Annotated in this window: 79 protein-coding genes and 11 pseudogenes; 38 read left to right on the forward strand and 52 right to left on the reverse strand. The window is 64.5% G+C overall.

Features of this window, described 5'->3' with window-relative positions; genetic code table 11:
• Positions 1-227: 227 nt before the first annotated feature.
• The 13 genes and pseudogenes from ACSFBF_RS33205 to ACSFBF_RS33265 form a co-directional block, all read right to left on the reverse strand.
• A complete protein-coding gene (locus ACSFBF_RS33205) occupies positions 228-1,196 on the reverse strand; it encodes a helix-turn-helix domain-containing protein (protein ID WP_435462702.1) in 969 nt (322 codons plus the stop codon).
• 901 nt (positions 1,197-2,097) lie between these two features.
• Positions 2,098-2,742 (reverse strand): nitroreductase family protein, encoded by a 645-nt coding sequence (locus ACSFBF_RS33210; protein WP_435462738.1) that lies wholly within the window; start codon positions 2,740-2,742, stop codon positions 2,098-2,100.
• Positions 2,740-4,206, reverse strand: a pseudogene (locus tag ACSFBF_RS33215) (NAD-dependent succinate-semialdehyde dehydrogenase); the annotation flags it as partial. The gene ACSFBF_RS33210 and the pseudogene ACSFBF_RS33215, both read right to left, overlap by 3 nt.
• Positions 4,207-4,231: 25 nt before the next feature.
• Positions 4,232-5,659, reverse strand: coding sequence for an NAD-dependent succinate-semialdehyde dehydrogenase (locus ACSFBF_RS33220; RefSeq protein ID WP_435462739.1), 1,428 nt, complete (start codon positions 5,657-5,659; stop codon positions 4,232-4,234).
• Positions 5,660-5,669: 10 nt separating this feature from the next.
• On the reverse strand, positions 5,670-7,352 hold the full coding sequence (locus tag ACSFBF_RS33225; RefSeq protein ID WP_435462703.1) for a bifunctional 3-(3-hydroxy-phenyl)propionate/3-hydroxycinnamic acid hydroxylase: 1,683 nt from the start codon (positions 7,350-7,352) through the stop codon (positions 5,670-5,672).
• A gap of 25 nt (positions 7,353-7,377) precedes the next feature.
• A complete protein-coding gene (locus ACSFBF_RS33230; protein WP_435462704.1) occupies positions 7,378-7,674 on the reverse strand; it encodes an NIPSNAP family protein in 297 nt (98 codons plus the stop codon).
• Positions 7,675-7,679: 5 nt separating this feature from the next.
• Entirely contained in the window at positions 7,680-8,540 is an 861-nt protein-coding gene (locus tag ACSFBF_RS33235; RefSeq protein ID WP_435462705.1) for an alpha/beta fold hydrolase, read from the reverse strand.
• 7 nt (positions 8,541-8,547) lie between these two features.
• Positions 8,548-9,153 carry an amino acid synthesis family protein gene (locus ACSFBF_RS33240; RefSeq protein WP_435462706.1) on the reverse strand — a complete coding sequence of 202 codons (606 nt, stop codon included), beginning with the start codon at positions 9,151-9,153 and terminating at the stop codon, positions 8,548-8,550.
• Positions 9,154-9,201: 48 nt separating this feature from the next.
• Complete coding sequence (locus tag ACSFBF_RS33245; protein ID WP_435462707.1) at positions 9,202-9,681, reverse strand: VOC family protein; 480 nt, start codon at positions 9,679-9,681, stop codon at positions 9,202-9,204.
• Positions 9,674-10,729: a WD40/YVTN/BNR-like repeat-containing protein gene (locus ACSFBF_RS33250; protein WP_435462708.1), complete on the reverse strand. Its 1,056-nt coding sequence runs from the start codon at positions 10,727-10,729 to the stop codon at positions 9,674-9,676. The genes ACSFBF_RS33245 and ACSFBF_RS33250 overlap by 8 nt, the downstream gene beginning before the upstream one ends.
• Positions 10,730-10,752: 23 nt before the next feature.
• Positions 10,753-11,547, reverse strand: a complete 795-nt coding sequence (locus ACSFBF_RS33255; RefSeq protein WP_435462709.1) for an SDR family NAD(P)-dependent oxidoreductase — start codon at positions 11,545-11,547, stop codon at positions 10,753-10,755.
• Between the two features lie 53 nt (positions 11,548-11,600).
• Positions 11,601-13,160, reverse strand: a complete 1,560-nt coding sequence (locus tag ACSFBF_RS33260; RefSeq protein WP_435462710.1) for an acetolactate synthase large subunit — start codon at positions 13,158-13,160, stop codon at positions 11,601-11,603.
• A 13-nt stretch (positions 13,161-13,173) separates the two neighbouring features.
• Positions 13,174-14,163, reverse strand: a complete 990-nt coding sequence (locus ACSFBF_RS33265; protein ID WP_435462711.1) for a Bug family tripartite tricarboxylate transporter substrate binding protein — start codon at positions 14,161-14,163, stop codon at positions 13,174-13,176.
• A 327-nt stretch (positions 14,164-14,490) separates the two neighbouring features.
• On the opposite strand from ACSFBF_RS33265, the gene ACSFBF_RS33270 reads away from it, so the two are divergent.
• The gene (locus ACSFBF_RS33270; RefSeq protein WP_435474546.1) at positions 14,491-15,225 is read left to right on the forward strand and encodes an IclR family transcriptional regulator; all 735 of its coding nucleotides are present in this window, start codon (positions 14,491-14,493) and stop codon (positions 15,223-15,225) included.
• 150 nt (positions 15,226-15,375) lie between these two features.
• Here the strand turns inward: ACSFBF_RS33270 and ACSFBF_RS33275 are convergent, their stop codons facing one another.
• Positions 15,376-16,305: a Bug family tripartite tricarboxylate transporter substrate binding protein gene (locus tag ACSFBF_RS33275; RefSeq protein WP_435474576.1), complete on the reverse strand. Its 930-nt coding sequence runs from the start codon at positions 16,303-16,305 to the stop codon at positions 15,376-15,378.
• Between the two features lie 91 nt (positions 16,306-16,396).
• On the opposite strand from ACSFBF_RS33275, the gene ACSFBF_RS33280 reads away from it, so the two are divergent.
• The 3 genes from ACSFBF_RS33280 to ACSFBF_RS33290 all read left to right on the forward strand — a co-directional run bounded on the left by ACSFBF_RS33280 (position 16,397) and on the right by ACSFBF_RS33290 (position 19,770).
• A complete protein-coding gene (locus ACSFBF_RS33280; protein WP_435462714.1) occupies positions 16,397-17,299 on the forward strand; it encodes an alpha/beta hydrolase in 903 nt (300 codons plus the stop codon).
• A gap of 40 nt (positions 17,300-17,339) precedes the next feature.
• A complete protein-coding gene (locus tag ACSFBF_RS33285; RefSeq protein ID WP_435462715.1) occupies positions 17,340-18,935 on the forward strand; it encodes a flavin-containing monooxygenase in 1,596 nt (531 codons plus the stop codon).
• Between the two features lie 64 nt (positions 18,936-18,999).
• On the forward strand, positions 19,000-19,770 hold the full coding sequence (locus ACSFBF_RS33290; protein ID WP_435462716.1) for an SDR family NAD(P)-dependent oxidoreductase: 771 nt from the start codon (positions 19,000-19,002) through the stop codon (positions 19,768-19,770).
• 661 nt (positions 19,771-20,431) lie between these two features.
• On the opposite strand, the gene ACSFBF_RS33295 is transcribed toward ACSFBF_RS33290, so the two are convergent.
• A complete protein-coding gene (locus tag ACSFBF_RS33295; protein ID WP_435474549.1) occupies positions 20,432-21,454 on the reverse strand; it encodes a helix-turn-helix domain-containing protein in 1,023 nt (340 codons plus the stop codon).
• A 189-nt stretch (positions 21,455-21,643) separates the two neighbouring features.
• Here ACSFBF_RS33295 and ACSFBF_RS33300 point away from each other — a divergent pair.
• From ACSFBF_RS33300 to ACSFBF_RS33315, 4 genes and pseudogenes are all read left to right on the forward strand, one after another.
• A pseudogene (locus tag ACSFBF_RS33300) lies at positions 21,644-22,052 on the forward strand (transposase family protein); the annotation flags it as partial.
• A 158-nt stretch (positions 22,053-22,210) separates the two neighbouring features.
• Positions 22,211-22,384 (forward strand): hypothetical protein, encoded by a 174-nt coding sequence (locus tag ACSFBF_RS33305; protein WP_435474579.1) that lies wholly within the window; start codon positions 22,211-22,213, stop codon positions 22,382-22,384.
• A pseudogene (locus tag ACSFBF_RS33310) lies at positions 22,360-22,779 on the forward strand (amino acid ABC transporter permease); the annotation flags it as partial. The gene ACSFBF_RS33305 and the pseudogene ACSFBF_RS33310, both read left to right, overlap by 25 nt.
• A gap of 1 nt (position 22,780) precedes the next feature.
• Entirely contained in the window at positions 22,781-23,191 is a 411-nt protein-coding gene (locus ACSFBF_RS33315) for a transporter substrate-binding domain-containing protein (RefSeq protein ID WP_435462719.1), read from the forward strand.
• A gap of 89 nt (positions 23,192-23,280) precedes the next feature.
• On the opposite strand, the gene ACSFBF_RS33320 is transcribed toward ACSFBF_RS33315, so the two are convergent.
• The 9 genes from ACSFBF_RS33320 to ACSFBF_RS33360 all read right to left on the reverse strand — a co-directional run bounded on the left by ACSFBF_RS33320 (position 23,281) and on the right by ACSFBF_RS33360 (position 34,753).
• Positions 23,281-23,502, reverse strand: coding sequence for a hypothetical protein (locus tag ACSFBF_RS33320; protein ID WP_435462720.1), 222 nt, complete (start codon positions 23,500-23,502; stop codon positions 23,281-23,283).
• A gap of 113 nt (positions 23,503-23,615) precedes the next feature.
• Entirely contained in the window at positions 23,616-23,753 is a 138-nt protein-coding gene (locus ACSFBF_RS33325) for a hypothetical protein (RefSeq protein ID WP_435462721.1), read from the reverse strand.
• Positions 23,750-24,139, reverse strand: coding sequence for an IS1096 element passenger TnpR family protein (locus ACSFBF_RS33330; RefSeq protein WP_435462740.1), 390 nt, complete (start codon positions 24,137-24,139; stop codon positions 23,750-23,752). The genes ACSFBF_RS33325 and ACSFBF_RS33330 overlap by 4 nt, the downstream gene beginning before the upstream one ends.
• Before the next feature lie 179 nt (positions 24,140-24,318).
• Positions 24,319-25,029, reverse strand: coding sequence for a ShlB/FhaC/HecB family hemolysin secretion/activation protein (locus ACSFBF_RS33335; protein WP_435462722.1), 711 nt, complete (start codon positions 25,027-25,029; stop codon positions 24,319-24,321).
• 90 nt (positions 25,030-25,119) lie between these two features.
• Positions 25,120-28,578, reverse strand: a complete 3,459-nt coding sequence (locus ACSFBF_RS33340; RefSeq protein ID WP_435462723.1) for a two-partner secretion domain-containing protein — start codon at positions 28,576-28,578, stop codon at positions 25,120-25,122.
• 159 nt (positions 28,579-28,737) lie between these two features.
• Positions 28,738-29,745: a helix-turn-helix transcriptional regulator gene (locus tag ACSFBF_RS33345; RefSeq protein ID WP_435462724.1), complete on the reverse strand. Its 1,008-nt coding sequence runs from the start codon at positions 29,743-29,745 to the stop codon at positions 28,738-28,740.
• Between the two features lie 986 nt (positions 29,746-30,731).
• A complete protein-coding gene (locus ACSFBF_RS33350; RefSeq protein ID WP_435462725.1) occupies positions 30,732-31,946 on the reverse strand; it encodes a CaiB/BaiF CoA transferase family protein in 1,215 nt (404 codons plus the stop codon).
• Positions 31,947-31,994: 48 nt separating this feature from the next.
• Positions 31,995-33,134 (reverse strand): FAS1-like dehydratase domain-containing protein, encoded by a 1,140-nt coding sequence (locus ACSFBF_RS33355; RefSeq protein WP_435462726.1) that lies wholly within the window; start codon positions 33,132-33,134, stop codon positions 31,995-31,997.
• A 65-nt stretch (positions 33,135-33,199) separates the two neighbouring features.
• Entirely contained in the window at positions 33,200-34,753 is a 1,554-nt protein-coding gene (locus tag ACSFBF_RS33360) for an acetate--CoA ligase (protein WP_435462727.1), read from the reverse strand.
• Positions 34,754-34,914: 161 nt separating this feature from the next.
• Between ACSFBF_RS33360 and ACSFBF_RS33365 the strand changes: the two genes are divergently transcribed.
• The 3 genes from ACSFBF_RS33365 to ACSFBF_RS33375 all read left to right on the forward strand — a co-directional run bounded on the left by ACSFBF_RS33365 (position 34,915) and on the right by ACSFBF_RS33375 (position 37,472).
• Positions 34,915-35,382, forward strand: coding sequence for a PaaI family thioesterase (locus ACSFBF_RS33365; protein WP_435462728.1), 468 nt, complete (start codon positions 34,915-34,917; stop codon positions 35,380-35,382).
• A gap of 186 nt (positions 35,383-35,568) precedes the next feature.
• Positions 35,569-36,531 (forward strand): Bug family tripartite tricarboxylate transporter substrate binding protein, encoded by a 963-nt coding sequence (locus ACSFBF_RS33370; RefSeq protein ID WP_435462729.1) that lies wholly within the window; start codon positions 35,569-35,571, stop codon positions 36,529-36,531.
• A 107-nt stretch (positions 36,532-36,638) separates the two neighbouring features.
• The gene (locus ACSFBF_RS33375; protein ID WP_435462730.1) at positions 36,639-37,472 is read left to right on the forward strand and encodes an IclR family transcriptional regulator; all 834 of its coding nucleotides are present in this window, start codon (positions 36,639-36,641) and stop codon (positions 37,470-37,472) included.
• 146 nt (positions 37,473-37,618) lie between these two features.
• Here ACSFBF_RS33375 and ACSFBF_RS33380 read toward each other — a convergent pair whose 3' ends face one another.
• The 5 genes from ACSFBF_RS33380 to ACSFBF_RS33400 are packed head-to-tail and all read right to left on the reverse strand — an operon-like array spanning position 37,619 to position 43,402.
• Positions 37,619-39,103: an AMP-binding protein gene (locus ACSFBF_RS33380; RefSeq protein WP_435462731.1), complete on the reverse strand. Its 1,485-nt coding sequence runs from the start codon at positions 39,101-39,103 to the stop codon at positions 37,619-37,621.
• Positions 39,104-39,143: 40 nt separating this feature from the next.
• The gene (locus ACSFBF_RS33385) at positions 39,144-40,151 is read right to left on the reverse strand and encodes a Bug family tripartite tricarboxylate transporter substrate binding protein (protein WP_435462732.1); all 1,008 of its coding nucleotides are present in this window, start codon (positions 40,149-40,151) and stop codon (positions 39,144-39,146) included.
• 32 nt (positions 40,152-40,183) lie between these two features.
• Positions 40,184-41,356 carry an acyl-CoA dehydrogenase family protein gene (locus tag ACSFBF_RS33390; protein ID WP_435462733.1) on the reverse strand — a complete coding sequence of 391 codons (1,173 nt, stop codon included), beginning with the start codon at positions 41,354-41,356 and terminating at the stop codon, positions 40,184-40,186.
• A 52-nt stretch (positions 41,357-41,408) separates the two neighbouring features.
• Complete coding sequence (locus ACSFBF_RS33395) at positions 41,409-42,176, reverse strand: enoyl-CoA hydratase/isomerase family protein (protein ID WP_435462734.1); 768 nt, start codon at positions 42,174-42,176, stop codon at positions 41,409-41,411.
• Complete coding sequence (locus tag ACSFBF_RS33400; protein WP_435462735.1) at positions 42,173-43,402, reverse strand: CaiB/BaiF CoA transferase family protein; 1,230 nt, start codon at positions 43,400-43,402, stop codon at positions 42,173-42,175. Before ACSFBF_RS33400 ends, ACSFBF_RS33395 begins: the two co-directional genes overlap by 4 nt.
• Positions 43,403-43,578: 176 nt before the next feature.
• Between ACSFBF_RS33400 and ACSFBF_RS33405 the strand changes: the two genes are divergently transcribed.
• The gene (locus tag ACSFBF_RS33405; RefSeq protein WP_435462736.1) at positions 43,579-44,313 is read left to right on the forward strand and encodes an IclR family transcriptional regulator; all 735 of its coding nucleotides are present in this window, start codon (positions 43,579-43,581) and stop codon (positions 44,311-44,313) included.
• Positions 44,314-44,418: 105 nt separating this feature from the next.
• Here the strand turns inward: ACSFBF_RS33405 and ACSFBF_RS33410 are convergent.
• The 6 genes and pseudogenes from ACSFBF_RS33410 to ACSFBF_RS33435 all read right to left on the reverse strand — a co-directional run.
• Positions 44,419-44,535: pseudogene (locus ACSFBF_RS33410) on the reverse strand (hypothetical protein); the annotation flags it as partial.
• Positions 44,536-44,549: 14 nt separating this feature from the next.
• Positions 44,550-44,765: pseudogene (locus ACSFBF_RS33415) on the reverse strand (alpha-hydroxy-acid oxidizing protein); the annotation flags it as partial.
• Positions 44,762-45,109, reverse strand: coding sequence for an alpha-hydroxy-acid oxidizing protein (locus tag ACSFBF_RS33420; RefSeq protein WP_435462737.1), 348 nt, complete (start codon positions 45,107-45,109; stop codon positions 44,762-44,764). The pseudogene ACSFBF_RS33415 and the gene ACSFBF_RS33420, both read right to left, overlap by 4 nt.
• Positions 45,110-45,137: 28 nt before the next feature.
• Positions 45,138-45,236, reverse strand: a pseudogene (locus ACSFBF_RS33425) (hypothetical protein); the annotation flags it as partial.
• A 48-nt stretch (positions 45,237-45,284) separates the two neighbouring features.
• Positions 45,285-46,350: pseudogene (locus ACSFBF_RS33430) on the reverse strand (IS3 family transposase); the annotation flags it as partial.
• 470 nt (positions 46,351-46,820) lie between these two features.
• Complete coding sequence (locus ACSFBF_RS33435; RefSeq protein ID WP_435462780.1) at positions 46,821-47,330, reverse strand: hypothetical protein; 510 nt, start codon at positions 47,328-47,330, stop codon at positions 46,821-46,823.
• A gap of 147 nt (positions 47,331-47,477) precedes the next feature.
• On the opposite strand from ACSFBF_RS33435, the gene ACSFBF_RS33440 reads away from it, so the two are divergent.
• From ACSFBF_RS33440 to ACSFBF_RS33475, 8 genes are all read left to right on the forward strand, one after another.
• Complete coding sequence (locus tag ACSFBF_RS33440) at positions 47,478-47,708, forward strand: hypothetical protein (RefSeq protein ID WP_435462779.1); 231 nt, start codon at positions 47,478-47,480, stop codon at positions 47,706-47,708.
• 178 nt (positions 47,709-47,886) lie between these two features.
• Positions 47,887-48,363: a type IV pilin protein gene (locus ACSFBF_RS33445; protein WP_435462778.1), complete on the forward strand. Its 477-nt coding sequence runs from the start codon at positions 47,887-47,889 to the stop codon at positions 48,361-48,363.
• A complete protein-coding gene (locus ACSFBF_RS33450) occupies positions 48,363-48,959 on the forward strand; it encodes a pilus assembly FimT family protein (protein ID WP_435462777.1) in 597 nt (198 codons plus the stop codon). Before ACSFBF_RS33445 ends, ACSFBF_RS33450 begins: the two co-directional genes overlap by 1 nt.
• A gap of 2 nt (positions 48,960-48,961) precedes the next feature.
• Positions 48,962-49,387, forward strand: coding sequence for a type IV pilus modification PilV family protein (locus ACSFBF_RS33455; protein WP_435462776.1), 426 nt, complete (start codon positions 48,962-48,964; stop codon positions 49,385-49,387).
• A gap of 5 nt (positions 49,388-49,392) precedes the next feature.
• Positions 49,393-50,586: a PilW family protein gene (locus ACSFBF_RS33460; RefSeq protein ID WP_435474559.1), complete on the forward strand. Its 1,194-nt coding sequence runs from the start codon at positions 49,393-49,395 to the stop codon at positions 50,584-50,586.
• Positions 50,583-51,227 carry a pilus assembly PilX family protein gene (locus tag ACSFBF_RS33465; RefSeq protein ID WP_435462774.1) on the forward strand — a complete coding sequence of 215 codons (645 nt, stop codon included), beginning with the start codon at positions 50,583-50,585 and terminating at the stop codon, positions 51,225-51,227. The genes ACSFBF_RS33460 and ACSFBF_RS33465 overlap by 4 nt, the downstream gene beginning before the upstream one ends.
• Before the next feature lie 14 nt (positions 51,228-51,241).
• Entirely contained in the window at positions 51,242-55,024 is a 3,783-nt protein-coding gene (locus tag ACSFBF_RS33470; protein WP_435462773.1) for a pilus assembly protein, read from the forward strand.
• 55 nt (positions 55,025-55,079) lie between these two features.
• Positions 55,080-55,310, forward strand: a complete 231-nt coding sequence (locus ACSFBF_RS33475; protein ID WP_435462772.1) for a hypothetical protein — start codon at positions 55,080-55,082, stop codon at positions 55,308-55,310.
• Positions 55,311-55,404: 94 nt separating this feature from the next.
• Here ACSFBF_RS33475 and ACSFBF_RS33480 read toward each other — a convergent pair.
• Both ACSFBF_RS33480 and ACSFBF_RS33485 read right to left on the reverse strand, forming a co-directional pair.
• A pseudogene (locus tag ACSFBF_RS33480) lies at positions 55,405-55,622 on the reverse strand (integrase core domain-containing protein); the annotation flags it as partial.
• A pseudogene (locus ACSFBF_RS33485) lies at positions 55,622-55,946 on the reverse strand (transposase); the annotation flags it as partial. The pseudogenes ACSFBF_RS33480 and ACSFBF_RS33485, both read right to left, overlap by 1 nt.
• Before the next feature lie 635 nt (positions 55,947-56,581).
• On the opposite strand from ACSFBF_RS33485, the gene ACSFBF_RS33490 reads away from it, so the two are divergent.
• The 11 genes from ACSFBF_RS33490 to ACSFBF_RS33540 all read left to right on the forward strand — a co-directional run bounded on the left by ACSFBF_RS33490 (position 56,582) and on the right by ACSFBF_RS33540 (position 69,674).
• Positions 56,582-57,568 carry a Bug family tripartite tricarboxylate transporter substrate binding protein gene (locus ACSFBF_RS33490; protein WP_435462771.1) on the forward strand — a complete coding sequence of 329 codons (987 nt, stop codon included), beginning with the start codon at positions 56,582-56,584 and terminating at the stop codon, positions 57,566-57,568.
• Positions 57,569-57,686: 118 nt separating this feature from the next.
• Positions 57,687-58,709, forward strand: coding sequence for a LysR family transcriptional regulator (locus ACSFBF_RS33495; protein WP_435462770.1), 1,023 nt, complete (start codon positions 57,687-57,689; stop codon positions 58,707-58,709).
• 99 nt (positions 58,710-58,808) lie between these two features.
• Positions 58,809-59,552 carry a response regulator gene (locus ACSFBF_RS33500; protein WP_435462769.1) on the forward strand — a complete coding sequence of 248 codons (744 nt, stop codon included), beginning with the start codon at positions 58,809-58,811 and terminating at the stop codon, positions 59,550-59,552.
• Positions 59,553-60,180: 628 nt separating this feature from the next.
• Positions 60,181-60,753, forward strand: coding sequence for a type IV pilin protein (locus tag ACSFBF_RS33505; RefSeq protein WP_435462768.1), 573 nt, complete (start codon positions 60,181-60,183; stop codon positions 60,751-60,753).
• On the forward strand, positions 60,741-61,355 hold the full coding sequence (locus ACSFBF_RS33510) for a pilus assembly FimT family protein (RefSeq protein WP_435462767.1): 615 nt from the start codon (positions 60,741-60,743) through the stop codon (positions 61,353-61,355). The genes ACSFBF_RS33505 and ACSFBF_RS33510 overlap by 13 nt, the downstream gene beginning before the upstream one ends.
• Complete coding sequence (locus tag ACSFBF_RS33515) at positions 61,352-61,774, forward strand: type IV pilus modification PilV family protein (RefSeq protein ID WP_435462766.1); 423 nt, start codon at positions 61,352-61,354, stop codon at positions 61,772-61,774. Before ACSFBF_RS33510 ends, ACSFBF_RS33515 begins: the two co-directional genes overlap by 4 nt.
• Positions 61,771-62,895, forward strand: a complete 1,125-nt coding sequence (locus ACSFBF_RS33520) for a PilW family protein (RefSeq protein WP_435462765.1) — start codon at positions 61,771-61,773, stop codon at positions 62,893-62,895. The genes ACSFBF_RS33515 and ACSFBF_RS33520 overlap by 4 nt, the downstream gene beginning before the upstream one ends.
• Before the next feature lie 8 nt (positions 62,896-62,903).
• Entirely contained in the window at positions 62,904-63,485 is a 582-nt protein-coding gene (locus tag ACSFBF_RS33525; protein ID WP_435462764.1) for a pilus assembly PilX family protein, read from the forward strand.
• Between the two features lie 17 nt (positions 63,486-63,502).
• The gene (locus ACSFBF_RS33530; protein WP_435462763.1) at positions 63,503-67,279 is read left to right on the forward strand and encodes a pilus assembly protein; all 3,777 of its coding nucleotides are present in this window, start codon (positions 63,503-63,505) and stop codon (positions 67,277-67,279) included.
• A gap of 41 nt (positions 67,280-67,320) precedes the next feature.
• Positions 67,321-68,061, forward strand: a complete 741-nt coding sequence (locus ACSFBF_RS33535; RefSeq protein ID WP_435462762.1) for a hypothetical protein — start codon at positions 67,321-67,323, stop codon at positions 68,059-68,061.
• 707 nt (positions 68,062-68,768) lie between these two features.
• On the forward strand, positions 68,769-69,674 hold the full coding sequence (locus tag ACSFBF_RS33540; protein ID WP_435462761.1) for an amino acid ABC transporter substrate-binding protein: 906 nt from the start codon (positions 68,769-68,771) through the stop codon (positions 69,672-69,674).
• Positions 69,675-70,169: 495 nt separating this feature from the next.
• Here the strand turns inward: ACSFBF_RS33540 and ACSFBF_RS33545 are convergent.
• The 12 genes and pseudogenes from ACSFBF_RS33545 to ACSFBF_RS33600 all read right to left on the reverse strand — a co-directional run.
• Positions 70,170-70,319 (reverse strand): annotated as a pseudogene (locus tag ACSFBF_RS33545) (helix-turn-helix domain-containing protein); the annotation flags it as partial.
• A gap of 31 nt (positions 70,320-70,350) precedes the next feature.
• Positions 70,351-71,151 carry an inositol monophosphatase family protein gene (locus ACSFBF_RS33550; protein ID WP_435474565.1) on the reverse strand — a complete coding sequence of 267 codons (801 nt, stop codon included), beginning with the start codon at positions 71,149-71,151 and terminating at the stop codon, positions 70,351-70,353.
• A 35-nt stretch (positions 71,152-71,186) separates the two neighbouring features.
• Positions 71,187-72,080 carry a glycerophosphodiester phosphodiesterase family protein gene (locus ACSFBF_RS33555; protein ID WP_435462759.1) on the reverse strand — a complete coding sequence of 298 codons (894 nt, stop codon included), beginning with the start codon at positions 72,078-72,080 and terminating at the stop codon, positions 71,187-71,189.
• Positions 72,081-72,140: 60 nt separating this feature from the next.
• Positions 72,141-72,995: an ABC transporter permease gene (locus ACSFBF_RS33560; protein ID WP_435462758.1), complete on the reverse strand. Its 855-nt coding sequence runs from the start codon at positions 72,993-72,995 to the stop codon at positions 72,141-72,143.
• Positions 72,988-73,872, reverse strand: a complete 885-nt coding sequence (locus tag ACSFBF_RS33565; RefSeq protein WP_435462757.1) for an ABC transporter permease — start codon at positions 73,870-73,872, stop codon at positions 72,988-72,990. Before ACSFBF_RS33565 ends, ACSFBF_RS33560 begins: the two co-directional genes overlap by 8 nt.
• On the reverse strand, positions 73,872-74,948 hold the full coding sequence (locus tag ACSFBF_RS33570) for an ABC transporter ATP-binding protein (RefSeq protein WP_435462756.1): 1,077 nt from the start codon (positions 74,946-74,948) through the stop codon (positions 73,872-73,874). Before ACSFBF_RS33570 ends, ACSFBF_RS33565 begins: the two co-directional genes overlap by 1 nt.
• 46 nt (positions 74,949-74,994) lie before the next feature.
• A complete protein-coding gene (locus ACSFBF_RS33575; protein ID WP_435462755.1) occupies positions 74,995-76,251 on the reverse strand; it encodes an extracellular solute-binding protein in 1,257 nt (418 codons plus the stop codon).
• Between the two features lie 34 nt (positions 76,252-76,285).
• Positions 76,286-76,966, reverse strand: a complete 681-nt coding sequence (locus ACSFBF_RS33580; protein WP_435462754.1) for an energy transducer TonB — start codon at positions 76,964-76,966, stop codon at positions 76,286-76,288.
• The gene (locus tag ACSFBF_RS33585; RefSeq protein ID WP_435462753.1) at positions 76,963-77,397 is read right to left on the reverse strand and encodes an ExbD/TolR family protein; all 435 of its coding nucleotides are present in this window, start codon (positions 77,395-77,397) and stop codon (positions 76,963-76,965) included. The genes ACSFBF_RS33580 and ACSFBF_RS33585 overlap by 4 nt, the downstream gene beginning before the upstream one ends.
• Positions 77,398-77,400: 3 nt before the next feature.
• Positions 77,401-77,829, reverse strand: coding sequence for an ExbD/TolR family protein (locus ACSFBF_RS33590; RefSeq protein WP_435462752.1), 429 nt, complete (start codon positions 77,827-77,829; stop codon positions 77,401-77,403).
• Positions 77,830-77,855: 26 nt separating this feature from the next.
• The gene (locus tag ACSFBF_RS33595) at positions 77,856-78,656 is read right to left on the reverse strand and encodes a MotA/TolQ/ExbB proton channel family protein (protein WP_435462751.1); all 801 of its coding nucleotides are present in this window, start codon (positions 78,654-78,656) and stop codon (positions 77,856-77,858) included.
• A 52-nt stretch (positions 78,657-78,708) separates the two neighbouring features.
• Complete coding sequence (locus ACSFBF_RS33600; protein ID WP_435462750.1) at positions 78,709-81,414, reverse strand: TonB-dependent receptor; 2,706 nt, start codon at positions 81,412-81,414, stop codon at positions 78,709-78,711.
• A gap of 176 nt (positions 81,415-81,590) precedes the next feature.
• Here ACSFBF_RS33600 and ACSFBF_RS33605 point away from each other — a divergent pair, with 176 nt between their 5' ends.
• The 6 genes and pseudogenes from ACSFBF_RS33605 to ACSFBF_RS33630 form a co-directional block, all read left to right on the forward strand.
• Positions 81,591-82,763, forward strand: a complete 1,173-nt coding sequence (locus ACSFBF_RS33605; RefSeq protein WP_435462749.1) for an ROK family transcriptional regulator — start codon at positions 81,591-81,593, stop codon at positions 82,761-82,763.
• Between the two features lie 131 nt (positions 82,764-82,894).
• Positions 82,895-83,815, forward strand: a complete 921-nt coding sequence (locus tag ACSFBF_RS33610; protein ID WP_435462748.1) for a DUF6528 family protein — start codon at positions 82,895-82,897, stop codon at positions 83,813-83,815.
• Between the two features lie 114 nt (positions 83,816-83,929).
• Positions 83,930-85,033 (forward strand): glycerophosphodiester phosphodiesterase family protein, encoded by a 1,104-nt coding sequence (locus tag ACSFBF_RS33615; RefSeq protein WP_435462747.1) that lies wholly within the window; start codon positions 83,930-83,932, stop codon positions 85,031-85,033.
• Between the two features lie 34 nt (positions 85,034-85,067).
• Positions 85,068-85,652 carry a peptidylprolyl isomerase gene (locus ACSFBF_RS33620; RefSeq protein ID WP_435462746.1) on the forward strand — a complete coding sequence of 195 codons (585 nt, stop codon included), beginning with the start codon at positions 85,068-85,070 and terminating at the stop codon, positions 85,650-85,652.
• A 10-nt stretch (positions 85,653-85,662) separates the two neighbouring features.
• Positions 85,663-86,523, forward strand: coding sequence for a hypothetical protein (locus ACSFBF_RS33625; RefSeq protein ID WP_435462745.1), 861 nt, complete (start codon positions 85,663-85,665; stop codon positions 86,521-86,523).
• An 85-nt stretch (positions 86,524-86,608) separates the two neighbouring features.
• Positions 86,609-86,746: pseudogene (locus ACSFBF_RS33630) on the forward strand (PH domain-containing protein); the annotation flags it as partial.
• Between the two features lie 50 nt (positions 86,747-86,796).
• Here ACSFBF_RS33630 and ACSFBF_RS33635 read toward each other — a convergent pair.
• Positions 86,797-87,249 carry a thioredoxin domain-containing protein gene (locus tag ACSFBF_RS33635; protein WP_435462744.1) on the reverse strand — a complete coding sequence of 151 codons (453 nt, stop codon included), beginning with the start codon at positions 87,247-87,249 and terminating at the stop codon, positions 86,797-86,799.
• An 82-nt stretch (positions 87,250-87,331) separates the two neighbouring features.
• The gene (locus tag ACSFBF_RS33640) at positions 87,332-87,652 is read right to left on the reverse strand and encodes a hypothetical protein (protein WP_435462743.1); all 321 of its coding nucleotides are present in this window, start codon (positions 87,650-87,652) and stop codon (positions 87,332-87,334) included.
• Here ACSFBF_RS33640 and tnpC point away from each other — a divergent pair.
• Positions 87,633-88,382: an IS66 family transposase gene (gene tnpC, locus ACSFBF_RS33645; RefSeq protein ID WP_435474573.1), complete on the forward strand. Its 750-nt coding sequence runs from the start codon at positions 87,633-87,635 to the stop codon at positions 88,380-88,382. The two genes, ACSFBF_RS33640 and tnpC, sit on opposite strands and share 20 nt — an antisense overlap.
• Positions 88,383-88,650: 268 nt before the next feature.
• Here tnpC and ACSFBF_RS33650 read toward each other — a convergent pair whose 3' ends face one another.
• Positions 88,651-91,851, reverse strand: coding sequence for an autotransporter outer membrane beta-barrel domain-containing protein (locus tag ACSFBF_RS33650; protein WP_435462741.1), 3,201 nt, complete (start codon positions 91,849-91,851; stop codon positions 88,651-88,653).
• Between the last annotated feature and the right edge of the window lie 431 nt (positions 91,852-92,282).

Here is a 92,282-nt window from a genome sequence, read left to right on the forward strand (position 1 = left end):
CTCTTCATGATGTACATGCACTCCTGATGATGGGCACCTAATGCGGTGCCATTTATTCAGGTCACATGCTGTCGACTTCGTCCGGCTTCATCAAGACGGCCTTCGTCGGACTATTACTGTCCATCTGCCGTGGTCGGCACTAGACCGACCAGAACGAATGACTTCTGCGCGCTGGAGCCTGTCGAGACGTGGAAGTTCGCAACGACAAGCACCAAGACCGTGGCGGCTCAATCGTCGAAACGCCGCGAGGCTGCGTCCGCTCGTCTGGTCTGCGAAGGCAGTTCACCGAACAATCCGTGGTACTCGGCCGCAAAATGGCTGAGATGGAAGAAACCCCAGTTGGCCGCGGCATCACCAATCGGCAGATCCGACGTACGCGTGGACATCAGTTCCCGGCGCACGCCGTTGAGACGCACTGATCGAAGGTAGTTCAGCGGCGTCGTCTCGGCGACGGTGCGAAAACTGTTCTGCACCGTACGGCGGCTCACCTGAAGGCGCTGACACAGTTCAATGACGCTCGGAACGTTGATCGCGTCGGTCACTACAAGGCGATGGCACTTCTCGACTATGAAGCTGTGAGTGGAGCTGCTCTGGCGCTGCCCTCTGTCGCAGGCCGGGTCGGATACCAGCTGCAACAACTCGTCCAGCATCGCCTGCTCCCGCTCATGCTCCCTATCCGGCGTATTGCCAAGGTCGTCATTGATCAACGCCTCGGAAAACATCGCCAGCAGCCGCCTGCGGGATTCAGCGAATCGCTGTGGCGGTACCTTGATCACAGGCTGTTTGATCGAATTGCGGATTTCATCCGCCCAGAGAGAGCCCCCCAAGGCGCGCTCGAACAATTCCTGGTCGAACGTCATCGCCAGCATGTCCATCCCCATCGGCATGTGGAACATGAACTCCTCTCCACCACGAAGAAAGAAGATGCTTTTGTCGTCCGCCTCGCGCCCTTGCATGCGGATCGCGCCCGGGATAACGATCGGGACGGCAAAGCACACTCTCCCCTGTGGAGCCTCCCCATGCTGCACGACGCGCTGATTGATCTGCTCGCGAAAGACATGGCATCGAGCGCTGGTGAGCTGCATCAGCGAACTCTCAGGCGAACCCGATGTGATCTGGCTGTAGGTCTGACTCCAGCCGTGCACGGCCGACGCGTGGACATGAACGTCATGAAATCGATTGATGCTTTGATTCATGGTCAAGAGAGCTTCCGTGGTGAGCGAGGCGTGCAAGGGCACGCCACGTGGAATTCCCACATCGCAAGAATTGTGCAAGGCAGCCCTCGGAGCACCCAGTGGGGAAACCCGCGATTCCCCTGTACCAAGCCCCCGACGTGCAACGTCCGGGCGACACCGGCAACCCCAGTGCACGAATCGCAGGCGAAAGAAGCTTCAAATTGGTGCCAGCCGACCCGCAGGCGCAACACCTCGGCGGAGCCATGCGGGCGGTCAATGGCTTGAGGCGCGGTTCCCGATTGCTGATTTGGGCTAATGCAACTTCATAGCCCGCTTCGCCCCCGCGACGCTGTATGCACTGAGAGCGAACCATCGTCCCTTTTGACCTGCCTGTGGCGCGCACCCGCCCTGCTCGGGGACTCAATGGCTTGTGACAAAACCCCTTTTTGGCGTCCCATGAGGCATCCCGCCTCCATGAAGGAGCGCAAGCCGCTTCGCGTCGTCTGCCGCGAAGGCAGTCACGTCTTCGCCAGTGCTGGCAACAAGTTCATCGACAGGGTCGGCCGATCGCCGTCTTCCTGCCAGTGTCAACCGTGCCGCGTCCTTTGAGATACGACCTGCCCCCGTCATTACCTCTAGCTGCCGATGCGGATTTCGGCCTGTTTGACCTGGACCTCGTAATTCTGACGATTGCTCTTCAGGAACGCGGCGGAAGCGCGACGGAAGAGCATCGACTGGTTCGAACCCGACACTGGCGATGTAGCGGTGCCGAAAGGCGGGCTCCTCAATGATTGTGTGGACTTCCGTCGCCAGGACAATTCGAGCGCGGGCTTCTCACGCTCCACAGCGCCTCTTGATCATCCTCCGCGCCCAGAGCTCACCTGTTTGCACTCGGCGGGCCCAGCGATCACGGCAGTCGCTCTCAGTCGTTGAAGCTGAACCGCCCCTCGGCCGCTAGTCGCGTCAGCGGCAGTCGATCATTGGGCATCTCGCGGCTCTGCATTCCCTCAGGAAGAACGCCCTTGTCGCCCTGCTTGCCGATCGCGACCACGGTTTCCACTGAATAGGTACCAGGAATGGCTGCGGCTTGACGAAGGCGGTCTGAGTCGAAGCCGGCCATCCCGTGGGCGGCCCAACCCGAGAGCGTGGCCTGAAACGCGATGCTTGCCCAGGCTGCACCGGAGTCGAAGGAATGCCACAGATTGGGCTCTGCAACGTTTGCGCCTGGAAACACGGCCTGCCTGGCCGACGCGATGACCACCAGCGCTGCCGCGCGCTGCGCCCAACCTTGATTGAACTCCACCAACGTATCGAAGATCGGTTTCCAACTCGCCGTCTCGCGTCGCACGTAAATAAAGCGCCAGGGCTGGGCGTTGTATGCCGAGGGCGCCCATCGTGCGGCCTCGAGGAGGCTCATCAGAAGAGACTCGGGAATCATCTCACCTGTGAACGCGCGGGGCGACCAGCGGTCAGTAAATAGAGGATTGATCGGGTGATCGGGTTGGCGCGCTTGAGTCATGGGTTTCCAGGTGAAATGAAATGAGCGCGGGCGCCTAGATGCCCGCATGTTGATGTACTTGATGACCAGGTAGTCCTCGATGCCATGGCGCGAACCTTCACGACCAAGGCCCGATTGGTTGACACCACCAAACGGCGCGACCTCATTGGAGATCAGCCCGGTGTTCACGCCGACCATGCCGTACTCGAGGCGTTCTGCTATGCGCCACACCCGGCCCAGGTCGCGCGCATAGAAGTAGCTCGCCAGACCGAATTCGGTGTCGTTGGCCATGGCGACCACCTCGTCCTCCGTCGTGAAGCGAAACAGTGGCGCTAGCGGGCCGAAGGTCTCTTCACGCGTAACGCGCATATCCTGCGTGACACCCACGAGCACAGTCGGCTCGAAAAAGGTGAGGCCCAGTGCATGCCTGCTGCCGCCTGTGATCACGCGCGCGCCCTTCCCGGTGGCATCCGCCAAATGCTCCTCAACCTTGCGCACTGCCGCCTCATCAATCAGCGGACCGATACGTACGCCCTCCTCGTCACCCGGCCCAACCTTCAGCGCCTGCAGGGCATCAGCCAGCTTGCGCGCAAACTCGTGATACACGGCGGCGTGCACGTACAGTCGATTGGCGCACACACAAGTCTGCCCCGCATTGCGAAACTTGGAGACGATGGCCCCTTCCACCGCTGCGTCGAGGTCGGCATCTTCGAACACAATGAAGGGCGCGTTGCCGCCCAGTTCCATCGAGACTTTCTTGACGGTCGACGCCGTCTGTTGCATCAGCTGCCGCCCCACCTCGGTCGAGCCGGTGAAGCTAAGCTTGCGCACCAGCGGATTCGTTGCGAGCTCGGTGCCAATATCGCCGGCCGAACCGGTCACCACCGACAACACACCGGACGGGATGCTCGCACGCTCGGCCAGTGCCACCAAGGCCAGGGCAGTCAATGGGGTCTGGCTCGCCGGCTTGACCACCATGACGCAGCCCGCCGCGAGCGCCGGACCCGCTTTGCGCGTAATCATCGCGGCCGGAAAGTTCCATGGCGTGATCGCAGCGCACACGCCCACAGGCTCCTTGATCACCACGATGCGCTGCGAGGCGATAGGCGCTGGAATCGTCTCACCGTACACCCGCTTGGCCTCTTCGGCGAACCACTGGATGAAGGACGCCGCGTAGGCGATCTCGCCCCGCGCCTCGGCCAGCGGCTTGCCCTGCTCTGCTCTGCTCTGCTCTGCTCTGCTCTGCTCTGCCGTCATGATGCGTGCAAGATCGTCCTGGTTCTCGAGAATGAGTGCGTGCCAGTGCGCCAGCAAGGCCGAGCGTTCGTGGGCCGTGCGCGCTCGCCAGATGGGCCACGCCTGGTTCGCGGCCTCGATGGCCCGACGGGTCTCAGCGGCCCCCAGTCGGGGCACGTGGGCGACTACGGCGCCGCTGGCGGGGTTCGTGACGGCGATGGTCTGGTCCGCGGATATCCACTGGCCCGCCACGAGGCATTGTTCTCGCAGCAGTGAGGGGTCTCGCAGGTTCAGCATGGTGTGGGTATTCAAGATTGCGGGTTCAGATTTGAGTGATCAGCTTGGTCACCAGGAAGCTGTCGAAAGACTCGGTGCCGCCTTCGCTGCCGAAGCCGCTGTCCTTCACACCCCCGAACGGCAGTTCGGGATGCGCCATGCCGGAATGGTTGATATTGACCATGCCGGCTTCCAGTGCGTTGGCCACCCGCGTCGAGATCCGGATCGACTGCGTGAAGACGTAGGCGGCCAGCCCGAATGGGAGCGCATTGCCCAATCGCAGTGCATCGTCTACCGTTTCAAAACGCGCGAGCGCTGCGATCGGACCGAATGGTTCCTCGCGCATGACACGGGCATGCTGCGGCACGTTCGCAATCAGGGTCGGCTCGTGGAAATGGCCGCGCTCGCCCAACCTCTTGCCGCCCGCCAGCACCTGCGCGCCCACCTTCTCGGCATCGTTCACGAGTTCGCTCACCGCCTGCAGGCGCCTCTCGTGGATCAGTGGCCCCATCTGGACGCCCTCTTCCAGGCCATGACCAACCTTCACTCCGCGCAGCGCATCGGCGAAGCTGGCCACGAAGCGGTCGTAGATGCCGGCCTGGACGAAGAAGCGCGAGGGCGACACGCACACCTGCCCCGCATTGCGGGTCTTCAGTCGCGCCAGCAAGGTCGCGGCCTGCTCCACGTCGGCGTCGTCGAACACCAGCACCGGCGCGTGGCCGCCCAGTTCCATGTTCATTCGCTTCATGTGCGAGCCTGCCAAGGCGGCGAGTTGCCGGCCCACCGGAACCGAGCCGGTGAAGGAGACGACACGCACCAGAGGCGACTCGATCAATTGGCGCGAGATCTCGCTCGGCACGCCCCACACGATGTTGAACACGCCTTCGGGCAGCCCTGCGTCGTGGAACAAGCGGGCTATCGCCACGATGGCGCTCGGTGACTCCTCGGGCCCTTTGAGCACCACGGCACAACCGGCACCAATCGCAGCCACGACCTTCTTCATCGCTTGTCCGAACGGAAAGTTCCATGGACTGAACGCGACGCAGACGCCTGCCGGCTCACGCACCACAAGCTGACGCACTGCCGGGTTGCGCGACGGCACGACGCGGCCGTAGATTCGACGGCTCTCCTCCGCGTGCCACTCGACGTGCTCAGCGGCATTGAGCACCTCGGCGACCGCCTCAGGCAACGGCTTGCCGTTGTCCAGCGTGATGCTGCGCCCGATGGCATTGGCGCGCTCGCGTGCCAATGCCGCCACCTTGCGCAGTACCTCGGACCGCTCCACCGGCGAGCTGTGTCGCCAGGACTGGAACGCGCGATGTGCGGCGCTCAATGCCGCGTCGATGTCCTCGGGCGTGGCCCAGGGCAGGTGCCCGAGCAAGTCGAAGGTCGCAGGATCGCGCACCTCTTGTCCGGGGCGGCCGTCATTCCCCACAAAGCGGCCCCCAATGTAGAGGGAAAGCTCGGGATACATCATCATCCTCTCAAGCATGCGCCAAGAGTTGTGGCGGTTCCTCTGCGCTTGCACAGCCAGCCGGGAAAGACGTGGCAACAGGCAACACGGTCTCGCAGAATGACGACAGTTGCTGCACGGCGTCGCCCACCTTGCCTGCAACCGCAATGAACCGGTCCGGTCGGATCAACACCCAATCGACGTTCTTGCCCTGAAACCAGAAGTGCAGCGCGTTCTCCACGTCCTCGATCACCGTGCCCGACGGCTGGACCGGCACGTTAGAGCAGGCTTCATTCCTGACACTGCGCGACCGCACAGCGACGTAGTGGTCGCAGCCCAGGCGGTCGAGTTGCACCCTCAGGCCGGCGGGCGCGCTCGCCAGCGCGTCACTGCGCCAACTCACCAGTGCGAAACGGGCACCGACGACATCATCGAGCCGCTGGGTACGCCCAGGCTCGCGCTCGATGTTGGGCTGGATGAACATGCGCCCCACCAGTTCGTCGCGCCGCTCATCGCCGCTGTCTAGGACGATGCCCTTTAAGAAGCGGGGCATGGGCTTGAACTTCATCTGCAACACGTAGTCGCGTACGCGTGGAATGTTCTTGATGGACAGGAAGAAGCGGTCACGCATCCAGGCCACGAAGCGATTGCGCTGGGACAGCACGGAACCGAACAGATCCGCTAGGTCGATCATCGCCTTGGCGTGCGCATGGCGCTCATCGTGGTAGCTCGCCAGCAACTCGGGCTTCAGTCGCCCCTGCAGGATCCAGGCGAGTTTCCAAGCCAGGTTGAAGGCGTCACGCACGCCCGCATTCAGACCCTGGCCGATCCACGGCGGTGTGATGTGCGCAGCATCGCCCGCCAGGCACACCCGCCCAAACACGAATGAGCCGGCCACGCGTGAATTGTGCGTATAGACCCGCGCACGGATTACATTGAGCTTCTCGGGCTGCGCCACATGGCGACCAAGCAGTTCCCGCACCTTCTCGGGCGCTAGCATCTGATCGCCGTCTTCGCCGGGGAACAGCATGAACTCCCAGCGGCGCAGGCCGTACGGCAAACGCAGGCACACGTACGGCCGGGCAGGCTCGCAATGCAGCGCGGTATAGGGGGCGTCCAGCGGATCCTGGTCGCATTCGATGACCACCCATTTGGCCGCATGCGTGCGCCCCTCGAAAGGCAGCTTGAGAATGCCCTCGCGCACTGTGCTGCGCCCACCGTCGCACGCCACGAGATAGCGCGCGCGCACCTGACTCTCCGCGCCCTGCACATCGCGCAAGGTCGCAGTCACACCGGTCTCTTCCTGCGTAAGCCCGACCAGCTCCACCCCCACGCGCAGGTTGACGTGAGGAAACCGTTCCAGTCCCCGGCGCAAGACTGCCTCGCCGAGGGGTTGGGAAAACAGGTTGCGACGAAACCAGCCGAACTCACGTGTGCTGGGAAGGATTTCCGCGAAACACTGCTTTCCAGCTGTGTACATGCGCATGGGCACGTTCTGGATCATGTCCCGCAGCATGTCCTCGGCCAGTCCAACCGCTTGAAAGGTGCGCAACGCCTCGTCGTCCAGCCCCACGGCGCGGGGGTAGTCCATCACCTGCAGGCTGCGGTCGACGATCAGCGTCGATATGCCGTAGACACCCAGCAGGTTGGCAATCGAGACGCCGACTGGCCCCGCGCCAACGATAAGCACCTGAAATTCCATGGGGATGGTCATCGGTTGTGTCTCTCGTAGTTATGTGTCAAACAGGGCTGAGCAGCCTGCTGTCCTGCTGCAACAGCAGGTGTCGAACTTTCTTGCGGAACTCGGTGAAGTCGGGATCGGCCGTCAACTCTGTTCGACGTCGGGCGCGTTCCTCGTAGCTATCGAATGCCCAGAGATAGACCAGCTGGTTGAGATCGCCACTCTCCGGCGCCATGAGCGCGACCAGATTACCCAACAACCGCGTCTGCACCTCGCGCCCCTTCTCGTTATAGATGCGCAGGTACTCGCGCACGCTCCCGGGAACCAGTGTGTAAGTTCGAAGTTCGTGGATCATTTCGTTTACTGGGAGGCAGGTGCGTGAGCTGGCTTGAGGAAGTCGACGACCAACTGCTCGAACAACACCGGCTGATCGTCGTGGACGTAGTGGCCGGCATCGGGAATCTCGGCATCGACGATGCACGAGTTCAGCTCTCGCATTCGCGCCACCATCGACGGCTGGAGGTAGTCGGAACGGCCCCCTCGTACCACGAGCGTCTTGCATGCAATGGCCCGGACGCTGGGCTCCAGATCGATCACGCGAGCCGGATCCGGATTGAGCCTCGTCGCGGCGATGCCGGCGTGGTCGTAGCGCCAGGTATAGCCCCCCTCTGGCAGAGGTTTGAGCATGTTGTGAAGGCGCTGTTGCCGGGCCTCTTCCGTCACGGTCGGCCGCAGGGCGCGCATGAAGTCGCTGGCCGCCCCCCAGGATTCGAACCTGTCGGGCGTGGTAGCCAGTTCCTTGCGGATACGCGTCGCACCCTCGCTGGTATCGAAGGCACCCGGACCGGCGTCTTCTATTACGAGGCGCCTGACCTTCTGCGGATGACGCGCGGCGTAGACGATGGCATTGATGCCCCCCATCGAGTGCCCCAGCAGGTCGAAGGGCGCAAGCCCCAGGGCCTGCACGATGCCTTCGATGTCGGCCACGTAGGCATCTGTATAGTAGTTGTGCGCCGGATCCCAGTCCGATTCACCCCGCCCCCGTTGATCGAAGGCAATGACGCGGAACCCGGGTTGCAGCGCAGCGCCGATGCCCGCGAAAGTTTCCGCATAGCCGCGTATGCCATGGAGCATCAGGATGGGCCATCCCTGTTCGCTTCCCCATTCTGTGACGTGGAAGTTCAGCCCAGACAGGGCCAGCGTGTAGTCGCGCCGCTCCATATCCATCTCAGTACAGCCCGTCCTCGCCCTTGACGTCCGAGGCCTTCAGTCCTCCGAGTCGGGCGTTGAGGCGGCCGCGGGTGGCGAAGGCCCAGCACACGATGACTTCGTCGCGATTGGGGCCGTCACTGAACTGGGCCGTGATGGTGTCGTAGTGCGAGCGCACATACAGCGCATCCTTGTGCGCCAGGGGAATGTCGATCACGGTTCCGGGGCCGCCGCGCTTGCCGGTGGACGGCACCCATGACTTGCCGCCGCCCACGTGATCGCGCACCGGGTTGGCCGCCGGATTGGTCAGCAGCGCATTGCCATGCTCGTACTCACCATCGATACCCACCAGGCAGGCTTTTCCGTAGCTCTGGATCGCGCGGCCCTGCGCCGCCTCTTGAATCCGACGACCGAACTCACGCCCGAGTTCGGGGGAGGGCTCGATCCAGGAAGCCAAGTCCTGCACGAACTTGCCGGCGAACGGGTTGTGGATGCAGGCTGCGATCACGATCTTGCGCAGCGGCTCGCCATCGGCAGGAGCGCCGGTCTCACCGAAGAGGGTGTCTTCGATCTGCAGGTACCACTTGCGAATGTGAAAGACGCTGGAATTGGCGGTCTTGGTCATAGAGATATGCGATCAATGTTGAAGAAAAGAGAAGGAAATGAGCGCTACTCAGTCGTACAACGGCTCTAGGTGGAAGTGATCGCTAGGCGCGTTGTAGGAATGCAGTACGCGCTTGCCCTCTTCGTCGTCGTGGACGGTTTCCAAGAAGAACTCGAAGCGGTGACCGTCCGGGTCGTTGAAGTACAAGCCATAGCCCACCTTGTGGTCAGTTGTCTTGACCACCTCCACACCGGCCCTAAGCAACTGCCCGTAGAGTCGCCGCAACTCCGTCAAGTCGCCATCGATTTCCAGGCCGTAGTGCTGCAGGGCGCAACCGCCCACCACAACACCGGGTTCGGGACGGATGAGCGCGATGTCGTGGTGCTTCTGGCCGAAGCTCATGAACACCCACTGCGCGCCGCGCGCCGTTTCCTGCATGCCGAGCACGCGCTCGTACCATCCGGCCGACACGAAGGGGTCGGTAACAAAGAGCGAGAGATGCGTGCGGCGAATCTTGGGCCGCACAACGGCCGCAGCCTGCTCAGTCATGGGGCTTGGCCCCCAGGATCGACTTCGGATGCGCCTTGACGGCTGCCACCGCCGGTGTCCACGCCACGGCCGTGATCTCGCTGAAGTCGCGCCAATCCTTGAACCAGCTGCGACCGCCGTCCATCGAGCGAAAGAGGTGGCCGTACTTGGTGCCGGCGAACACCAGTTGGGGGTCTGCGGCGTGCATTCCCAGCGCCCAGAATGTGGAGTTGGGCACCGCATGAAGCAGTGCGGTCGACCAGCTCGCGCCACGGTCGAGCGACCGGTAGATCTGCGTGCGTGTGCCCGGCGTGCCGTCACCGATGGCCACCAACAGGACGTCCTGGTCTCCTTCCAGCGGCGCGAGCGTGCGGGTGTAGTACATGCCATCGAAACGGTCGGCCGAGCTCTCCGCGGCCCACGGCCCGTACCCGCCGTCGCGGTTGGTGTAGACCGAGTTCACGGTGGCAAGCAAATGCGTCTTGGGCTGACCGCCGCGCGCCGGAAGGATGGTGATGGCGTGGATGTCGCCGTTGACGATGCCGCTTTGCGCGTCGTCCGCACGACGCCATGTCTCGCCCTGATCCAGGCTGTGCCAGGCACCGCCCTCCTCCACGCCAAACCAGACCGCGCCGTCGTCGGGATCCACGCAGACAGTAAGAATCCGCGGACGGTTCACGCCGCCGCAGAACTCTGGCAGTTCGATGCCCAGCCGCGTCCAGCTCTGACCGCCGTCGAGCGAACGGAACATCGCGGCGCGAGAGGGCGCGCCCGTTCCAGCGTAGATCACGTTGGAGTCGCGCGGGTCGATCGCGATCGCCCAGACGTGCATGCCGTTTGCGGGCGACTCGAGGCGTCTGAAATGCACGCCCGCGTCTTCGCTCAGGCAGATGCCGGCATCCGCGCCCGCGAAAATCCGGTTCGGATTGCGGGGATCGACCAAAAGACTGCGCACGACGCCATCGAACTCGATGGCCTCCTTCAGCCCGAGGCGATGCCACGTAGCGCCATCGTCCGCGCTGCGCAGAATTCCCTGCCCCGCGGTTCCCACAAGAATTGTCCCCTGCATGATCGAGTACTCCTTCGCTTCGCTCAGATGAAGATGCCGCGCGTGATGCCGCCGTCCACAGCGATCGATTCACCGGTGATCGCGCCGGCTCGCTCGGAGGCGAGGAACAGCACGGCATCGGCGATTTCATTGGGTTGCAGCACACGGCGGATCGGTGTGCCCTTGGCGTAGTTCGCCTCGACCTGATCCGGCGTCAGGCCCTGCAGCTTGGCCTCCTTGGCGTAGAGCTCGTGGATGTGCGGTGTTTCCACCACGCCGGGATGGATCACGTTGACCGTGATTCCCGACGGGCCGAGTTGATCGGAGAGCGTCTTGGTCAAGTGGCAGATCGCCACGTTGCGCATGCCCGAGAGTTGCTTGCTGCCGCGGCCAGTGAGGCCGCCGATGTTGATGATGCGGCCGAAGCCACCCTTGCGCATGTGGGGCGCGACCGCCTTGGCGCAGCGCATGTAGCCCACCACCTTGATGTTGATGTCTTCCAGCAGGCCCTCGGGGTCGGCGTTCTCGATCTCGCTGCGCACGAGGCCACCCGGGTGCGCAGCCCCGTTGACAAGGATGTCGATTCGGCCGAAATGCGCCGCGACCCTGCTCATCATCGCGTCCACCTGCTCGGTGCTGCTGACGTCTGCGGGTGCGGCAAGAATCTCGACGCCCGTTTCCTCGCTGATTTCGCGCGCCGCCTGTTCGAGCGGCTCCCTGCTGCGCGCCACGATGGCCACGCGCACGCCTTCGGCTGCCAGCGCCTGCGTCACCGCCCGGCCGATGCCAAGACTGCCACCGGTCACGACTGCGACCTTGCCTTTGAGTTTCAGATCCATACGTTCTCCTTGATTGATGCAGGCCGCGCTTCCAGCGCCCTGTCGTTGCGCCCTCAAAGGGCCATTTCGATGAGCGCGGGTCCGGTTCGCCCGAACGCCCGATGCAGTTGTTCGGCCAGTTCCTGCGCCGTGTACGCGCGCGTGGCCGGGACACCATAGGACTGGGCAAGTCCCACCCAATCGATGCGCGGGTGATCCAGGGCCGTCAACGCCTCGGCCCTTGCGCCGAGTGCAGCGCCGTCGCGCCGCAGTTCGTTGCGCAGGATGGCGTACTGATGATTCGCTGCGATCAGCACGACGACGTCGAGGTTCTCGTGAGCGATCGACCACAGCGTCTGGATCGTGTATTGGGTACTGCCATCCGACAGCAGCCCGACCACCTTGCGGTCCGGGCAGGCAATGGCCGCGCCCATCGCCACGGGAAGCCCCTGCCCGATGGCCCCGCCGGTATTGGTGATCGTGGTGTGCGGGCGGGCGGCCGATGACGCGGCGTAGAACGGATAGCCGCAAGTCCCACCCTCGACCGAAACGATCGCGCGCGCTGGCAGTTCGCGCGCCAGAACCGCGGCGATCTTGGCCGGCGTGAGCGTCCCCTCGGGTGCGTCCGGCAGCGACGAAATAGGCGCCTGGTAGGCCGGCGCACCCAGGGCATCGGCAATTTGCTCGAGCCGCTCGGCCACTGCCTGCCCCGGCTCGCCGATCACCAGCAGCCGTTCGGCGTTCACCAGCAGGCTGGGGTGACCCGCATAGCCAAAGTACGTCACGGGCGGCAGCGCGCCCACAAGCACCACGAGATCGGCGGGGTCGAGCACTTCGCGCGCCGGTTCGGGAAAGTAGGGCAGCCGATCGAACGCCGGCAGCCCCTGCCCGCGTTCGGAACGCGACGGAAAAGTCTCGGCATACGCCTGTGCGCCCAGCAGCGCGCACAGGCGGGCTGTCGCGCGCTGGGCGCGCTGCCCCAACCCTGCGAGTTCGCCGCCGCCCCCCAGCAGGAACACCACGCGCCGAGCCGCGCGCAGGCGCTCGATCCATTGCACCGCGTCGAGGCTACCCTCCGGGTCTGCGTCGACGGCCGCAGGCTTTTCGCTCTTGACAGCGCGCGAGACGTCGCCAGCCTGAAAGTCAGCGGGGAAGATGAGCGTCGTGCCACGCCCCCCCGCTGCGACGCTTTGCCGCACGGCCTCGGCAGCCGCGACCGCACTGTCGCCGGTGCTGTCGATTCGGTGCACCCACCCGGAGACGGGCCGCGCCAGGGATTCGATGTCGGAGGTCAGCGGCGCGTCGTACGGCAAATGCCAGCTGGCGTGGTCTCCGATGAGATTGACGATCGGCGTGCGTGCGCGCCGTGCGTTGTGCAGGTTCGCGATGCCGTTGGCAAAGCCCGGCCCCAGGTGCAAGAGCGTGGCCGCGGGACGCCCGAGCATGCGGCCGTACCCGTCGGCCGCACCCGTGCAGACGTTTTCCTGCAGTCCGATCACGCAACGGATTTCGTCACGTTGCTCCAGTGCACGCACCAGATCGAGTTCGGTGGTGCCCGGATTGGCGAAGCAGGTGTCCACACCTTCGCCTGCAAGCGCGAGCCAGAGCGCCTCGGCGCCGGTCATTTTCTTCATTGCCTTCTTCCTTTTATTGCACCTTGATGCCGCGCTCGCGCACGAGCTTTCCGACACGCTCCGCGTCGATGGCGATCTGCGCATCGAGCTCCGCGGGTTTGGATGCCCCGGCCCGCAGGCCTCGGGCGGACGCCCAGGCCTGCAGCTCGGGAGCAGCAAGTACCTTGGTGAGGGCCGCGTTCATCCGCGCTAGGATGTCCGGGGACGTGCCTGCCTTGGCATGCAGCGAGTAGGAGGTGGACAGCAGCATGTCGGACCCGCCGGCCTCGGTGATCGTTGGCACGTTCGGCGCCACTGGCGTGCGCGTGCTGGCCCCGACGGCCAACAACTTCATGCTGCCCTTCTGCACGTGAGGCAGCAGAGCTTCAACGCCACCCGACGTCGCCGCCACCTGACCACCGAGGATGGCGGGAATGACCTCGGCGAGCGCCTTATACGGCACGTGCAGGAACTGCACGCCCGTGCCCGCCTGCAGCAACTCCATGTTCAAGTGCATGACGCTGCCGACGCCACCGGTGCCGAACGGCACCTCGCCGGGATGCGCCTTGACGTAGGCGATGAAGGACTTGAAATCATTAGCCGGCACCCGCGAACTCACCACCAGATAGAGGTTCACATCGGCGATGTTGCTGACCGAGACGAGGTCCTTCTTGGGATCGAATGGCAGCGGCTGGTACAGCAAGGGGTTGACCGTCATCGTGAGGCGGTCGACCAACAGGAAGGTGTAGCCATCGTTCGGCGCTTTGACCACCTCGCCTGTGCCGATGATTGCGTTGGCGCCAGGCTTGTTTTCCACCACGAACGTGGTTTTGAGCTCCTTGGCCAGCCCCTCAGTCACAAGCCGGGCCATCACGTCAGGGCCTGTGCCCGGTGGATAGGGCACCACGAGACGGATGGGTCGCGATGGCCAACCGGCCTGCGCCCAAACCTGCACCGGTGAAAGGCACGCGGCCAAAAGCACCGCCGATACGGCGCAGGCTTGCCGAAAGAAATTTCTCTTCATCGCTGACTCCTAGAGACCCCTGCTGACGACGTTCCGGCTCCGAGCGGGGAGCACTCGAATGGCCGAGGGCGATAGCCCGACAACCGTTGCCTCCCTGCGGCTTCTTTTCGAAGAATTTTGCAATTTTATCGATTAGATAAAAAATGACAAGCAACATCGCCAGTGAAAATATAAATTCTTGCCATATTCGCTAATTATGATTTTCATGCATATATTGACGGGACGGAGAACGGCCACATGCAACAGTCGCTCGCGCGCCGCATCGTTTAACCTCGGGGTTTGCTCGGGCACGGCCCACGCGCTGCACCCAACCTGACTCCCGACACCATGAATAGCCTGAGTCGCATGCTCGAGGTGCTGAATCTGTTCAAGCCAGATCAGCCCGTGATCGATATCGAAATCATTTGCTCGCAACTGGGCTACACGCCGGCAAGCGCTTATCGCTATGTGCGCGAACTGTCCAACGTGGGTCTGTTGGTGCGTCTGCCGCGCGGCTACGCGTTGGGGCCGCGGATCATCGAACTTGATCGGCACATGACGCAGTTCGACCCTTTGCTGACAGCGAGCCGCGACATCGTGGGCGACCTGGTGGCACAGACAAACCTGGAACTGCTCATCAGCGAGCTCTACGGCTCGACCGTGATCAACATCCTTCAGCGTTCCGGCGCCGACGAGCTGACACTGAACTTCGGACGCGGCCGCCCGATGGACCTTTTCCGCAGTGCCACCTCGCGGGTCATCCTTGCGTATCTGTTGCCGCGCCAGGTGCGGCGCCTGTTCGACAGCGCCGCCCCCGAAGATCTCGAGCGCATCGGATTGACGTGGAAAGATTTCTCCAAAGCCATGCTGCGCATCCGCAAGGACGGCTACTGCATCAGTGAGGGCGAACTCGATCCTGGCAAGAGCGGCATTGCCGCGCCCATCTTCGACGAGAAGGGACGCATCCTCGGAAGCATTACCCTGGCGGGAAACTCCGAGCGCTTCAATGCTTTCAACCGAGCCTTCCTTTCGACACTGATGGTCGACGCCGCTCGGAAGATCACATCGCGAATCACGGGCTAAAAGACCAACTCCGCGTTTGCAGTCGGCCGCGAGCCGACGAACGCAATCAAGAAGCAACGCACTCGCTGCATCCAAGCTCGGCAAGCGTTGAAGCCAGCGCATCTGCACTGGCTTTCGAAAGCTCCACACCGACGACATCGCGACGACCGATCAATCGACCTTGATCTTCCGCTCCGAGACGACGCGCTGATAGGTCGCTTTTCCCTGAGCAATTCGTGCCTGCATCTCTTCGGGGGTGCTGTAGGCTGCGGTGAACCCCAGGTTATCGAATGCTTGGCTGACCGCGGGCGCCGCCAGTGCCTTCTTCATGGCGCCATTGAGCTTCGCCAATATTTCCGGCGGCGTCCCACCCGGGGCGAGCAGTCCAAAGAAACCGGCAATGGCCAATTCCGGGAGCCCGACCTCCGCCGCGGTCGGAATGGACGGGAACAGTCGGTCGCGTGTGTCACTCGTTATGAACAACGGAACCAGTTGATTGGCGCGCAGCGCGCCGATGAGCGGGGAGATGACCTCATCCATCAACTGGGCATCTCCCTTCAGCAGCCCCTCCTTTGCCGAGGCCGCTCCTCTGTAGGGCACGTGAACCAGTTGGATGCCAGTGGCTGACATGAATATCTCGCCCAGCAAATGATTGCTCGACCCCGTTCCTGCCGATGCAAAGTTCAGCTCACCGGGTCGCCGCTTTGCCAACGCGACGAATTCCTTCAAGGTTCTCGCGCCAGTGGAAGGCGTCGTCACGAAAACGAAAGGCTGGGTCGCGCCCAGGCTGATGGGAGTCAGTCCCGCCACGTGCCCCTGGTCCGGATAGAGCACTGGCCCAGCCGTCAGGGTGCTCCCACTCCCCCAAAGAAGCGTGTAGCCATCAGCTTTCGCCAGGGCGGCATATCTCGTTCCAATGCGCCCCCCTGCTCCCGGCTTGTTGTCGACGACGACAGGCTGGCCAAGGACGGCCGAGAGCTCCTGCGCGACCGCGCGTGCAGAAATGTCGGTAGAACCTCCGGGTTCAAACGAGACGACCAGCGTGATCGGTCTGGACGGATACCGGACCCGAAGACCTCCTTCGTGTCTCTCGTTGCTCATTTCCTTCAACGGGTGCGACCAAGACGTTCAATACTGGAAGGGCGCTTGCTCCGAATAATCCGATCCCACATCGCAACAGACGGAGACAAGCATGGAAACCTCACCCCAATCGAATACCCTGCGTGCGCTGTACCAGTCTTGGTCGGACCGCATGGCGGCCAATCCCGGACTGCCCATCGCCGATCTGCGCAGCCTCTTCGACGAGTGGCACCAGCCGACGCTCGAGCCTGAAGGCGTGACTTACAAGTCGGACCTGCTCGTTGGCGTCGAGGCCGTGTGGGCCCTGCCGCAAGGGGCCGACACGACGAAGGTCATCCTCTATACCCACGGCGGCGGGTTCGCGGTGGGGTCGTCGGCGAGCCATCGCAAGCTCGCCGGACACCTCGCCAAGCATCTGGGCGTGACCGCCGTGGTGATCGACTATCGGCGTGCGCCGGAGCATCCCTTTCCCGCCCAGCTCGAGGACTCCACGGCCGTCTACAAGGAGCTGCTGGCGCGTGGCTACAAGGCTTCGGACATCGTCACCAGCGGCGACTCGGCCGGTGGCAACCTGGCCATCTCCACCGTGCTGAAGCTGCGCCAGGATGGCGTGGCGTTGCCGGGCGCCGTCATCGCCTTCTCCCCCTGGCTCGACATGGAACATGTCGGCAAGACGTTGCAGACGAATGCGGCCACCGACGTCCTCGTCAACAGACCCATCGTCGAGGCCATGTCCGGCATGTTTCTCGGCGAGAAGGGCTCGCGCACAGATCCGCTCACCAACCCGCTGAAGGCCGATTACCGGGGATTCCCTCGCCTGTACATCAACGCGGGTGAGATCGAAACGCTGCTCGACAACGCACAGGACCTCGCTCGCATCGCGAAAGCGGCCGGCGTTTCGGTCACCTTGTCAGTGGTCGGCGGCATGCAGCACGTCTTCCCCATCCTCGCTGGCAGGGCTCCCGAGGCTGACGACGAACTGCGGCGCATCGCCAAGTGGTTCAAGGGCGCGTGAGCGCTCCCCTGATCTCAGCAAGAACACAGCAACCATCGCCATGGAAAACGAGCAACGCTTCGACGCCATCGTCATCGGCACCGGCTTCGCCGGCATCTACATGCTGCACAAGCTGCGCAAGGAGTTCGGGTCGAAGATCCGGGCGTTCGAGAAGGGCGGCGGCATCGGCGGCACCTGGTACTTCAATCGCTACCCCGGCGCCAAGTCCGACACCGAGAGCTTCGTCTACCGCTACTCCTTCGACAAGGACCTGCTTCAAGAGGGGGACTGGAACGCCCGCTACCTGGAGCAGCCCGACATCGAGAAGTACCTGAACCACGTCGTCGACCGCCTAGATCTGCGCCGCGACATCCAGCTCAACACCGAGGTGACGAGCGCGGTGTTCGACGAGCAGTGCAATGCCTGGCGGATCCGCACCAGCACCGGCGAGGCGTTCACGAGCCGCTACCTGGTCACAGCGCTCGGTCTGCTCGCGAAGACCAACATCCCCGACATTCCCGGGCGCGACAGCTTCAGTGGCACCTTCGTGCACACTAACGACTGGCCGAAAGACCTCGACCTCGCCGGCAAGCGTGTCGGCGTGCTGGGAACCGGCTCCACCGGAACGCAGTTCATCGTAGCCGCCGCCAAGCAGGCCGGCCATCTGACGGTCTTCCAGCGCTCGCCCCAGTATTGCGTTCCGTCCGGCAACGGCCCGGTCGAGCCGGCCGAGGTCGTCGAGACCAAGAAGAACTTTGACGCGATCTGGGATCAGGTGCGCGACTCCGTGGTTGCCTTCGGTTTCCAGGAGAGCGGCGTCGAAGCGATGAAGGTTTCCGAGGAGGAGCGGCGCCGCATCTTCCAGGAGAACTGGGACAAGGGCAACGGCTTCCGGTTCATGTTCGGCACGTTCTGCGACATCGCCACCAACCCGGAGGCCAACGAGGCCGCGGCCGCCTTCATCCGCTCGAAGATCAAGGAAATCGTCAAGGACCCGCAGACCGCCCGCAAGCTCACCCCGACCGGCCTGTACGCCAAACGCCCGCTGTGCAACGAGGGCTACTACGAGACCTACAACCGCGACAACGTCGAGCTGGTTTCAATCGCGGAGAACCGGATCGAGAAGATCACACCCGCCGGGGTGCGCACGGCCGACGGCGTCGAGCACAAGCTCGACGTGCTCGTCTTCGCCACCGGTTTCGACGCGGTGGACGGCAACTACCGTTCGATGGACCTGCGCGGACGCGGCGGGCGGCACATCAACGACAGCTGGACCGATGGACCCACGAGCTACCTGGGTCTGGCCACGCACGGCTTTCCGAACATGTTCATGATCCTCGGACCCAACGGCCCGTTTGCCAACCTGCCCCCCTGTATCGAGGCACAGGTGGAATGGATCGCCGGGGCTATCGGCCATGCCGAACATTCGAAGGTCGCAACCATTGAGCCGACTCTCAAAGCTGAGGAAGGCTGGACCCAGACCTGCGAGGACATTGCCAACATGACGCTCTTCCCAAAGGTCGACTCGTGGATCTTCGGCGCCAACATCCCCGGCAAAAAGAGTGCCGTCATGTTCTACATGGCCGGGATCGGTGCCTACCGGCAGCAACTCGAGACTGTCCGAAGCAAGGGCTACGAAGGGTTCGCCTTCAACTGAGGCAAGGTGCCCGCCTCAGCGCGGGAGGCCATCTTTCGAAATTAAATCTAGAGGAGACATCATCATGGGAAGAGTAAATGGAAAAGTGGCCATCGTGACCGGTGGCGTGGAAGGGATTGGCGGCGCGATCAGCACCTTGCTAGCGCGCGAAGGTGCCAAGGTGGCGGTGCTCGACATTCAGGACGCGAAAGGCGCCACGTTGGTTTCGTCGATCAAGTCTGCGGGCGGCACGGCCCAGTACTGGCACGTGGATGTCACCGCCGAGGCTGACGTCGCGCGGGTGTTCGCTGATGTGGTCGAGACCTTCGGCAAGCTTGACGTGTTGGTGGCCAACGCTGGCATTGCGGGCCCTAACGTCCCAACCCACGAGGTCACCCTTGAGGACTGGAACCGCACGTTTGCAATTAACTCTACCGCAGTGTTCCTATGCACAAAGCATGGGGTGCCGCACATGCGCGCTGCCGGCGGCGGCAGCATCATCAACATGTCGTCGGTGTACGGCCTCGTCGGCGCAAGCGACTTGCCGCCGTACCACGCATCCAAAGGCGCGGTGCGCTGCATGACTAAGAACGATGCACTGCTGTACGCCGCCGACAAGATTCGTGTGAACTCGGTTCACCCCGGCTACATCTGGACCCCGATGGTAGAAAGGCTCGGTCTGGACGCAGGTCTGGACATGAAGGAGTTTCGCAGTGCCATGGATGCGAAGCACCCCGTTGGTCACGTCGGTCTGCCCGAAGACATCGCGAACGGCGTTCTCTTCCTGGCGTCTGACGAAACCACCTTCATGACCGGATCTGAATTAGTGATCGACGGCGGTTACACCGCCGGTTGACCGTGCCGGCTGCGGCATCGGTGATGTAATCGATGCTGCTTTCAAAGACATCAAGGTGTGCCGTGAACTCTGCATTTCCTGATTGGCGACGAACTTCAGTCACGTGAACGCATTTGGCTCTGTGGACGAGTGACTTCATCATCAAACGGGCCCGACGATGGCTTTACTTCTTCAATGCCTGCGAGATATCCGGATCAAGTCTGGTGATCTCGACCTGCTTCCGCCACGGGTAAGAGGTGATTCTCTTGGTGAGGGCCGGACGCCGCGCAATTGCGACGAGCCGAGGGACGCATCGTCACGATCCGATTTTGACGACACACGGGCAAATAGCCTGGGAGGCTCATCGCCAGGGTTGGTCCTTTTGCGGTGAAACCATCCTCGTTCGCATTTGGCTCAACACGTGAGCCACCTGAGGAATGTCGCCAGGCCACCAGCTAAGGGTCACTCACGCAGGGCCTTTCCAAATGGGAAGGGCAGGGTCCTTATCAACGTTTCTTCAAGCCGGCCAAACTGGACTCGCTGTACGTCGATCAGGACAACCGGCAGGCAACGACCAAGTTCAATGACGGCGTCGACTGGTTCGCCGCGCCGACCGTCCAGTTGGTGGCGACCTATGGCCGCGACATCAAGGTGCGCGAACGCTTCAAGGTCAACAACCAGGTCAATCTGCGCGTCCTGACGCTCTTCTGATGGGTCTCGGCTCAGCCATTCCAGGGGCATCGTCGATGAAGTTGTCAGGCTCGAGCGGTGACACGGACCTCCCAGTGATCGTGCTCCGGTACTGCACGGGGGTTTGCTGGAACGCCCGCTTGAAGTGGCGCAACAGATGGCTCTGGTCGGAGAAGCCGCAGTCCGCGGCAATGCATTTCAGTGGCATGGCCACCGGACGGCCGAGGAGCCGCTGCGCGCGCTCCAAACGCCGGCGCAGAACGTAGGCATGGGGTGAGCAGCCAAACTCCGCGGGAAACTTGCGGATCAGCCCGGAGACGCTGACACTGGCCTCGCGAGCCATCTCGTCAAGCTTGAAGTTCCGATCCAGATTGTCCTCTATGTACTGCACAAGGCGCCGCCGTTGCCAATCGGCCATGCGGCCGGCCAGCGGCAGTTCCCGGACTCCGGCCCTGGCATAGCGGCGCAACAGGTGAACGCAAAGCTGGTCCACAAGGGCCGACCGATAGAGATGGCCACCGAGCCCGCCACTTTCCAGTTCAGCCTCGAAGGCGGACATCACGCCGAGAAGGACGCCGTCCTCGGCACGTACGCAGTCTTCCATGCCGACGTCACGGACGCTTCGCTCGAAGACGTCCTCCGCGACACGACACAGATCCGTCTGCGTGAGATAGATGTGGGTGACGTCGACCGGACGGTCCCACTTCCACTGCGACGATTCGCCGCGGGTTAGCAGGGAAAACACGCCCCGCCTGACCCTCTCGCTCCGCCAAGGGCCACCAGCGCGCCGGCTCACGACTGCATCGTCGCACTTGTAACGTACGATCATGTAGTCGCGCATCGAGGGAATGGCAACGTCAATGGATTCATAGTGATAGCCCTTGAGCGTGACTTGCTCCCATCCGACCGGCGCACTGTCGAGGGTCAGCCGGCCGGGTATCCAGTGGGGTACGTCGTCGGGCGCAATGAGTTGGGTCACAAACAGCATCTCCAGTGTGCCTATGATGGCTTGCACCGAGGTTCAACTTTACTCGTAGCGATCGCGACCGCCAATGGGGGTTATTCCCAGCGACGCCCGGCGATTCTGTCATGCGCTGCAGCGAAGCAAGACCCGGACAGAGTTGGCCCCGCCAAACTGCGCGCCCCGAAAAGTGAGGACGCTGGGCAAGTCTTGCTGTGCTCGCAGTTTGGACAGAATCAAGGGCACCCGGATGAAACTGGCGCGTTAAAAAAACGGGCCACAGGCCATCGGCAAATCTGAGGTGGATGGAACACCAAGATTCATATGGCTGCCGCAGATACGCGAACGGCCATAACGTTCTCGCTGTCGCCCGGACAGGCACACGGCGGACCAGAAGGGCGAGCCTTGCTGCGCCGATTGGGTGGGCCAACGAAGGCAACGAGACGCGGCAGTTGGCGCTCGACCTTGGATTCATCCCCATAGTGCCGCCGCTGAAGACCCGGGTCGAGCCATGGGAGTACGACCGAGAGATGTACAAGCGTACAAGCGCCGCAATGAAGTCGAGCGACTGTTCCGGCGCCTGAAGGGCTTCCGCAGAATCTTCTCTCGCTTCGAGAAGTTCGACGTGATGTTCCTCGGCTTCATCAGCTTTCGCGTTGACCGCCAACGGACTTCGGTTGTGTTAACAGGCCCTAGACATGATGGTCGCCTGCCCGGACAGGCGGCCGGTCTCCAACATCGTAGGTTGCACGCCGAGGCGTGTAGAGCTACATGCTGTGACTTGCGTCGTCGGCAACAAGGAGACCAACCATGGAAGAGCGTATCAAGCTTCACGTGGACCTGGATGTCCATAAAGACGGCATCAGCGTCGCGGTAGCAGAGCCTGGCCGGGCGCCGGGCCGATTGATCGGCAAGGTCACGCATCACGCATCACGCAGTCAGGCTACGGAGGGTGCGCTTCGGCCGCGCTCGGGCTCACGTTGAATGCGGTGGCTTTCCTGGGCGAGATATGGCGCGGCTGCATCGAGTCAGTGCCGCACGGACAGGACGAGGCAAGCAAGGCGCTGGGCCCGCCGAACTGGCTGCGCATGGCGCTCGTGCCCCTGCCGCAGGCCGCGCGCATCGCGATCGCACCGACGATGGGCTTCCTGGTACAACTGATCAAGAACACCTCGCTCGCCGCGAGCATCGCTTTCGTCGAACTCACGCGCAGCGGCCAGATCGTGAACAACGCGACCTTCCGTCCGCTCACCGTGTTCCTGGTCGTGGCCGCCATCTACTTCTGCATTTGCTGGCCACTGTCCTGGTACAGCCAAAGGCTGGAGCGCCGCCTCCAGACCGGCGCCCGCTTCGCTTCACATCTACAACAGGAGACATGACATGCCAGCCCACTGGATTCGGAAACTCGCGCTCATCGGCGCCATGGCCATCGGTACCGGGGCCGTTTACGCGCAGAGCGTGGACGACATCGTCAAGGCCGGCACGCTCAAGGTCGGCATGCTCGTGGACCTGCCGCCCTTTGGCGTCATGAAGACGAACGGCGAGGCCGAAGGGCTGGACGCCGACTTCGCGCGGCTGATGGGCAAATACCTCGGGGTCAAGGTCGAGATCGTGCCGGTGACCGGGGCCAAGCACCATGAACTCATCTCTGCTTCATCGTCGCGCGCCCTCCGAGTAACGCCCACGCGCTCCTCAAGTTCGAGCTCGTTGAGGCATCCAGCTGGCGCATCAATGAAAGCCTGCATCACCCTGAAGTCTGGGAATCGAGCGGCAACCGCCGCATCCGCGTAAAACCTCGCCTCGTGACTTGCCGCCCGGCGCTCGGCTCGGGTGAGATGAGCGCTCACGCTGCACCGCCCTTCTTCGCATCTGCCTCGATCTCAGCCAAGACCGTGTGGGCGCGTGGGCCGGTGACGCTGGTCATCAACGATGTGGCGGCCGGCGTTGGTGAGCTGGTACGCGTTGTCGCTGGAGGCATGGTCGGACTCGCAGACAAGTCCGTTGATCTCTGCCGTTCGGATGTGCACGTAGGCGGTTCGCAGTCCGTAGGCTAGGTTGCTCGGGTTCGGCAGGAACTTTTGCGCCAAGTCCTTGAACCGCATTGGACTGTCAGCGAGGGCATTGCAAACGGTCAAGTCCGTGATCATCTTCCCCGCTCCAACAAGCTCCGCAACCGCCGTGAGCACACGTTCGTCAGTGACTTAGTGATCGTTGCTCATGCTGCACCGCCTTCGAACAGCCTGGCCCGGACCTGGCCGACGAGGATCTCGATGAACTCGGCCTTGGCCTCGCGGCCGGCATGCGCGAACTCGGTCTTGAATTCCGCGATCGTGTTGATGTACGCGCGGCTCACCTTGAGCCAGGCTTCACGATCGGCTTCAGTGGCGGCAGACCCAGGCGCAAATCGTCAGCGTCAGCCTGCTCAATGCCATCACGAACATCAGGCAGCAGTACGACTATCTCACATGGGCATCGCAGGTCCCTGCATGCATTCTGGACAGAGAGGGCAAGCCACTGGACGTGGGCGTGGTTCAGCAGGTCACCCTCATCAGGACTTCGATGGTCCCCTCCTGCCGTAGCGTTTTCAATCGTGAAGTCGTGAAGGTGCGGGTTGTTCCAGCCCATGGCAGCTTGGATGACTCGGTTGAGTTTGACGAGCGCCAAGGCCTCGGGAAAGGGCTCCACTCGGGATTGCCTCCAAAAATGAGAGGCTGGAATTCGGTTCTCATCCGAATAGATTTAAGAATTTGGAATTAATCTTGCGCCGCAATCTTTCTCCATGGCGCCGTCTGACGACTCTGCAGAACTACGGAGGGACTCTTCATCAGCTGCAAGTTCACGCCCCCATCACTTGAAACATGGATTACAGCTCAGCCAGGCCGACGTGAGGCCACCCGTACGGGTGTACACCGAAATTTCTAGAACGCAACTGTCATCTGCCCCCAGAAGCGCCCCCCGTGCTGGGAGCGGGCGCTGAGCACAGCCGCGTCGCGCCGGGTCGGCCACGCCGCCGTGAGTGTGAAGGCCGTCTTGCCCGAGGCCCAGCCCATCCCCAGACCCGCACCGGCCAGGCGACGCTGGTTGTCTGCATCGGTCCACGGTCGGCGATTGATCTTGACGCCGCCCGCATCGTAGAAGGCCTTGAACTGCCAGCCGGGCATCGGCTGCCAGCGCAGCTCCGCGCTGGCCAGCCAGCCTTCGTCGCCGTTGGCCTCGCCCTGGGCAAAGGCGCGCACGCCCTGGCTGCCGCCGAGGCTGAACTTCTCGGCCGACACCAGGTTGCGGTTCGCGAACTGGCCCGTCGCGCTCAGGGCGAGCCCCAGGCCCGGCGCCAGCACCTGCAGCCGCTGCAATTGATAGCCGAGCTTGGTGAACGAGCCAGCGCTGCGTGCGCTGGCCGCGTCCTGCAGAAAGCTGCTGGCATCGAGCTGCGCGCGGCCTCGCACGAGGTTGAGCGCCAGCGCATTGCCACCGCCACCGAACCAGCCGTCCTGCCACTCGCCGTTGAGCCCGAGCACCACGTTGTGCAGGTCGTTCCGGGCGAGCGTGGCGGTGCTGCCGATGGCATCCTTCAGCGACTTGTCGTCGTATTGCAGTTGGCCGTACCAGTTGGTCGTGCGGCTGCGCACGAAGGGATGGCGCAGGTAAGGGAAGAAAGGCGAATGAAGGAAAGACGCGCGAAGAAGCGCAGCAAAGGCTGGTGCATGGGGTCTGGCGTCTCACTCGCTGGCGTTGCAGGCTTGGCCGGGGGCCACGCGCAGGCCGCAGTCCTGGACACTGAATTGGAGCGTGCCGTTGGCGGCGTGTCGCGAGGGCTCCTGCGCCGGCCGGTCGCTCTGCGCGATCTGCTGCGCTTCGGCCAGGCGGGTGTTGGGGGCGGCAATGACCGGAACGCCGGGGCTGGTACTGGGCTGGCTGGCCTCCGGCGGGCTTGCCTGCGGCGAGGGCTCGGATGGCATCGTCGGGACGTCGGTGCCGGCGGCCTCGCGGATGGTCAACGGGCCCGCCACATAGCTGATGTCGTAGCCCTGCTGGGTCGAGTAGAGGCCGGAGGAGAGCCGCAGCGTGCCGTCGGCGCTGCGGTAGCTTCCGATGTCGGCCGAACTCGTGCTGTAACTCAGGCCGCTGCCGAGCAGGACGGCCGATGGGTCCGACAGGCTGTACCCGGTGCTGCCGCTGGCCACCGTGCCATCGTAGGCCTTGCCGGTGAGATCGGCGGCGGTCACTGTGAGCGGCTTGAGGAAGCTGCGCAGCAGCGGCCCCGTGCTTCCCTCGTAAATGCGCCAGGCGGTGCTCGTGCCGCCGCTGGAACCCATGTCCCAGCCGGCGGCAGTGTAGGTGTCGAGGCTCTTGGCCTCGGAGCCGCTCAGGCCTCGGGTCAGGGTGTCGACCGTGCCCCTGTCCATGCCGATGCCCAGGCCACTGTTGGTATTGCTCGCCAGCCAGAAGGAGGCCGTGATGACCCCGGTGCCCGCGCCCGCGGCGACGTTGTATCCCACCAGTCCACCGACCGTGAGGTCGCCGCTGACCGTCCCGCTCGCATAGCTGCGGTTGATCGTGCCGAGAGCGTTGACGCCAATCAGACCGCCCGCATAGTTCCCTGCGAAGACACTGCCGGAGGCATACGCATCGTTGACGGTGCTCCTTGATGCGTTCCCGACCAGCCCTCCGCCGAAATCCCCGCCACTGACGTCGCCAGAGGCATAGACATTGCTGAGCACGGTCTGGTCGCTATGGCCGACCAGGCCACCCGCATAGGCCCCGCCGGAAACGTTGCCAACTGCATAGGCACTGCCGATCCTGCCCCCGTAGCTCGTGCCGATCAGCCCGCCGCTGGTGCCCTCGCTTCCATTGCCCTCGACCGCACCGGTCGCGTAGACGTTGTCGACGCGGGCTTCGTAGGCATAGCCGATCAGTCCACCGTTCGTGGTTTCGTCCCCGTATGCAGTGACCTTCCCGGTGGCATAGGCGTTGCTGATGACGGTACCTTCGTCGGCATAACCGATCAGTCCGCCATTGGCCGACCTTTGCGAGCCAACCACTGCGCCGGTCGCGTAGGCGTTATTGATCGTGGTGCCCAGGGACACGCCGATCAGGCCGCCATTGCGGACGCCTTCTCCACCGGCCACATCGCCGGTGGCATAGGCGTTGCTGATCGTGGTCCCGTCGGAAGACCCGACCAGGCCGCCGCTGATGCTATTGCCTGTGACACGCCCTGTGGCATGAACGTCGCCGACGGTCGAAGCGTAGGCATAGCCGATCAAGCCGCCTGCCTGGGTGCCGTAGCCGGTACCGTTCACGTCGCCGGTGGCGTAAGCGCTGCTGACCGTGGAATTCAGGTAGACCACGCCCGCCAGGCCGCCGACGTAGGAATTGGTGCCCGTCCCGGAGACATTGCCGGTGGCGTAGCTGTTTCGAAGGCTACCTCCATCGAGTTCTGCGACCAGGCCTCCAACGTAGGCGTTCCTGGTGTTGGTCGCCACGTCGGACGTGGCGAAGACGTTGTCGATCGTGGTATTGATCGCCGCGCCGACCAGGTTGGCGACATAGGCGAGATCGTCCTTAGTCGCCCGGACACTGCCGTCGATCAGCCCGAAGTCGCGCAAGGTGCTGCCACTCGTGGAGCCGAACAGCGCGACGTAGGTGAGCGAGCTGTCGAGGGTGAGCCCGGCGACAGTGTGGCCCAGGCCGTGGAGCGATCCCCTGAACGGAATGCTGTAGTCACCCACGGGAATGAAACCCTCCCCCGAATTCCATCCGGCGGTGGCGCTGGCGTCGATGTTCCCGGCCAGCGCGTAATGACCGTTGAGATCGCCGCTCATCGCCTGCAGGCCCGCAACGTCGCGGATCAGCGTGTAGTCCGTGCCGTTGATGGCCAGGCTGGCATGGGCACCGCTCAGTGTGATGGGCGCCTTGACGTTGTAGTCGGTGCCAGCGGCGACGCTGCCCGTGTTCGCATAGTCGCCATGGTTCAGTACCAGTCCGGCGCTGTTGCCCGTAGCCGTGATGGCGGCGTTGATGTTGATGTTGTTGACGGCGTTGAGCGTCAGCCTGCTGTCGCTGCTCCAACTCACCGCATCGTTGACGTGGATGTCGCCCGCGCCCGCCGTGCCGCCAGCGCTGGACGCGATGCTCACGTCGGTGCTGGCCAACTGGTTGCCCAGCGTCTGGCCGGTGATGTCGCCGCCGCTCGCGGCAATGGTGAAGTCGCTGGGGTCGATCAGCCAGGTGCCCGTCTGGCCGCCTTGCGACCGCGTGTCGATGCGGGCGCTGTCGGCCACCTTGACGTGCGCCCCGCTCGTCTCGACGAAGCCGCCCTTGCGGCTGCCCGAGGCCGAGGCATCCAGCGTGCCGCCGACGCGGACCGTGCCACCGTTCATGCCGCCCAGCAGCTTGATGGTGCCGCTGCTGGCATCGATGCCCTTCGCCTCGATCACGCCTTCGTTGTTGACCACGGTGCCCAGCAGTGCGTCCTTGGCGGTGGCGGTGAGGATCACGCTGCCGTTGTCGGCGCGGATCAAGCCCTTGTTCTGCGCGAGTGCGTTCAGCGTGCCGCCGTCCACCAGCACTGACAGCAACTGGTTGCCGCTGAAGCTCAGCGTCACCTTGTCGCCCGCGGCCAGCGCGGTGGTGCCGTTGGCGGTGATGACCGTGCCTTCGTTGCTCACCTGCTTGCCCAGCAGCGCCACATAGCCGCCGGTCAGGCTGCCCTGGTTGATCACGCTGCCCTGATTGCCGCCGGCGCTGAAGCTGCGCGAGCCGGCCATGAAGTCGGCGTCGCTCAGGCCGAGCGTGGAGGCCACGAGGCCACCGACGCTGACCTGCGCGCCGGCGCCGAACAGCACGCCGTTCGGGTTCAGGATCCACACCTGGCCGTTGGCCGTGAGGCTGCCGTCGATGCGGGAGACCTCGCTGCCGAGCACGCGGTTCAGCGCAATGGCACCGGCACCCGCCTGCACGAAGGCCACGCGCTCACCTGCGGCGATGCCGAAGCTGGCCCAGTTGATCGCAAGGTTCTGGCTGGTCTGCGTGATCGTCGTGCCGCCGCCGTTCTGGCTGATGCTGCCGGAGCCGACCGCTACCGCGCCACCGGTGGGCGCCGCGCGCACGCAGACGCCCGCAGCGGACAACGCGAGGCCCAGTGCGCACACGGCGCCCCGCCGAATTCTGATTTTCACGACGATCCCTCTTGTGCGCCTCCTGGACGCGGAGGCATCGGCTGTTGGCGCAAGTGCGCATCCGGCATTGGCTGTCCGGGCAGTCGGTACCGTAGTCTCGGGAAGGGATTCAGTCGCTAGCGCACTTTGCGCTATTGCCGCCGGGACGGCGGCTGTGCTTCAGAGAAAACTCGAGTCGGAGAACGGCAGCATCTGCCGCAGTTGCGCGCGCGAGCGGATGGCCAGCTTGTCGAAGATCCGGCCGAGATGGGCGCGCACCGTGTTGGGCGCGAGCGACAAGGTGCGCCCGACCTCCTTGTGGCTGTGGCCGTGGCCATAGAGCTTCGCCACCTGGTGTTCGCGCTCGGTGAGCGTTGCCAGGGCGCTCGGCACTTCGGGGCGGCGCAGCTCGATGCGCAATCCGTCCTCGACGCTGGTGCTGCGCAGCGTCCAGCCCTGGGCAGAGAGGATGGAGTCCGGCTCGGCCTTGCCAGCCAGCCAGGCTTCGGGCACACGCGGCATTTGCGGGCCGCCATCGATGGCGGCCATGGCGGCCCACGCGGTCATGAATGCGGCGTTCGGGTAGATGAGCCAGCCATCGGGCGTGGCCAGCGCCATCGGTGTCTCGGTACTGTCGCGCGTGCTCTGCGCCAGATTGACGCGCAGGCGGTTGACCATCAAGGCTTCCATCCAGTAGCCGGCGGCGCCGTCCAGCAGTGCGGCATCGGCGTCACCGAAGGGTTGCGCCAGCGCGCGCCGACACATCGAGATCAGCGTCAGCCCCTGCGCGCCCTGGATCTGCAGCGCAATGCCCAATGCATGGTGAATGCCGAAGCGCTGCATGAACGCGCGCGCCGGCGTGGCCGCAGGCGATTGAAGCTCGGCGTCCGACCAGTCAACGATGACGCTGCGGCCCGGCTGCGCCAACATGCGGCGGCTGAGCAGGTCCTGCTCGGGGCCTGCTGTCTCCACCCAGGCATCGCCCATCTTTTCTTCGACGAAACCGCGACTGAAAGAACTGACGTGACCACTCAGGTGCACCGTGTTGATCGCGACATGGGTACAGCCAAAGCGGTTCTGCAACTCGTCGAGCAGGCGCTCGCGGAACGCTGGCGAAGTCAGCGTTCGGGCGTCCGCGGAAAGACGCGAAAAGTCCTTGGGTGCGAGAGCGGGTAAGTCGAAGGGCATGATGATTTCAATGCGACGGGTTTGAATTGGTGCCGATATGTACGAGGTACCATGCCCCGGCATGGCTCCGGCCCTGTTCGCAAGTATTACACCCGCACTGATTTCTGCGCGCGGGCGAATAGGGCCGGCTCGACGGTCTGGTCAATCCGCATCGACACCGACAGCTCAGAGCGTCGGCTCAAATGCTTAAATGTTAGGCTCCGTTCAACGCAGCGCATTGGCGGCCTTGCGCGTTGAAGGTGGCATCTGCGACGAAATAAAGGGAGAAATCCCGTCGCGTGTTTTCTAGAAAGCGCCTGCAGCATACAAAGACTGCAGCCCGTGATAGCTGACATAGACTCCGACCAGAATGATCAAGGCGCTTGAAGCATAGGGCGCTTGTCGTGCGAACACCCCGAAACCGGCAAAGCGCTTTCAAGGCGTGTTTCACATCGAAAGTTGCAACGACGCTTGCTGCGACCAGCCCGTGATGTCGCCTGCTGACTCGAAAGTGCCTTGACACGCCTCCGCGCGAAGATCAAGCGCATGTGAGATCGGATTCGGGACTGGGTTAGGCGCGTCAAGTGCGACAGCGTGACGCAGTCATTGGCCAGATGCATCGTCGCCACCGCAGCAGCGAGTCCCTGCGAACTGTCAAGGCCAGCGTTCCGCCCGTGTTGGACATGGCCTGCATCGGTTGCGCGGTCTGGCCTCCAGGCTGCGACGCGCACGCTCTCCGTCCGATGTGCTTCTGGCAGCCGGAAGCTGCGAAGGTGCCCTGCTCTCGAAGCCTTTGGGCATGCTTCTTGAGCGTCTGGGGTTGCGGAAGCTAAAAAGCCTTCGGCAAGTTGGGGACGCAGTGGTAGCTGGAAAACTTCCGAAAGAGTTCGAAGATGCTGGCGTGCCGCGTGGGTCAGTCGACATCTATCCAAAAGGTCTTCACCGACTCCAGGTTCGGCATCGCGGGCGCACTGCGAGAGCCGCCAACACACAAGCCGTCAGATGGCTCACGCCTGCGTCGCATGTTTAGCACCCAGCTTCGGCGCAGGCAAGACACCATCGGCAAAGAGCTGATCGATCTCGAATGCGTTGAATCCGAGCGACTGCAAGACGAAGACGGCGTCTGAATTGAAAGGTCGCGGATTGGCGCCCGATGAACCCGGCGTGCCGTGCAACCGGACAGGAAGACCGATTCCAGTGTAACCCTCGCGCGCGACGAGCATCCCGCGATGCGCTGCATGAGGCTGGGCAAGGGCTTCCGACACCGAATGCACCGGCGCTGCCGGCACCCCCGCCGCCATCAACGCATCGCAGAGCCACTTTCGCGCGCGGTGGCCGATGGCGCGTTCGATCTCTGCTCGTAGCGCATCCCGATGCTGGAGGCGCCGGGCGTTATCGGCGAAGCGCTTGTCCAGCGCCAGGTCAGGCCGCTCCACCACGAAGCAGAATTTCTTGAACTGGCCACGGTTCATGATGCCCAGAAAGATCTCGCCGTCCTCGCAGGCGAAGCGGTCGTAGGGCGCGATGTTGGGATGCGCGCTGCCAAGCAACCCCGGCTGCTTCTGCGATTGAAAGTAGTTGGCCGCATGCGGGACCAACAGACTCAGCGCAGCATCGAACAACGTCGCCTCGACCTGCTGTCCCCGGCCCGAGGCGTGGCGGCTCTGCAGCGCGAGCAGGATGCCCGACAGCGCGGTGTAGGCCGTGAGGTGGTCGACGATCGGCACGCCGATCCGCGTCGGGCCGCTGGCCGCATCGCCGTTGATGCTCATGAGCCCGCAAATCGCCTGCAGCACTGCGTCGTAGCCCGGCAGACCGCCCAAGGGACCGTCGGCGCCGAAGCCGCTGATGCTGCAGTGAATGAGCCGCGGAAAGCGCTCCTTGATCCAGCCGTCGTAGGGGATGCCCCATTTCTCCAGCGTGCCGGGCAGGAAGTTTTCGATCAGCACGTCGGCGTCCGCCAGCAGCCGCTCCAGCACGCGCCGCCCCTCGGGCCTGGACAGGTCGATGCTGATGCACTCCTTGCCGCGGTTGACGGCGCCGAAGTACGACGCATCGCCGTGGCTGTCGAAAGGCGGACCTAGCGTGCGGGTGTCGTCGCCGCCGGGCGGCTCCACCTTGATCACCTGCGCGCCATGGTCCGCAAGCATTTGCGCGCACAAGGGCCCCGCCAACACGCGAGATAGGTCCACCACCCGAATGCCACTGAGCGCACCACGCATTGCTTGTCTTCCTTGGGGTTGTGTGACCTGGCGTCTGGACCGGCGATGCTAGCCGCGGCTGGGCAATTCAACCACGCCGGAGCCGAGCACGGAGAGCTCGTCGTCCTGGTTGCGCGCTTCCTGTTCGATCTCGACTAGGTGCTTGCCGTCCTCGACGTACTTGCGCTTCACATGACCCTTGATGAACAGCATGTCGCCCTCGGGGTTGTGGCGGCGGATCTTGCAGCTGGCCTTGCGCAGGAAACCATCATCGCCCATCCAGTTCGTCAGGTGGTGCGTGAGCCACGAGGTCCGTTCCGGACCGTAGTCGTAGGCACCCGGTGCGCCCACTTCGAGCGCAAAGTCTTCTTCCCAATGCACACGCTCGGGCACGTCGGGAATGCCGAAGCGGTTGGTGATGCCCACGCCGGGATGCGCGTCGATGAGCTTCCAGGCCATCTTGTTGGCACGGATGTACAGGCCGCCCCAGCCCTGTGCATAGGCGATGAAGCCTGTCACGGTCATCGGGCCCTTGAACATCACGGGCAACGCCTCGCCCTCGACCACGTCCTCCCAGTAGCGCGGGGTGGCGCCGCGCACTTCCTCGTCGCGGTAGAGCTTGAAGGCCTCCTGGATTTCTTCGGGCGAGTACTGACGCGGCGTGCGCGCGCGCACTTCCTTGTACTTGGTGCCCTGTTCGCGGGCGTGGTCGCGCTCGGTGCGAAAGCACCAGCTGTCGGCCTCGGACACCTTGTCGCCCTTCTGGTTGAAGAAGTCGACGTGGTAAATCTGCTGCACCGCACGGCCGGCAAAACGCGTCTGGTGCTCGACCAGGTCCTTCAGGTAGGCCTCGGTGCGGATCTCGTCGTTGCGCAGCACCGGCTTGTGCCAGGTCCAGTCGGCACCCGACCACATCGCGTGCACGCCGGGCAGGCCACCCACGTAGCCCGACACGATCCGGCTGGTCGAGAACAGGAAGCTGGGCAGGGCTACGACGCTGCCGTATCGCGTCTTGGCGGCGTACGCCGGATCGCACCACAGCGGGTTGTCGTCGCCGATGCCGTGGGCGTAGTGGCGGATGTTGTCGCGCGTGGCTTCGTAGCACCATGGCTCCAGCGTGTTCTCGATCTTCTGGCCGATGCGCTCGCGCAATTCGTCCAGGCCGCGCTCGGTGATCTTGGGAAAGGTTCTTTCGTTTTGCACAGACATCGTTTGTCTCCTGTTGGTGGTGGTGAGAGGGATAGGAATAAAGACAGGGCTAGGGCGGTGAAGCGTCAGACGCTGGCAGGCTGGGGTTCGCGGTCCCGCAGTACCTTGCGATGGACCTTGCCGGCGGGTGTCTTGGGAAGGTCCGAGACAAACACCACCTGGCGCGGGTACTCGTGCTGGCTCAGCCGACTGCGCACTAGGTCCTGGATTTCCTTGGTGAAGGCGTCGCTGCCTTCACGCTCGGTGACCACGAAAGCCTTGACCACCTGGCCGCGAAGCGCGTCGGCCACACCGATTGCAGCGGCCTCGCGCACGTCGGGGTGCTTGAGCACCGCGTCTTCGATTTCGACGGCGCTCATGGTCCAGCCCGCGGAAATGATCACGTCGTCGGCCCGGCCGGCGTGAAAGAAGTAGCCGTCGGCGTCGACCTTGCCCAGGTCCTTGGTGGCCACCCAGGTGTTGTTGCGCCAGATCTTGAGCTCGCCGACAACGCCCGTCGGGCAGGTCTTGCCTTCAGGGTTCTGCACATCGACGCGCCCACCCGGGATGGGCTTGCCGAGCGATCCGCGCTTGACCTGGAAGTCCGCGGCGCCGGGATAGTTGACCAGGATCACGCCGATCTCGGTGGTGCCGTACATGCTGCACACCGGCTGGCCGAACGTGGTCCGCACGAAGTCTTCGGTTTCGCTGTCCATCGGCTCGCCGGTGAACGAGACCTTCTCAAGGTAGTACTTGTACTTTTGCGCCGCACCGCAGTTGCGCATCATCCGAAAGTGCGTTGCCGCGGCCGAGATGTTGTTGAAGCGGCCGTGCTGCAGGGCCTTGAGCAGGCGCGCCGCATCGAACTTGCCGGAGTAAGCGCCGATGGTCACGCCCAGCGCTAGCGGCGCCAGCGTGCCGTGCCACAGGCCATGCCCCCATGCGGGCGATGAGGGGCAGAAGAAGCGGTCGCCGGGTCGGATGCCCGTGCCGTACAGCGCGGCCAGCATCAACGTGACGAGTGCGCGCTGCTTGTGCTTGACGGCCGCCGGCAATTCGCGGGTGGTGCCGGACGTGTACTGGAATATCGCGTAGTCCTCGGCGGTTGTCCGAACCTCGAAGGTGTCGGGGAACGCACTCAGGCTCTGCATGAAGCCGCCATCGGCCACAAGCACCTCGACACCGTCGATGCCTTGGGACACCGGTGCCTTCTCGGCGTTGGTCACGATGATCTTCGGCTTGCAGTCTTCCACGCGCAGCCGGATGCCGTCGGGGCCGAAAAGCGTGAACAGCGGCACGGCAATGGCCCCGGTCTTGATCGCGCCGAAGATCGCCACGTAGAAGGCCAGCGACGGTTCGAGCATGACCGCAATGCGGTCGCCGGGCCGGCTACCGCGTGCCACCAGCAAGTGCGCGAAGCGGCTCGACAGGCGCGACAGCGTCTTGAAGGTGATGACCTCTTCGCCGCCGCCCGCATGCGCCACCACCACAGCCACCTTGTCGCCGCTCGCATGGCGATCGACGCATTCGCTGGCGATGTTGAACGACTGCCGGTCGCCGTCGAACAGCGCCCAGAGCTTGTCGGTGGAGCAATGCGCCTGTGCGTCGGCGAAGGAGGTGTAGTCGGTCAGTTGGGTCATGGGGTTCAGGTTCTGCGGAATGCCCAAACTATGCGACTTGTGACTATATTTTGTCAAATGCAACTACATTTTGTACATAGACAAAAACAAAAATGCTGCTGCGTTAGAAATGGCAGCTGCTTCGTTTATCCGCACACACCCTTCACACACCATCTGCCGCCATGGAAATACCCGTCGATCCCTTCGAGAAACTTGCCGCCACAGGCTGGCGCCGTGTCCGCACCGCCGGTGCCTTCATGTCGGGCGTGGGGCCGCTGTGGGCCTTGCGCGAAAACGAAAGCTGGGTCTACGGCGTGTGGGCTGGCGACGCCCATCTGAACCCGGCCGGTGTCGTGCACGGCGGCCTGCTGGCGACTCTGGCCGATCACGCGATCAGCACCGTGGCCTGGGAGGCCGCCGGCCGCACGCCCTGCGTGACGGTGCAACTGGACACGCAGTTCCTGGCTCCGGTGGCCCCGGGTGTGCTCATCGAGGCGCGGGCGCAAGTGGTGCGCCGCACCGCGAGCCTGCTGTTCATGCGCGGCCTGCTTCAGGTGGCGGGACTGGAGGTGCTGATCGCGCAGGCGCTCATGAAGGTACAAGCGCCTTTGCCGAGCACTCTGGAGGTTTTTGCGTCGCAGCATATTTGATTTGTCTCAGTACAAAATAAAAGCGCATTTGACAACCATATGCGTGACTTCGATACTCGATCCAAGCCGTTCCGGCCGCCAAGTGCCATCGAAGCAACTCACGGCCGAACGAAGGCCAGGCCTGTGACGCAGACCCTGCAAAAGGGCGCGAGGCATGGACCGGCAATGCCTTCACAGGAGACAAAAATGAGACTTTGGAAGCTGCTCGCCGCGGGCTGCGCAATCGCTCTTTGTTCGCAAGGCGCGCTGGCGCAGGCCTACCCCACCAAGCCCATACGGATCATCGTGGCCTACCAGGCCGGGCAAGGCACCGACATCGCCACGCGCTACCTGGGCAACCAGCTAGCCAGGGAACTCGGGCAACCGGTCATCGTCGACAACCGGCCGGGCGCCGGCGGCAACCTGGGCACCGAGCTCGCCGCCGACGCAGCGCCCGACGGCTACACGCTCACGATGGGCACCAACGCCACGCATGCGGTCAACCAATACCTCTATGCGGGCCTGCGCATCAAGGCGGAAAGGGACTTCGAGCCCATCGTGCTCACGGGCAGCTTTCCCATGGTGCTGGCCGTGAACGCCAAGTCGCCGATGCACTCCATCGGCGATCTGGTGAACTCGCTCAAGAACGACCCGCGCTCTGCCGACATCGCAACACCCAGCACCAGCGCCCGCCTGGTCATCGAGCTGCTCAAGGAGCGCTCCAGGCTGCAGATCTTTCATGTGCCCTACAAGGGCTCCGGCATTGCGATGACCGACGTGCTCGGCGGGCAGTTGCCGCTGCTGGTCGATACACCTACGGCATTGCGCTCGCAGCTGCAGGCAGGCCATGTGCGCGCCATCGCGGTCACCTCGGCCGTGCCGAGTGCGCTGGTGCCGGGCGTCAAGCCGGTGGCCGAGCAGGGCTACGCAGGCTTCGAGGTCATTGCATGGAATGCGCTGTTCGCGCCACGCGGCACGCCGCCTGCGGTGCTCGACGTGTTGAACGATACGATGAACCGCATCCTCAAGAAGCCCGAGACCCGGCAGCAACTGCTCGAATACGGGTTCGATCCGGGCGGTGGCACGCGCCAGCAGCTCGCCGAGTTCGCGCAGGGCGAGCGCCGAAAGTGGGAGCCGATCATCAAGACATCGGGGCTCAAGGCGGACTAGCCATGGTGGCGCACACAGGCACCGTCGCCGCGGTCGGCAACACCTGGGCCGGCCTCGGGCACCGCGCATCTTCTGGGATAAGCTTGCGCCCGCCCATTGCAAGCCCCATGAAGTCCAGCCCCCCTCCAGCCTCCAAGCCCGCTCAGAAGCCCGCGCAAAAGGGTGTCAAGCCCACCAAGCCCGTGCGGGTGAGGCCCGTGCCCGGCGTCACCCGCGCGATCGCAATCCTACGGCTTCTCGGGCGCTCCGAGCAGGCGATGGGCGTCAAGGCCATTGCCGACGAGCTCCAGCTCGTTCCCAGCACCTGCTTGCACATCCTGCGCGCGCTGATCGTCGAAGACCTGGTCAAGATTGACAGCGGCACCAAGCGATATTCGCTGGGCACCGGCATGCTGAGCCTGGCGCGCAGTGCGATCGAGAGCAGCAGCTTCGCCAGCCTCGCACAGCCGGTACTGGACGCCCTGGCCAAAGACTGGAACGTGACGATGATCGGCGTCGAGACCCATGACATGGAGCCGATGGTCGTGCTGGCCTTGTCGCGCTCCAACGCTCCGTTCCGTCTGCACGTGGATGTCGGCAGCCGTTTCCCTGCGCTGGTCAGCGCCACGGGGCGCCTGGTGGCGGCCTTCAGCAGCGAGACGTGGCCGCAGATCGAAAAGCGTTTCAAGACCCTTCGCTGGGACAAGCCGATCGATCTTGCCATGTGGAAACGCGAGGTCGAGCAGGTCCGCAAGCGCGGCTTCAGCATCGATCGCGGCCATTACATGAGCGGCGTGACGGTGATTGCGGTCCCGTTGCTCGATGCCTCCGGACGGGTTGCGCACACACTTGTCGCCACTGGTCTTTCCGACAAACTAGCTGGCACGGCGGGTACCGACCTCGCCTTGGCCATGAAGAAGGAAGCCGATGCGCTGTCGGCGCTGCTTCCATCCCGCAGGTGAGCAGGCTTTCCTTCTCGGTCCGAGCGAGCCAAGGATGATCTGACTGAGCACTTCCCGAACTCGTCTTGCGGGTTGTTCCGATGCCTGCGGACACGCACCTGGCCAAGGTGCACCGCCAGGGGCATTCTGGAGGTCCGCAATGACCGCTAGGGCTGGCGCAGCTCGCGCTTCAAGACTTTTCCGTAGCTGTTTTTCGGAAGCTCCGGCACGAAGACGTAGTGCTTGGGCCGCTTGAACCTCGCGATGTGCGCGACGCAATGCGCATCCAGCACCTGCGGCGTCACATCGGGCTTCGCCACGATATAGGCGACCACGATTTCGCCCCATTCCTCGTCGCGCTGCCCGACCACGCACGCCTCGACGACGCCCGGCAGCAAGAGCAGTACCTCTTCCACCTCGCGCGGGTAGATGTTGGAGCCGCCGCTGATGATCACGTCCTTCGAGCGGTCGCGCAGCGTCAGGTAGCCGTGCGCGTCGAGCGATCCCATATCGCCGGTGCGCAGCCAGCCCCGCTCGAGTGCCTCGGCCGTGGCGGCAGGGTTGTTCCAGTACCCGCGCATGACGGTGTCGCCACGGCAGACGATTTCTCCGATGTCGCCGCAAGGCAGGTCCCGTCCCTGCGCGTCGACGACCCGCACCCCCAGGCCGGTACGCGCCTGGCCTACGGAGCCCAGGATGGCCGGATCATCGACCTCGTGATCGCGGCGAGACAGCCAGGCGATCGTCATCGGCGATTCGCCCTGGCCGTAGATCTGCACGAACACTTGGCCGAACACGGCGATCGACTTGCGCAGTTCCTCGCCGTACATCGGGCCGCCGCCATACACGATGGTGCGAAGGTGGGCCGGCCTAGCGCCGCTCCGCTCGGCCTCGAGCCTCAGGCGCTGCACCATGGTCGGCGCGAGGAACGCACCGCAGCGCGTGTGCGCATTGCAAAGCCCGATGAACTCCCCGGGATCGAAACCTCCCGACGGCGGAATCACCTGCTTGGCACCGCGTGCGATGTATGCGGGGATGTACAGCCCCGAGCCGTGGGACATCGGAGCCGCGTGGACTTGAGAGTCGCCGTCTTCGATGCCGTCGATGTCGGCCAGGTGCGCGACGGTCATCGCCATCAGGTTCCGGTGCGAAAGCATCGCCCCCTTGGAGCGACCGGTCGTACCGCTGGTGTAGAAGAGCCAGGCCAGCGCATCGGCCGCGGTGTTCACGGGAGCCGGTGCGGGCTCGCAGAACAAGGCTTCGTACGCATCGGTGCCGATCGTGATCACCTTGCAAGCCGCCGACGCATCGACGCCAGCGGACGTGGCCAGCTTCGCGGAAGCTATCACCAACCGGGCTCCGGCATCCTCGACGATCTGCACCATTTCCCGTGGGTGCAGCTTGGCGTTGACGGGCACGGCGACCGCTTCGGCCGCCCAGATGCCGAACAGGAGCTCGACATACTGCGGACAGTTCTCCGTGACGATGGCCACCCGCTCTCCGGACAGGCCAAGGCCTCGCAGCCCCGCGGCCAGTTCGAGCGCCCGCCGATGCAGATCGCCATAGCGCTGCACGAGACGCTCGCCGTGAAACACCGCGCCATGCGCCGGGAAGCGGCGCGCGGCATGCGCCAGCAAGGTGAAGAGATTCATCGCATGCGAACCCGAAGATGCCGAACAGAGGGAGCGGCGCTCAATCGACCTTCGCTCCGGAAAATTTCACGACCTCACCCCACTTCAGGATGTCGTCCTTGATGGCCGTCGTGAAGCGCTCCGGCGTTCCGCCCAGGGGGGTGTAGCCCATCTGTTCGATCTTCTCCCTGAAGGCCGGCGAATTCAGCGCGGCGTTGAGCGTGCTGTTGATGCGTTGCGTGACTTCGGGCGGCGTGCCCTTGGGCGTCAGGAGCCCGAACCAGGTCTCCGACACCAGACCGGGATAGCCGAGTTCCTTCGTCGTGGGCACGTCGGGCATGGCCACCGAGCGCTTGTCCGACATCACGGCCAGGGCACGCAGGCGGTTGTCCTTCACGAAGGGCGCCGCAGCCGCGACACCCGGGAACGCGAGCTGCAATCGGTCCCCCAGCAGGTCGGTGAAGACCGCGCCGGGAGAGGTATAGGGAACATGCACCATGAAGACGCTGAAGGTCTTCTTGTACAGCTCGCCGGACAGGTGGTAGGAACTGCCGCTCCCGGTCGAGCCGAAATTCAGCTTGGCCGGGTTTTTCTGCGCGTACTGCGTCAGCTCTTTCAGGCTCGTGGCCGGAATGGAGGGGTTGATGACGATGACGTTCGGAATCGATCCCACCATCACGACCGGATCGAAGTCCTTCAGAGGATGGAAAGGCTTGGCGTCGTAGAGCGTCACGGCCGAGACCACGGTGCCGGTCCAACCCATCAACAGCGTGTAGCCATCGGGGTGCGCCTTGGCGACGAGCGACCCACCGAGGTTGCCGTTGGCGCCGGGCCGGTTTTCGACGACGACCGACTGGTTGACCGCCTTGCCGAGTTCGTCCGCGACGAGCCGGGCGAGCGGGTCGGCGCTGCCGCCCGGTGCGGCCGGAACGACGATGCGCACCGGCTTCGTGGGCCACTGCTGCGCGAGCGTGGGCGTCGCCAGGCCGGCGAGCAAGGCCATCGTTCCGGCGGCCAGCATGAACCGCGAAACGCGGCGATCGAGAAATTTTCCGGGCGATGTCAGCATCGTTGTCTCCTTGTGGTAATTCTTCCGGACCGTCAATACGACTTGGGCAGGCCCAGCACGCGCTCGGCGATGTAGCTCAGGATCATTTCGCGGCTCACCGGCGCGATGCGCGGGATCATGATTTCGCGCATGTACCGCTCTACATGGAACTCCTTGGAGTACCCCATGCCGCCGTGCGTGAGCACAGCACGTTCACAGGCGCGAAAGCCCGCCTCGGCGGCAAAGTACTTGGCGGCATTCGCCTCGGCACCGCACTCCTTGCCGTTGTCGTACAGCCATGCCGCCTTCATCGTGAGCAACTGCGCCGCTTCCAGCTCCACCCAGTTCTCCGCCAGCGGATGCTGGATGGACTGGTTCCGTCCGATGGGCCGGTCGAAGACGACGCGCTCGCGCGCATAGTCGGCGGCTTTCCTGAGCGCGATGCGGCCGACACCGACCGCTTCGGCCGCCAGCAACACGCGCTCGGGATTCATGCCATGCAGGATGTACTTGAAGCCCTGCCCTTCCTCGCCGATGCGGTCTTCCATCGGGATCTCCAGGCCGTCGATGAAGAGCTCGTTGGAGTCCACACACTTGCGACCCATCTTCTCGATCAGGCGCACATCGATCCTGCTGCGGTCTAGGTCGGTGTAGAACAGGGACAGGCCCGACGCGTGCTTGCCGGGCGGCAGGTCTTCGATGGGCGTGGTGCGCGCCAGCAGCAGGATCTTGTCGGCAACCTGCGCGGTGGAGATCCACACCTTCTGCCCGTCGACGATGTACTTGTCGCCCTGGCGCACGGCACGGGTCTTCAGCCGTGTCGTGTTCAACCCTGCGTTGGGTTCGGTCACGCCGAAGCAGGCTTTCACCTGGCCTTTCGCGATCGGCGGCAGCATCCGGCGCTTCTGTTCGGGCGTGCCGAACACGGCGATGGGCATGAGTCCGAAGATGTTGATGTGAATGCTGGAACAGCCGCTCAGGCAGGCACCGGATTCGGCCACGGTCTGCATCATGGCGCAGGCCTCCTGCACGCCCAGCCCGGCGCCGCCGTATTTCTCCGGGATGGCCAGGCCCAGCCAGCCCGCCTGGGCCATGGCGTCGTAGAACGCATGCGGAAACACGCCGTCGGTGTCGCGCTCGCGCCAGTAGCTTTCGGGAAAGCGCGTGCAGAGGTCCTTCACGGCTTCGCGGATCGATTGCTGTTCGGGGGTCTGTTCGAAGTTCATGGTCGGGTCGGGTCGGGTCGGGTCGGGTCGCTTCAAGCGTGGTTCGCGTGATTCATTTGCCGGTCCAGCGAGGTGCGCGCTTCTCTGCGAACGCCCTCGGACCTTCCTGCGCGTCGTCGCTCAGGTAAACACTCTCGAAAAGGTGCTGCGCCGCACGCAGCGCCGCCGATCGGCCCATCTCCGACGACAGGTAGACCAGCTCGCGCGCGGCCTTGACGGTCAGCGGCGCGTTGGCTGCGATGGTGCGCGCCATCTCGAGCGCGCGCTCGCGCAGCTGCGCCAGCGGAACGACGTCGTTGACGAAGCCCAGGGCCAAAGCGCGCTGCGCCGGCATCGGTTGCCCGGTGAGCAGCAGTTCCATCATCACGCGCTGCGGCAGCATGTGCGCGAGCGGCGCCGCCCAGGGCATGCCCCGGCCCACCTTGGCCTCGGTGATACCGAACTTCGCGTGGTCCGCGGCAATGCACAGGTCGCACATCTGCGCGAACAGCCAACCACCCGCATAGGCCACGCCGTTGACTGCAGCGATCATCGGCTTGCTCACGTGCTCAACATCGCCGAGCACCGGCAGCATGTCGCGCGGCGGCACGCGCAGCCCCGTCGCGGTCGCCTCCTTCAGGTCCATGCCCGCGCAGAAGGCCTGGTCGCCGCTGCCGGTGAGGATGCCGACGCGCACCGCGTCATCCTGCTCCAGCGTGTGCCATGCCTTTCGCAATCCGTCGATGACGCCGCGATTGATGGCGTTGCGCTGCGCAGGCCGGTTGAGGGTGACGACGGCGATGCAGCCTTCGACGACTTCGTAGGTAACTTCGTCATTCATCGTTCGCCTCCCGGGGAGATGCCCGGGAGCGGCAGCGCCTCGGCCGCAGTGCCCTCGGCCAGCATCGCGTCGATCTCGTGGCTGTCGTAGCCGGCCTGCTGCAGGATCTCGCGGGTGTGTTCGCCCTGGCGCGGCGCAGTCCTTGCCGTATCGGGCGTACTGTACTGCCAGGTCATCGGCATGCGCATCGTGCGGATCGGCCCCTCGCTCGGGTGCTCGACCATCGAGAAGAAACCGGTCGCCTTCAGGTGGGGGTCTTGCAGGATGCTCTCCAGGTCGTGCATCGGCATGAACGGGACGTCGGCGCGATCGAGAATTCCCCCCCACTCCGCGGTCGACTTCTCCTCGAAGATGGTGCCGAGCACGCCGTACACGAAGTCGATGTGGCGGGAGCGGCCGGCATAGGAGGCGAAGCGCTCGTCCTCCAGCAGCACATCGCGCCCGACCGCGCGCAGGAAGCTGCCCCACTGCTTGTCGTTGTAGACCAGCGCGCAGATGTAGCCGTCGCTCGTGCGGTACGGGCGACGCTCGGGCGAGAGCTGGCGTGCGTAGCCACCGGCATCGAGCGGGGGGGCGTAGGTGAGTCCGCCCAGGTGGTCCCCCAGCACGAAGGCGACCATGGTCTCGAACATCGGCACATCGACGCGGTCGCCCTTGCCGGTGCGCCCGCGCGCCAGCAGGCTCGCGAGGATGCCGCCCACCGCGGTCTGGCCAACGATGCGGTCCGCCAGCGCCGTCGGCACGTAGCGCGGAATTCCGCCGGAGGCGCGGGCGATCAGGGAGGGCAGTGTCGCGCCGCCCTGGATCAGGTCGTCGTAGGCCGGCCGGGCCGCGTAGGGGCCGTCCTGGCCGAAGCCGAAGAGCCCCGCATAGACGATCCGCGGATTGATCGATGCAACCTCTTCGTAGCTCAGCCCCAGTCGGGCCATGGCCTGGGGCCGGACGTTGTACATGAGCACGTCGGCCTCGGCGATCAGGCGCTGCAGTGCGGCCAGGCCGCCGGCCTGCTTGAGGTCCAGCACGATGCTGCGCTTGTTCCTGTTGGCGTTGAGAAAGACCGGCCCCATGCCCTCGTGGCGCAGCGGACCGATCTGGCGCACTAGGTCGCCCGCGGGTGCTTCGACCTTGATGACGTCGGCCCCCATGTCGCCCAGCGCCTGCGAGGCGAAGGGCCCCATCAGCACGGACGTCATGTCCAACACCTTGATTCCGGCAAGTGGTCCCATGGTCTCCTGGCGTGGCCGCCACTGTCGTGACGGCCATCGCTATCATTCATGCTTGTGAACAAATCATACGCATTCATGAATGAATGCACAAGTCAGATGCGCTGCGGCCCTCGGGTAAAGTGGCGCGTTCCCGGTCTCCACCCCGTTCGTTCCCGCCTCGAAAGCACCCTCCCGAAGTGATCGTCAAGCAAGCCGCCAACGTCCTGGACCTGATCGAGTTCTTTGCGACCCACCGTCGCCCGGCCACCCTGGCCGACATCGCAAAGCATTTCGACTGGCCCCGCTCCAGCACCTTCAACCTGCTGGGCACGCTGGCCGCGCGCGGCTTTCTCTATGAGCCCCGCGCACGCGGCGGCTACTACCCGGCACCGATGTGGGCGGCGCTCGTGCGCGAGATCGAATCCGCGCAACCCATCCCGTCCGAACTCCACGGCCTGCTGGAAACGCTAGTGGGCGAGACGGGAGAAACCGCAGTGCTGGCCGCCGCGAGCGGCTTGCACGCGCTGTTCCTGGATGCGGTGGAGTCGCCCCACGCCATCCGCTACACCGCGCAACCGGGCAAGCTGGTGCCGCTTCATGTCACGGCCACCGGCCGCGCATTGCTCTCGCAGATGACGGCCGAAGACCGTGCCGCCATCCTGCGCAAGGCGGCGTTCAAGCGCTACACGCCCACCACGCTGATGACGCCAGCGGCGGTCGAGCAGGCGGTAGAGGCCTCGCGCGAGCTCGGATGGTTCGAAGGCCGCGGGGAATACACGCTCGACCTCGGCGGCGTCGCGCTGCCTTTGAGCCTGCCCAACCGGCAGTTCGCGGTGCTGGTGGCCGGGCCGATGATCAGGATCGAACATCGGATCCCCGAGTTCGTGAACATCGTCCAGACAGCGATCGGCCGGCAACTCTCGAAGCAGTGACCTCAGTCTCGCCTGTCGCCCAGGCACACCGGCGGCAAGCTGCCCTGCCGGATGCCAGAGGAACCGGGGACCAAGTTCGGCGGCGACCGGGCATCCGATCTGCCCCAGGGTGAGGTCCAGCTCCCCGCGTAGGATGCCGAGCGCACGCTGCGCGCCCGGCGCACCGAAGGCCGCGAGTCCGTAGCCCGCAGCCCGCAGCCCGCAGCCCGGCCGACGAAGCACATCCGCGCGCCCAGGCTGAGCGCCACGGCAATGTCGCAGCCACGCCGGATCCCGCTGTCGAACATGACGACCAGCTCTTCACCGACCGCGGCCACGACTTCGGGCAACGCATCGATCGCGGCCACGCTGCGATCGAGCTGGCGCCCGCCGTGGTTCGACACGATCAAGCCGTCCGCGCCGAGGGCAGCGAGGCTCTGCGCGTCCTCTGCCGTCAGCACGCCCTTGATCACCAGGTTGCCCTTCCACTGCGCGCAGCCGTTCGATCAGCGACCACTGGTACGTGACGGGCATCCACCGTGACGACGAGCGTCTCGATGCCCGCGCAGACCGCGCGCTTGAGCAGGTCGCGCTCGATCTCCGAATCCCTGCACGGATAGAACTGCAGCCAGCTGCCAGGCGCACGAATGGCGACGTCTTCGATGGGAGCATTGCTCGCGCCCGAGAGCACGAAGGAAACACCGGCATCGCCGGCCACCTCCGCGAGCAACAGATCGGCGTCGTGCCGCAGCATGCTGAGCATGCCCATCGGGCCGATGCCGAAGGGCGCGGCGTAGGGGCGGCCGAAGACCGTCACCTGCTACGAGCGCGCACGATATGTCGACCAGGTATCTCGGACGCAGCTTGTGCCGACGAATGCGCGCCGCGTTTTCCAGCAGGCATTCCTCGTCGTCCGCACCGCCTTCCAGGTAATCGAAGATCACGCGGGGCAGGTATCCTACGGGGGGTGCGGATAAAAACTTGGACTGGTTTTATGCCGTAAGTCCGAGCCGCTCTCGGTACTCGATAGGGCTCAGAGAGCCGAGAGAGATCTTGATCCGCTTCTCGTTGTACCAGCGGATGTAGGAATCAACTACCTGAATGAACTGCTCAATGGTTGTGGTCTTCCAGTCGCGAGGGTAGAACAACTCCGTCTTCAGCCGTCCGAAGAAGCCTTCACACGCCGCGTTGTCAGGCGAGCAACCCTCCCGAGACATTGAGCGAATGAGCTTCGCATCTGCGATCCGCGAGAGCCAGCTTAGCCAGCGATAGTGGGCACCATCATCGGAGTGGACGACAGGCCTGTCGTTGGTATCGACCACCGTCTCGATGGCCGCATCCAGCATCCTGTTGACGAGCTCAGCATCTGGATGCGTCCCGACTGACCAGTTGATGACCAAGCCATCGAAGCAGTCGATGATGGACGATAGGTATACCTTGCCGGCCGGGATCTGGAACTCGGTGATGTCGGTGAGCCACTTCTCGTTCGGCGCTGCGGCGTGGAAGTCGCGATTGATGAGGTTCTCGGGCGCTGGACTGATCTCCCCCAGATATGAGCCGTACCGACGCCGCTTTGGCTGGGAGACGACCAGACTCTCCTGTTTCATCAACCGCTGCACAACCTTCGGTGACGCACTGCCTTGTCAGCGAAGCCTGCAGTAGCCGTAACAGCGGTGGTTCATCTCGAAGATGTCGGTGATGTTGCGACGCACAGCGAGGTACTTGCCCACCACCTTCACACGGGCTCGATGGTAGAAGTACGAGCTTCGCGCCAGTTCCAACTGGGCAAGGAGCTCTGGCAGACCATAGAACTCTTTGAGGGCGTCAACCAGCAATGTCTTCTCCCAGTTGGTCAGGAGTTGCAGATCGACGCCTAGGCCGTTTTTAATATTTTATTGGCCTTCTTCAAGAGGTCGCGCTCGAGTTGCAGTTGCCGGATGTCACGCTGCAGCGATTCGAGTTGTCGCTCCAGTTCCTCGCGTTCAGGGCCTGGCGGTAAATCGTGTTGGCACTTCATGGTGCTGCAACCTCGCGGCCAAGTAGATGGCTCTTCCAGTTAATGGAATGGACTCCCTGCGTGTTGGCGCGCACGATGTGCTCTGGTCTGAGTATCCTAACCCCTTTTTCGAAGGAGATCGCCATGACCGCATGCCGCTTCCTTGCGATTGCAGAAGAGGATTTCAATACAACGAAGAAGTCCGACTCTAGTTATGAACTTTCCGAGTTACGTGATAACGCTCTCGGCGAGGTGACGTATGCAATGCAGTCAACGAGTTACAAGGCAACTGCTTCGCGCGATTGCCACACAGGAAGCACGGGGCCAAATGCCGCGCGAAGGACCAGGCGGTGACGATCGACCCACGGTGGATGACGCAGAGACGCAGAGTGGGCCTGAGATGTGCCCCAACGCCGTACCGGACGCCACTCAGGCCACGGACGCTCGTCGCCAGGCGTACGTGAGCCTCCGCAACCTGCGAGTGCCGTGAGCACGAGCGCAGAACAGGCAATCCACGCAGGCAATCGCATGCCTACGGCTCGCCGCATCCCGCCCTCATGCCCTGGATCTGCTGGCACGCCACCGGATGCCCCAACGAAGCCACCTTGGCGATCCACATGATCGCAAGGCTGTCGTCCTTCGGCACACCCAGCCCGGATGCGTGGCAGTTGCCTAGCCACTGCATGGCATCGGCATTGCCTTGCGCAGCCGCCAAGTCGAACCAGTAGACGGCCGCATCGAAGCAGCCCGCAACGAAGAACATCCCGCCGACATCGGCCTGCGCGTTCGCGTCGCCACTGTCGGCCTTCACGATCATGTGCAGGTCTTCGTCGGACAGCACGAGCTCGATCAGGCCGGCGATCTGCGCGAAGGCGAGCATCGCCCGGCCCCGTGCGTCTTCCTTGTGCTTGGCGATGGTGCCGTCGGAAACGCGCCGCCACAGCGTGCGCTTGCTGATACCGGTCATCGCGATGACGGCCTCGAGGCTGATGGCGTCCGACCTCAGCTCCGGGCCGCCCTCGGGTGCGAGGCCGTCGTGCACATGCGGCAATGTATTGCTCTCAGTCGCCTTCCGGCGTCGGCTGCTGCGAGGCAGCCGCTGCCGTACCGTCATTTCCGGGGTGCACTGCCGGGGGGTGGTGGCGGCCTGCCGCCGTCTTGCGAAGGCTTGGTAAAGCCCGCCTTGGTCATGCAAGCAGTCATCGCGGTCTCGTCTGGGCCGCCGTTCGAATCCTTGGTCACGCTGGCCGCGCAGGTCTTCAACGCAGCATCAACGGCCGAGTTGCCGCTCGTGCCGCTGCTGCTTGCACTGCTGCTATCCGTGGTCGTCGAAGCAGCGAAAGCCGCGGCCGAACATCCCACCAGACACGCCATCCCAAGGGACAGCAACATCTTCTTTTTCATCGATCACTTCTCCTGAACATCGGTCGATCCGATGCAGCAGTGATGCTGGGCAACAAAGTCGGAGAAACCTCGGATTCGGTGTGTCCAGGCACACACAAACCCCAACGCATCAGCCAGATTTCTCCAAAGTTGAATGTTCGACTCGGTTCCCAGGAAGTTTCCGTTTGTTTCCGGCACACGAGGAGAAGAACACCATGACGCGGCTGCAGAAGAAGCCTCACGAACTCCGCGCGCGAGCGCTCGGCTTCACACTGATCGAACTGATGGTGACCGTGGCGATCATCGGCATCCTCGCGAGCATCGCCTACCCCTCGTACCGCGACTACGTGCTGCGCGGGCGCATCGTCGACGCCACCAGCGGCCTGTCGACGATGCGCGCGAACATGGAGCGCTACTTCCAGGACAACCGCACCTACCTGTCCACGGGCAGCTACACCTCGCCCTGCCTGGTGTCCTCCACGCTGCGCATGGTCGGCACCTTCACGCTGTCGTGCGACGGCACATACGGTGCGGTGACCGCCACCACCTACACGCTGGTGGCCACGGGCAGCGATGCCACGGCGGGCTTCGTGTTCACCGTCGACCAAGCCAACAACCGCGCGACGGTGGGCGTGCCCACGGGATGGACGACCTGCAGCACCGACTGGGTGTCGAAGCGAGGAGGATGCTGATGAAACGCACCGCGCCATCCGGCGGCTTCACGCTGATAGAGCTCTCGGTGACGCTGGTGGTGATGGCCGTTCTCATGGCGCTGGCAATGCCCTCGCTCTTCGCATGGATTGCCAACACCCGGGTGCGTACAGTGAGCGACGCGCTGCAGAACGGCTTGCGCCAGGCTCAGGCCGAGGCGCTTCGACGCAGCCGCACGGCTGTGTTCTCTCTGACCAACGACACCGCACCGAAGACCAGCCTGACCGCCGTGGCCAACGGCAGCAACTGGTCGATCAACTTCGTGGCCTCGTCGACGCTCGACACGTCCGGCGTCGCTACCTTCGTCGAGGCCGGCGTGCTGACTGTTGCCGGCGCCAACGTGAGCATCAGCGGTCCCGCCGCGGTCTGCTTCAACCCGCTGGGGCGGCTGGTGGCCAATAGCAGCACGGGCGTTACGGGCGCGACCTGCAGCCTGACCTCGACGCCCACCTACAACATCACGATGACATCGGCCGACCGCCCGCTGCGCGTGGTCGTGAGCCTTGGCGGGCAGGTGCACATGTGCGACCCGGCCAAGACGTTGTCGTCCAGCGCGCCCGACGGCTGCCCGAGCTGAACATGAAAACTCCAACCCAACGCCGCATGCCGTCATCGGGCTTCGCGATGATCGAGGTGCTCGTGTCGCTGCTGATCTTCTCCTTCGGCCTGCTCGGCATGGCGGGCATGCTGGCGCGCTCGCTCACCATTTCCGTCGACGCCGAAGACCGCAACCGCGCCGCGCTCCTCGCCAACGAGATCGCCAGCACGATGTGGCTGAAGAGCTCTATCTCGATCGACACCACCTCATGGCAAACGCGCGTGAGCGACCTGAGCAACGGCGGCCTGCCCAACGCCACGCTGACGGTGACGGCCGTCTCGGGCGCAACCAACAGCTCGGGCACAGCCAATGCCGCGGACATAGTGATCGCCTGGCGCGCCGTGACGCGCGAGTCCACCGCGACCAACGCCGCCAGCCAGCTCGTCACGCGGGTGGTGCTGCCATGAAGCACATGAGACGCATGAGACGCGTGCAGCAACGCGGCGTCACGCTGATCGAGCTGATGGTGGCGATCATCATCGGCCTGGTGGTGACGCTGGCGGTGACCAGCCTGCTGATCTTCGGCGAATCGAGCAAGCGCACCACCACCGCCACCAACGACATGGGGCAGACCGGCGCCTATGCCGCCTATGTGCTGGACCGCGCTGTGCGCGCCGCCGGCTCGGGCTTCACGCAGTCGTGGAGCCTCGCGGGCGCCTTCGGCTGCCTGCTGAACGCGACGCTGCCGAGCACGCCCAACCTGCCGCGCAGCACGGCCTTTCCCGCGCCCTTCGCCACCGCCTTTCTGGGTGGTGCCAGCGGCAGCGCCAACCTGCGCGTGGCGCCTGTGCTGATCGGCAAGAGCCAGTCCGACGCAGGCTCCGACGTGCTGATGGTAATGGGCGGCACCGCTGCGTCGGGCGACGTGCCCCGGCTCATTCTTTCAAGCGGCACGTCGAGCAACATCCTGCGCCTGAACAGCACCGTGGGCCTGGCTGAAGGCGACCTCGGTCTGGTGAGCGCCAGCGGCACCACCGACTGCCTGCTGGAGCAGGTGCACGCCAGCACCGCCTTTGCCGACATCAGCGGCAACGACGCACTGCCGCTGGGCAGCACCTACTACACAGCGTCGGGCTCGTCGACCAGCCTGGCCACGCTGGCGGCCAGCGGCAGCGGCTACTTCACGCCGCTGGGCAACGTCAACGCGGGCAACACGCAGTTCCAGATGTTCGGCGTGGGCAGCAACAACACGCTCTACAGCTACGACCTCCTGATGAGCAACGGCACCGATGCGTCGCAGGCCATTGCCGACGGCGTGGCCGAGATGCATGCGCTGTACGGGCTCGACACCAACTCCGATGGCGTGCTCGATACCTGGGTAGACCCCGGTGCCACCGGCTACGACATCGCCACCATGATGACCACGCCTGCTACCGCGCGGCAAGTGGTGGCCATCCGCATCGCCCTGGTGCTGCGCAGCGCGAACCCCGAGCGGGCGAACGACAACGGCGAGCTGCCCTCGCCCGCCTCGCTCACGCTGTTCAGCGACCTCGCCACCTCGCTGCAGCAGACGATCAGCTTCAGCACCAGCGAGCAGCACTTCCGCCATCGCGTCGTCGAATCGACGATCCCTCTTCGCAACGTGCTGCTCCTGCCCACGTCATGACACCTGCTTTCTTTTTTCGCGCTTCGCGCGCCCGGCGCCAGCGCGGCGTGGTGCTGCTGTTCTGCCTGATCGTGCTGGTCATCCTGCTCATCGGCGGCGTGGCCGTGATGCGCTCCACGCAGACCTCGCTGGCGAGCGCCGGCAACCTCGCGTTCCGGCGCGACCTCTCAAGCCAGGGCGAGCAGGCGGCCTCCAACGTGCTGACCGCTTTCAAGAGCGGCGTGCTGAAGACGGCCACGCTCTCGGCGGCCAGCATTTCCTCGGCCAACTACAGCGCGGTCGAGCTGACAGCCAACGACCAGGGCATTCCGCTGGTGCTGCTGTCGAGCAGCAGTTCGCCCAGCGGCACCGACTTCACCGGCACCACCTTCAGCCCGACGGCGTCGGACCTGACGGGTGCGACCTCGGACATCACGATCCGCTACGTCATCGACCGCCTGTGCCGCGCCGCCGGCACGGCGACGACCAGCACCTGCGTCTATTCGCCTTCGAGCAGCGACGTCACCGGCGGCAGCAGCCAGCTGCCGGCGAGCCAGCGGCCGGCGTCGAGCATCTCGCCCGTCTACCGGCTGAGCGTGCGCGTCACCGGCACGCGCTCGACGCAGGTGTTTCTCCAGACTTCGTTCACCCGGCCCGAGTAACTCCGATGAAACCGATGAATCCGACAAATCGCCTTCGCGCTGTTGCCCTTGCACTGACCACCGCCGCCTTGCTGCTGGGCGCGCCATCCTCGCCCGCCGCGACACTGGCCGACCAGCCGGTCTTCGCGAGCGCGGACGTTCCGGGCAACCTGGCGCTCACGCTGTCGGTCGAGTACCCGACCGCCATCAGCGTAGCCAACCTCGGCAACTACGCTGACAGCTCGACCTACCTGGGGTACTTCGATCCGCTCAAGTGCTACACGTACACGCTGAACGCCACCACGCCGGCGAGCAGCTATTTCCAGCCGGCGGGCCTGGCGACCGGCACCAACTACCACACCTGCTCCGGCAAGTGGAGCGGCAACTTCATGAACTGGGCGACGATGCAGACCATCGACCCGTTCCGATGGGCGCTCACCGGCGGCTACCGCAGCGTGGACACGACGACCCAGACCATCCTCGAGAAAGCCTGGGGATCGAGCCAGGGCTCGCAGACCAACTTCCCGTTGCGCGGCACCAGTCAGGCAACCTCGACCGGCCACAACGTGGCGTCTTCGCTGATCTCGTCGGTAACGCCCCTGAGCTGGACCTCGTTCAACACCAGTATCTGGAAGCGCGGCAATACCATGGTGTTCTCGGGCACCGGCAGCAGCTACAGCAACACCAGCGTTTCGGGCACCGACTGGGTGAGCGCCTCGTCATCGAACAATGCGGCCAGCACCTACCGCGTGTACATCCGCGTTCTGGTGTGCGATTCGAGCAGCTCCGCGGGCGGCGTGGAGTCCAACTGCGTGCTGTACCCGAACGGCCAGTACAAGCCCGAAGGGCTGATGCAGAGCTACGCCAACAAGATCCGCTACGGTGCCTTCTCCTACCTGAACGGCAGCGGCGCCACCAACCAGGGCGCGGTGCTGCGCGCGCCGATGGGCTTCATCGGGCCGACCTATCCCACGCCACTGTCGACCACCGTCACCACCAACAGCAAGGCCGAATGGAGCTCGGCCACCGGCATCATGGTGACGAACCCCGACTCGGCCACCGCCACCGCCACCACCTCCACAAGCGGCGTCACGATCAGCAACAGCGGCGTGATGAACTATCTGAATAAGTTCGGCACCACCGCCTCGTCGTACATGACGTACGACAACGTCAGCGAGCTCTACTACGCGGCAGTGCGCTACTTCGAGAACCTCGGCAACGTGTCGACGTGGACCAGCTACATCACGCCGGCCACCACCTCGTCGTCCACCACGCGCAGCACGCTGCTCGATGGCTTTCCGGCCGTCACCACGTGGACGGATCCGATCCTGTACGCGTGCCAGAAGAACTTCATCCTTGGCATCGGTGACACCAACACCCACTATGACTACAACGTGGGCGGCGGCACCCTGACCAGCACGCGCACCAAGCCGTCGGCCGTCAGCAGCGACACGCTCAACCTGGCGCGCACCTACACCAACAACCTGCTCACGCTCGAAGGCCTGAGCTCCAAGGTCGATGCGTGGTGGAACAGCTCCTACGCCACCTACTACATGGCCGGGCTGGCCTATGGCGCGCACACCACCGACATCCGCTCCGACCTGACTGGCACGCAGACCATCTCGACCTACTGGATGGACGTGATGGAATACCAGACGGCGGCCGACAAGAACCCCTACTGGCTCGCAGCCAAGTACGGCGGCTTCACCGTGCCATCGAGCTACGACCCGACCCAAACCACGACGGCGCTCACGCAGAGCTGGTGGAACAGCAGCAGCGAGACCATCACGATGGGGACTGCCACCGAGTACCGGCCCGACAACTACTTCCTGGCGGGCAGCGCCAGCCAGATGGTCTCGGGCCTCACCAAGGCCTTCTCGGCCATCGCCACGGCCGTCAGCGCCTACACCACATCGCTCGCGCTGTCGTCCGCGCAGGTGAGCGATTCGGGCAGCGCCGCCTATGCCGCGCAGTACGCCTCCAAGACGTGGAGCGGCGTGCTGACCGCCAGCAGCGTGACCATCGGCAGCGACCTCACCACCACCTCGACCGTGATGTGGACCTCCACCGCCAAGCTCGCCACGCAACTCGCCAGCACCGGCTGGAGCACAGCGCGCCGCATCGCCACGTGGGATGGCAGCAGCGGCCAGCCCTTCCGCTATGCAAGCCTCACGACCAGCCAGAAGGCCGCGCTGGTCACCTCCTACCGCGGCAGCGACGGGTCGGACTACCTGAACTACCTGCGCGGCGACCAGACGCAGGAATCGGGCTCGACCACCAGCGGCAGCAGCCAGGCCTACCGCGCGCGCTCGGTGCTGCTGGGCGACATCGTCGGCTCCAAGGTCACGCCGGTGGCCGCCCCCAGCCTCACGTATTCGGACTCGATCAACCCCGGCTACGCAGCCTTCAAGACCACATGGGCCAGCCGGCCCACGGTGGTCTACGTGGGCGCCAACGACGGCATGCTGCATGCGTTCAACGGCACGCTGTCGGGCACCGACGCGGGCACCGAAATATTTGCCTACGTGCCGAGCGCGCTCTTCCAGGGGCCGAGCGGCACGCCCAACACATCCGCATCCGACGGCCTCACTGCCCTGGGCAACCCCAGCTACAGCCACCGCTACTTCGTCGATGCGACGCCGCTGGCCTTCGACATCGATTTCAACTATGCGGGTGGCTCACTCACCACGACTTCCTCCTCCACCTCGGACTGGCGCACGGTGCTGATCGGCGGACTCGGCAAGGGCGGCAAGAGCTACTACGCGATCGACGTCACCAACCCTGCAGGCATGACCTCCGAATCGGTGGTTGCGGGCAAGGTGCTGTGGGAGTTCACCGACTCGACCATGGGCTACAGCTACGGCGAGCCGACGGTGGTCAAGACCGCCAAGTACGGCTGGGTGGTCGTGCTCACCTCGGGCTACAACAACACTGACGGCTACGGCTACATCTACCTCGTCAACCCGAAGACCGGCGCGCTGCTTGAGAAGATCAAGACCGGCAGCACTGCACCGGGGCTCACGCATGCCTCGGCCTACGTGCGCGACTTCACCGACGGCACGGCCGACGCCATCTACGCCGGCGACCTCAACGGGCAGGTCTGGCGCTTCGACGTCACCGGAACCTCGACATACAGCGCACCCTTGCTGCTGGCCAACCTGACCGACGCCAGCGGCAATGCACAGCCGGTCACCACGCAGCCGCTGATCGAGGTGCAGCCGAGCACGAAGAAGCGCTACGTGCTGCTGGGCACCGGCCAGCTGCTGTCCTCCAGCGATGTCAGCTCCACCGCGGCGCAAGACTTCTACGCGCTGATCGACGGCACGTCTTCGGCCTTCAACACCGCCTCGTCGCTGCCCACGGGCGTGAGCTTTCCGCTTGCGCGCAGCAACCTCACCGCGCTGACCGACCTGACCAGCGCCGCCAGCTTCGGCAGCACGTCGATGGGCTGGTACGTCGACCTCGGCACCGACAGCAGCAGCGGCATCGCCTGGCGCATGATCACCAGCGCGACCACCACCAGCGGCGTGGTGGCCTTCGCCTCGACACTTACCACGGCCGATGCCTGCAGCCCTTCCGGCACCAGCCGGGTCTACGCCATCAACTTCGGCACCGGACAGTCGGCATTGGAAAACAACGCCGCCTACATCTCCGAGTCGTACGCGGTGACGGACCTGCGATTCACCAGCAGCACCAATGGCGGCACCACGCTGTCGGTGGGCTCCAGCACCGGCACGGTCGAGAACCTGAAGGTGTCGCTCTCGTCGAGCCTGAGCCTTCGGTTGCTCAACTGGCGCGAGGTGCCGGTGGTGGAGTAAGGCGCAAGGCAGGTCCCTCAAGATATAGCCCACATCGCCACGCAGACTCGCCGGCATGTGCACTCCTGCAGCTTCACGCCCATGGATCCGCCTGCGCTGGCACCAGCCGTGCGTGGGCCTGTTCGGGCACCCCGTCGAAGACCACTGGCTGTGGGAGCCGGACACGCCTTCGGTGCGCGCCGCGTTCCAGGCCGCCGTGGAAGCCGGCAACAGGGCCCATGGCGCAGGGACGCACTGGGTGGAGCAAGAAGAAGTCGAGGCGACCGCCATCCGAGCGCCGCGATGACGACCTGTTGATTGCCACCGCCCCGAGAGCCACCACCGCCAGTGGCAGTCGATCTGTCGAACCCGGGGAAGGCAATCCAATCGCTCTGATGGGCCTAGATGTGAACCGTCAAGAGGTTGTTTGCAGATTCGAGCCTGTGCATCGGACCGATACGCCCAATGCCGCTGTGTGGTCGGTGCCAGTTGTAGTGGTGTCGCCAACTGGCGAGGGCATCGGTTCGCTCGGCTGACTTCTGGTACGTCCGCCGTAGGCCCACTCTCGCAGCGCCGACTGAATGAAGCGCTCGGCCTTGCCATTGGTCTGCGGCCGGTATCCTGCTTGCCCAGCATCCCGCAGTACTGGCGCGTAACACCGACCGAATGGCGGCCCTTCTTCGGAAACCCGGTGTCGTCGCTGATCCACCAGCCGCCCTGGCTGAAGTCCATCCTGGGCATCACCCACTGATACACGCGACGCAGCATCTGGGCGTCAGACTATTCGGCCTTTGGCCACGAAGTGGTGTAGTGATTGGTGCCGCGCGCTGGCGTGCGTCGGATCCACCCGCACGGCCATGGGCTCCACGCTCTTGCGCGACAGCGGAAGCATCAAGCCCGTGCAGCAACACCCTGCTCTGGCAGAGCATGATCCTGCACGCAGAGTCGATCATTCGTGCGACCGCACGTGGAATTCGCCTGACGGTAGGTACTCACCCGTGATGTGGCCGCCGGTACCGTCGCCGACGGTGCCGTGGTTGATCTTTCGGGGGATTCTTCTTCGCGCAGTCGATGAACTCGGCCTGCGTGTTTCTAGGCACCGACGGGCACACCGCGAAGACGAAACGGATGTGCCCGAGAAAGCTCACTGGATTAAATCGGTTAAAGGATCGTAAGGCGCGCCGACTACCTGCGGCCCCGAGCCGAGATTGCCGCTCGAGCCGTTGAACACATGTCGCCCAGCCGGCGCCAGCACCACGAAGTTCGTTCCGATGATGTCACCCGCTGAAGAAGGCGGGTGGCATCATTTGCCATGCCGTTGCCTATTAGGCAATAGCTCGTTGCTTTATCTCTAATTGTAGTAATGCTCGCGGCACCCTACATTGGCCCGAACCGCACTGCCGCCACCCACGATATGCCCCGTTCCGCCTGCCTTGCCACCGCCACCGCCTGATTCGACGAAGGCCACTGCTTCGACGTGCTGCGGCGGCGCCTGGCCCTGCGCACGGAGAGCGCCAGCGGCGCGCCCAATCCCGCGCTGGAGGCTTACTTGCAATTCACACACCTTCGGAGATGCCCATGCCATCCTGCTCCCGCCGTTCCACCTTTCGCGCGCTCGGCGCGCTACTGGCCGCGAACGTGCTGCCCTCGCTAACCCAAGCGCAGGCCTGGCCTGTCAAGCCCATCAAGCTGATCGTGCCGTTTCCGCCGGGCGGAGGCACGGACCTCGCGGCGCGCATCATCGCAGTGCGTCTGAGCGCGCAGTTGGGCCAGCCCGTGGTCGTCGAAAACCGGGCGGGCGCGTCCGGCGCCATTGGCATCGTGTCTGTCATCGCGTCCGCCCCCGATGGCCACACGCTGCTGTTCTCCGGCTCCAGCAGCTACACGGTCAACCCGGTGGTGCGCAGCAAGGTCGGCTACGACCCATTCAAGCAGCTGTCTCCCGTGGCCATGGTGGCCCGGGCGCCGCTGGTGCTGGTGACCGCCGGCCAGGGACCGTTCAAGAGCTTGAAGGACCTGCTGGCCAGAGCCCGAGCGACTTCCGGCGGCGTGAGCTACGCCACCTTCGGCCCGGGCTCAGCGCCGCACTTGGCCGGCGAACTGCTGGCCGGCGCAGCCGGCGTGCCGCTCGCAGCCGTACCCTACAAGGGCAGCTCCGAAGCGGTCATCGGCGTGATCCGGGGCGACGTGAGCTTGGGCATCGACACCATGGCCGCGATGAACCCGCATCTGCAGTCAGGCAAGCTGCGCGCGCTGGCAGTCGTAAGTGAAAAGCGGTCGACCCTCATGCCGCAGGTGCCTGCCTATGGCGAACTGCAATTGCAGCCAGCGTTGCTGGACGCCTGGTACGCGGTGGCGGCACCCGCGGGCCTGCCGCCGACGGTCAAGGAGGCGCTGCTCAAGGCGCTCGGGTCGGTGATGGCCGAGCCCGAGGTGCGCCACCAGCTCTTGCAGCAGTCCATGGAGCCCGTCCTGCTCGGGCCCGCCGCGCTGGCCGAAGTGATGGATTCGGAAATCTCTCGCTACCGCGCACTGGTGGTGCGCCTGGGACTGCGCCTGGATTGAGCCTCCCGGTTCAACCGCTTCCCTTGGGTCGAACTTGAATGTTTGAGCATCACGAACAACCTCAGTCCCTTCACGCTTTGTCGCATGCTACTCGGCATGGACAGCGCTCTATTCCCCGATGAAAGACCCTGCGCTCGATCTCAATGATGTCGCGATGTTCGTGGAGGTTGTGTGCTGTGGCAGTTTCGCCGAGGCAGCCCGACGCCTTCGCGTGCCATCAGCGACCGTCAGCCGGCGCATCCAACAACTCGAAATACACCTCGGTGTCCGGCTGATGCACCGCTCCACCCGAAACTTGACGTTGACGGAAGCGGGCCAGGATTTTCATGAGCAGTGTGGCCCGGCAGTCCAGGAGCTGATGAGGGCCGGTCGGCGGCAGAGGATGGACAACCGAGAACTGAAGGGCTTGGTGCGGGTGGCAGCGCCAGTTAATTTTTTCAAGCTCTTCCAGATGGAATGGGCCAATGCATTCCTCGACGAGCATCCACTGGTGAGGCTCGAGTTCGTGCTCAGCGACCTCCTGGCCGACCTGATCGCCGAGCGCATCGACATCGCTTTCCGCGGTGGTCCTTTGTCGGACTCAAGCTACGTTGTACGGAAGATCTTCACCAGCTATGGAGAGTTGCTTGCCAGCCCGGCCTATCTCGCGGCGCACGGGGCCCCCACGACCCTGCAGGAACTGACGAAGCACGAGTGCGTGATTTCGCCGCCGGACTCCGGCAATTGCTCCACCTGGCGCCTGCAGGGCCCCGATGACACAGAGGTTGATGTCAAAGTGAGCGGGCGTTTCATCAGCGATTCCCTGGATGCGCAGCGACTGGCTGCCTGTGCCGGACTCGGAATCGCTGCACTGCCCTCGGTCTTGACCGTTGCCGACGTGGAATCGGGCAAGCTCGTCCCTGTTCTGCCGCAGTACAAACGGACCGGCCACGGTCTGAGTGTTCTCTACACGAGCCAACGACAGCTCCCGCAAGCGGTGTCGGCGTTCGCCGACATGGCGGTGGCAAAACTCTGCCTGCAGGATTGGGCCCCCCGCACCGGGATCCGGGCAGGTAAGCCAGTTCCGATTCCCCATCTTCCTGCTCAGGCTCAAGACGAGTCGATGCGAACCGGCGCCGGATTGCCCTTGGTCTCTGTGTAAGAGCATGACGAGTTCGAAGAGCGAGGACGCGCAGGCAGCCGCATCGAGTAATACTGACGAGGCCTTGCCCACGCCTCTCATGCGCGAAGGTTTGTTTCTATGACCACAGCCTATAGTGGCGATGCGATCGCGATCGTCGACAACGATCTGCACATGAGGGAATTGCTCGGTAGTTATCTTTCGCAGGAAGGCTTTGAAGTATTCGAAGCCGAGGATGGCGCATCACTTTCGTCAATCTTGTGTCGCCGCGCCATTGCCCTCATCGTGCTTGGTCTGCAGTTGCCAAGCGAGGACAGCCTCTCGATCTGCAGGCGATTGCGTGCGGCGGGTGTACGAACACCGATCATCATCGTCAGCGCGAAGGCGCATGATGCCGATCGAATCGCCGGCTTGACGATGGGTGCGGACGACTATGTCTGCAAACCATTCAATCTGCGGGAACTGCGCGCTCGTATCCAGGCCATCCTGCGGAGGAGCCCTCCAAAGGAGGAGCCGGGTGGGCCTTCGATCAGAAACGAGGTCGTCCGATTCGGAGCATTCGAATTCAACATGGGCATACGCACGCTCCAGAAAGACAGTCGGATTCTGAACATCACGACGGTTCAGTTTGCGATACTCAAAGTGCTGGTCCGCCATGCAGGACAGCCGCTGTCACGGGAAAAACTTGCGCAGGTGGCGCGTGGCCGCGAGCACGGCGCTTTCGAACGAGGTTTGGATGTGCAGGTCTCGCGCATTCGAAAGCTCTTGGAAGACGAGCCGTTTTCGTACATCCAGACGGTTTGGGGCGTGGGGTATATGTTTGAGCCCAGCGGCAGGGGCGATGCAATCCGCCGCTACCGATGAACGATTCGCGGTAGCCCTCATGCTTACGTTACAGGTACTGCCCGCCGCAGCGCCATGCCCAATACCTATGCTGCAGGCACTTCAACAGCAGCCATTGATCTTGCGTATTTTGTGGTTGACCGATCGACTGGCGTCCGTCGGCTTCCCTATCGCACCGTTAGCGGTCAAGGTCGATGCCGGCATCCACGAGTGGCTTGCGGTTGCGCTCCCGCGTGACTTTGCGGGCTTTGCGGGCTTTGCGGGCTTTGCGGGCTTTGCGGGCTTTGCCAGGATGAAACCCCGAATCATCCTCCTCACGCGTCGCGTCACCATGCGGCTATCTGCCGCGAACTCTTCCACCATCCGAACGATCTTGTGCCGAGCAATGCCGCGAAAGAGGGCTGGCACTTCTCATGAGTAGTTGCCTGAGCAGCATCTCAGCGTCGTCATCTCATAGCGGTGACGGCGTTTGTCGACATGGTTACGGAAAATCTAGGCATGCAGGAGTAGATGTCTGCATTCAATGGGAAAACTTCCTGGGTGCTCAGCGCCACTGCCATTGCTCTAAAAAATGAGTGCCTGCATTCCATTTTTCATGGCTAGTAGAAAGTGTGTGATTTTGCAAATAATTGTCACGCAAAGTTTCCCGATGAAGCGCGTGCCTGCGCCGTTTGGGGATCCGATTTTTTGTGGCGAGGACGAGTGGCAGATGCGAATACGACTCTTGAGAGTTGAGAGCGGCGAAACAGCAACAGTGTGTGATCGACATCGCAGCCCGAAGGATCTCGGCTTCACGCTGATCGAAGTCATGATCACCGTGGCCATCGTGGCCATTCTTGCGGCCGTCGCGCTCCCGAGTTATCGCGACTATGTTCTGCGCGGCCAACTGGTTGACGGCACCAATGGCCTAGCTGCCATGCGCGCGGACATGGAGCGCTACTACCAGGACAACCGGACCTATGACAAAGCGAACGGCTTCGTTCCGCCCTGCATTGCCACGGCCAGCAGAACCAACGTCGTCGGCACTTTTCAGTTGTCTTGCGTCACCGCAGCCACCTCAACGACATACACACTGCAGGCCATCGGCAGCGGACCCACCAAGGGATTCACTTTCATGGTGGACCAACTGGGCGTTCAAAGCACCACGATCACGAGCGTGTCAGGCTGGACCGGCTGCGACAAGACCTGGGTGACCAGGCGGGGTCAGTCGTGCCCGACGTGACCGGTCGCATGGTTCGCCTGTCGGGCTTCACGTTGATCGAGATGATGGTGACGATCGCGCTGATGTGCGTTCTGACGATGCTGGCCATGCCGTCGTTCACCACATGGATCGCCAACAACAAGGTCCGCACCGTCAGCGACTCGCTGCAGAACGGACTGCGCTTCGCACAAGCCGAAGCATTGCGCCGCAGCCGGCCCATGGTCTTCTCGCTCACCAACAGTGCGGCGCCCAAGAAGAACATGACCGCAGTGGACAACGGCAGCAATTGGTCGATCAGCGTTTCCAAGTCAAGCCTGGATGCGAGCAGTGTGTTCGTACAGGCCGGTGTGCTGCTGGACGTCGCATCCGGCGTTCAGATCAAAGGGCAAGCGGCCATCTGCTTCAACGCCATGGGGCGCCTTGTGGCGAACACCGATACCGGCGTGGCCGGCGCCAACTGTGACACCAACACCAGTACAAGCACGAGCTCATCGGTCTTCACCTACGACATCACCGTGAACGGTGCCGACCGGCCACTGCGTGTGTTGGTCGGTTTCGGAGGGCAGGTCCGCATGTGCGACCCAGCCCGCAAGCTGGCAGATTCTCCTGATGGTTGCCCATGAAGAAAAGCTTCCGCAAAGCCTCCAGTGCGAGGCAGTCGGGCATCGCACTGCTCGAAGCGCTGGTGTCCATTCTCTTGTTCTCGCTGGGCATCCTCGGCCTGATCGGCCTGCAGGCGCGCGCCATCAGCCTGTCGACGGACGCGCAGGACCGCAACCGCGCCGCGTTGCTGGCCAACGATATCGCCAGCGCGATGTGGCTCGGCAAGTCGGTTGTCGTGGACACCAGCGCCAGCTCGGTCTGGCAGAAACGCGTAAGTGACACCGCCAACGCAGGCCTGCCGAACGGCGCCGTGACCGTCGCCGCAGTGACCGGCACCACCAACAGCGCCGACATCCAGATCACCTGGAAGGCACCCGACCGGGCAAGCGCGAAGACCGAACAGAGCAGCACGCTCACCACGCGGGTGACCCTCCCATGAAGCAACGAGGCCTCACACTGATCGAGCTGCTCGTGGCCATGGTCATCGGACTGGTCGTGACGCTGGCCGTGACCAGCATCGTGGTGGTGGGCGAGACGCACAAGCGCGTCACCACCTCGACCAACGACATGGAGCAGGCCGGCGCGTATGCGGCCTATGTGCTCGACCGCGCGCTACGCAGCGCCGGCTCTAGCCTGGCCCAGTCCAGCCAGCCGCCCGACCGGGGCGTGTTCGGCTGCAGGCTCAACGCGGCCTCCCTGCTGCCGGCCGCTGCCGAGTTTCCCACGCCCTTCAAGAAGGCCTTTCTGCCCGGCGCCACGTCCGACCTGCGCGTGGCGCCCGTGCTTATCGGCAAGAGCCAGTCCGACACCGGCTCCGACGTGCTGGTCGTCATGGGCGGCGATGCCGTGGCGGGTGGCATACCCCGTGGCCTGACGGACCCTGGCAGCGCCACGACGCTCGCAATGGACAACACGGTCGGTGTGTCCGCAGGCGACCTCGTGCTGGTCAGTCAGCTGAACACGACGGACTGCTTGCTCGAACAGGTCACCGGCACCACGGCCAAGGTGTTGACCCTGGGCGGCAAGTACTACACAGCCGGCAAGTCCACCTCGCTGGAGACACTGGCTGCAAGCACCTCGACCTACGTCACACCGCTGGGCAATCCTGTGAACAGCAATGTCCAGTTCCAGCTTTTCGGCGTGGGCGACAACCACACGCTGGTCGGCTATGACCTGCTGCAGGGCGCCGGCAATGTCACGCAAGCGCTTGCCGACGAAGTGGCCGAACTGCATGCCATCTATGGCCTGGACAGCGACGGCGACGGCATCCTCGACAGTTGGGCGGATCCGGGCGCCACGGGCTTCGACATCGCCACCGTCATGAAGGCGCCGGCCACGATGCGACAGATCGTCGCCGTTCGCGTCGCGCTGGTCATGCGCGGCGTGAACAAGGAAAAAGACGTCGTTTCGCCGCCCAATCTCACGCTGTTCGGCGACTTCCAGGACGCGTCGAAGAAGTCGCTCGAACACCTCGTGACATTGAGCACCGACGACGATCGGCACTACCGCTACCGGGTCGTCGAATTCACCATCCCGCTGCGCAACATGCTGCTGCTATGAAGATTTCCATGTCCTTGCGGGCCGCGCGCCAGCGCGGCTTCGTCCTGCTGTTCTGCCTTATCGTTCTCGTGATCCTGCTGGCTGGCGGCGTGGCGGTGGTGCGCTCCATGAACACGTCCCTGACATCCGCCGGCAACCTGGCCTTCCGGCGCGACCTCGTGAACCAGGGCGAGCGCGCCGTGTCCCTCGTGCTGGCCAAGTTCGCCGGTACCGGAACGCTCGCGAATGCGACGGACGATCTGCCCGGGGAGAACTTCAAGGCGACCAAGCTCGATACCAACACGCAGGGCGTGCCGAATGCGCTGCTGGACGACAAGACATTCGCCGCCGTCGGCAAGGCGTCCAACGACATCGCCGACGCCGCCGCGCAGGTGAGCATCCGCTATGTGATCGATCGCCTCTGCGGCAGTACCGGCCCGGCCACCAGCACCGGCTGCGTGCAATCTTCCGCGGCCCCGGCCGGAGGCACCGTCACGCCCACGCCGCCGCCGGCACCACCCACCGCAACGATCTATCGCCTGAGCCTGCGCGTCAGCGGTCCCCGCGACACGCAGGTGTTCATGCAGTCGACATTCACCAAACCGGATTGAGAAGGCACAGCATCTCCATGACAAGCGTTTTTCGTCGTTCATCGACAGTGGCCTCCAGAGCTGGTCTGATCGCAGTCGCATTGCTGGGCTTGTCGAGCACGGCTGTGCTGGCGGCCACCGCGAAGCTGTCCGATCAGCCTGTCTTCGCAACGGCCGACGTCCCGGGCAACCTGCTGCTGGCACTGTCGGTGGAATTCCCCACTGCGATCAGCGTGGCGAACCTCAACGACTACGCAGATGCCACCGAGTACCTGGGCTACTTCGATCCCCGCAAGTGCTACACGTACACGTACGTCGAACCGGTCGTGAAGAAGGGTGCCGCATCCAACAGCTACTTCCAGCCGGCGGGTGCGGCCACTGGCTCCAGCAAGCACCGTTGTTCGGGCCAATGGAGCGGGAACTTCATGAACTGGGTCACGATGCAGACCATCGACCCGTTCCGATGGGCGCTCTCAGGGGGCTACCGCAGCGTCGATACGACGAGCGAGACCATCCTGGAGAAGGCATGGGGCTCCAATCAAGGCAACCTGACAAACTTTCCCCTGCGGGGATCCGACCAGCCCACGGGCCACAGCCTGCCCAGCGCCCTGATCTCCGCTGTCACGCCATTCAGCAAGTGGAGCAACTTCAACTCGAGCATCTGGTCGCGCGGCAACACCATGGTGTTCACCGGAACGGGAGACCTCACAGGGACTGGGGACCTCACCGAGACGGGAGACGACCTGAGCAATCTCGACTCTGCGAATAGATCGAAGAGGGCAGACTCTCTCTACCGGGTTTACATCAGGGTCAAGGTCTGCGACACCGCGGCCACGGCCGGCGGCGTCGAGGCCAACTGCATCAAGTACGGAAGCAACTACAAGCCGGAAGGGCTGCTGCAGCAGAACGCCAGCAAGATCCGCTACGGCACTTTCTCGTTCCTGAATGCCGGGGGTGATACGCAGCAAGGCGGTGTGCTGCGGGCGCCAATGGGCTTCATCGGGCCAACCTACCCGCAGCCGTTGTCCACCGCAGTGGTTACCAACACCCGCGGCGAGTGGGACGCCACGACCGGCATCATGACCACCAATCCTGACACCGCTTCTGCGACGGCCAGCGGCGTGTCGCAGAGCGGGGTGATGAACTACCTCAACAAGTTCGGCCAGGTCGCGAAGAGCTACATGACGAACGACAACGTCAGCGAGCTCTACTACGCGGCGCTGCGGTACTTCGAAAACCTCGGCAATGTGGCGGAGTGGACCAATTCGGTCGCGGCCAACGCGACAGACAGAGACACCAAGCTCGATGGATTTCCGGCAGTGGTCGACTGGAAGGAGAAGGACCCCATCGTTTACTCCTGCCAGAAGAATTTCATTCTGGGCATCGGCGACGAAAACACCCACTACGACTACAACGTAGGAGGAAGTTCAGTCAGCAGGCCGCGGGCCATTCCTGCAGCGGTGGCGGGGGACACGCTGAACAAGGCCGATGCGTGGACGAAGAATGTGCAAGCGCTCGAGGGCTTGAAATCGACCCCTTGGTGGAACAGCACTGCGACCTACTACATCGCAGGCTTGGCTTACGGCGCGCACATCAACGACATCCGCCCGGACCTGACCGGTGTCCAGAACATCTCCACCTATTGGATGGATGTCATGGAATTCCAGCGGGCCAAGGACCGGAATCCCTACTACCTGGCGACCAAGTACGGCGGCTTCAGCGTGCCCGCAAGCTACGACGCGGCCAACACCACGTCGCCGCTGACGCAGAACTGGTGGAACACGGCGGGCGACAGTATCGACATGAACGGCAATACCCGCCTGCGGCCCGACAACTACTTCCTGGCGGGCAATGCAGGGCAGATGGTGAGCGGCCTGAAGTCGGCATTCACCGACATTGCCAATGCCATCAAGGCATACACCACGTCTTTCTCCCTCTCGTCCGCGCAGGTGTCTTCCACCGGCAACGCCTCCTATGCGTCGCAATACGACTCCAAGGGATGGACGGGTGTTTTGACGGCCAGCACCATCAGCTTCACAAGCGACGGCACACCGTCGGCCGCACCGGCCTGGTCCACCAGCAGCACGCTCGAAACCCAACTTGCCAGCGGTGGTTGGGACGGGGCGCGGCGCGTCGTCACGTGGGATGGCAGTAAGGGCGTCGCATTCCGTGCCGCCAGCGTGACCTCGGCACAGCTGGCCGCGCTTACGCCTGCCTATGCAACGGGCAATACCAGCACCGACTACCTCAACTACCTTCGGGGCGACCGCAAGAACGAAACCGCGTCGACCGTCGCCGGAAGCACCAGGGCCCTGCGCGCTCGAACTCTCCTGCTGGGCGACATCGTCAACGCGAAGGTGACACCCGTCGGGCCGCCCATCCAGAGCTATTCGGAGAACAGCAACCCGGGTTATGCCGCATTCAAGGCCAAGTGGACCGGCCACCGTTCCACCATGGTCTACATCGGCTCGAACGACGGCATGCTGCACGCCTTCAACGGTGCCCTCTCGGGCACCGCTGCCGGAACGGAGCAGTTCGCCTACGTGCCGAGCACCTCGTTCCAGGGGCCGAATGGCACGCCGCAGGTGGACGGGCTGGCGCAGCTCGGCAACCCCAACTACGCCCACCACTACTACGTGGATGCGACACCACTGGCCTTCGATGTCGACCTAAACAGCGCCGGCGGTGTCTTCACCACCACGAGCAATGGCAGCAATGCCGACTGGCACACGCTGCTGATCGGTGGACTCGGCAAGGGCGGCAAGAGCTTCTACGCGATCGACGTGACCGACCCGGCCAGCATGACCAGCGAGGCCGCGGTGGCGGGCAAGGTGAAATGGGAATTCACCGACACCACCATGGGCTACAGCTACGGCGCGCCTACGGTCGTGAAGACCAAGAAGTACGGCTGGGTCGTGCTGCTGACCTCGGGCTACAACAACAGCGATGGCAAGGGCTATCTGTACATCGTCAATCCGAAGACCGGTGCGTTGCTCGAGAAGATAGCGACGCCGACGTCTTCCAATGGACTCGCGCAGGCCTCCGCCTACGTCGCCGATTTTGCCGACAACACGGCCGATGCCTTCTATGCGGCAGACCTCGACGGACAGCTCTGGCGCTTCGATCTCACAGCCGCCAAGGGCAGCACCGCCACTTACCCGGCGCCGACCCTACTGGCCACGCTGGCCGATGCATCCGGCACCGCGCAGTTCGTCACGACCACGCCCCTGATCGAGATCAATCCCGTCACGCGCAAGCGCTTCGTGCTGCTCGGAACCGGCAAGCTGCTGGACTCATCGGATGTGAATTCGAAGGCCGCGCAGTCGTTCTACGCCATCATCGACGGAACGGCCGGCGCCTTCAGTACCGTTCGCACCCCGATCACCCGCGCAAAGCTCACGCAGGTCGCCGACGTGACGACGGGCACCACATTGTCGAACACCTCGCTCGGCTGGTACCTCGACCTGGGCACCGACACCAATGTCAGCTGGCGCATGGTTTCCAACCCCGTGGCCTTCAACGGCGTCGTGGCCTTCTCCAGCCTGCTGACGACGGGCGACGCCTGCAGCCCGTCGGGGCAGAGCCGGGTCTATGCCATCAACTACGGCACCGGAAAATCGGTGCTGCTGTCGTCGCTGACCGGCTATGTGGCCATCGCCGCCGCCGTGACCGATCTGCGTTTTGTCGGTGTGGGCCGGAACATCCAGCTCATTGCCGGAACGACCAAGGGGGATATCACCAAGATTCCCACCGACCCGAAGAGCGGCATCTCGTTGCGCCTGTTGAACTGGCGCGAAGTGCCCGCAGTGAACTGATGCTGAAAACTACTCGACCGATTCCACAACGCTCCATCGACATGTCTGACGCACGGGCCCACGGATTGCATGCGTTCGGGAGGACAGACATTTCCGTTTTTCGGCTCGGCGTCTACAAGTTGCCGAGCGCCGAAGTCGACGTGATTCGAACCATCATCCAACTGTATGCGAACGACGGCGCTTTTCCGTGGACGCTGGTCAATGCACCGCCGTATGACGCGCTGCTTGTCGATGGGACTGCGACGGAGGCCGAGCGCTCCGAGTTGGCCCGCATGACCGGCTTCGTGCTCGCGCTCACGCGCATGAATTCCGACGAGCGACCCAGTACGCTGGCGCGACCGATACGTGCCGACAAACTGCAGCAGTGGCTGAACAGCACCGAACGCGCTTTGCGCGAGGCGCAATCGGTGGAGATGGCCGCGGACGATCAAGCCGCCCTGAAAATCGAAGTTTCCAATTCGGTTCGCTTCATGCTTCGGCGCTGGCCTTCGGCCTTGCTGTTGCGCAATGACCTCGACAAGGTGCGGATGGCAAGCCTGCTGTCACGGCGGGCATTGAACGCCATCGAGCTGGCAGACATCAGCGGATTTCCGCTTTCTCAATGCGTCACATTCCTGCATGTGCTGCGAGTAGCGGGCACGCTGGAACTGCATGTGGCGCCAGTTGCCGCGGCACAGGTGGAACCATCGAGATCCATGGAATCCGATGCAATCATCCGCAGCGGCTATGCGCGGAGCCTCGTCAACGGCATCCGTCGCCGGCTGGGCCTCGGAATGCCGTGAAGGAATACAGGATTCTTTTCACGGGAACCGTGGGTGCGGGCAAGACGGCGGCGATTGGATGCGTGCGTAAGGTATTGCCTGTCATGATTGATCTGCCGAACTCTGACGCGTCGGTCGCGAAAGCATTCACTATCCAGAAAAATCCGGGTGTTTCCGGTCCCTGGCGTGGATGTGCCGCGCAAGGACGAAGTGGTGTTGCTGATCGACGCGCTACTGGCATAGCTCAAAGCCGACAGGTCGGGAGGCAAGCGGGGAGTTCCCAATCAAGTTTTTCCAAAACGGCCAAGGCACTGGCGCAACGCGAAGCGCAGAAATTGCGTGATGAACGGGGGGCGTAACTGCGGTGATGGTAGCCGATAGTTTCCATGTGGCTTCCGAGACAGGGGACGCTATCGGCCCCGGTTGTGTGGCGGCAATGGCCTGCTCCATTACTGCGATCAGCGACGCCGCCTTCGAGAAGGTCTACTTCGGTCGCAACAGGACCGCGATGATTCGGACAGCGTCGGGCTTCGCCGTCGGCTGCTGCGTGCACCGCTCGCGATGGCAAGCTCGTCGTCAACGTGATTACCCAGGATGGCGCTGTCCTTGCACCAGTCGCCTATCAAACCGCTCAACTGGCCAAGGCTCTCGCCGACGCATCTCAGCCGAGCTCTTTGCCCGCTGGGCGAGCCGAAAAAACCAATAAACACTCGTTGGAGTCGCATCCCATGTCCCTTTTTCCCGTGCTGCGTGCCACGATTATTCCCTTCGCCGTCGCGCTCGCGGCGCTACCGGCCCAGGCCGCCGGCGACACAATGAGCAAGATCCGCGCAACCCGCATGATCGTGCTCGGCGTGCGCGAAGCCGCGCCGCCCTTTTCGTTCGTCAATGCGCAGAGGCAGCCAGTGGGCTATTCGGTTGACCTGTGCCTGAACGCGATCGAAGAGATCAAGCGCGAGCTCAAGCTTCCCGACATCAAGGTTCAGTACAAGCTCGTGGCCGGCCCGGAACGCATCCCGAAGCTGCTCGCCGGCGAAATCGACCTCGAGTGCGGTTCGACGACCAATACGATGGCGCGCCAGGAGAAGGTGGACTTCAGCTACACCTTCTTCGTCGCCTCGATGCGCGTGCTGACGAGCAAAGACCTTCAGGTGGAGACAGTGAAGGATCTGAAGAACCTGCGGGTCGCGCTGAGCAAGGGCTCGACCTCGGAAAAGCTCTTCAAGCAACTCGCCGATGGAGAACTGCGCGACGCGCGGTTCTCCACCTACGAAAACAACGGAGAGGCCTACAAGGCCCTGAAAGAAGGCAAGGTGCGCGCATTTGCGCAGGATGATTCGCTATTGCAAGGCCTGGCATCAAATGACAAGGCGCTCGATAGGCTAAGCCTGAGCAGGCTCGCGCTGTCGGTCGAACCTTACGCGGTGATGGTGCGCAAGGGTGATACGGCGTTGCTCGCGGCCGTCGACCGGAGTCTCGCGCAGCTGTACGCGAGCGGCGAGATCAACGCGCTTTACGACAAGTGGTTCAAAACCGATGCGCTCACCATCAAGATGGGGCGCCTGACACGAGACAGCTTTGTTCGGCCGAACAAGCAGGCCGGCATCGCGATGGTGCTCGGCTATTCGATCTGAGTCGCCGTCCGATGTGCGCATCGACGGCAGGGCCATCGCACAGAGCTCGCATCGACTGCTTGATCGTCGGGGGGCCCTTTGTTCTTCGTGCGTTTTAGGGCGGTGCGCTTCACCCAGGAGTAGGAGTTCATGGTCGGAGGGTTCTGCATCCTGAACGGGGCCATGGCCTACGTTGCCGAGGTTAGCCGACGCGCCTCCCGTTGCGCGAGCGCTCTATGACTGAGTGCTTGCGCTACAACTCGGCCGCCGTGTCCATCTGTGAGTTTGGTGGGTACGCTGGCCGAGCCAATTGGGGGATTCAAGACGGGTTTGCCGGCTTTCAATTACCCACAATTCTGTGAGCGCGATCGGCGTCATGTCGGCCGAATGATCATGATGTCCGTTGATCGGCGAACAACGAGATATGGGTCGACAAGAACCGATGGCAACGCTCGCAGGATTCACCAATGCCGGCAAGACACTAAGTGTTGGATTCCGCCGATCTCTGACCCAACACTGTATCAGCCGCGTGCCCAGATACGCCTCCAACCGCGGGATGCGTCGGCTCATCGTGGCCGAAGACATGCGCAGCCGTCGCGCGGCCTCGGCGAAGCTGCCGCAGCGCGCAATCTGCACGAACATGGCGACTTCATTTAAGTCGAGCACAGAAGTTCCTTCCGCCAATGGCCGGGGGTCATCAGCGCCGTGATCGCAGCGCCGATGAGTCGCAGCCGGTGCCAACACCAGCGTCGACCCAACCTGCCCGTGTAATCCTGTGGATCTCCGGCAACCCGGCCCGCACCCATGTCGGCCTCTCGTCCAACGGACCGTGGTGCACTTCAAGGCCGGCCTCGGCGCACAAGACTAGGCCGGCTGCAATGTCCCAGGCCTGCACGCGATGCTGCAGGTGCCCATCGAGGCGGCCGAGCGCGCTGAAGGCCAGGCCCAGGGTGGTGCAACGGTAGGACTCGACCACCCACCCCGCCTCGCGCAGGCGGCGCGTCGTGGCCAGCGCGTCCTCGAGATCCAGGTCGGCGTCGCCGACCGAGGCCAGGTGCACGTCTCCGAACGGCCGCTGCGGCTGCGCTGCAAGCCCGTTGACGAACAGCCCGAAGCCGGCCTCGGCGCCGACGATCAGGTCCAGCGCCGGAAACGCGATCACACCGATGCTCGGCTTGCCGCCACGCACCAGCCCGAGCGACACGCCCCACAACGGCAGGCCGCGCAGGAAGTTGCTCGTGCCGTCGATCGGATCGATGAACCAGGTGGCATTCGCGCTGGGCCACCCGCCGCCCTCTTCGCCAATCACCGCATCGCCGAAGAATTCCAGCGCGAGCCGCGCGCGGATCAACTGCTCTACTTTTTCGTCGGCTGCCGACACGAAGTCCTGTGGCCCCTTGGCACGCATGCGCAGATTGCCGCGGTCGTTGAACGCTTCGAGCGCGCATGCGGCCGCGTCGGCCACGATGCGGTGCGCTCGCGCCAGTCCGTCGGGCATTCCTGCGCGAACCTGGCCCGGTTCGTTCGCCGCGGTCATCGCACGGCTCCCGCACCCTGGCGATGTTTGCTGCGTGCCAGGTAGGCCACCAGGTCCGGCACGACATCGGTCTGAATCGCACCCACGCCGATGTCGAGCAGGCGGCCCCAGACGGCATCGGCATCCTGCAGCGCATGCGTGTCATTGAAGTCCAGGCTGTGCGAGCAATCGATGGTGTTGACCCACAGGCGCGCGCCCTGGCGCCGTAGTTCGTCGCGGCCGGCCTCGAGGTCTGCAAGGTCGGCGAAGCCCACTTCGTACATCAGGCAGCCCAGCGGCTCGAGCCAGCGCAGGTCTTCGGCAAAACGGCCGGGGCGGGCCTGCATCATCGGCACGAAGGCGATGCGGCCGAAGAAGGGGCTGGCCCGGACCTGGTCCACGTGCCGCTGCTCGGTGATCGTGGCCTTGACGAACACCTGGTCGGCCATGCCCGCGGCAATGACGGCCTGCGCGACGTGGTCGGCCATCAGCGTGTCCTTGACGTCGATGTTGACCACCACGCGGTCGCGCGCCGCTTCGAGTGCGCTGGCCAGCGTGGGCAGGCGCTCGTGCGTCGGCACCAGCGCGCTGCCGCCGTCGCGGGGCTTGAGGCGGGCCCGGCGCACCTGGTCGAAATCGAGCGCGGCCACGGCGCCGCGGCCGGTCGTGGTGCGTTCCAGCGTCGGGTCATGCAGCAGCACCAGCACGTCGTCGCGCGTGGCGCGCACGTCGAGCTCGATGATGTCGGCGCCCTGCGCAATGGCGTCGTCGAGCGCGGAGATCGAGTTTTCGGGGAGCTCCCGCCAGGCCCCACGGTGCGCGGCCACGAGCACGCGGGGGTTCGAGGGGCCGATGAGTGCGGTGGTCGAGATGCAGGAGTCGTCGGTTGGCAAGAATGCGGAAACAGCCATTGCGGGTGATTGATGTTGAAAGAGAAGTGAACGAAAAGTGAGCGGCTCGCCGGCACGCTTTCAGACCTTGCCCATGCCCGCGGCCATCAGGTCGTCGCGCAGGATGCGCCCCGACAGCACGAACACGACCAGCACCGGCAGCAGAAGGATCAGCGCCACCACCGCGGCCAGCGGGAACTGCAGCGAATACGGGTCGAGGTGGTGGTACAGCAGCACGGGCAGCGTCTGTACCGCCGGCGCGCCGACGAGGAAAGTCTTGTCGAACTCCTCGAAGCTGCCGACGAAGGACAGCAGCGCGCCGGCCAGCAGCCCCGGCGTGCACAGCGGCAGCGCCACATGCCACACGGCGCGCAGCGGGCTCGCGCCGAGCGAGCGCGCGGCGTGGATCAACTCGTCGGGCAGGGTCTCGAAGCTGGCCACGAGCAGCCGGATCATCAGCGGCAGCGTGCCCACCATCTGCACCAGCACCACGCCGGGCACGGTGTAGGTTAGGCCCCATCCGAGAAACACCTGCCCCACGCCCACTGCAACGACGATGCCCGGCACGATCACCGGCGCCAGCACGAACACCTCGACCGCGCGCTTGCAGCGCAGCGGAAACTTGGCCATCGCCCAGGCCGTGGGCAGTGCCACGATCGCTGTGAGCGCAGTCACGAGCACGGCGACGGCGGTGCTGGTGATCGCCGCGCCCAACACGTCGCCATCGTCGAACACAGACCGCCAGAGGGCGCCGGTGTAGCTGCTGGGCAGCAGGTCCGGTGCGGGCCAGCGCCCGGCCACGCTCCACAGCACCAGCAGCAGCAAGGGCAGTCCCAGCGCCAGTGCGAGTGCCGCGAACAGGCCCGCCGACACCCAGATCCGGTCTTCGGGCTCGAAGCGCCGACGCGCCGGGGAGATCAACGCCGCCTCACTCATGGTCGTCCTTTCGGGCGCTGCCGCCCAGCAGCCGGGCAGCCCGCGCACTCAACGCGTAGTAGCCCAGCAGCACCGCGACCGCGAAGGCGCTGAGCAACATGCCGATGGCGTAGACCAGCGGCAGATGGCCGCTGCCGAACTCCGCGTACATGTGCACGGCCAGCGGGCGCGGAGAAGGCGGCCCCACCAGATCGGGAATGGCGAATGAGCCCATGGTGCCGATGAAAGTCAGCAGCACCGCGGCCGAGATGCCGGGCAGCGCCATCGGCAGCTCCACCCACAGCAGCGTGCGCCAGCGGCCTGCGCCCAACGTGCGCGCGGCGTGGCTCACCTCCTGCGGGATGGCGGCGAAGGCGCCGGTGATCACCAGGGTCATGAAAGGCAACTGCTTCCACACCGAGGTCAGGATGACGCCCACGCCCCAGGGGTCGCGCACCAGGCGAGGCAGCGCGAGGCCGAACGGCGCGGCCAGCCGGTCGAGGAAGCCGCCGCGTTCGGCCAGGGTCATGACGATCAGCGCGGCAATGATGCCCGGCACCGCCATCGGTATTTTGTAGAGCCCGTTGAACCATGCGCGCCCGCGAAAGTGGCGGCGCAGCAGCAGCGCCAGGCCGATCGAGAGGACGAGCGTCACCAGCAGCGGAGCGACGCCGTAGTAGATCGACACGAGGAGCCCGCTGCGCAGGGCCGGCCGAGTGAAGACCTGCGCATAGTGCTCGAGCGTGAAGCCGGCCAGTCCCTGATCGAGCCCCAGGCTGCCCGCCAGGCTCCACAGCAGCGGGCCGGCGAACAGCGCGCCAAGAAAGACCAGCCCGGGCAGCAGGCAGGCCCAGGCCAGCAGCCGGGCGCGGGTGTCCGCGGTGAACGCGCTCTTCATCACGGGCGGGCCCCGTGGCCCGGGTCTTCGCCCGCGCACTTCAATGCGTGCAGGCGCTCTGCGGCAGTGACGCTCACGCGCTGCCCCACGGGCAGCAATGCCGCGCCATCGCCGGCCGTGACGGTGACGCGCAGGCTCAGATCCGCGATACGCACCGTGTAGTTCAGCTGCGCTCCGGTGAAACTCGCGGCCGTGACCTCGCCGGCGCCTTCGGCATCGGGCACGACCCACAGGTCCTCGGGCCGCAGCGACACCAGCGCGGAGTCTGCGCCGTCGGCCAGGTCGTCGATGGCGGCGGACGCGCCCCAGGGCAGCATCACCCTGCAGTCCTTGCCGCGGCCCGTGACCGGCAGGCGCAGCAGGTGCGTGTGTCCAAGGAAGTGCGCCGTGAATGCGTCCACTGGCCGGCGGTACAGCGCGAGCGGGGTGCCGCTTTCGACGATGCGCCCGGCGTTCATCACCATGATGCGGTCCGACATCGCCATCGCCTCGGTCTGGTCGTGCGTGACGTACAGGCTGGTCGTGCCGACGCGCCGGTGCAGCGCGACCAACTCGTCGCGCAGGCTTTCGCGCAGCTTGGCGTCGAGGTTGGACAGCGGCTCGTCGAACAGCAGCAGTGCCGGCTGCATCACGATCGCGCGCGCCAGCGCCACGCGCTGCTGCTGCCCGCCCGAGAGCTGGCGCGGCATGCGATCCAGCAGGCCGTCGAGCCTGCAGATGGCCACGGCATGCTCGATGCGGCGGGCCTGCTCGGCCGGCGCGACCTTCTTCATGCGCAGGCCAAAGCCCAGGTTCTTGCGCACGCTCATGTGCGGGAACAGCGCATAGGTCTGGAACACCATGGCCACGTCGCGCTGCTCGGGTGGCAAGGTGTCGATGCGCCGCCCGCCGAGCCGGATCTCGCCGCCGCTGCCGCTCGCGATGCCCGCGACGATGCGCAGCAAGGTTGTCTTGCCGCAGCCCGAAGGTCCCAGCAGCGTGACGAACTCGCCATGCGGCACTTCGAGGTCGGTGGGCGCCAGCGCCACGGTCGAACCGTAGGATTTGTGAACGCCGCTCAGTGTCAGGGAGGCCATCGTTTGCCGCTTCAGGAAATGGAGGATGGAACAGGGGATGGCGTGCTCAGCGCTTCGCGAGCACCTTGTCCTCGAACGCGCGGATCAGCCCGCGCGTCACCAGCCAGTTGGCCGGCACGGAGCGCGTGCGCATCTGCGCGGCGGGCACCAGGTAGGGTGCCGTTGCGGCGCTCGCGACGGCCGCGGGGTCGACGTCGTTGCGCGGCGAACGCGAGGCGTGGTGCTCCAGCTTCCAGACCTGGAACTCGCGGTCGAACGCCATGTCGATGAACAGCAGCGCCGCGGCCGGATTCTTGGCATTGGCCGGCACGATCAGGCCGTCGCCGCTGGCGGCCATGCCGCTCTCGAGCAGCATGAGCCTGAAGCTGGACGGCAGTTGCCTGTCGCGCACGAACGCCAGGGACAGGTCTTCCCACGTCGTGCCGATCCATGCCTGCCGGTTGTTGAGCAGGTTCAGCGTGTCGGCGTTGCCGTTGGTCAGCTCTGCCACCTTGAGCAGTTGCGTGAGGTAAGCCCACAGCGGGTCCAGGCAGCGCGTGGTCGCGGCCCATTGCACGGCCTCGTCCTCGGTCATGCGCGCGCTCGCGAGCGTCTTGCGGCATGCCGGATCGCTGGCGAAGTGCAGCGCGGCCGCATACAGGAACCCGCTGCCGGAGCCGCCCTTGGCGGGCGAAGTGAGGGCGAATTTCCCGGGGGTTTTCTGCGCCCACGCCAGCAGCGACTCGAAGTTCGCGGGCACCTCGGCGGTGGGCAGCAGCGCGCTGTCGTAGCCCAGCGCGGTCTGGTTGAGATGCACCAGCGGCCATGCGCCGCCGGTGTCCACGCCGAAGATCGCACGCTTGTATTCGGCAGGAACCGCCGAGAGATTGGGCATGACATTGGCCAAGTCCAGCTGTGCGATCACGCCGGCGGAACGCAGCACCTCGAAGCTGTCGGTGCTCCCGGCGAAGTACACGTCCACCGGCGAAGGCGCACCGGCCTTGTGGACGGCCATCAGCTGCTGGTTGGCCTGCGCCTGGCGCACGTTGCGGTACTCGACCTTGATGCCGTAGCGCGCCTCGAAGCGCGGGATCAGGCCGAGCTTCCACACCGGATCGAAATTGCCCGCGAAGTTGTAGAGCATGAGCTTGCCTTCGCGCCGGGCCACGGGTTCGAGCACCTTGTAGAAGTTGTCGCGCGTCAGCGCGGCCGCATCGAAGTCGGCGTACTTCAGCGAAGCCTGTGCATGGGCGCCGAGCAGTGCGCCGACCAGCGCGACCGCCTGCAGGACAAGCAATGCGGTGGTGCGGAGCATCGAAGACATGGATATGGACATGGATACGGACCCGGGTTGCCGGCTATTCGGCACGGAAATTGACGTCGAAGACAACGAGCGCTTCCTCTGCACCTTCGGACTTGCAGGTGAAGCGGCGCACCGCGGCCTGAACCGCGCGCTGGTATTCGCGCGGGCCCGACAGCAGGTTCACGTCGAGCACGGCGTCGCCGCGCACGCGGAACTGCACCTTGACCGTGGCGGCCAGACCAACCCGCTCGAAGACGCCGGCCAGCCCGCTCTGCAGCGCGGCCTGGTAACCCGGGCACACCACGCCCACACTCGACGATGCCGCCCGGGCCGGCGTGGGGGATGGCACTGGTGCGGCCGGCGGCGATGGTGCCGGTGCAGGGGCTGGTTCGGGACTCTGCATCGCAACGACGGGAGGCGCCGGTGCCGGCACGGGAACAGGCGCGGGCGTTCGCACGACCTCGGGCCGCGGCGCGCGGGCCGGCTGCGGCGTTGGCGTCTTGCGGGCCTCGACGATCTTCTCGACCTTCGGCGGCTTCACCTCCTGGACGATGACGGCTTCCAGCGGCTTCCGGGCGACGGCCTCCACCGCCTTGCGCGCCAGCCCGGTGACCAGCGCATAGCCGATCAGCAGGTGTAGCCCCACCATCACCGCCAGGCCCGCGGGGCCGAAGCGGTTCGCTGGCTTGAAGTCCTTCACGCGGCCGAGGCTCGCAGCAGGCATGGTCGCGCTCATGGAGCCAGCGCCTGTGAGCTGACGATGCCGATCCGGGTCAGGCCGGTGCGCTGCGCCGCGGCCAGCACGGCAGCGACCACCTCGTATTTCGCCTTGCGGTCCGGCCGCAGGTACACCGGCGGCTGATCGGGCCGCGCGACGAGCTGTTCCATGCGGCGCACGAGCTCGGCCCGGTCGGCCAGCGGCTCGCCGTTCCACGCCACCACGCCGGCGGCGCTGACGTCGACGTGCAGCACTTCGGGCCTGGGTTCACTGGGCGGCGCACTGACCGTGGGCATGTTCAGATTGACCGCGTGCAACTGGACCGGGATGGTGATGATCAGCATGATCAACAGCACCAGCATCACGTCGATCAAGGGCGTGGTGTTGATGTCCGCGACCGGCGCGTCTGCCGCAGCGCAGTGGCGTGGGGTTTTCCTGTTCTTGCGCATGGTTCAGTCGTTGGCCGGAGGTTCGGTGATGAAGCCCACCTTGGCAATGCCGGCGCTCTGGCAGGCGTCGATGACCCGGCCCACGGGCTCGTAGTCGCTCGCGCCGTCGCCGCGGATCTGCACTTCGGGCTGCGGGTTCATCGCGGCCACTGCGCGCAGCCGCCCGGCCAGCGCCGCGTCGTCGGGCAGGCGGCTGTCGAGCCAGTAGATGTCACCGCGGGCGTCCACCGAAATCACGACGTCCTCCGCCTTGCTCACGCGCACTTCGTTGCGCTCCTTGGGCAGATCCACCGGCACCGCATGGTTCGCAACCGGGATCGTAATCAGGAAGATGATCAGCAGCACCAACATCACGTCCACCAGCGGTGTGGTGTTGATCGCCGAGACGACCTGGTCTTCGTCGCCATCGGCAGCGGGGATGTTCATGGCCATCGCGTTGCTCCGGTCTCAAAGACGCGTCATGCGGCCTGCCTTGGGGGCGATACGAGCTGCGTCGTGTACAGAAGCAGCGCCGCGTGCAGTTCGCCGCCGAAGTCGCGCACCTCGTCCATCACGCCGACATTGCGGCGCAGCAGCCAGTTGTAGCCCAGGACCGCGGGCACCGCGACGGCCAGGCCGATGGCGGTCATGATCAGCGCCTCGCCCACCGGACCGGCGACCTTGTCGATGCTGGCCTGCCCCGCCACACCGATGGCGGTGAGCGCATGGTAGATGCCCCAGACCGTGCCGAACAGCCCGATGAAGGGCGAGGTGGACCCCACCGTCGCGAGGAACGACATGCCGTTGCCCAGGCGCCGCTGCACGCGCTCGGTGGCGCGGTGGATGGACAGCTCCACCCAGTCGCAGAAGTCGACCTTGGCCTGCAGCCCCGCATGCTTGCGGGTGGCGTTCAGGCCTGCATCTGCAATGAAGCGAAAGGGGCTGCCGTCGGCCAGCTTTTCGACGCCCTCTTCGGTGCTGTGGGCACTCCAGAATTCACGCCCTGCGTTGGCCGCCTGGCGCTTCATCTTGCCCTGCTCGAGCAGCTTGGTCACGATGAGGTACCAGGTGCCCATGCTCATGATCGCCAGGATCACGAGCACCGTCCGGGCCACCAGGTCGCCCTGGCTCCACAGCGCGTCGAAGCCGTAGGGGTTGCCGACGGTGGCCGGGGTTGCAGCGAAGGCTTGCGAGCCAAGGCACATGCCGCATGCAGCAAGGGTGGCGAAGCGGTGCAGCGCGTGCCGCGCACGCTCGGGAAGTCGGCGTTGTTTCTTCATGGGTTGGAGCGAATGGGTTGAGTGGTCAAAGTGCGGGCCATGCGTTGCGCCGTCAGAGCGCATAGGTCATGCCGAACCAGTACGACTTGCCGTTGTCGATCTCCTGGTTGAGCAGGGATTGCCCCGGACCCGTCACGCGGCGCAGCTTCGCGCCGGTGAGGTTCTTCGCCTGCAGGGCGAAGGACAACGCCTTGCTGTACTGGTAGCGCACCTGCATGTCGACCGTCTTGATCGCGGCGTAGTAGATGTCCAGTGCCGAGTTGGTGGTCGACAGGGAGGTCAGGGTCTTGCCGGTGTAGTTGTAGGCGACCTGCCCGCTCCATGCGCCGCGACCCCACAACAGGGCCAGGTTGGCCATGCGCGTGGGCGAATCCTGCATCTGGGGCATGGCGCGGCTGGTGCCGTTGCTCATGCGCACGCTCGCGGGCTTCTGGTTCATGAACGTGAAGTTCGCGGCCCCCCCGAAAGCGTTGAAAGGCGCCGGCAGGAAGTCGAAGTGCACATCGGTCGCGCCGAGCTCCAGGCCGTTGACCTTGGCCGTCCCGACGTTGGAGGCCTGCGTCAGATTCTGCGTGTAGCTGGCGCCACCGATCATCAGGTTGTTGGTCGAGGTCAGGCGTGCGATTTCGTTGGAGATGTTCTTGTCGAACAGTGCCACCGACACCATCGAATCGAGCGAAGGATGCCACTCGAGCGAAGCGTCGAGGTTGCGGGACTTGCGCGGCTGCAGGTCCGGGTTGGCCTGGGTCGTGGTGATGATGTTGCCGGCGACGGAGCTGGAGTTCTGCCCCAGGTCCGAGTAGATCGGACGCGCCAGCGAACGGCCCAGGCCGGTGCGCAGGCGCAGGTCGGGCTGGATGTCCCAGCTCAGGTTCACCGAAGGCAGCATGTCGGTGCGGCTGGACGATTGCGATGTCTGCCCGTAGGTGGTGGACTGGTTCAGCGGCGTGGGCATCCAGGTTTCGATGCGCGTGGCGGCATGCTCGACGCGGGCGCCGGCGGTCGCGGTGAAGTTCTCCAGCTGATAGGCCGCCATGCCGTAGGCGGCGCTGATGCGCTCGGAAACATCGAAGTCCTGCGACGTGCTGCGCGCCACCTGATCAGGGGACAGCGTGTAGCGGCCCGGATGGGCAATGAAGTAGGCCTGGGCAAGCGTCGGATCCACCAGCAGCAGCGAGCGCCCGTTGCTGTCGTAGGGAACCACCATCGCACTGCTGGCGCCGACCTGCGCCAGCGTGATCGGCCGGCCGGTGGCGGGGTTGAAACGCTGCTCGTCGAAGTTGTAGTTCTTCGTCAGGTCCCGCAGCTGGAAGCCGGTCTTGAAGCCCCACCCCTGCGCGCCGTCCTCCAGGTTGTGGCTGAGGTTGACCTTGAGCGTGTGCTGGTGCGTGGTCGACTGCTCGACCTGCGAGGTGTTTTCCGTCAGGTTGTAGCGGCTCGTGTCATAGAGGGCGCTGCCGTTCCTGGGCGTGAAGACCGGCACGGCTCCGGGCACCAGCGTGTAGTCGTAGCCCAACGCCGTGCTGTTGCCGGTCGCGAAGGTGTGCAGCTTGGAGTCCTGCCGATAGCTGCCGCTGGCTTGGTTGTACGTCACGTCGATCAGGCCGCGGTCCCAGGGCTGGTATTCGACCCCGGCCTCGACATAGCGCAGCTGGCGGTTCTGGTCGAACTTGGCGTAGTCGGTCTGCGACTGGCCACTCGCGGCGCTGCCGGTCAGGCCGTTGACCGTCACGGGCGAAGAGGCGGTGGTGGTGTTCTGCAGCCACTGCGCGCGACGGTCTTCGTCGTTCAGGTGCTGGAACCAGCCGCCTGTCAGGTGCGCGCGGAAGTTGCTGTGGTTGTCGTATTCGAGCTTGCCGAACAGGCTCTTGCGCTCGCGGATGTTGTCGTAGGTCAGCCAGCGCAGGCGGTCGGGGAAGGCAATGGCATTGCTGACGTCCGCGGTGGCGGGGTTGAGCTTGGCCGCGTTGGTCTGCGCGCCGCCCTTGGGGTAGAAGCTGTAGCTGTCGATCGCGGTGTTCAATGACGACGAGACCCGCCGGAAATAGCTGCCCGACAGCAGCGCACCGAATTCGTTGTGCTCGCCGAAGGTGGTACTCATCGTGCCTTCGAGTTGTCCGGAAGGCGATGATCCGTCGAGGCGCCGGTGATTGGTCCAGTCCGACAGATCGGTACGCAGCGAAAAGTGCTGCCCGGGATTGTCGAATGCGCTGCGCGTGCGCAGGTTCGTCAGGCCGCCGATGGCGTTGCCTTCCATCTCCGGCGTGAAGGTCTTGTAGACCGACACCTGGCTGGCCAGCGACGCAGGAATGACGTCCAGCGAAACGACGCGGCGCGTGGTTTCCGTCGCGGGCAGTGCGATGCCGTCGATCGTGACGCTGTTGTAGTCGGGGTTGAAGCCGCGCAGCGTCATGAATTGCGCCTCGCCGCGGCCGTTGTTGACGATCATCGACACGCCGGGCACGCGCTGCAGCGCCTCGCCCAGGCCAAAATCGGGAATCGAGCCGACCTCGTCGGAAGACACGCCGTCCGACACGACGCGCTCGGCGCGCTTCTCCGCGATCGCCTTCTTCGCCGACAGGGCGCGCCCCGTGATGACCACGGGCGCCAGTTCCGTGGCAGGGGCGGAGGGCTCCGCGGACGACACCGGCGAGGGAGCAGGCTGTGCCTGCGCCCAGGCCTGGGTTACGGAAAGCGGCAGGACGCCCAGGACGAAAGGGGCGCTCAGCAGTGCGGCCCGGCTGAACAATGCTTGCATGAAGGCTCCAGATGAATAAGGGGTTCGTGAGAAGGGCGCGCATCGCCCTGACAACGGTCACGACTCTATTTATTCACTGTGACTGAATTATTAAAAAGAGCACTGATGCTGTAAGAAAAAGAGAATGCGCAGTCTTTTTCTTATTTATGTCACCTTCATGTATATAAACTCGCCGCATGGAAGATGACTTGCACCGCCCCGACACGGGCACGCCGCCACCGGCGTTCTGGCGTACGCCGGCCGACCCCGTGGTGGCCAGCCCCAACGAGCGGGAGCTGCTCGATCTGGTCCGTCGCCAGGGGCGGATGTCCCGCGCAGACCTCGTGCGTGCCACCGGCCTGACGGCGCAGTCGGTGATGCGGCTGGTCGACGAGTTGCGCGACCGCGGCTTGCTTCACCTTGGTGAGACCTTGCCGCGTGAAGGCCGGGGCAAGCCCAGCCAGGCGGTCGAACTGGTGCCCGGCCACGCCTGCACGATCGGCTTTTCGATCACCACGGACAGCGTCAGCTCGGCCATCGTCGACTTCGCGGGCAATGTGCTCGGGCAAAAACACGAGCAGACCCCGAACCTCGATCGCAGCAAGCTGGTCGCGGTGCTGCGCCAGCACACGCAGACGCTGCTGCACACGCACAAGGTCTTGCCGGAGCGGCTGTTCGGCCTGGGCGTGGGCATCACCGGCTTCTTCGTGGGCGAAGGCCGCCGGGTGAACTCCCCCTCGCCGCTGGACGATCTCGCGCTGGTCGATCTGGACGAGCTGCTCACCCGGGAGCTGGGCCATCCCGTGTGGCTGGACAACGACGGCACCGTGGCCGCCGTCGGAGAGAGCATGCTGGGCGTGGGGCGCTGGGCGCGCAACTTCGTCTATCTGTACTTCAGCCTGGGCCTGGGGGGCGGCCTGATCGTCAATGGCCGATGCGTCCGGGGCGCCCATGGCAACGCAGGCGAAGTCGCCGGCATGCTGTCGATACCGGGCATCGAGGCACCCACGCTGGAACTGCTGCGCGAAATGCTGGCCTCGGACGGCCTGGCCTTCGCGGACATCGGCGCGATGCTGGCGCAGTTCAACCCCCACTGGCCGGCCTGCGACCGATGGCTGGAGCGTGCGCGTCCCGCGATGTCGCTGATCGTCTCGGCCATCGTCGCGTTGCTCGACCCCGACGCCATCGTCTACGGCGGGCGCCTGCCGCGGGCGCTGGCCGAACGCCTGATCGCCGGCTCGACCATCGACAACAAGCCCCGGCGCGGGCGCAAGCGGCCCGAACCACGCCTCGTGCCGGCCGAGGCCCCCAGCGATGCCACGGCCATCGGCGCGGCCGCACTGCCGTTCAAGGAGCACTTCTTCCTGTGATTGCGTGATCGGCGTGCGTGAACCTCCTTCGCCCTTAATAATTCAGTCACAGTGATTAAATAGACTGGCGGCGGTTCGGTGTCTTGGCGGCTTGCCCCACCGCTCTCGCACTCATTCGAAGGATCACTGTCATGTCTCCATTGCCGGTCCACCCTGCGGGCAAGGTTCGCGCCGCGCTGTTTCTCGCTTCGGCGCTGCTGTTCGGCGCAAGCTCGCACGGCGCTGCGCTTCTGGCCTGCGGCAGCGATGCGGTTCGCAAGTACGAAGTCGACGGCGATCGTTCGACCGTGACATGGTCATGGTCCGCACGAACCGACGGCAACATGCCCGAGGCCTACAAATCGGGGCTGTTCGACAAGATCGATGAATGCAAGCCTGTTCTCGACGCCAGTGCGGTCCTGGTCACGGCATCGACGGGCGGTGTTGCACTGGTCGACCTGCAGACCGGCCATGCCACGTTCTGGGCACAGGTGGCCATGGCGCATTCCGCCGAGATGCTGCCGGGCCATCGCATCGCCGTGGCTGCATCCCTCGCACCGCAGGGCAACCGCATCGAGATCTATGACGCGAACCTGCCGGGCCGCATGCTCCATGCCACCGAGCTGTACTCGGGCCATGGCGTCGTGTGGGACGAGCGCCGATCCCTGCTCTATGCCCTGGGCCACGAGGCCGTCAGGGCGTACAAGCTGGCGGACTGGGACCCCCCGACGCCGCGGCTGGCATTGGTGGCGTCCTGGCCGCTGCCGGGCAAGGCGGATGGACACGACCTCGCCCGTCTCCCGGGCGACCGCGAACTGGTCCTGAGCACCGACGACGGCGTCTGGCAGTTCGACCCCGATACCGGCGTCTACGCGGCCTATGCGCCGCTGGCCGGCCGGCGCAACATCAAGGCCGTCAGCGTCGAAGCGCGCACCGGCCGCATCGCCTTTCAGCAGCCCGAGGAGCGCTGGTGGTCCCACCACATCCGGCTGCTCGCGCCCGAAGGCGCCATCGCCGTGCCGGACATCCGGCTCTACAAGGTGCGCTGGCTCCCTGACCACCAGGCGCCATGACGGCACCGGCCTCGCAGAAAGTTCTTTGCCCAGTCCGATTTAATAATTCAGTCACAGTGAATTATTAGGATGCGCCAGGGCCCTACTCCAACACCTTCAATCCCTCCCTCCACCATGCAACACCACAGCCTTCGAAAACTGAACCCGGCGAAGACCTTCGCTCTCGCGCTGCTGGCGGCCGCCTGCGCGGCGCCTCAATTCGCCTTCGCGTCCTGCGGCAACACGACGACCAAGATGCGGGAAATTCTCGGCACCAGCTATACCGCCGACACGCTCGTGCTGGCACACCGTGGGCTCTGGGGAAAGTACGCAGGCATCCCTTCCCTGCCCGAAAACTCCAGAGGGTCCCTGTCTCAGGCCGACCTCAAATGCATGGATGGCGTCGAGTTGGACGTCAAGGTGACAAAGGACGGCGTACCCATCCTGATGCACGACTTCAATCTCGGCAGGACAACCAACGTGTATGCCGTCATGGGGGGATCCAAGTACAACCCCATGACCAATCAGGGGCAGAACCCCGCGGTGAGCACCGTAGCCTGGAGCACGATCGAGCGGCTCGGTTTGCTCACACCCGATCGAAGCGTCGCCACCGGCTACCACCCGCCGCGCCTCGACCAACTCTTCGATTACTGGAAGAGCCAGGGCATGACCGTCCCGATGGTCTTCGACACAAAGACGGCCGATGCCGTCAGAGCGGTCCACACGATCGCACTGCAAAAGTTCGGCCGCCCGGACGACGTGGTTGCCGTCAAGGTGAACGCGACGTTGTTCCCTACACCGTCGGCGTTCATTGGCAATGCCAAGTACATCACGGCGATCCCCGTGTTCACCACGAACATGCTGTCCAAGATCGACGTGCCGAGCAGCAGAGCTGCCTGGCAGGGGTACGTCAACACCCTGGAAATCAACGTGAAGCAGGATGGCGGCCTGCTCCAGGGGCAGATGGATACGGCCAAGAGGGCCGGCAAACGCGTGGGCGTATTCCATGCGATCCCGGACGGTCCCGTGTCCGGACAGTTCTACCAAAACACGGGGCAATGCTGCTACCGGCTCTCTGACCTCTTCTTCTCATACTCGGGCGGGAAGGACACAGCCGATCACCGCGGAGACCAGGGCTACCTCCTCTATCAGGGCTTTGGGCTCATCACCACCGACGACCCCGTGGGCGTGAACCGCTTTCTCGGGGATCACGGCAAACGTGTCTCGCACGTCCATTGAATGGCCCTGAGGCCACGCTCCCGGAGACTGCCCCATGGCAAGTGTTGAACGCGCGCGGTGTCTGTTTGCCGCACTGGTACTGGCCGCGGCAAGCTTGGGCCTTCATTCGAGGGCCTGTGCCGCGGAGCCCGCGACGGCGCGCGCAGACAGCGCAGCCATTCGCGAATCCGAAATCAAGCGCCAGTTCGAGGCACAACCGTGGGTGTACGACGAGTACCGCTTGAGCCACATCTTCATCGCGGCGCAAACCGCCGACGCGAAGGCAAGACCCAAAACGCAGCGGTCTGAATCCCAGGCACTGACGCGGGCCCGGATGCTCAAGCGCAAGCTCGACGCGGGAGCGGACTTCGCGAGCCTGGCGCGCGTCGCGTCCGACGACGCCGCGACCGTGCCGTTGGGCGGCGAGCTGTCGTCGATCTTTGGCCTCTATCTGGCCGACGAATTCGTCGTCGCGGTCCGCACGCTGACTGTCGGCGAAGTGTCGAAGCCAGTCCGGGGGGCGAGCGGATACCACCTCATCAAGCTGGAAGAAAAGCACGCCGCCACGCTCGAAACGGCCAGAGGGCTGATCGAGCTTCAATTGCGAGGCGAGGCTCTGCCTCGTTCTCCGGCGGATTGAGTCGAACGTCATGCGCCATCGTGCAAAGCTGAAAGCAACGGTCGTGGCTGTGATCGCTGTGTCGGCGGCTGTCGCAGTGTTCATCGCTTGCCAGGACACGCCGGAACAGCCGAGCGTCGGTGAGCGAAGCGCGCCCGTCGATTCGGCGGCGAGGCGCTATGCGGACGAAGTGAATCGACGCTCGTTGGTGGCAGCAATGACCATGCCGATTCAACCGCCATCGAGTCCGGCGACTGTCGATGTCCAACGAAGCTATGAGGCCGCCGTGCTGTACGCCAATTGCGAGCAGCAGGCGAAAGAAGCCGCGCCAGACACAAGCTCGCCCGACGAGGCCTACGACATCGACCCGAGCGGCGCGCTTGCGGCGCATTTGATGCAAGAGGCCAATGCAAGGAACGCCGAATGCCGGAAGGTCGGCCCCAGCGAATATCGCCAGGTCGATCAACTGTTGCGAACTGCTGCGTCGAATGGAAACCTGGACGCACAGGGGCTCCTGCTGCGCAGACGTGGCGAGGCCCTGCTGAATGGCGCACTCCGGGATCGCGGGCTAGGTGAAGAGCCGGAATTCATCCCCGTCGACGAGAGCGAAGCCAAGACCATCATCTCGGAACTGGAGACGCTGGCGCTCCAGGGGCACCAGGAATCAATGACGGCGCTTGACCAGTTGCTGTCCTCGCCGCTGCCGCCCTTTTCCGACCCGGTGCAGGCGGCGGCATGGCGACTGGTGTCATACCAGCTGCCCAGTGTGCCGTTCCCATCCGATGAGCACTTAGCTGGCAGTGTCGAAGTCCTCGACGACATGGACGAAACCACCAGGCAACGCGTGCTGGCGGTATCGAAGTCACTCTTCGAGCACTGTTGCACTCGATGACACGCTGCCGCCAACCCTGCAAGCCTGGGTATGAAGAGCGACAGCGGTCGGCACCGAGGCGGTTCCTGAGCGGTTTTTCTCCCCGGTTGCTGGTACCTTCGATCTCCATGCCGAGTTCAAGGTATGGCTCTCGGGGACGGCCGCTCCTATCCGGAAGCAATCCGACAGGAAGTTCAGCATCTGCGAGATGCAGAGCGTGCTGACGAGCTACGTGCTCAGATGAGTTGAACGTCGGGTGCTGGCGGAGTGTCCGGTCGGCGCGCCTGCGCTATCTCATGGTTCCCAAATCCCGGACGTCAGCTCGCAGAGATGCCCGATCACCGCGAGCCAGTGGCAGGTTGATGGTATCTCCCTTGCGCCAGCCGAGGCCTGAGCCGCAAGCACATCTTCGTCCACGGGATGAAGGTCGAACAAGCGCTGCAAAGCAGCCATCTCCTTCACCGCCTGCGACCGCCACAACGTCTTGCCCCGGTATGCCAACACCCACGGCAAATCATCCGACACATAGCCCGCCAAAAACTCCGCATGTTCCTCGAGGTCAAGCCACAGCCAGACCCCGATGGCTCTCGCATCGGCAGCCACCTGCTCGTACCGCGGTTTGAAGTCGCGACACTTCTGACACCAGCTCTCGGCGCTGAGAACGACGACGAGCAGCGCCGTTGGGCCGCGCAGCGCGTTCGCAATGGCCGCGGCGTCCCGCCACGGGTCTAGCAGCTTCGTACTCATGGCGAAGTCCACTCACCGTCAGGCACGCGACGAAAACCGATGCGCATTGGCGACGAATGGCGCCTGTCCGCATCAACGCCAATTACGCAACCCCTTGCAGTTCGGCTTCGATCAGTTGACCGGCAAAGTCTGCATCGAGCACGCGCCCCAACAGCAACCTCCGCCCCGTGGGCCACGCCGTGGCACTCGCCCTTACGGCCTCCACGTCGGGCCATGGCAGGCCGTCGTCATCGTCGAGCCCCGCGTCGGCGATGCCTTTGCTCGCGGTGGCCTCGGCGTCGCGGGCAGGCAGCGGCACTCCGGTCAGCGCTTGCCACACCCAGCCGGCATGGCGCGTGCTCTCGGACTCGGCCAGCGGCGAGGTGCAGCGCTTGCAAGAGGCATTGAAGATCGCGCTGCTCACCGTCGAGAAGCTCAAGGTCGAAGTGGCGTACTTGCGTCGCATGAAGTACGGTCGCTCCAGCGAGCAACTCGAGCACGCCCAGCTTGAACTTGTGGGCGGCCAGATCGCGCAGCCAGCATTGAACCCGACGCAGGCCGAGGGCGCCGGCGCCGAAGACGGCGAGCACCATTCCAACATCACGTCCATCGAGCAGGGTCGCAAGAAGCGTCGGGCACGAGAGCGCACCGGAACGCGTGATCTGCCAGCGCATCTACCGCGGTGCACCGTGGTGCACACGCCGCACAGCGGTTGCGACTGCGAGGCCTGCGGCTGCGGCCTTCGCGAGATCGGCCAGGACGTCTCGGAGGTACTCGACTACGAGCCGGGCAGCTTCCATGTCGTGCGACACGTTCGCCCCAAGCTCGCCCGCACGCGCTGCTGCACGATCACCCAGGCGCCAGCGCCGAGCCGCCCCATCGATCGCTGCATGGCCGGCACCGGCTTGCTCGCGCACGTGCTGGTGAGCAAGTATTGCGATCACACACCCTTGTATCGGCTGTGCCAGATCTACGCCCGTGAGGGCGTGGAGCTGCAGCGCTCGACCCTGGCCGACTGGGTGGCCCAAGCGGCACGCCTGCTGAGCCCGCTGGCCGAAGCCATTGGCCACCACGTGTTGGCGGCCGACAAGATCCACGGCGACGACACGCCGATCCGCGTGCTCGGCGGCGCGGGTGCCAAGGCTCGCACCTGACGCCTGTGGGTGTACGTAAGGGACGACCGACCCGGCGGTGACACAGCGCCCCCGGCGGTGTGGTTCCAATACTCGGCGAACCGCAAGGGCGAAACATCCGGTACGCCACCTGCGGCACTTCAGGGGAATCCTGCAAGCTGATGCCTTCGCTGGCTACCACCCGTTTACGAAGAAGGCCGGGTGATCGAGGCGGCTTGCTGGAGCCAACAATGCCTCCTGATGCTTGAGATGCACCGCGCCAGGAACTGATCCATAGTGCGGTGGGTCCTCACCACTTCATGCGCAGCCCGATGGAGCCCTGCACGGAAGTCTTCACATCCGTCGCGCCGCCCGAGGCCCACAGCTTGCCGACTTCGCCGTAGACGCTGGTCGTCTCATTCAGCGCCAGGGTGAGGCCGCCGGCCAGTTCGCTGACGGTAGAGCCGCTGCGGCCCGTGATGTCGGTCGTGGCGGCAGGTCCGATGAAGCGGGCGACGTCGGCGCCGCCACTCGCCTTGTAGATGTTGAAGCGGCCGTACGGCTGCAGCGTGCCGAGGCTCGTGGAGATCTCGCCCTTCACGCGCACGCCGACGCGCGCGATCCAGCCATCGTCGCTGTCCTGCCGCACGCTCGCACCGGAGATCGCGATGTCGTCCAGGCTGAGGTGCTGGTGAATCAGCTGCAATTGCGGCTCGATCTTCCAGCCGCTCTCGCCCATGGCGAAGGCCTGGCCCACTTCGATGGATGCCGTCAGGCTGTCGCCCTTGCCCGAGCTGCGCTGAGTGGACAGGGGTTCGACGGTGTAACGGTGCCGCCCGGCCTGCAGCACGGCGTCGGCGTAGAAGCCCGAATCGGCGGTCCAGGTGCCGTAGGCGCCCAGGTACTGGCTGCGCAGGTCGTTGGAGCCAACGGCCAGGTTGGCGATACCGCTGGCAAAGCCGCTGACCCTGACGCGGCCGTCGAGCTGGCCGACGTAGACGCCGGCACGCCAGTTCGATGTGGCAAACAGATCGGTGCCGGCCTGGAAGCCCTTGACGTTGCCCTTGCTGTGCGGGTCGACGGTGCCTTGCTGGCGGATGTCGATGTCGGTGGCGATCACGCGGCCCCAGGCGCGGCGTTCGGTGTCGGTCGATGCGGCGGCGCCTGCCTTGACATCGTCGTCGCCGATGCGTTGGTGCAGGTTGCCGATCATGGCCAGGTCCGCCTGGCGCACCTGGCTGGGCAGCGCGGAGAGCAACGGGACTTCGGCACGGTAGGCCGGCACTTGCACGGCGCTCGTGCCGGTACCGCCCGTTGCCGTGGTGGTCGATCGCAGGTACCAGTTCTCGCCGGCGCCGCTCGCATCGGCGGCATACAGGCGGTACTCGTAGGCGCCCGCATCCACGTGGCCGCCCGCGAGCGTGAACGCATCCTTGGTGGTCTGCGCGGTGGTGGTGGCGCCGTTGAGCGCCGAGACCACCTCGATGCCGTTGCCCGTGGTCAGCGCGCCCAGGCCACCGAGTTGGGTGATCTGCACGCTGGTCCTGCCGCTGGCCGAGGCGCTCGCACCGTTGAGCACCAGCCGGTCGCTCACGCTGGTGCTGTCGCCCAGGAAGGTGCCCAGCCGCAGCACGCCGTTGTTGCCGACATAGGCGCCGTTGACGGTGAGGGTGGTGCCTGGTGCGGTGCCTACCAATGTGACAGTGCCACTGTTGGCGAGCGAGGCAACCGTCTGGCTGAAGCCTGCAAGGTCGAGCGTGGCGCCGCTTTGCACGGTGTGCGCCGAGGCCGCGCTGAAGGTGCCGGTGGCGCCGGCCTTCAGGGTGCCTTCGGCCACATCGGTCGCGCCGGTATAGCTGTTGGAGCCCGAGAGCGTGAGGGTGCCGCTGCCGATCTTGGTGATGAAGCCGCCGCCGGTGATGTTGCCACTGAGCGTGGCGCTGAAGCTGCCGGTGTCGATCACCGGGTCGTTGTTGCCGGTCAGCACCACGGCGTTGGCGAGGTTCAGGCCGTCCGCGGCGAAACCGAGCGTGGTGCCGTCGTCCATCGCCAGCGTGCCGGTGCCCAGCGCCAGGTTGTTGCCGACGTTCAGCCGGCCTTGCTTGAGCGCGGTGCCGCCGTCATAGCTGTTGGCCGCGGTGAGCGTCGTGGTGCCTGCGCCTTCTTTGACGAGCGAGCCGGTGCCGCTGATCGTGCCCGACAGCGTGAGCGCGTCCGAGCGGTTGATGAGCAGCGTCGCGTTGTCGACGATGTTGCCTTTCACCGAGCCGCTGGTGCCGCCGTTGCCCAGTTGCAGTACACCGGCGCTGATCGTGGTGGTGCCGGTGAAGGCCTGATCCTGTGTCAGTGTGAGCATGCCCGCGCCGGTCTTTTCGATGCCACCCGTGCCGCTCACCAAGCCGGCGTAGGTTGCGTTGTCAGGCTGGGCGAAACGCACGAGCCCGTTGTCGGTGATCGCCGCCGGCGCGAATTGCGCGCTGCTCTGCAACACACCGCCCGAGCCGACGGTCATGCTGCCCGTGTAGGCGCTGTTGTTGGCACCAAGGATCAGCGTGCCGCCATTGACCGTCGTGCTCGTGATGCCTGCGGGTGCCAGCGCCACATTGAAGTTCCAGGTGCCGCTGTTGTTGACCAGCGTTTCGAAACCGGTGAGAGACAGCGGCGCGAAGGTGTCGGTCGCGTTGTTGTCGCTGTTGAGCGTGAGCAGGTCGGCACCCGCACCGCCGCTGATGTTGCCAGTGATCGAGGCGCCCGTGTACCAGCGCAGCGCATCGCCGCCGCCTGCGAAGGCGAGCGAGCCGGTGAGACTGCCCTTGTTGGTGAAGTCGACGGCCATCGTGCCGCTGGCGCCGATGACGGTCGTCGTGGTCGAGCTCGTACCGGCGCCCGCGATGATCGCGCCGGTGTTCAGGACGGTGTTGGCACCGCTGTTCGCCTGGAACCAGATCGCCGTGTGCGCAGAACTGATGGTGCCGTTGTTGGTGATGGTGTTTCCGCTGCCCACGGGATTGATGGCCTCGGAATTGGTGCCCGCGCCGCTGGCGCTGACAGTCCCTCCCGCCTCGATGGTGATCGTGCTGTTGCTGTTGACCTCGATCGTGTTCGCACCGATGCCTGCATAGGGCGACGCGCCGCCGCTGGCGGCGTTGTTCTGGACCGTGGCCCCGCTCTGGACGACGATGCTGGCCGTGTCGCCGACGCTGATGCCCGAACTGTTACCTGTGCTGATTGTCGTGCCCGACGTGACCAGTACAGCCGTGCCTGCCGGAGTTGCCAGTCCGGTGCCCACTGTTGCGGTCTGGTCGGTGCCCGTGCAGTTGATCGCATTGGCATTCGTGTCGGTCGTGCATGCGGCAGAAGCGGGCAATGAAGCCGCCGCCACCACAGCGGCCACGAACAGCGTCACGCCCCGTGTGGCCCCGGTTGATCTTGCGTGTCCGCGCCCGAGTTCGGAAGCGACGGTCCAAAGAGCGAGTGCGTCGTTCCAGATGACGCGGAATATCTTATTCATTACTTGAGTCCTGGTAGTCAATAGCGAATGGCGCACTGGAATGAACTGTGTGCGCGGCACAGGTGTGGCCGGGCTGTGTGCCTTCCTGACCGGGGCGGACTCTAATGCAACCAATTGCAAGTTCGTACAACACAACTCGACAGATTTCCAGTGGATTTGGGATTTCGCCTATGAGTGCGAAATCGTTCACATTTGTTTGCTTTTATTGGCCCGCAAAAATGGAATTCATCCACTCATAATTCGAGGCAATCGAGGCTCCCCGCAACGCGCTTGCCTCCAAGCGGGGGATTATTGGATTTCGCCGATCTCTGATCCTAGGGAAGGTCTGATCAAGTCGTAAATTGGCTTGATGGCGAGCGCGTGTGCTTGTCGTTGCGCTCGCAAGCTCGTCTCACCGAGCATCCCCATGCGTTTGAGAGGCCCTTGCGGCC

This window comes from Variovorax nivicola (assembly GCF_051216475.1).
Lineage (GTDB): Bacteria > Pseudomonadota > Gammaproteobacteria > Burkholderiales > Burkholderiaceae_C > Variovorax.

Coding starts and splice junctions, on each gene's coding strand:
- ACSFBF_RS33205 (WP_435462702.1), bottom strand. CDS start 1,196: ATGAATCAAAGCATCAATCGATTTCATGACGTTCATGTCCACGCGTCG.
- ACSFBF_RS33210 (WP_435462738.1), bottom strand. CDS start 2,742: ATGCGGGCATCTAGGCGCCCGCGCTCATTTCATTTCACCTGGAAACCC.
- ACSFBF_RS33220 (WP_435462739.1), bottom strand. CDS start 5,659: ATGTATCCCGAGCTTTCCCTCTACATTGGGGGCCGCTTTGTGGGGAAT.
- ACSFBF_RS33225 (WP_435462703.1), bottom strand. CDS start 7,352: ATGACCATCCCCATGGAATTTCAGGTGCTTATCGTTGGCGCGGGGCCA.
- ACSFBF_RS33230 (WP_435462704.1), bottom strand. CDS start 7,674: ATGATCCACGAACTTCGAACTTACACACTGGTTCCCGGGAGCGTGCGC.
- ACSFBF_RS33235 (WP_435462705.1), bottom strand. CDS start 8,540: ATGGAGCGGCGCGACTACACGCTGGCCCTGTCTGGGCTGAACTTCCAC.
- ACSFBF_RS33240 (WP_435462706.1), bottom strand. CDS start 9,153: ATGACCAAGACCGCCAATTCCAGCGTCTTTCACATTCGCAAGTGGTAC.
- ACSFBF_RS33245 (WP_435462707.1), bottom strand. CDS start 9,681: ATGACTGAGCAGGCTGCGGCCGTTGTGCGGCCCAAGATTCGCCGCACG.
- ACSFBF_RS33250 (WP_435462708.1), bottom strand. CDS start 10,729: ATGCAGGGGACAATTCTTGTGGGAACCGCGGGGCAGGGAATTCTGCGC.
- ACSFBF_RS33255 (WP_435462709.1), bottom strand. CDS start 11,547: ATGGATCTGAAACTCAAAGGCAAGGTCGCAGTCGTGACCGGTGGCAGT.
- ACSFBF_RS33260 (WP_435462710.1), bottom strand. CDS start 13,160: ATGAAGAAAATGACCGGCGCCGAGGCGCTCTGGCTCGCGCTTGCAGGC.
- ACSFBF_RS33265 (WP_435462711.1), bottom strand. CDS start 14,163: ATGAAGAGAAATTTCTTTCGGCAAGCCTGCGCCGTATCGGCGGTGCTT.
- ACSFBF_RS33270 (WP_435474546.1), top strand. CDS start 14,491: ATGAATAGCCTGAGTCGCATGCTCGAGGTGCTGAATCTGTTCAAGCCA.
- ACSFBF_RS33275 (WP_435474576.1), bottom strand. CDS start 16,305: ATGAGCAACGAGAGACACGAAGGAGGTCTTCGGGTCCGGTATCCGTCC.
- ACSFBF_RS33280 (WP_435462714.1), top strand. CDS start 16,397: ATGGAAACCTCACCCCAATCGAATACCCTGCGTGCGCTGTACCAGTCT.
- ACSFBF_RS33285 (WP_435462715.1), top strand. CDS start 17,340: ATGGAAAACGAGCAACGCTTCGACGCCATCGTCATCGGCACCGGCTTC.
- ACSFBF_RS33290 (WP_435462716.1), top strand. CDS start 19,000: ATGGGAAGAGTAAATGGAAAAGTGGCCATCGTGACCGGTGGCGTGGAA.
- ACSFBF_RS33305 (WP_435474579.1), top strand. CDS start 22,211: ATGGAAGAGCGTATCAAGCTTCACGTGGACCTGGATGTCCATAAAGAC.
- ACSFBF_RS33315 (WP_435462719.1), top strand. CDS start 22,781: ATGCCAGCCCACTGGATTCGGAAACTCGCGCTCATCGGCGCCATGGCC.
- ACSFBF_RS33320 (WP_435462720.1), bottom strand. CDS start 23,502: ATGCGGTTCAAGGACTTGGCGCAAAAGTTCCTGCCGAACCCGAGCAAC.
- ACSFBF_RS33345 (WP_435462724.1), bottom strand. CDS start 29,745: ATGCCCTTCGACTTACCCGCTCTCGCACCCAAGGACTTTTCGCGTCTT.
- ACSFBF_RS33350 (WP_435462725.1), bottom strand. CDS start 31,946: ATGCGTGGTGCGCTCAGTGGCATTCGGGTGGTGGACCTATCTCGCGTG.
- ACSFBF_RS33355 (WP_435462726.1), bottom strand. CDS start 33,134: ATGTCTGTGCAAAACGAAAGAACCTTTCCCAAGATCACCGAGCGCGGC.
- ACSFBF_RS33360 (WP_435462727.1), bottom strand. CDS start 34,753: ATGACCCAACTGACCGACTACACCTCCTTCGCCGACGCACAGGCGCAT.
- ACSFBF_RS33365 (WP_435462728.1), top strand. CDS start 34,915: ATGGAAATACCCGTCGATCCCTTCGAGAAACTTGCCGCCACAGGCTGG.
- ACSFBF_RS33370 (WP_435462729.1), top strand. CDS start 35,569: ATGAGACTTTGGAAGCTGCTCGCCGCGGGCTGCGCAATCGCTCTTTGT.
- ACSFBF_RS33375 (WP_435462730.1), top strand. CDS start 36,639: ATGAAGTCCAGCCCCCCTCCAGCCTCCAAGCCCGCTCAGAAGCCCGCG.
- ACSFBF_RS33380 (WP_435462731.1), bottom strand. CDS start 39,103: ATGAATCTCTTCACCTTGCTGGCGCATGCCGCGCGCCGCTTCCCGGCG.
- ACSFBF_RS33385 (WP_435462732.1), bottom strand. CDS start 40,151: ATGCTGACATCGCCCGGAAAATTTCTCGATCGCCGCGTTTCGCGGTTC.
- ACSFBF_RS33390 (WP_435462733.1), bottom strand. CDS start 41,356: ATGAACTTCGAACAGACCCCCGAACAGCAATCGATCCGCGAAGCCGTG.
- ACSFBF_RS33395 (WP_435462734.1), bottom strand. CDS start 42,176: ATGAATGACGAAGTTACCTACGAAGTCGTCGAAGGCTGCATCGCCGTC.
- ACSFBF_RS33400 (WP_435462735.1), bottom strand. CDS start 43,402: ATGGGACCACTTGCCGGAATCAAGGTGTTGGACATGACGTCCGTGCTG.
- ACSFBF_RS33440 (WP_435462779.1), top strand. CDS start 47,478: ATGCAAGCAGTCATCGCGGTCTCGTCTGGGCCGCCGTTCGAATCCTTG.
- ACSFBF_RS33445 (WP_435462778.1), top strand. CDS start 47,887: ATGACGCGGCTGCAGAAGAAGCCTCACGAACTCCGCGCGCGAGCGCTC.
- ACSFBF_RS33450 (WP_435462777.1), top strand. CDS start 48,363: ATGAAACGCACCGCGCCATCCGGCGGCTTCACGCTGATAGAGCTCTCG.
- ACSFBF_RS33455 (WP_435462776.1), top strand. CDS start 48,962: ATGAAAACTCCAACCCAACGCCGCATGCCGTCATCGGGCTTCGCGATG.
- ACSFBF_RS33460 (WP_435474559.1), top strand. CDS start 49,393: ATGAGACGCATGAGACGCGTGCAGCAACGCGGCGTCACGCTGATCGAG.
- ACSFBF_RS33465 (WP_435462774.1), top strand. CDS start 50,583: ATGACACCTGCTTTCTTTTTTCGCGCTTCGCGCGCCCGGCGCCAGCGC.
- ACSFBF_RS33470 (WP_435462773.1), top strand. CDS start 51,242: ATGAATCCGACAAATCGCCTTCGCGCTGTTGCCCTTGCACTGACCACC.
- ACSFBF_RS33475 (WP_435462772.1), top strand. CDS start 55,080: ATGTGCACTCCTGCAGCTTCACGCCCATGGATCCGCCTGCGCTGGCAC.
- ACSFBF_RS33490 (WP_435462771.1), top strand. CDS start 56,582: ATGCCATCCTGCTCCCGCCGTTCCACCTTTCGCGCGCTCGGCGCGCTA.
- ACSFBF_RS33495 (WP_435462770.1), top strand. CDS start 57,687: ATGAAAGACCCTGCGCTCGATCTCAATGATGTCGCGATGTTCGTGGAG.
- ACSFBF_RS33500 (WP_435462769.1), top strand. CDS start 58,809: ATGACCACAGCCTATAGTGGCGATGCGATCGCGATCGTCGACAACGAT.
- ACSFBF_RS33505 (WP_435462768.1), top strand. CDS start 60,181: ATGAAGCGCGTGCCTGCGCCGTTTGGGGATCCGATTTTTTGTGGCGAG.
- ACSFBF_RS33515 (WP_435462766.1), top strand. CDS start 61,352: ATGAAGAAAAGCTTCCGCAAAGCCTCCAGTGCGAGGCAGTCGGGCATC.
- ACSFBF_RS33520 (WP_435462765.1), top strand. CDS start 61,771: ATGAAGCAACGAGGCCTCACACTGATCGAGCTGCTCGTGGCCATGGTC.
- ACSFBF_RS33525 (WP_435462764.1), top strand. CDS start 62,904: ATGTCCTTGCGGGCCGCGCGCCAGCGCGGCTTCGTCCTGCTGTTCTGC.
- ACSFBF_RS33530 (WP_435462763.1), top strand. CDS start 63,503: ATGACAAGCGTTTTTCGTCGTTCATCGACAGTGGCCTCCAGAGCTGGT.
- ACSFBF_RS33535 (WP_435462762.1), top strand. CDS start 67,321: ATGTCTGACGCACGGGCCCACGGATTGCATGCGTTCGGGAGGACAGAC.
- ACSFBF_RS33540 (WP_435462761.1), top strand. CDS start 68,769: ATGTCCCTTTTTCCCGTGCTGCGTGCCACGATTATTCCCTTCGCCGTC.
- ACSFBF_RS33550 (WP_435474565.1), bottom strand. CDS start 71,151: ATGCCCGACGGACTGGCGCGAGCGCACCGCATCGTGGCCGACGCGGCC.
- ACSFBF_RS33555 (WP_435462759.1), bottom strand. CDS start 72,080: ATGGCTGTTTCCGCATTCTTGCCAACCGACGACTCCTGCATCTCGACC.
- ACSFBF_RS33560 (WP_435462758.1), bottom strand. CDS start 72,995: ATGAGTGAGGCGGCGTTGATCTCCCCGGCGCGTCGGCGCTTCGAGCCC.
- ACSFBF_RS33565 (WP_435462757.1), bottom strand. CDS start 73,872: ATGAAGAGCGCGTTCACCGCGGACACCCGCGCCCGGCTGCTGGCCTGG.
- ACSFBF_RS33570 (WP_435462756.1), bottom strand. CDS start 74,948: ATGGCCTCCCTGACACTGAGCGGCGTTCACAAATCCTACGGTTCGACC.
- ACSFBF_RS33575 (WP_435462755.1), bottom strand. CDS start 76,251: ATGTCTTCGATGCTCCGCACCACCGCATTGCTTGTCCTGCAGGCGGTC.
- ACSFBF_RS33580 (WP_435462754.1), bottom strand. CDS start 76,966: ATGAGCGCGACCATGCCTGCTGCGAGCCTCGGCCGCGTGAAGGACTTC.
- ACSFBF_RS33585 (WP_435462753.1), bottom strand. CDS start 77,397: ATGCGCAAGAACAGGAAAACCCCACGCCACTGCGCTGCGGCAGACGCG.
- ACSFBF_RS33590 (WP_435462752.1), bottom strand. CDS start 77,829: ATGGCCATGAACATCCCCGCTGCCGATGGCGACGAAGACCAGGTCGTC.
- ACSFBF_RS33595 (WP_435462751.1), bottom strand. CDS start 78,656: ATGAAGAAACAACGCCGACTTCCCGAGCGTGCGCGGCACGCGCTGCAC.
- ACSFBF_RS33600 (WP_435462750.1), bottom strand. CDS start 81,414: ATGCAAGCATTGTTCAGCCGGGCCGCACTGCTGAGCGCCCCTTTCGTC.
- ACSFBF_RS33605 (WP_435462749.1), top strand. CDS start 81,591: ATGGAAGATGACTTGCACCGCCCCGACACGGGCACGCCGCCACCGGCG.
- ACSFBF_RS33610 (WP_435462748.1), top strand. CDS start 82,895: ATGTCTCCATTGCCGGTCCACCCTGCGGGCAAGGTTCGCGCCGCGCTG.
- ACSFBF_RS33615 (WP_435462747.1), top strand. CDS start 83,930: ATGCAACACCACAGCCTTCGAAAACTGAACCCGGCGAAGACCTTCGCT.
- ACSFBF_RS33620 (WP_435462746.1), top strand. CDS start 85,068: ATGGCAAGTGTTGAACGCGCGCGGTGTCTGTTTGCCGCACTGGTACTG.
- ACSFBF_RS33625 (WP_435462745.1), top strand. CDS start 85,663: ATGCGCCATCGTGCAAAGCTGAAAGCAACGGTCGTGGCTGTGATCGCT.
- ACSFBF_RS33635 (WP_435462744.1), bottom strand. CDS start 87,249: ATGAGTACGAAGCTGCTAGACCCGTGGCGGGACGCCGCGGCCATTGCG.
- ACSFBF_RS33650 (WP_435462741.1), bottom strand. CDS start 91,851: ATGAATAAGATATTCCGCGTCATCTGGAACGACGCACTCGCTCTTTGG.